This window comes from Pseudomonas sp. Xaverov 83 (assembly GCF_019352905.1).
GTDB classification, from domain to species: domain Bacteria; phylum Pseudomonadota; class Gammaproteobacteria; order Pseudomonadales; family Pseudomonadaceae; genus Aquipseudomonas; species Aquipseudomonas yamanorum.
This window is the reverse complement of sequence record NZ_JAAAFU010000075.1, coordinates 724,969-834,562: the sequence shown is the minus strand read 5'-3', so window position 1 is coordinate 834,562 and position 109,594 is coordinate 724,969. Positions and strand designations below refer to the sequence as shown.

The 109,594-nt window shown below is 60.7% G+C and carries 96 protein-coding genes, 1 tRNA gene and 1 pseudogene; 55 read left to right on the top strand and 43 right to left on the bottom strand.

All coding sequences use genetic code 11. The features are described 5' to 3' along the window. Positions 1–104: 104 nt before the first annotated feature. Positions 105–1,304, bottom strand: a complete 1,200-nt coding sequence (gene tyrS / locus K0H47_RS25125) for a tyrosine--tRNA ligase (RefSeq protein WP_063026809.1) — start codon at positions 1,302–1,304, stop codon at positions 105–107. Positions 1,305–1,515: 211 nt separating this feature from the next. On the opposite strand from tyrS, the gene K0H47_RS25120 reads away from it, so the two are divergent. Together K0H47_RS25120 and K0H47_RS25115 are read left to right on the top strand one after the other, a co-directional pair. Further along, the gene (locus tag K0H47_RS25120; RefSeq protein WP_093204514.1) at positions 1,516–2,928 is read left to right on the top strand and encodes a peptidoglycan DD-metalloendopeptidase family protein; all 1,413 of its coding nucleotides are present in this window, start codon (positions 1,516–1,518) and stop codon (positions 2,926–2,928) included. 3 nt (positions 2,929–2,931) lie between these two features. Beyond that, complete coding sequence (locus K0H47_RS25115) at positions 2,932–4,023, top strand: anhydro-N-acetylmuramic acid kinase (protein WP_177025528.1); 1,092 nt, start codon at positions 2,932–2,934, stop codon at positions 4,021–4,023. 66 nt (positions 4,024–4,089) lie between these two features. Here the strand turns inward: K0H47_RS25115 and erpA are convergent, their stop codons facing one another. Beyond that, entirely contained in the window at positions 4,090–4,440 is a 351-nt protein-coding gene (gene erpA / locus K0H47_RS25110; protein WP_003176443.1) for an iron-sulfur cluster insertion protein ErpA, read from the bottom strand. Positions 4,441–4,602: 162 nt separating this feature from the next. After that, positions 4,603–5,637, bottom strand: a complete 1,035-nt coding sequence (gene argC / locus K0H47_RS25105) for an N-acetyl-gamma-glutamyl-phosphate reductase (RefSeq protein ID WP_219273802.1) — start codon at positions 5,635–5,637, stop codon at positions 4,603–4,605. Positions 5,638–5,773: 136 nt separating this feature from the next. Between argC and hemJ the strand changes: the two genes are divergently transcribed. The 6 genes from hemJ (at position 5,774) to coq7 (ending at position 10,287) form a co-directional block, all read left to right on the top strand. Further along, positions 5,774–6,202 (top strand): protoporphyrinogen oxidase HemJ, encoded by a 429-nt coding sequence (gene hemJ / locus K0H47_RS25100; RefSeq protein WP_017476328.1) that lies wholly within the window; start codon positions 5,774–5,776, stop codon positions 6,200–6,202. Positions 6,203–6,226: 24 nt separating this feature from the next. Continuing rightward, entirely contained in the window at positions 6,227–7,195 is a 969-nt protein-coding gene (locus K0H47_RS25095) for a nitronate monooxygenase family protein (RefSeq protein ID WP_093204504.1), read from the top strand. A gap of 62 nt (positions 7,196–7,257) precedes the next feature. Further along, positions 7,258–8,223 carry a DUF805 domain-containing protein gene (locus K0H47_RS25090; RefSeq protein ID WP_177025529.1) on the top strand — a complete coding sequence of 322 codons (966 nt, stop codon included), beginning with the start codon at positions 7,258–7,260 and terminating at the stop codon, positions 8,221–8,223. Positions 8,224–8,285: 62 nt separating this feature from the next. Then, a complete protein-coding gene (locus tag K0H47_RS25085; RefSeq protein WP_010167219.1) occupies positions 8,286–9,074 on the top strand; it encodes an SDR family oxidoreductase in 789 nt (262 codons plus the stop codon). Positions 9,075–9,120: 46 nt separating this feature from the next. After that, positions 9,121–9,459 carry a histidine triad nucleotide-binding protein gene (locus K0H47_RS25080; RefSeq protein WP_003210943.1) on the top strand — a complete coding sequence of 113 codons (339 nt, stop codon included), beginning with the start codon at positions 9,121–9,123 and terminating at the stop codon, positions 9,457–9,459. A gap of 180 nt (positions 9,460–9,639) precedes the next feature. Beyond that, on the top strand, positions 9,640–10,287 hold the full coding sequence (coq7, locus tag K0H47_RS25075; protein ID WP_017476331.1) for a 2-polyprenyl-3-methyl-6-methoxy-1,4-benzoquinone monooxygenase: 648 nt from the start codon (positions 9,640–9,642) through the stop codon (positions 10,285–10,287). A gap of 65 nt (positions 10,288–10,352) precedes the next feature. Here coq7 and K0H47_RS25070 read toward each other — a convergent pair whose 3' ends face one another. Next, positions 10,353–10,775 (bottom strand): OsmC family protein, encoded by a 423-nt coding sequence (locus tag K0H47_RS25070; protein WP_005792019.1) that lies wholly within the window; start codon positions 10,773–10,775, stop codon positions 10,353–10,355. Positions 10,776–11,025: 250 nt separating this feature from the next. On the opposite strand from K0H47_RS25070, the gene crp reads away from it, so the two are divergent. Beyond that, complete coding sequence (crp, locus tag K0H47_RS25065; RefSeq protein WP_017476332.1) at positions 11,026–11,670, top strand: cAMP-activated global transcriptional regulator CRP; 645 nt, start codon at positions 11,026–11,028, stop codon at positions 11,668–11,670. On the opposite strand, the gene K0H47_RS25060 is transcribed toward crp, so the two are convergent. The 4 genes from K0H47_RS25060 to K0H47_RS25045 are packed head-to-tail and all read right to left on the bottom strand — an operon-like array spanning position 11,667 to position 14,850. Continuing rightward, entirely contained in the window at positions 11,667–12,362 is a 696-nt protein-coding gene (locus K0H47_RS25060) for a lipoate--protein ligase family protein (RefSeq protein ID WP_093204494.1), read from the bottom strand. The genes crp and K0H47_RS25060 overlap by 4 nt on opposite strands. Before the next feature lie 2 nt (positions 12,363–12,364). Next, positions 12,365–13,201 carry an indole-3-glycerol phosphate synthase TrpC gene (trpC, locus tag K0H47_RS25055; protein ID WP_177025531.1) on the bottom strand — a complete coding sequence of 279 codons (837 nt, stop codon included), beginning with the start codon at positions 13,199–13,201 and terminating at the stop codon, positions 12,365–12,367. After that, positions 13,198–14,247, bottom strand: a complete 1,050-nt coding sequence (trpD, locus tag K0H47_RS25050; protein WP_017476335.1) for an anthranilate phosphoribosyltransferase — start codon at positions 14,245–14,247, stop codon at positions 13,198–13,200. The genes trpC and trpD overlap by 4 nt, the downstream gene beginning before the upstream one ends. A 9-nt stretch (positions 14,248–14,256) precedes the next feature. Next, the gene (locus tag K0H47_RS25045) at positions 14,257–14,850 is read right to left on the bottom strand and encodes an aminodeoxychorismate/anthranilate synthase component II (protein ID WP_219273801.1); all 594 of its coding nucleotides are present in this window, start codon (positions 14,848–14,850) and stop codon (positions 14,257–14,259) included. A 412-nt stretch (positions 14,851–15,262) separates the two neighbouring features. Here K0H47_RS25045 and estP point away from each other — a divergent pair, with 412 nt between their 5' ends. Continuing rightward, entirely contained in the window at positions 15,263–17,185 is a 1,923-nt protein-coding gene (estP, locus tag K0H47_RS25040) for an esterase EstP (protein WP_219273800.1), read from the top strand. A gap of 138 nt (positions 17,186–17,323) precedes the next feature. Here estP and trpE read toward each other — a convergent pair whose 3' ends face one another. From trpE to K0H47_RS24990, 10 genes are all read right to left on the bottom strand, one after another. After that, the gene (gene trpE, locus K0H47_RS25035; protein WP_219273799.1) at positions 17,324–18,805 is read right to left on the bottom strand and encodes an anthranilate synthase component I; all 1,482 of its coding nucleotides are present in this window, start codon (positions 18,803–18,805) and stop codon (positions 17,324–17,326) included. Between the two features lie 68 nt (positions 18,806–18,873). Beyond that, positions 18,874–19,692 carry a phosphoglycolate phosphatase gene (locus K0H47_RS25030; RefSeq protein WP_177025534.1) on the bottom strand — a complete coding sequence of 273 codons (819 nt, stop codon included), beginning with the start codon at positions 19,690–19,692 and terminating at the stop codon, positions 18,874–18,876. Continuing rightward, positions 19,689–20,363: a ribulose-phosphate 3-epimerase gene (rpe, locus tag K0H47_RS25025; RefSeq protein ID WP_008434441.1), complete on the bottom strand. Its 675-nt coding sequence runs from the start codon at positions 20,361–20,363 to the stop codon at positions 19,689–19,691. The genes K0H47_RS25030 and rpe overlap by 4 nt, the downstream gene beginning before the upstream one ends. Positions 20,364–20,446: 83 nt before the next feature. After that, positions 20,447–21,595: an iron-containing alcohol dehydrogenase gene (locus K0H47_RS25020; protein WP_201142105.1), complete on the bottom strand. Its 1,149-nt coding sequence runs from the start codon at positions 21,593–21,595 to the stop codon at positions 20,447–20,449. A gap of 196 nt (positions 21,596–21,791) precedes the next feature. Next, on the bottom strand, positions 21,792–22,616 hold the full coding sequence (locus tag K0H47_RS25015; protein WP_219273798.1) for an ABC transporter permease: 825 nt from the start codon (positions 22,614–22,616) through the stop codon (positions 21,792–21,794). 13 nt (positions 22,617–22,629) lie between these two features. Continuing rightward, complete coding sequence (locus tag K0H47_RS25010) at positions 22,630–23,862, bottom strand: ABC transporter permease (protein ID WP_003210972.1); 1,233 nt, start codon at positions 23,860–23,862, stop codon at positions 22,630–22,632. A 111-nt stretch (positions 23,863–23,973) separates the two neighbouring features. Next, on the bottom strand, positions 23,974–25,014 hold the full coding sequence (locus tag K0H47_RS25005) for an ABC transporter substrate-binding protein (protein WP_010167251.1): 1,041 nt from the start codon (positions 25,012–25,014) through the stop codon (positions 23,974–23,976). A 43-nt stretch (positions 25,015–25,057) separates the two neighbouring features. Further along, entirely contained in the window at positions 25,058–26,170 is a 1,113-nt protein-coding gene (locus tag K0H47_RS25000; RefSeq protein WP_219273797.1) for an ABC transporter ATP-binding protein, read from the bottom strand. 214 nt (positions 26,171–26,384) lie between these two features. Then, positions 26,385–27,014: a response regulator transcription factor gene (locus tag K0H47_RS24995; RefSeq protein ID WP_063026779.1), complete on the bottom strand. Its 630-nt coding sequence runs from the start codon at positions 27,012–27,014 to the stop codon at positions 26,385–26,387. Positions 27,015–27,039: 25 nt separating this feature from the next. Beyond that, positions 27,040–29,427 carry a PAS domain S-box protein gene (locus K0H47_RS24990; RefSeq protein ID WP_219273796.1) on the bottom strand — a complete coding sequence of 796 codons (2,388 nt, stop codon included), beginning with the start codon at positions 29,425–29,427 and terminating at the stop codon, positions 27,040–27,042. A 77-nt stretch (positions 29,428–29,504) separates the two neighbouring features. On the opposite strand from K0H47_RS24990, the gene K0H47_RS24985 reads away from it, so the two are divergent. Beyond that, positions 29,505–30,479: an alpha/beta hydrolase family protein gene (locus K0H47_RS24985; protein ID WP_219273795.1), complete on the top strand. Its 975-nt coding sequence runs from the start codon at positions 29,505–29,507 to the stop codon at positions 30,477–30,479. 118 nt (positions 30,480–30,597) lie between these two features. On the opposite strand, the gene K0H47_RS24980 is transcribed toward K0H47_RS24985, so the two are convergent. The 3 genes from K0H47_RS24980 to K0H47_RS24970 are packed head-to-tail and all read right to left on the bottom strand — an operon-like array spanning position 30,598 to position 33,057. Next, positions 30,598–31,365 (bottom strand): TerB family tellurite resistance protein, encoded by a 768-nt coding sequence (locus tag K0H47_RS24980; RefSeq protein ID WP_219273794.1) that lies wholly within the window; start codon positions 31,363–31,365, stop codon positions 30,598–30,600. A 1-nt stretch (position 31,366) separates the two neighbouring features. Next, positions 31,367–32,041: an N-acetylmuramate alpha-1-phosphate uridylyltransferase MurU gene (gene murU, locus K0H47_RS24975; protein ID WP_219273793.1), complete on the bottom strand. Its 675-nt coding sequence runs from the start codon at positions 32,039–32,041 to the stop codon at positions 31,367–31,369. Beyond that, complete coding sequence (locus K0H47_RS24970; protein WP_219273792.1) at positions 32,038–33,057, bottom strand: aminoglycoside phosphotransferase family protein; 1,020 nt, start codon at positions 33,055–33,057, stop codon at positions 32,038–32,040. Before K0H47_RS24970 ends, murU begins: the two co-directional genes overlap by 4 nt. 130 nt (positions 33,058–33,187) lie before the next feature. Between K0H47_RS24970 and K0H47_RS24965 the strand changes: the two genes are divergently transcribed. From K0H47_RS24965 to K0H47_RS24915, 11 genes are all read left to right on the top strand, one after another. After that, entirely contained in the window at positions 33,188–36,001 is a 2,814-nt protein-coding gene (locus tag K0H47_RS24965; RefSeq protein WP_177025540.1) for an LPS-assembly protein LptD, read from the top strand. Beyond that, complete coding sequence (locus K0H47_RS24960) at positions 35,982–37,319, top strand: peptidylprolyl isomerase (RefSeq protein ID WP_374106776.1); 1,338 nt, start codon at positions 35,982–35,984, stop codon at positions 37,317–37,319. The genes K0H47_RS24965 and K0H47_RS24960 overlap by 20 nt, the downstream gene beginning before the upstream one ends. Continuing rightward, positions 37,316–38,305, top strand: a complete 990-nt coding sequence (gene pdxA, locus K0H47_RS24955) for a 4-hydroxythreonine-4-phosphate dehydrogenase PdxA (RefSeq protein ID WP_093204434.1) — start codon at positions 37,316–37,318, stop codon at positions 38,303–38,305. Before K0H47_RS24960 ends, pdxA begins: the two co-directional genes overlap by 4 nt. After that, complete coding sequence (gene rsmA, locus K0H47_RS24950; RefSeq protein WP_076017896.1) at positions 38,302–39,114, top strand: 16S rRNA (adenine(1518)-N(6)/adenine(1519)-N(6))-dimethyltransferase RsmA; 813 nt, start codon at positions 38,302–38,304, stop codon at positions 39,112–39,114. Before pdxA ends, rsmA begins: the two co-directional genes overlap by 4 nt. A 106-nt stretch (positions 39,115–39,220) precedes the next feature. Beyond that, entirely contained in the window at positions 39,221–39,601 is a 381-nt protein-coding gene (apaG, locus tag K0H47_RS24945; protein ID WP_219273790.1) for a Co2+/Mg2+ efflux protein ApaG, read from the top strand. Further along, positions 39,601–40,452, top strand: coding sequence for a symmetrical bis(5'-nucleosyl)-tetraphosphatase (locus K0H47_RS24940; RefSeq protein ID WP_219273789.1), 852 nt, complete (start codon positions 39,601–39,603; stop codon positions 40,450–40,452). The genes apaG and K0H47_RS24940 overlap by 1 nt, the downstream gene beginning before the upstream one ends. 33 nt (positions 40,453–40,485) lie before the next feature. Beyond that, complete coding sequence (gene glpE, locus K0H47_RS24935) at positions 40,486–40,815, top strand: thiosulfate sulfurtransferase GlpE (protein WP_017476356.1); 330 nt, start codon at positions 40,486–40,488, stop codon at positions 40,813–40,815. A 285-nt stretch (positions 40,816–41,100) separates the two neighbouring features. Next, complete coding sequence (locus K0H47_RS24930; RefSeq protein ID WP_003210999.1) at positions 41,101–43,023, top strand: PrkA family serine protein kinase; 1,923 nt, start codon at positions 41,101–41,103, stop codon at positions 43,021–43,023. A gap of 126 nt (positions 43,024–43,149) precedes the next feature. After that, positions 43,150–44,421: a YeaH/YhbH family protein gene (locus tag K0H47_RS24925; protein WP_003211000.1), complete on the top strand. Its 1,272-nt coding sequence runs from the start codon at positions 43,150–43,152 to the stop codon at positions 44,419–44,421. Next, positions 44,418–45,980, top strand: coding sequence for a SpoVR family protein (locus K0H47_RS24920; protein WP_177070825.1), 1,563 nt, complete (start codon positions 44,418–44,420; stop codon positions 45,978–45,980). Before K0H47_RS24925 ends, K0H47_RS24920 begins: the two co-directional genes overlap by 4 nt. Before the next feature lie 63 nt (positions 45,981–46,043). Continuing rightward, positions 46,044–47,279: a multifunctional CCA addition/repair protein gene (locus K0H47_RS24915; protein ID WP_219273788.1), complete on the top strand. Its 1,236-nt coding sequence runs from the start codon at positions 46,044–46,046 to the stop codon at positions 47,277–47,279. On the opposite strand, the gene folK is transcribed toward K0H47_RS24915, so the two are convergent. Beyond that, positions 47,249–47,767 carry a 2-amino-4-hydroxy-6-hydroxymethyldihydropteridine diphosphokinase gene (gene folK, locus K0H47_RS24910; protein WP_063026752.1) on the bottom strand — a complete coding sequence of 173 codons (519 nt, stop codon included), beginning with the start codon at positions 47,765–47,767 and terminating at the stop codon, positions 47,249–47,251. The two genes, K0H47_RS24915 and folK, sit on opposite strands and share 31 nt — an antisense overlap. Further along, positions 47,758–48,111, bottom strand: coding sequence for a dihydroneopterin aldolase (folB, locus tag K0H47_RS24905; RefSeq protein ID WP_003211007.1), 354 nt, complete (start codon positions 48,109–48,111; stop codon positions 47,758–47,760). Before folB ends, folK begins: the two co-directional genes overlap by 10 nt. A gap of 74 nt (positions 48,112–48,185) precedes the next feature. Between folB and plsY the strand changes: the two genes are divergently transcribed. Then, entirely contained in the window at positions 48,186–48,755 is a 570-nt protein-coding gene (plsY, locus tag K0H47_RS24900) for a glycerol-3-phosphate 1-O-acyltransferase PlsY (RefSeq protein ID WP_219273787.1), read from the top strand. Positions 48,756–48,788: 33 nt separating this feature from the next. Here the strand turns inward: plsY and tsaD are convergent, their stop codons facing one another. Continuing rightward, positions 48,789–49,814, bottom strand: coding sequence for a tRNA (adenosine(37)-N6)-threonylcarbamoyltransferase complex transferase subunit TsaD (gene tsaD / locus K0H47_RS24895; RefSeq protein ID WP_219273786.1), 1,026 nt, complete (start codon positions 49,812–49,814; stop codon positions 48,789–48,791). A 203-nt stretch (positions 49,815–50,017) separates the two neighbouring features. On the opposite strand from tsaD, the gene rpsU reads away from it, so the two are divergent. The 6 genes from rpsU (at position 50,018) to K0H47_RS24865 (ending at position 59,163) form a co-directional block, all read left to right on the top strand. Beyond that, positions 50,018–50,233, top strand: a complete 216-nt coding sequence (rpsU, locus tag K0H47_RS24890; RefSeq protein WP_002551877.1) for a 30S ribosomal protein S21 — start codon at positions 50,018–50,020, stop codon at positions 50,231–50,233. Positions 50,234–50,678: 445 nt separating this feature from the next. After that, positions 50,679–52,640, top strand: a complete 1,962-nt coding sequence (gene dnaG / locus K0H47_RS24885) for a DNA primase (protein ID WP_177025544.1) — start codon at positions 50,679–50,681, stop codon at positions 52,638–52,640. Positions 52,641–52,707: 67 nt separating this feature from the next. Next, complete coding sequence (gene rpoD / locus K0H47_RS24880; RefSeq protein ID WP_063026748.1) at positions 52,708–54,558, top strand: RNA polymerase sigma factor RpoD; 1,851 nt, start codon at positions 52,708–52,710, stop codon at positions 54,556–54,558. Positions 54,559–54,678: 120 nt separating this feature from the next. Further along, positions 54,679–58,422, top strand: a complete 3,744-nt coding sequence (locus K0H47_RS24875) for a bifunctional diguanylate cyclase/phosphodiesterase (protein ID WP_219273785.1) — start codon at positions 54,679–54,681, stop codon at positions 58,420–58,422. 15 nt (positions 58,423–58,437) lie between these two features. Then, positions 58,438–58,514, top strand: a tRNA-Ile gene (locus K0H47_RS24870). 136 nt (positions 58,515–58,650) lie between these two features. Continuing rightward, complete coding sequence (locus K0H47_RS24865; protein ID WP_219273784.1) at positions 58,651–59,163, top strand: hypothetical protein; 513 nt, start codon at positions 58,651–58,653, stop codon at positions 59,161–59,163. Between the two features lie 9 nt (positions 59,164–59,172). Here the strand turns inward: K0H47_RS24865 and K0H47_RS24860 are convergent, their stop codons facing one another. Together K0H47_RS24860 and K0H47_RS24855 are read right to left on the bottom strand one after the other, a co-directional pair. Next, positions 59,173–60,417 (bottom strand): amidase, encoded by a 1,245-nt coding sequence (locus K0H47_RS24860; protein WP_219273783.1) that lies wholly within the window; start codon positions 60,415–60,417, stop codon positions 59,173–59,175. 10 nt (positions 60,418–60,427) lie between these two features. Further along, positions 60,428–60,853, bottom strand: a complete 426-nt coding sequence (locus K0H47_RS24855) for a VOC family protein (protein ID WP_003211024.1) — start codon at positions 60,851–60,853, stop codon at positions 60,428–60,430. Between the two features lie 113 nt (positions 60,854–60,966). Between K0H47_RS24855 and K0H47_RS24850 the strand changes: the two genes are divergently transcribed. Further along, positions 60,967–61,833, top strand: coding sequence for a LysR substrate-binding domain-containing protein (locus K0H47_RS24850; RefSeq protein WP_093204406.1), 867 nt, complete (start codon positions 60,967–60,969; stop codon positions 61,831–61,833). A 42-nt stretch (positions 61,834–61,875) separates the two neighbouring features. Here K0H47_RS24850 and K0H47_RS24845 read toward each other — a convergent pair whose 3' ends face one another. Further along, positions 61,876–64,236, bottom strand: coding sequence for a glucose/quinate/shikimate family membrane-bound PQQ-dependent dehydrogenase (locus K0H47_RS24845; RefSeq protein ID WP_093204403.1), 2,361 nt, complete (start codon positions 64,234–64,236; stop codon positions 61,876–61,878). Positions 64,237–64,430: 194 nt separating this feature from the next. Here K0H47_RS24845 and K0H47_RS24840 point away from each other — a divergent pair, with 194 nt between their 5' ends. The 10 genes from K0H47_RS24840 to pqqE all read left to right on the top strand — a co-directional run bounded on the left by K0H47_RS24840 (position 64,431) and on the right by pqqE (position 74,346). After that, positions 64,431–65,342 (top strand): sugar ABC transporter substrate-binding protein, encoded by a 912-nt coding sequence (locus tag K0H47_RS24840; RefSeq protein WP_219273782.1) that lies wholly within the window; start codon positions 64,431–64,433, stop codon positions 65,340–65,342. A 56-nt stretch (positions 65,343–65,398) separates the two neighbouring features. Then, complete coding sequence (locus K0H47_RS24835; RefSeq protein WP_063026735.1) at positions 65,399–65,881, top strand: Lrp/AsnC family transcriptional regulator; 483 nt, start codon at positions 65,399–65,401, stop codon at positions 65,879–65,881. 167 nt (positions 65,882–66,048) lie between these two features. After that, on the top strand, positions 66,049–67,731 hold the full coding sequence (locus K0H47_RS24830; protein WP_219273859.1) for an NAD(P)/FAD-dependent oxidoreductase: 1,683 nt from the start codon (positions 66,049–66,051) through the stop codon (positions 67,729–67,731). Positions 67,732–67,741: 10 nt separating this feature from the next. Continuing rightward, on the top strand, positions 67,742–68,536 hold the full coding sequence (locus tag K0H47_RS24825) for a carbon-nitrogen hydrolase family protein (protein WP_219273781.1): 795 nt from the start codon (positions 67,742–67,744) through the stop codon (positions 68,534–68,536). Between the two features lie 50 nt (positions 68,537–68,586). Beyond that, positions 68,587–70,959, top strand: a complete 2,373-nt coding sequence (gene pqqF / locus K0H47_RS24820; RefSeq protein ID WP_219273780.1) for a pyrroloquinoline quinone biosynthesis protein PqqF — start codon at positions 68,587–68,589, stop codon at positions 70,957–70,959. Positions 70,960–71,114: 155 nt separating this feature from the next. Further along, positions 71,115–71,189, top strand: coding sequence for a pyrroloquinoline quinone precursor peptide PqqA (gene pqqA, locus K0H47_RS24815; protein WP_003194766.1), 75 nt, complete (start codon positions 71,115–71,117; stop codon positions 71,187–71,189). A 77-nt stretch (positions 71,190–71,266) separates the two neighbouring features. Then, positions 71,267–72,178: a pyrroloquinoline quinone biosynthesis protein PqqB gene (gene pqqB / locus K0H47_RS24810; RefSeq protein ID WP_219273779.1), complete on the top strand. Its 912-nt coding sequence runs from the start codon at positions 71,267–71,269 to the stop codon at positions 72,176–72,178. An 11-nt stretch (positions 72,179–72,189) separates the two neighbouring features. Next, complete coding sequence (pqqC, locus tag K0H47_RS24805; RefSeq protein ID WP_219273778.1) at positions 72,190–72,942, top strand: pyrroloquinoline-quinone synthase PqqC; 753 nt, start codon at positions 72,190–72,192, stop codon at positions 72,940–72,942. Further along, positions 72,939–73,214, top strand: coding sequence for a pyrroloquinoline quinone biosynthesis peptide chaperone PqqD (pqqD, locus tag K0H47_RS24800; protein ID WP_003211043.1), 276 nt, complete (start codon positions 72,939–72,941; stop codon positions 73,212–73,214). The genes pqqC and pqqD overlap by 4 nt, the downstream gene beginning before the upstream one ends. Further along, complete coding sequence (pqqE, locus tag K0H47_RS24795) at positions 73,207–74,346, top strand: pyrroloquinoline quinone biosynthesis protein PqqE (RefSeq protein WP_172834599.1); 1,140 nt, start codon at positions 73,207–73,209, stop codon at positions 74,344–74,346. Before pqqD ends, pqqE begins: the two co-directional genes overlap by 8 nt. Before the next feature lie 7 nt (positions 74,347–74,353). Here the strand turns inward: pqqE and K0H47_RS24790 are convergent, their stop codons facing one another. The 4 genes from K0H47_RS24790 to K0H47_RS24775 form a co-directional block, all read right to left on the bottom strand. Further along, positions 74,354–74,512 (bottom strand): YqaE/Pmp3 family membrane protein, encoded by a 159-nt coding sequence (locus K0H47_RS24790; RefSeq protein WP_003211049.1) that lies wholly within the window; start codon positions 74,510–74,512, stop codon positions 74,354–74,356. Positions 74,513–74,608: 96 nt separating this feature from the next. After that, a complete protein-coding gene (locus K0H47_RS24785; protein ID WP_063026725.1) occupies positions 74,609–74,929 on the bottom strand; it encodes a DNA-binding transcriptional regulator in 321 nt (106 codons plus the stop codon). Further along, a complete protein-coding gene (locus K0H47_RS24780; protein WP_093204378.1) occupies positions 74,913–75,278 on the bottom strand; it encodes a type II toxin-antitoxin system RelE/ParE family toxin in 366 nt (121 codons plus the stop codon). The genes K0H47_RS24785 and K0H47_RS24780 overlap by 17 nt, the downstream gene beginning before the upstream one ends. Positions 75,279–75,512: 234 nt before the next feature. Further along, the gene (locus tag K0H47_RS24775) at positions 75,513–76,793 is read right to left on the bottom strand and encodes an aspartate aminotransferase family protein (RefSeq protein WP_219273777.1); all 1,281 of its coding nucleotides are present in this window, start codon (positions 76,791–76,793) and stop codon (positions 75,513–75,515) included. Positions 76,794–77,002: 209 nt separating this feature from the next. Here K0H47_RS24775 and K0H47_RS24770 point away from each other — a divergent pair, with 209 nt between their 5' ends. Further along, positions 77,003–77,893 (top strand): LysR family transcriptional regulator, encoded by an 891-nt coding sequence (locus K0H47_RS24770; RefSeq protein ID WP_063026719.1) that lies wholly within the window; start codon positions 77,003–77,005, stop codon positions 77,891–77,893. 226 nt (positions 77,894–78,119) lie between these two features. Here K0H47_RS24770 and K0H47_RS24765 read toward each other — a convergent pair whose 3' ends face one another. From K0H47_RS24765 to bioB, 10 genes are all read right to left on the bottom strand, one after another. Further along, positions 78,120–79,898 (bottom strand): acyl-CoA dehydrogenase C-terminal domain-containing protein, encoded by a 1,779-nt coding sequence (locus K0H47_RS24765; protein ID WP_219273776.1) that lies wholly within the window; start codon positions 79,896–79,898, stop codon positions 78,120–78,122. A 122-nt stretch (positions 79,899–80,020) separates the two neighbouring features. Then, entirely contained in the window at positions 80,021–81,805 is a 1,785-nt protein-coding gene (locus tag K0H47_RS24760) for an acyl-CoA dehydrogenase C-terminal domain-containing protein (protein WP_063026715.1), read from the bottom strand. Positions 81,806–81,895: 90 nt separating this feature from the next. Continuing rightward, a complete protein-coding gene (locus K0H47_RS24755; protein WP_063026713.1) occupies positions 81,896–83,185 on the bottom strand; it encodes a diguanylate cyclase in 1,290 nt (429 codons plus the stop codon). Between the two features lie 263 nt (positions 83,186–83,448). Next, positions 83,449–85,254: a phenylacyl-CoA dehydrogenase gene (locus K0H47_RS24750; RefSeq protein WP_219273775.1), complete on the bottom strand. Its 1,806-nt coding sequence runs from the start codon at positions 85,252–85,254 to the stop codon at positions 83,449–83,451. A 337-nt stretch (positions 85,255–85,591) separates the two neighbouring features. Next, entirely contained in the window at positions 85,592–85,873 is a 282-nt protein-coding gene (locus tag K0H47_RS24745) for a hypothetical protein (RefSeq protein WP_010167428.1), read from the bottom strand. 107 nt (positions 85,874–85,980) lie between these two features. Beyond that, entirely contained in the window at positions 85,981–86,661 is a 681-nt protein-coding gene (gene bioD, locus K0H47_RS24740) for a dethiobiotin synthase (protein ID WP_177025553.1), read from the bottom strand. Next, complete coding sequence (bioC, locus tag K0H47_RS24735; RefSeq protein ID WP_218264016.1) at positions 86,658–87,467, bottom strand: malonyl-ACP O-methyltransferase BioC; 810 nt, start codon at positions 87,465–87,467, stop codon at positions 86,658–86,660. Before bioC ends, bioD begins: the two co-directional genes overlap by 4 nt. Further along, positions 87,460–88,191: an alpha/beta fold hydrolase gene (locus tag K0H47_RS24730; RefSeq protein ID WP_063026708.1), complete on the bottom strand. Its 732-nt coding sequence runs from the start codon at positions 88,189–88,191 to the stop codon at positions 87,460–87,462. Before K0H47_RS24730 ends, bioC begins: the two co-directional genes overlap by 8 nt. Continuing rightward, a complete protein-coding gene (bioF, locus tag K0H47_RS24725) occupies positions 88,184–89,362 on the bottom strand; it encodes an 8-amino-7-oxononanoate synthase (protein WP_063026706.1) in 1,179 nt (392 codons plus the stop codon). Before bioF ends, K0H47_RS24730 begins: the two co-directional genes overlap by 8 nt. Positions 89,363–89,516: 154 nt before the next feature. Next, positions 89,517–90,572, bottom strand: coding sequence for a biotin synthase BioB (gene bioB / locus K0H47_RS24720; protein WP_063026704.1), 1,056 nt, complete (start codon positions 90,570–90,572; stop codon positions 89,517–89,519). Between the two features lie 90 nt (positions 90,573–90,662). Here bioB and K0H47_RS24715 point away from each other — a divergent pair, with 90 nt between their 5' ends. From K0H47_RS24715 to rarD, 5 genes are all read left to right on the top strand, one after another. Continuing rightward, complete coding sequence (locus K0H47_RS24715) at positions 90,663–91,400, top strand: ComF family protein (RefSeq protein ID WP_219273774.1); 738 nt, start codon at positions 90,663–90,665, stop codon at positions 91,398–91,400. Between the two features lie 57 nt (positions 91,401–91,457). Then, entirely contained in the window at positions 91,458–92,222 is a 765-nt protein-coding gene (locus K0H47_RS24710) for a TOBE domain-containing protein (RefSeq protein ID WP_219273773.1), read from the top strand. A 71-nt stretch (positions 92,223–92,293) separates the two neighbouring features. Then, a complete protein-coding gene (locus K0H47_RS24705) occupies positions 92,294–94,192 on the top strand; it encodes a PhoX family phosphatase (protein WP_219273772.1) in 1,899 nt (632 codons plus the stop codon). Between the two features lie 162 nt (positions 94,193–94,354). Further along, positions 94,355–95,329, top strand: a complete 975-nt coding sequence (locus K0H47_RS24700; RefSeq protein ID WP_003211077.1) for a serine/threonine protein kinase — start codon at positions 94,355–94,357, stop codon at positions 95,327–95,329. Between the two features lie 107 nt (positions 95,330–95,436). Further along, positions 95,437–96,321: an EamA family transporter RarD gene (rarD, locus tag K0H47_RS24695; protein ID WP_063026696.1), complete on the top strand. Its 885-nt coding sequence runs from the start codon at positions 95,437–95,439 to the stop codon at positions 96,319–96,321. A gap of 222 nt (positions 96,322–96,543) precedes the next feature. Here rarD and K0H47_RS24690 read toward each other — a convergent pair whose 3' ends face one another. Beyond that, the gene (locus K0H47_RS24690; protein WP_177025558.1) at positions 96,544–97,062 is read right to left on the bottom strand and encodes a glycine cleavage system protein R; all 519 of its coding nucleotides are present in this window, start codon (positions 97,060–97,062) and stop codon (positions 96,544–96,546) included. A 484-nt stretch (positions 97,063–97,546) separates the two neighbouring features. Between K0H47_RS24690 and K0H47_RS24685 the strand changes: the two genes are divergently transcribed. Beyond that, on the top strand, positions 97,547–99,724 hold the full coding sequence (locus tag K0H47_RS24685) for a malate synthase G (protein ID WP_219273771.1): 2,178 nt from the start codon (positions 97,547–97,549) through the stop codon (positions 99,722–99,724). A gap of 159 nt (positions 99,725–99,883) precedes the next feature. Here K0H47_RS24685 and K0H47_RS24680 read toward each other — a convergent pair. Further along, positions 99,884–100,324: pseudogene (locus tag K0H47_RS24680) on the bottom strand (response regulator); the annotation flags it as partial. Positions 100,325–100,570: 246 nt separating this feature from the next. On the opposite strand from K0H47_RS24680, the gene K0H47_RS24675 reads away from it, so the two are divergent. The 8 genes from K0H47_RS24675 to K0H47_RS24640 all read left to right on the top strand — a co-directional run bounded on the left by K0H47_RS24675 (position 100,571) and on the right by K0H47_RS24640 (position 109,565). Next, positions 100,571–102,493: a putative nucleotidyltransferase substrate binding domain-containing protein gene (locus K0H47_RS24675; RefSeq protein ID WP_172834543.1), complete on the top strand. Its 1,923-nt coding sequence runs from the start codon at positions 100,571–100,573 to the stop codon at positions 102,491–102,493. Beyond that, complete coding sequence (locus K0H47_RS24670) at positions 102,490–103,197, top strand: PolC-type DNA polymerase III (RefSeq protein ID WP_063026690.1); 708 nt, start codon at positions 102,490–102,492, stop codon at positions 103,195–103,197. The genes K0H47_RS24675 and K0H47_RS24670 overlap by 4 nt, the downstream gene beginning before the upstream one ends. 260 nt (positions 103,198–103,457) lie before the next feature. Beyond that, positions 103,458–103,976: an RNA polymerase sigma factor gene (locus K0H47_RS24665; RefSeq protein ID WP_010167452.1), complete on the top strand. Its 519-nt coding sequence runs from the start codon at positions 103,458–103,460 to the stop codon at positions 103,974–103,976. Further along, a complete protein-coding gene (locus tag K0H47_RS24660; protein WP_093204313.1) occupies positions 103,973–104,941 on the top strand; it encodes a FecR domain-containing protein in 969 nt (322 codons plus the stop codon). Before K0H47_RS24665 ends, K0H47_RS24660 begins: the two co-directional genes overlap by 4 nt. A gap of 211 nt (positions 104,942–105,152) precedes the next feature. Further along, on the top strand, positions 105,153–107,561 hold the full coding sequence (locus tag K0H47_RS24655) for a TonB-dependent siderophore receptor (protein WP_177070838.1): 2,409 nt from the start codon (positions 105,153–105,155) through the stop codon (positions 107,559–107,561). A 62-nt stretch (positions 107,562–107,623) separates the two neighbouring features. Continuing rightward, positions 107,624–108,727, top strand: coding sequence for a PepSY domain-containing protein (locus K0H47_RS24650; protein ID WP_093204304.1), 1,104 nt, complete (start codon positions 107,624–107,626; stop codon positions 108,725–108,727). Continuing rightward, a complete protein-coding gene (locus K0H47_RS24645; protein WP_017476405.1) occupies positions 108,724–108,900 on the top strand; it encodes a hypothetical protein in 177 nt (58 codons plus the stop codon). Before K0H47_RS24650 ends, K0H47_RS24645 begins: the two co-directional genes overlap by 4 nt. Before the next feature lie 35 nt (positions 108,901–108,935). After that, positions 108,936–109,565: a glutathione S-transferase gene (locus tag K0H47_RS24640; RefSeq protein WP_219273770.1), complete on the top strand. Its 630-nt coding sequence runs from the start codon at positions 108,936–108,938 to the stop codon at positions 109,563–109,565. Positions 109,566–109,594 lie beyond the last annotated feature (29 nt).

Here is a 109,594-nt window from a genome sequence, read left to right as displayed (position 1 = left end):
CCTACATAACTCTTTGTTTACCAAGGAGTTTTCCGTTTCGACTGCGCCGGAAGTGGGGCGAATTATAGACAGATATAAATCGCCGTCAACAGTTAATTTCAGGTTTATTCGGATTTAAGCGTAATACGCGCAAATGCCTTCTTGCCGGCCTGGCAAACGTGAGTCGCGCCCAGCTCGTATATAAAGGTGCGATCAACAACCTCACCATCTATACGCACACCGCCAGAACCCAGAAGGTCGCGCGCCACTGCCGAGTTCTTCACCAGGCCCGCCTTATTAAGGACAGCAGCAATCGGCATTGCCTCGGCAGCAGTCAATTCAACCTCAGGCAGATCATCCGGCAGCTCGCCATCCTTCATACGGTTACCCGCAGCACGGTGAGCGCTGGCAGCAGCCTCTTCGCCGTGGAAGCGCGCAACGATCTCTTCCGCCAGCTTGATCTTCACATCCCGCGGATTCGCACCAGCTTCCACTTCAGCACGCAATGCATTGATCTCATCCATCGAGCGGAAGCTCAGCAGCTCAAAGTAACGCCACATCAGTGCATCCGGAATCGAAACCAGCTTGCCGTACATCACACCCGGCGCTTCCTGGATACCAACGTAGTTACCCAAGGACTTGGACATCTTCTTGACGCCATCCAACCCCTCCAGCAAAGGCATGGTCAGAATGCACTGCGCCTCTTGCCCATACGCACGCTGCAGCTCACGCCCCATCAGCAGGTTGAACTTCTGATCGGTACCGCCCAACTCGACATCGGCACGCAACGCCACCGAGTCATACCCTTGAACCAGCGGGTACAGGAACTCATGGATCGCGATCGGCTGATTGGTGGAGTAGCGCTTATCGAAGTCATCGCGCTCGAGCATGCGAGCAACGGTGTACTGGGACGTAAGACGAATAAAATCCGCCGGCCCCATTTGATCCATCCAGGTGGAGTTGAATGCCACCTCGGTCTTGGCTGGATCGAGAATCTTGAAGACCTGGGTCTTGTAGGTCTCGGCATTATCGAGGACCTGCTCACGGGTCAGCGGCGGACGCGTAGCGCTCTTGCCGCTCGGATCGCCAATCATCCCGGTGAAGTCACCTATAAGGAAGATCACCTGATGCCCCAACTCCTGGAACTGACGCAGCTTATTAATAAGCACCGTATGTCCAAGGTGCAGATCCGGCGCTGTCGGATCAAAGCCGGCCTTAATACGCAGGGGCTGGCCACGCTTGAGCTTTTCGATCAGCTCAGCTTCGACCAACAGTTCTTCCGCACCACGTTTGATCAGCGCTAGCTGCTCTTCAACCGACTTCATAACAGACCCGCAAGGCTCAGATTCAAAAGGGAACCAACCATACAAGATCAGGGACTAATTACAAGTTTTGCCCTGCGCACGGACACCGTTCAGCAAGCCCAGCGTTCGCAAGCTTGCACCACAGATGATTTGGTTATATTTTATACAGTTATTTCATCTTCATCATGTCATTCATCTTTTCCAATTCATCTTTTCAAAGTCAAAATTACTTATGACCACAGAACCGTCTAAAGCGCCGCCGCTTTACCCGAAGACCCACCTGCTCGCCGCAAGTGGGATCGCCGCCCTTCTGAGCCTGGCACTCCTGGTATTTCCTTCCAGCGATGTAGAAGCCAAACGAACGACACTGAGCCTTGACCTGGAAAGTCCGGTTGAGCAACTGACACAAGATCAAGACGCTTCCGACGCACTGCAAGCCACAAATGGCGCAACAGAGTCGCCGTTTGCCCAGATTGAAAACAGCGCCGAAGACACTAAAGAGACCGCGCAGGCCAAGCCTGCGGTAGAAACACCCAAGAACCCGCTACACCGGGAAGTCATTGTTGCCAAAGGCGACACCCTTTCGACCCTGTTCGAAAAGGTCGGCCTCCCAGCCGCGACGGTCAATGATGTACTGGCAAGCGACAAGCAGGCCAAGCAGTTCACCCAACTCAAGCATGGCCAGAAGCTTGAATTCGAATTGACAGCCGACGGGCAACTGCACAACCTGCACAGCAATATCAGCGACCTGGAAAGCATCACGCTGACCAAAGGCGCCAAGGGCTTTGCGTTCAACCGCATCACCACCAAGCCAGTGATGCGCTCCGCCTATGTACACGGCGTGATCAACAGCTCGTTGTCCCAATCAGCCGCGCGCGCCGGGTTGTCCCACAGCATGACCATGGACATGGCCAGCGTGTTTGGCTACGACATCGACTTTGCCCAGGACATTCGCCAGGGCGACGAATTCGACGTGATCTACGAGCAAAAGGTCGCCAACGGCAAGGTCGTCGGCACCGGCAACATCCTTTCTGCGCGGTTCACCAACCGTGGCAAGACCTACACCGCCGTGCGCTACACCAACAAACAAGGCAACAGCAGCTACTACACCGCCGACGGCAACAGCATGCGCAAGGCGTTCATCCGTACTCCGGTTGACTTCGCCCGTATTAGCTCGCGTTTCTCGATGGGTCGCAAGCATCCAATTCTGAACAAAATTCGCGCCCATAAAGGCGTCGACTACGCAGCTCCGCGCGGCACGCCAATCAAGGCGGCTGGTGACGGTAAGGTTTTGCTGGCCGGTCGCCGTGGCGGCTACGGCAATACTGTGATCATCCAGCACGGCAATACCTACCGTACGCTGTATGGCCACATGCAAGGCTTTGCTAAAGGCATCCAGACTGGCGGCAACGTCAAGCAAGGCCAGGTGATCGGCTATATCGGCACCACTGGCCTGTCCACCGGACCACACCTGCACTACGAGTTCCAGGTCAACGGTGTGCACGTCGACCCACTGGGTCAAAAGCTGCCAATGGCTGATCCAATCGCCAAGGCCGAGCGCGCACGCTTCCTGCAGCAGAGCCAGCCACTCATGGCCCGCATGGACCAGGAGCGCTCCACCCTCCTGGCCTCGGCGAAACGCTAAACCATGTCGCTCTATATAGGTGTGATGTCCGGGACCAGCCTTGATGGCCTGGACATTGCGCTGATCGAGTTTGCACCGGCGATCAAGCTGATTGCCACCCATTACATCCCTATGCCTGACTCCCTGCGTTCCGAGCTGCTTGGCCTGTGCGCCAGTGGCCCGGACGAGATTGCCCGTTCGGCGATTGCCCAGCAGAACTGGGTGACACTCGCCGCCCAAGGCATTCACGCCCTATTGGACCAGCAGAAACTCAAACCCCAGGACATTCGAGCAATTGGCAGCCACGGCCAAACCATTCGCCACGAACCTGCCCGGGGCTTTACCGTGCAGATCGGCAACCCGGCGCTGCTCACCGAATTGACCGGAATCACCGTTGTCAGTGATTTCCGCAGCCGCGATGTCGCCGCAGGTGGCCAAGGCGCCCCGCTGGTTCCTGCATTTCATGAGGCATTGTTTGGCGAGCGTACGGGCAACCGTGCCGTACTGAACATCGGCGGCTTCAGCAACCTCAGCTTGATCGAGACAGACAAGCCAGTCGCCGGCTTTGATTGCGGCCCGGGCAACGTCCTGCTGGATGCCTGGATTCACCAGCAACGCGGCGAGAACTTCGACCGCGATGGCCTGTGGGCTGCCAGCGGGAAAGTTGAACCCCTGCTACTCAAGGCGTTACTCAGCGACCCGTTCTTCGTGACCAAAGGGCCAAAAAGCACCGGACGTGAAGTCTTCAACCTGGGATGGCTTGAGCATCACCTGGGACGGCTACCGCCATTCGCAGCCCAGGACGTGCAAGCCACACTGCTTGAGCTGACCGCCCTGACCATCGTCGAATCCCTGCAAACCGCACAACCGCAGACCGAAACCCTGCTGGTCTGCGGCGGCGGCGCCCATAACGCAACCTTGATGAGCCGCCTCAGCGCACTGCTACCAGCCACCCAAGTCAGCAGCACCGCCACTTACGGCGTGGACCCCGACTGGGTCGAAGCCATGGCCTTCGCCTGGCTGGCCCATTGCTGCCTTGAAGGCATCGCTGCCAACCGCCCCAGCGTCACCGGCGCCCGCGGCCTTCGGGTACTCGGCGCGATCTACCCGGCCTGACCCCCACACAGCAAAACGCCGCTTGAACCTATCAAGGCCAAGCGGCGTTTTTACATCCGCTTTCGATCAGATCGAGAACGAAGACCCGCAACCACAGGTAGTAGTGGCATTCGGGTTCTTGATCACGAAGCGCGAACCTTCCAGACCTTCCTGATAGTCCACCTCGGCTCCTGCCAGGTACTGGAAGCTCATCGGATCGACGACCAGGCTTACGCCCTCGCGCTCAACGATGGTGTCGTCATCGGCCACGTCTTCATCGAAGGTGAAACCGTACTGAAACCCTGAACAACCGCCGCCCGTAACAAATACGCGCAGCTTCAAGCGATCATTACCCTCTTCATCGACCAGGCTCTTCACCTTGTGCGCAGCACCGTGGGTGAATTGCAAAGCCGTGGGGGTGAAGGATTCAACGCTCATGCTGATAATCTCCCGGCGTAGCGCCGCCATATGCGTGATGGCGGGCATTATCCGCTTCTCCTAGAAAAGCGGTCAACTATTGTTACGGTATATCAATCTGCGCAGTGGCCATTAAAAACACGAAAGGCCCGATCAACGGGCCTTTGCGCAATAGCAGAAAAATTACGGCAGCATGCCCGCATGGGACAGGCCCAGCTTCTCATCCAGACCAAACAGGATGTTCATGTTCTGCACGGCCTGGCCCGAGGCGCCCTTGACCAGGTTATCGATCACCGACAGCACCACCACCAGATCACCATCCTGTGGACGGTGCACCGCGATACGGCACACGTTGGCGCCACGCACGCTGCGGGTTTCCGGGTGGCTGCCCGCCGGCATCACATCGACGAACGGCTCATCGGCATAACGCTTTTCGAACAGCGCCTGCAGGTCCACCGAACGATCAACGACTGTCGCATACAGCGTGGAGTGGATCCCGCGGATCATCGGCGTCAGGTGAGGCACAAACGTCAGGCCGACATCTTTATCTGCTGCGCGACGCAGCCCCTGGCGAATTTCCGGCAAGTGACGATGACCTTTCACCGCATAGGCTTTCATGCTTTCCGACGTCTCGGAGTAAAGCGAGCCTACAGCAGCACCACGGCCAGCACCGCTGACACCCGACTTGCAGTCAGCAATCAGCCGCGATGCGTCCGCCAGCCCGGCTTCCAGCAATGGCAGGAAACCCAGCTGTGTAGCGGTTGGATAGCAACCTGGTACGGCGATCAGGCGCGCTTGTTTGATCAGCTCGCGATTGACCTCCGGCAGGCCATACACCGCCTCTTCCAGTAACTCCGGCGCGCCGTGAGGCTGGCCGTACCACTTGGCCCACTCATCGGCGTCCTGCAGGCGGAAGTCCGCCGACAAATCGATCACCTTGGTGCCCGCTGCCAGCAACTCGCCCGCCAGGGCATGGGCAACACCGTGGGGCGTGGCGAAGAACACCACATCACAGGCACCCAGGGTCTTGATGTCCGGCACGCTGAACGCCAGGCCATCGTAGTGGCCTCGCAGGTTCGGATACATGTCCGCCACCGCCAGGCCGGCCTCGGATCGGGAAGTGATCACCACCACCTCAGCTTGCGGATGCTGAGCCAACAGACGCAGCAATTCGACACCGGTGTAACCCGTGCCGCCGACGATACCGACCTTGACCATAAACCTGCCCTCAACGAACCCACTGGAAAGCCGTCGATAATAGGGTCCGTATCGTCCTGCGACAACCGTCAACGTGACGTGTAGACGCTTGAGCCACTACTATCTTCAGCTACCGTGAACCTGGGAATAACTAAAAATGCTTTATCTATGGGTCAAAGCCTTCCATATCGTCAGCATCGTCTGCTGGTTTGCCGCACTGTTCTACCTTCCGCGCCTGTTCGTCTACCACGCGCAAAGCGAGGACACCGTCAGCAAGGAACGCTTCAGCGTAATGGAGCGCAAGCTCTACCGCGGCATCATGGGGCCGGCGATGATTGCCAGCCTGGTGTTCGGCGGCTGGCTGATCTACCTCAACCCGGCCATCTTTCAATCCGGGGCGTGGATTCACGCCAAGTTGACCCTGGTAGTACTGCTGATTGGCTACCACCACATGTGCGGTGCGCAGGTAAAACGTTTTGCCCGTGGCGAAAACACCCGCAGCCATGTCTTTTATCGCTGGTTCAATGAAGTGCCAGTTCTGATATTGCTGGCTATCGTAATTTTGGTCGTGGTCAAACCGTTCTAATCTCTATTACTCGGGGTACTTCCAATGTCGCTGCCCGCTTCGCTCGAACAAAGTCTGCGCCTGCCCGTCGTGGCCGCGCCGATGTTTCTGATTTCCAACCCGCAACTGGTGCTGGCCTGCTGCCGCAACGGAATCGTCGGCAGCTTCCCTGCCCTCAACCAGCGGGAAAGCAGCGGCTTCAAGGCGTGGCTGGAAGAAATCGAAGCGGGCCTGGCGCTGCTGGATAACCCGGCACCCTATGCGGTCAACCTGATCGTGCACAACAGTAACCCGCGGGTGGAAGCTGACCTGGCGATCTGCGTCGAGCACAAGGTGCCGATCGTCATCACCAGCCTGGGCGCGGTGAAAGAATTGGTAGACGCGGTGCATAGCTACGGCGGCCTGGTATTCCACGATGTCACGACCCGGCGCCACGCCGAAAAAGCCGCTGAAGCCGGCGTCGATGGCCTGATCGCCGTTGCGGCGGGCGCCGGTGGTCACGCCGGCACCTGGAGCCCGTTCTCGCTGATTGCAGAAATCCGTCAGTTCTTCGACAAGACACTGCTGCTGGCTGGCTGCCTCAACCACGGCCACGAGATCCTCGCGGCACAGCTGCTCGGCGCCGACCTGGCCTATTTCGGCACGCGTTTTATCGGCACCACCGAAAGCCATGCCCCGGATGCCTATAAAGAGATGCTGCTCACATCGCGCGCCGCCGACATCGTGCACACTCCAGCCGTCTCCGGTGTTCCCGCAAGCTTTATGCGCCAGAGCCTGGAAAACGCCGGTTTCGACCTCGCCGCGCTGCAAGGCAAGGGTGAAGTCAATTTCGGCTCCAAGCTCAAGCCACTCAACGACGAAGCAAAAGCCTGGAAGACCGTGTGGTCCGCCGGCCAGGGCGTCGGTGAGATTGATGATTTGCCCAGCGTCGATGAACTCGTGGCCCGCCTGGATGCCGAATACCGCAAGGCGCTCGAGCATGCGGCACAATTGCCTAAACGCTGGCCACGCTGATCCGTGATGTAACGCCTGCTGACCGAAGCAGCCCCCCTTATTCAAGTGACAAGGATGCCCGCATGAGCGACAACCGTTTCAAGATTGTGTTTGATGGCGCATTGCTCCCGGGTGTCGAGAGCACCACCGCCAAGCTGAATCTCGCCGAACTGTTCAAAAGCGACGTTGAAGCGATCGAAAAACTCTTCACCGGCCGTCCGGTCGCCCTGAAGCGTGACCTTTCCCGCGCCGATGCAGAGACCTATCTGCAAGCGCTGAAAAACGCCGGGGTCGATGCGCGCATAGAAGAAGAGCAGCCCGTCGCCTTCAGCCTTGCCGAAACACACGAAACGGACTCCGGCAGCTCAACTGATTACGCCGGCTCCGCCGCTTCGCCTTACGCCCCGCCCCGGGCAACCGTTGGCGAGAACCTGCCGGAGTTTTCCACCCTCAAGGTATTCACCGTCAACGGGCGTATCGGACGCCTGCGCTTCCTGGCATGGACACTGGTACTGAGCGTGGTGATGCTCCTTATCTCAGGCGTGTTCTTCACTGTCGGGCTGGGCATCGCCGCGGTGTCTCCAACGATTGCCATGGTCATTGGCTTCCTGGTGGGGATTGCCCTGCTCGTAGCCGCTGTATGGGTCAGCGTGCAGATCACCGTGCAACGCCTGCATGACCTGGGTTGGTCCGGGTGGCTGTGGTTCCTTCACCTGGTGCCGTTCGTAGGTAGCATCTTCCCGATCCTGCTGATGGTCCTCCCGGGCAATACCGGCGCCAACCAGTACGGCGCGCCGCCACCGCGCAACTCTACCGCCGTAAAAATCCTGTCCGCTCTGTGGCTCGCATTCATTCCGCTGATGCTTGCCGGCGGTGTGATGCTGGGCATGAGCGGCTACCTGGATCAACTGGAAAGTGACGTAGGCGGCAGCTACGAAAGCAGCTCCATCAACTCCGATGACGACAGCGACCAGGCCACCACCGTCGATGAAGTCGATGTGCAAAGTGCTGACGACGCAGCCGAACCTGTAGACTCTACGCAACAGTGAAAAACGCCCGACGCCTGTGACGCCTCTGTCACAGGCCCGGTAGCGTTGCGATGGAGAAACGCATGACCCGTTACGCTCTGATCACCGGTGCCTCCAGCGGCATCGGCCTGGCCTTGGCCGAAGCACTGGCCCGTCGCGGCCGCAGCTTGATTCTGGTGGCCCGCCAGCGTGATCAGTTGGAAAGCATTGCAATCGAATTGACTCAGCGCTTCGGCGTCGAAGTGCTGTTCCGTGCCTGCGACCTGGGCGAGCCCTTGCGGCTCTCCGGCTTTCTACTGGAGCTTGAGGAAGGCGAGCGGCAGATCGACCTGCTGGTCAACTGCGCCGGTATCGGCACCAGCGGGCCATTCCTGGCACAGGACTGGATGACAGAACAGGACCTGATGGAAGTCAACATCCTGGCCCTGACCCGTATGTGCCACGCCCTCGGCAACGCCATGGCCCTGCACGGCGGCGGGCAGATTCTCAACGTGGCGTCGGTTGCCGCGTTCCAGCCGGGGCCGTGGATGAGCACCTACTACGCCAGCAAGGCCTACGTGCTGCACTTTTCCGAAGGCTTGCGCGAGGAACTGAAGACCTGCGGCATCAAGGTTTCCGTACTCTGCCCGGGCCCGACCCGCACCGCATTCTTCGGCACCGCACAAATGGACACCGCCAAGCTGGACCGCAGCCAACAGCTGATGAGCCCGGAAGAAGTCGCGCTCTACACCGTGCGCGCCCTGGCCAAGAACAAAGCCATCATCATTCCCGGCCGGCGTAATCGCTGGCTGGCGTTCAGCCCACGCCTGAGCCCACGCTGGCTAACCCGCAAAATCGCCGGCGCGATCAACAAGGCCTATTGCCCGCGCTGATCGCGTGAGTACACTCACCCTGCACTTTCACAATGGAGAAACAGCTGTGGATACTCTGTTCACCAAGATCATCAACAGAGAAATACCCGCGAAGATCATCTATGAGGATGACCAGGTCCTGGCCTTCCACGACATCGCGCCAATGGCCCCCGTGCATTTCCTGGTGATCCCGAAAAAGCCGATCCGCACCCTTAACGACCTCACCGAGGAAGACAAGGCACTGGCCGGGCATATCCTGTTCACCGCCCAGCGCCTGGCGGTGGAACAAGGCTGTGAAAAGGGCTTCCGCGTGGTGATGAACTGCAATGAAGATGGCGGGCAGACCGTTTATCACATCCATATGCATGTGCTGGGTCAGCGCCAGATGAACTGGCCGCCGGGCTGAGCACTACCTGTGGCGAGGGAGCTTGCTCCCGCTCGGTCGCGTAGCGGCCGCACAAAACCGGGAGCGCTGCGTGCTCCAGGGGGAGCAAGCTCCCTCGCCACACAAGCAATTTGACCCAGCGCAAACGCTTCCCCCTCTCTTGCGGTAAACTGGCCGCCGAGATTCTTCCCGGAGGTCAGCATGACTACCCAACGTCACTACTCGCCGATTGATCGCCTGTTGCTGCAAGCCGACACGGCCATGCGCACGCTGTTGCCATTCAGTGGCCAACCACAGCGTCCGTCGCCCGCCATCGTGCAGCCCGAAGCGCAGATGAGCGAGACCGACACCCGCCACGTCGCCGGCCTGATGCGCATCAACCATACCGGCGAAGTCTGTGCCCAGGCGCTGTATCAAGGCCAGGCCCTGACCGCCAAGCTGCCGCAAGTGCGCGCCGCCATGGAACACGCCGCCGAAGAAGAAATCGACCACCTGGCCTGGTGTGAGCAACGCATCCGCCAGTTGAACAGCCACCCAAGCGTGCTGAATCCGCTGTTCTACGGCTTATCGTTTGGTATCGGCGCGGTAGCGGGCTTGATCAGCGACAAAGTCAGCCTGGGTTTTGTAGCTGCCACCGAGCATCAGGTGTGCAAGCACCTCAATGAACACCTTGAGCAACTGCCGGCTGAAGACGAAAAGTCCCGGGCGATTCTTGAGCAGATGCGCATTGATGAAGAACATCACGCCGAAAGCGCGCTGGACGCGGGCGGCTTCCGCTTCCCGGCACCGGTGAAATTTGGCATGAGCCTGCTGGCCAAGGTCATGACCAAGAGCACTTACCGCATCTGACAATCCCGCATAACGCAGAAAGGGCGCTTTTTAAGCGCCCTTTCTTTTTGCCTGTCAATAAACGATCAGCCCAGCTCAATGATCTCGTAGTCATGAGTGATGGCAACGCCTGCGGCGCCCAACATGATCGAGGCCGAGCAGTACTTCTCTGCCGACAGCTCGATGGCACGTTTGACCTGAGCTTCTTTCAGCGCCCGGCCCTTGACGACAAAGTGCATGTGGATCTTGGTAAACACCTTCGGGTCTTCGGTCGCACGCTCTGCTTCCAGGAAGGCCTCGCAGCTTTCCACCGCCTGGCGGGACTTCTTCAGGATGCTGACCACGTCGAAATTGCTGCAACCGCCTACACCGAGCAGGAGCATTTCCATCGGGCGTACGCCCAGGTTGCGGCCACCGGCCTCCGGCGGGCCGTCCATGACCACGACATGGCCACTGCCCGACTCACCGAGGAACATGGCTTCGCCCGCCCATTGGATGCGTGCCTTCATCGCCCAGACTCCACTGCTAAAAAAGGGTCGCCAGCTTAGCACAGGGCTTTGGGCCGTCAGCGTTTCCCATCAAAGCGATCAACAGCAGTGATTACGGGGTAAATTCCCTAATGAAGGCGGAATGTGTCTGTTAAGCTGGCGCCAAATCAATGGCGCATTGCCATCCACTGGATGACATGGCTTAACCGTTGATCGCGCTGAACAAAAAAACAAGCTCAACAACACCGTGCAGTCTTTTCGGGATACAACCATGGTTGCGATTACTCCCACACCCAAGATCAAGAACCTCGACAAACTGCTGATGCATTGTCAGCGCCGGCGTCATCCGGCCAAGCACAACATCATCTGCGCGGGCGAGCGTTCGGAAACCCTGTTCTTCATTATCAAAGGCTCAGTCACCATCCTGATCGAGGATGACGATGGTCGCGAAATGATCATCGCCTACCTCAATACCGGTGACTTCTTCGGCGAACTCGGGCTTTTCGAACAAGCCGGCAAGGAACAGGAACGCAGCGCCTGGGTGCGGGCCAAGGTCGAATGCGAAGTCGCCGAGATCAGCTATGCCAAGTTTCGCGAATTGGCCCAGCAGGACCCCGACATTCTGTACGCCTTGAGCGGCCAGATCGCCCAGCGCCTGAGAGACACCACGCGCAAAGTCGGCGACCTGGCATTTTTCGACGTCACCGGCCGGGTTGCCCGCTGCCTGCTGGAACTGTGCAAGCAGCCGGATGCCATGACCCATCCCGACGGGATGCAGATCAAGATCACCCGCCAGGAAATCGGGAGGATCGTCGGTTGCTCAAGGGAAATGGTTGGGCGGGTGCTGAAGGACCTGGAAGAACGCAACCTGGTGCATGTCAAAGGCAAGACCATGGTGGTCTTCGGAACGCGTTAAACCGGCAGAAAGCTCGCAAGCATCTGCCGGTACAACGTGTCGAGCCGGGCAATCGCGTCTGGCGCAGCAAAGGCTTCGTGCAGGGCGATATGGCTTTCAGCGCGCACCCGTTGTTCCAGGCCACACGCTTCATTGAAGCGATTGACCGCGGCGATCAACTCGACGCGATCGTCATCCAGCAACAACGCACCATGCACCAACCCCACCGGGCGTCCGCCACTCTGGCGCCAGCGCTGGGCAGTACCGACCATTTTGCGGCCATCCAGGTTGACGTTGTAGCGACCGTCGCAAAAAGCCCCGTCAATCTCGCCCACCGATGCATTGCCACCCAGCTCGATAAGCAGGTCGCAAATCGGCTGGCACAAACGCTGGTAGCCGGTTTCGATGCGCCCTTGGTCACCTTCACTGCGTGGTGGCGCGTAGACCAGCGCAATATTGACCGTGGCTGCCGATTGCGGAACCGGCTCACCGCCGGTTTCCCGCAGCAGCACCGGCCAACCGGCATCTGCCGATACCTGGCTGGCGGTCTCGAATGCCGGAAGGCGGCTCAAACGACGAGGCATCACCAACGCTTGATCGCTGGGCTGCCAGAACAGCAGGCCGAACGGCTGCTCCCCCGCGCAGACAGCGGCGAGCAAATCCTGCTCGGCCTTAAGGCCTGCCTCGACCGTCATCGCCACCGGCTGGGTCATCATCAATCCAGGGTCGAACCGCTGACAGCAACGCCACGCTCCGGGAAGAACAGGCGCTGCAATTCAGCCCCCGGGTTCTCGGCACGCATGAAGGTTTCGCCGACGAGGAACGAGTACACGCCGCTGATTTCCATCAGTTCGACATCGGCGCGATTGACGATGCCACTTTCGGTAATCACCAACCGGTCACGCGGGATACGCGGCAACAGGTCGAGGGTGTTTTCCAGGCTGACTTCAAACGTGTGCAGGTTGCGGTTGTTGACGCCCACCAACGGTGTGTCGAGGGTTTTCAACGCGCGTTCCAGTTCATCACCGTCGTGCACTTCCACCAGCACGTCGAGGCCGACGCTTTTGGCCACGGCCGCCAGTTCGGCCATCTTCACGTCATCCAGTGCGGAGACGATCAACAGCACGCAATCTGCGCCCAAGGCACGAGCTTCGACGATCTGGTAGGGGTCGACCATGAAGTCCTTGCGGATCACCGGCAGCGAGCACGCCGCACGCGCTTGCTGCAGGTACAGGTCGGAACCCTGGAAGAAGTCGATATCGGTCAACACCGAGAGGCACGTCGCACCGCCCTTCTCGTAGCTCTTGGCAATGTCTTCAGGGATAAAGATCTCGCGAATCACGCCCTTGCTTGGCGAAGCCTTTTTGATTTCAGCGATAACGGCCGGCTGCTTTTCCTTGGCCTGCTTGATCAGCGCATTGGCAAACCCGCGCGGTGCATCGGCGCTTTTCGCCAGGCCTTCCAGCTCAGCCAGGCTGACCCGGGCACGGCGTTCGGCGACTTCTTCTGCCTTGCGGGCCAGGATTTTTTCCAGAACGGTCGGAACACTCATCCTTCATTCTCCACTTTGAACACCGCAGTAAACGCACCCAGTTCTTCGAGCTTTTCGCGCGCCAGCCCGGTATGCAATGCATCATGAGCGAGGGCAACACCCTCTTTAAGACTGTAGGCGTGATCCGCGGCATACAGCGCCGCACCGGCATTGAGCACAATCATTTCTGCGGCTTTCTGGCCGTTTTCGGTCTTGCGACGCCCCAGGGCATCGCGAATCAATTCAAGGGAGGCCGCCGGGCTTTCCACCGCCAGGCCGTGCAGGCTCTGGCTTTTCATGCCGAGGTCTTCAGGTTCGACCCAATATTCGGTGACCTGGTCGTCCTTCAGCTCCGCTACGAAGGTCGGTGCGGCCAGGCTGAACTCGTCCAGGCCGTCCTTGGAGTGCACCACCAGCACATGCTTGCTGCCCAGGCGCTGCAAGACTTCGGCCAATGGCCGGCACAGCGCCTGGCTGAACACGCCCACCACCTGATGCTTCACACCGGCCGGATTCGTAAGCGGGCCGAGCATGTTGAACAGGGTGCGCAGGCCCAAGTCCTTGCGCGGACCGGCGGCGTGCTTCATCGCGCCGTGATGGGACTGAGCAAACATGAAGCCGATGCCGACGTTATCGATGCAGCGCGCCACTTGTACCGGGGTCAGGTTCAGGTAGATGCCTGCTGCCTCCAGCAAATCGGCACTGCCGCTTTTACCCGACACCGCGCGGTTACCGTGTTTGGCCACGGTGCAGCCGGCGGCCGCCACTACAAAGGAAGAAGCCGTCGACACGTTGAAAATGTTCGCACCGTCGCCTCCGGTGCCGACCACGTCGACCACGCCGTCGAGGGTCTTGAGTTCGACCTTGTCCGCCAGCTCACGCATGACCGACACGGCGCCGACGATTTCGTCGATGCTCTCGCTCTTCATGCGCATGGCCATCATGAACGCGCCAATCTGTGCGTCGGTGCATTGACCGGTCATGATCTCGCGCATCACATCGCTCATTTCAGCGGTGCTCAGGTCCAGATGGCCGACGATACGGCTCAGGGCAGTCTTGATATCCATGAAAAGTCCTTAGCGCGTGCCGCCGCTCTGCTTGAGAAAGTTAGCGAACAGCTCGTAGCCCTGCTCGGTCAAAATCGATTCCGGGTGAAATTGCACCCCTTCGACGTTCAGTGTCTTGTGACGCAGGCCCATGATCTCGTCGACGGAGCCGTCTTCCAGTTGGGTCCAGGCCGTCAGCTCAAGGCATTCGGGCAGGGTTTCACGCTTGACCACCAGCGAGTGGTAGCGGGTAACCGTCACCGGCAGGTTCAAACCGTGGAATACGCCCTGGTCCTTGTGGAACACCGGGCTGGTCTTGCCGTGCATCACCTGGCGGGCGCGCACTACGTCGCCGCCGAAGGCCTGGCCGATGGACTGATGGCCCAGGCACACGCCCAGGATCGGTAGCTTGCCGGCGAAATATTTGATGGCTTCGAGGGAGATGCCGGCTTCGGTCGGCGTGCACGGGCCTGGGGAGACGACGATGCGTTCAGGGTTCAACGCGGCGATTTGCGCCACGGTCAATTCGTCGTTGCGCACTACCTTGACCTCGGCGCCGAGCTCGCCCAGGTACTGCACAACGTTGTAGGTAAAGGAGTCGTAGTTATCAATCATCAGCAACATGTGGGTTAAAACCTCTTGAATTCACTGACTTCTAATGACGGCCTTCCAAGGGAGTGACCCGCTGCCAGACGCACTTTCCGGTTGCCGGGGTTGGCCGGCAAGGGGCGTCGAACAAAGGGTGAAGAAGGCAAATCGGTACAGGTCCGGCGGGGCCGGTAGAGAAAAGTTAGGCGCGCCAACGCCAACGGGCGTGTGCCTTGACTACTCGCATCAAGAGTTTGCTGATGATCAACACGGGGAGGGTCTCATTCATACGTTCAGGCACAGTAACGTAGCCTCGCCAGCGGTGCAATATGGCGCCGCAAATACGGGGCGAAGTGCCCGACCGATAATTGGCGTCAATTTTTTCAGAACCCTTGAAAGGTCGCTACAGTCACAGTGCTGATAAAAAAACAAAAGCATGGACGGACTCATGACCAAGACCCCTTATTTCGCTCCACTCGTCGGCTGCCTGCTAAGCCTGGCTTGCTCCCAAGCGTTCGCCGCGCCGTCGCCCTACTCGACCATGATCGTATTCGGCGACAGCCTGGCTGACGCCGGGACATTCGCCGACCCTGGGGCGCCGGGTTCAACCTATCGCTTCACCAACCGTACCGGCCCGCAGTACTTCGACGGCAGCGGCGAAAGCACTTCGCTGATTTCCTCGACATTATTGGGCGGCAAGCTGGGAGTGGCGGCAGGCGACCTGAACGCATCCACCTCGCCGCAGCGCGCCGCGCAAGGCCAGGCAGATGGCAATAACTGGGCCGTCGGCGGCTACACCACCCAGCAGATCTACGATGCCATCACCGGCAACTCCACCGTCACCGATAGCGACACCGGGCAGGTGTTGCGTACACGCCCCGGATACCTGGCATCCACGGGCGGCCGAGCCGACCCCAACGCGTTGTACTTTCTCTCCGGCGGCGGGAATGACTTCCTCGACGGCCTGGTCCTCAGCCCCGGCCAAGCCTCGGCCGCAGCCGGTCGCCTGGCCGACAGCGCCCAGGCTCTGCAACAGGCTGGCGCCCGATATGTCATGGTGTGGATGCTGCCGGACCTGGGCCTGACGCCTGCCGTCAATGGCACGCCGCTCCAAGGGACCGTCAGCGCCCTGGCCGGCGTGTTCAACCAGACCCTGGTGCAGCGCCTGTCGCAAATCGATGCGCAGATCATCCCGCTGAACATTCCGTTGCTGCTCAAGGAAACCTTCGCCGACCCCGGCCGCTTTGGCTTTGCCACCAACCAGAACCTCAACCAGACCTGCTTCAGCGGCACCACCTGCCGGAACCCCGTGTATGGCGTCGGCGGGACCAACCCGGACCCGACCAAGCTGATTTACAACGACACCGTCCACCCGACCGAGGCCGGCCAGGTGTTGATCGCCGACTACGCGTATTCGCTGCTCGCGGCCCCTTGGGAAATCACCCTGCTTCCGGAAATGGCCCAAGGTACCTTGCGCGCCCATCAGGATTCATTGCGCAACCAATGGCAAGCCGACTCGGGTAGCTGGCAGGCCGTAGGCCAGTGGCGGGCGATTGTCGACGCTGGCGGCCAGCACCTGGACTTCGATGATCAAAACAGCTCGGCCAGCGGTGACGGCAGCGGCTACAACCTGAACATCGGTGGCAGCTACAGGCTCAATGACGAATGGCGCGTGGGTGTGGCGGCAGGCTTCTACCGCCAGAGTCTTGAGGCCGGCGCCAGCGATTCGGACTACAAGCTCAACAGTTACCTGGGCACCGTGTTCGCCCAGTATCAGGAAGATCACTGGTGGGCCGACGCCGCATTGACCGGCGGCAAGCTGGACTTCGACAACCTCAAACGCAAGTTCGCCCTGGGCATCAGCGAAGGCACCGAGAAAGGCGACACTGACGGCTGGCTATGGGCCTTGAGCGCACGCGTGGGGTATGACATCGCCGAGCCGAATAGTGAATGGCACTTCTCGCCCTTCATCAGCGCCGATTACTCGCGGGTCGAGGTGAATGGTTATTCGGAGAAAGATGCCCGTTCCACCGCGCTGACCTTTGATGACCAACAGCGCGACTCCAAGCGCCTGGGAATCGGATTACAAGCCAACTACCGCTTCACTCCGCAAACCCTGGTGTTTGGTGAAGTGGCCCACGAACACGAGTTTGAAAACGATACGCAGCGAGTGGGCATGTCCCTCAACAGCGTGCCGGGGATTGATTTCAAACTGGACGGCTACACGCCACGCAGCAATTCGGATCGCTTGAACCTGGGGATTACCCACAAGGTGACCAAGGACCTGGCGTTGAACGCGGCCTATAACGTGAGAAAGGATGACAACTTTACCCAGCAGGGGGTGAGTGTCGGGGTGAGTCTGGATTTCTGAGGCGATCTCAAACCCCTCACAAAACAACTGTGGGAGCTGGCTTGCCTGCGATGCCGGTAAATCAGTCAACTAATCTGTCGACTGACACACCGCCATCGCGGGCAAGCCCGGCTCCCACATTTGGATCTAGATCAGCAGTTAGTCCTGCGGGGTCTGCTCAGCCAACGCCACCGCACGGAACATCGCCCGGCGCTTGTTCAGCGTCTCTTCCCATTCCAGCGCCGGCACCGAGTCGGCCACGATCCCGCCGCCTGCCTGCACGTGCAGTTCGCCGTCCTTGATCACCGCCGTACGGATCGCGATCGCAGTGTCCATATTGCCGTTCCAGGCGAAATACCCCACCGCGCCGCCATACACACCACGCTTGACCGGCTCCAGCTCGTCGATGATTTCCATCGCACGAATCTTCGGCGCACCCGACAAGGTGCCCGCCGGCAGGATCGCCCGCAGTGCATCCATCGCGGTCAATCCGGCCTTCAGCTCGCCGGTGACGTTGGACACGATGTGCATCACGTTGGAATAACGCTCGATCACCATCTTCTCGGTGAGCTTCACCGAACCGATTTCCGAAACACGCCCGGTGTCGTTGCGGCCCAGGTCGATCAGCATCAAGTGCTCGGCGATTTCCTTGTCGTCGCTCAGCAGGTCCTGCTCCAGCGCCAGGTCCGCCTCCTCGGTCGCACCGCGAGGGCGCGTGCCGGCAATCGGACGCACGGTGATCAGGTTGTCTTCCACACGCACCAGCACTTCCGGCGAACTGCCTACCACATGGAAGTCGCCAAAGTTGAAGAAGTACATGTACGGCGTCGGGTTGAAGCAGCGCAGCGCCCGGTACAAATCAATCGGCGCAGCCTTGAAGTCGATGGACATGCGTTGCGACGGCACCACCTGCATGCAGTCACCGGCAAGGATATATTCCTTGATGGTATCGACCGCACGCTCGTAGTCAGCCTGGGTGAAGCTTGAGCGGAACACCGGGTCAGCCGCCGGTGGACGGCTAAGGTCCAGGCCGCGACGCGGGGTGATCGGCTGGCGCAGCTTTTCCAGCAGCGCTTCGAGGCTGGCCTGGCCTTGCTCGAACGCGTCCGCCTGGGAAGGGTCGGCCAACACAATCGCGTGCATCTTGCCCGCGAGGTTATCGAATACCACCACCGCATCGGAGACCATCAGCAGAATGTCCGGCACGCCCAACGGATCGGGGTTCGGGGATTTGCCCAGGCGTTTTTCCACGTAGCGCACGCAGTCGTAGCCGAAGTAACCCACCAGGCCACCGTTGAAGCGCGGCAGGCCGGCGATGGTCGGCACGTTGTAGCGCGCCTTGAACTCCTCGACGAAGGCCAGCGGATCTTCCACGTAGTGGCTTTCAATCTCGACGCCGTCCAGGGTGATGCTCACATGGTGATCATGGACACGCAGCACTGTGCGGCACGGCAGGCCGATGATCGAATAACGGCCCCATTTCTCGCCACCCTGCACCGACTCCAGCAGATAGGAGTTGGGCTCGTCGGCCAGTTTCAGGTAGATCGACAGCGGGCTGTCGAAGTCGGCCAGGGTTTCGCAGGCCATGGGGATACGGTTGTAGCCGGCAGCGGCCAAACGCAGGAATTCTTCGCGGATCATGAGGTGCCTCGTGGCTTGAGGGTCTAACGGTCAGGTGTGCAAACGTGCCGCAGCGCGGCGAGGATCAGTCAGGCGCGCCAACGCCAGCGGGCCAGGGCCTTGATGACTTTCATCCAGAGTTTGCGAGTGACCACCACGATGGGATTTCCAGAAGGGGATGAAACAGCGTCGGGCAACGTTATCTCAGCGCCCGTTCCCAAGCAACCGGGGATTAACAGGCGCAGGTCATCAATCACCAGCGCCGGGGATTCCTCGGCAATCGGCCGGCCATGGTTGTAGCCGTAACTCAAGGCCACACACTTGACCCCCGCCGCTTTCGCCGCCAGCACATCACTGCGCGAATCGCCGACAAACAGCGATTGAGACGCCGGGATATTGGCCATTTTCATCACGAAAAACAGTGCCGCCGGGTCGGGTTTCTTCTGCGGCAAGGTATCGCCACCGATGATCCAGCGGAAATACCGACCGATCTTCATCTGGTCCAACAGCGGCGCGACGAAGCGCTCCGGCTTGTTGGTGATCAGGGCCATTTCCACGCCCTGCTTATGCAGCCATTTCAGGGTGTCGCGCACGCCGGGATAAACCACGGTCAATTCGTGGCCGTTTTCATAGGCCACGTTGAACAACTCAAGCGCATGCTCGGCTTCCACCTCATCGACACCCTCGGCCTCGATGTTGTTGGCCAGGGCCCGGCGCACCAGCATCTGCGCGCCGTTGCCAACCCACTCGCGCACCGACTCGATGCCCGCCGGCTTGCGCCCCAGCTTGAGCAGCATCTGGTCCACCGCCGCCGCCAGGTCCGGCACCGAATCGATCAACGTACCGTCCAGATCGAACATCACCAGCCGTGGCAGTTTGCCGGGGAACAGCTGCTCAAAGCCGCTCATGGACGCGCCAGCGCCAATTCTGCACGCATCTTGGCGATCACTTCCTGATAGTCCGGGGCATTGAAGATCGCCGAGCCGGCCACAAAGGTGTCGGCACCCGCTGCGGCGATTTCGCGGATGTTGTTGACGTTCACGCCACCGTCGATCTCCAGGCGGATATCACGGCCCGAGGCATCAATCAGCGCCCGCGCTTCACGCAGCTTGTTGAGGGTGCCGGGGATGAATTTCTGCCCGCCGAAGCCCGGGTTGACGCTCATCAACAGGACCATGTCGACCTTGTCCATCACGTACTCAAGCACGCTCAACGGGGTGGCCGGGTTGAACACCAGGCCTGCCTTGCAACCGCCCTCGCGGATCAGTTGCAGGGTGCGGTCCACGTGCAGCGTAGCTTCCGGGTGGAAGGTGATGTAGGTCGCACCGGCTTCGATGAAGTCGCCGACGATGCGGTCCACCGGGCTGACCATCAAGTGCGCGTCGATGGGCGCCGTCACACCGTATTTGCGCAGGGCGGCGCAGACCATCGGACCAATGGTCAGGTTAGGCACATAGTGGTTGTCCATGACATCGAAGTGAACGAAGTCGGCACCGGCGGCCAACACGTTGTCCACTTCCTCACCCAGGCGGGCGAAGTCGGCGGAGAGAATCGATGGAGCAATGACGAAGGGCTGCATGACGCACCTTTTTGAGCTAAATCACGATGGCGCGCATTGTATACCTCATGCTTTGCCGCGCGCACCGTGACCTCGCTCAATGGTTAGAACGCAGCCCGGTAGATTTTCTCGATATCAGCGGCGCTGAGCTTGCGCGGATTGTTGCGCATCAGGCGTTCGATCCCCGCGGCCTCTATGGCCATGGCCGGGATCGCGTCTTCGGGCACACCAAAGCTGCGCAGGCCGGACGGGATCTCCACTGCGGCACACAGTCGCGTCATCGCCTCGACGGCCTGATCCGCCGCATCCACGGCGCTCAGCCCCGTGACATTCACACCCATGGCCTCGGCAATCTCCTGCATGCGCTCCACACACGCCAGCTTGTTCCAATGCATCACGTAGGGCAGCAGCAAGGCATTGCTCACGCCGTGGGCGATATTGAAGCGCCCGCCCAGTGGGTAGGCCAACGCATGCACCGCGCCCACGCCGGCATTCCCGAACGCCATCCCGGCCATCAGGCTGGCGGTGGCCATGTCGTCACGGGCTTGCAGGTTGAGCGGATTGGCGTAGGCCTTGGGCAACGCCTTGGCGATCAGTTTGATCGCACCAATGGCCAGCGCATCAGTGATCGGCGAGGCATTCAGCGACAAGTAGGACTCGATGGCATGCACCAGCGCATCCACGCCACTGGCGGCAGTCACGCTGCGGGGGCAGGTCAGGGTCATTTGCGGGCTGATCAGGGCCACGTCCGGCAGCAGGAAATCGCTGACGATGCCTTTTTTCAGTTGCGCGACCTTGTCCGACAGAATCGCCACGTTGGTCACTTCAGAGCCGGTGCCGGCGGTGGTGGGGATCGCGATCAACGGCGGACCTTTGCGCGGCACCTGGTCGACGCCGAACAGGTCGGCCAGGGCGCCGTGATAACCGGCGTAGGCCGCCACGCTCTTGGCAATGTCGATGGCACTGCCACCGCCGACGCCGATCAGGCCGTCATGCCCGCCTTCTCGGTAAACGCGCATGCAGTCCTCGACGATGGCGATTTCCGGGTCGGGCAGCACGCGGTCGAAAATTTCATAGGCCCGCTCACCCAGGTGCTCCAGCGCCAGCGCCACCGTGCCGGACTTGACCAGCGCCGCGTCGGTGACAATCAGCGGGTTGTCGACATCCAGCCGCGTCAGCTCGGCGGCCAGTTGCTCGATGGCGCCTGGGCCGGTGAGCAGTTTATGGGCGATCTTGAATGAGGAATTACTCATGTGCGCGGCCTCTTATCAGTTATGGGCTGGCACAAGGATAGCGTCTGATTACGGGTTGTCTGCCATTCAGCCGCTGAATGGCACGTTCCCTGTGGGAGCTGGCTTGCCTGCGATAGCATCAACTCGGTGCAACTGAAAAACCGAGTCGCCCGCATCGCAGGCAAGCCAGCTCCCACATTTGACCGAGAGCCGGCCTTTAGATCTGCGCAGTACGCAGCTTTTCACTGCGCCCCCGCAGCCATTCCAGGGTCAGCAACAGCACCACCGAGAAGGCGATCAGCAAGGTCGCCGCTGCGGCAATGGTGGGGCTGAGGTTTTCGCGGATGCCGCTGAACATCTGGCGGGGCAAGGTCGCCTGTTCGGGCCCGGCGAGGAACAGCGTCACCACCACTTCATCAAACGAGGTGGCAAACGCAAACAGCGCCCCGGAAATCACCCCCGGCGCAATCAGCGGCAAGGTCACCCGGCGAAACGCCGTCAGCGGTGATGCCCCCAGGCTGGCCGCCGCCCGCACCAGGTTATGGTTGAACCCTTGCAAGGTCGCCGACACCGTGATGATCACGAACGGCACGCCCAGCACCGCGTGCACCACGATCAGCGAAAAGAAGCTGTTGCCCAGGCCCAGCGGTGCGAAGAACAGGTAACTGGCCACGCCGATAATCACCACCGGCACCACCATCGGCGAAATCACCAGGGCCATGACCAGCGCCTTGCCGGGGAAATGCCCACGGGTCAGGCCGATCGCTGCCAAGGTGCCGAACACCATCGCCAGCACCGTGGCCGCTGGGGCGACGATGATGCTGTTCTTCAAGGCCCGCATCCATTCCGCCGAGCCGAAGAAGTCCTGGTACCAGTGCAGCGAGAAGCCTTGCAGCGGGTAAACCAGGAAACTTCCGCTGTTGAACGACAGCGGGATGATCACCAGCACCGGCAAGATCAGGAACAACAGGATCAGGCCGCAGAGAATCCGCAAGCTGTAGAACCAGACCCGTTCCACGGGCGACATATAAGGGCTCAGCATCGCAACGGTCTCCTTAGCTCAGGCGCAGGCGGCTGGCGCCCACCAGCCAGTTGTAGATCAGGTACAGCACCACGGTGGCCAGCAGCAACAAGCCGCCCAAGGCCGTGGCCATGCCCCAGTTGATGCTGGTGTTGGTGTAGAAGGCCACGAAGTAGCTGACCATCTGGTCGTTCGGGCTGCCCAGCAAGGCCGGGGTGATGTAGTAGCCGATCGCCAAAATGAACACCAACAGGCAGCCGGCGCCTACGCCTGCATAGGTCTGCGGGAAGTACACGCGCCAGAAGCTGGCGAATGGGTGGCAACCCAGGGAAATCGCCGCCCGCATGTAAGTCGGCGAGATGCCTTTCATCACGCTGTAGATCGGCAGAATCATGAACGGCAGCAGGATGTGCACCATGGAGATGTAAACGCCGAGCCGGTTGAACACCAGTTCCACCGGTTTATCGATCAGGCCCATGCCCATCAACGCGCTGTTGATCAAGCCGCCGGACTGCAGCAACACGATCCAGGCCGCCACGCGCACCAGCACCGAGGTCCAGAACGGCAGCAGCACCAGGATCATCAGCAGGTTGCTTTGCCGCGCCGGCAGGTTGGCCAGCAGGTAAGCCAGTGGATAGGCCAATAGCAGGCAGCACACGGTGATGACCAGACCCATCCAGAACGTACGGGCGAAGATATCGAGGTAGATCGCCTGGTCTGGAGTGGCCGGGGCGATTTCGCCGAGGTCGTCGATGCGATGATCCACGGCCGCCAGCAGGTAGTACGGCGTCAGGCTGCTGGTGTTACGCCGGATCGCCTGCCAGTACGCCGGGTCACCCCAGCGTTCGTCGAGGTTTTCCAGCGCTTCTTTATAAGAGGCAGGCGCTTCGGTAAACGGCAGCGCCCGCGCGGTTTTCGTCAGCAGGCTGCGATAGCCCGCCAGTTCCATGTTCAAGCGTTTTGAGAGGTCGCCCAGGGTCGAGTTTTTCCGGGCTTCGCCCAAGTCCTCGCTGATGGCCTGATACACCGGCTCGCCGGGCAGGCCACGACCGTCCCAGGCGGTTACCGCTACCACCGTGCGCGGGAGGCCGCCCACCACTTCCGGGTTGCCGACGCTTTTGTACAGCAGCGCCACAATCGGCACCAGGAACACCAGCAGCAAAAACACCACCAGCGGCGCGATCAAGGCCTGGGCCTTCCAGCGGTTGAGCCGTTCGGCACGCGCCAGGCGCTGTTTCAGGGTGGGGCTGGGAATGGCGAGGGCCATGGCGAACTCCGGGTTCTTAAACATGAATGCAAAACGTTGGTGTGGCGCTTGTCCTGTGGCGAGGGAGCTTGCTCCCTCGCCACAAAGGTGGGTGTCACATTGGCGACCGGGTTATTTGGCCGCCCACGCGTTAAAGCGCTGCTCCAGTTGCTCACCGTTATCCGCCCAGAAGCTCACGTCGATCTGCACCTGATTGGCGATGTTTTCCGGGGTAGTCGGCATGTCCTTCAGGATGTCCTTGGCCAGCAACGGTACGGCTTGGGTATTAGCCGGGCCGTAGGCGATGTTTTCCGAATAGGTCTTCTGCTGCTGCGGCTGCACCGAGAAGGCGATGAATTTCTTCGCCGCGTCAGCACGGTCCTTGGCCAGGCCTTTTGGAATGGCCCAGGCGTCGAAATCGTAGATCCCGCCGTTCCACACCACTTTCAGATTGCTTTCTTTCTGCACGGCGGCGATCCGACCGTTGTAGGCAGAACTCATCACGACGTCGCCAGAAGCGAGGTACTGCGGCGGTTGGGCGCCCGCTTCCCACCACTGGATATACGGCTTGAGTTCATCGAGTTTCTTGAACGCGCGGTCCTGGCCATCTTTGCCGGCCAGCACTTTGTACACATCCTTCGGCGCCACACCGTCAGCCATCAAGGCGAATTCCAGGGTGTACTTGGCGCCCTTGCGCAGGCCGCGCTTGCCCGGGAATTTCTTGGTGTCCCAGAAATCTGCCCAGCCGCCTGGTGGAGCTTTGAGTTTGTCGGCGTTGTAGGCCAGCACGGTGGACCATACGAAGAAGCCCACGCCGCACGGCTGGATCGCGCCCTTCACGTAGTCGCCCGGGTTGCCGAACAGTTTCGGGTCCAGGGGTTCGAACATGTCTTCGTCACAACCACGGGACAGTTCCGGCGACTCCACTTCCACAAGGTCCCAGGACACGCTCTTGGTGTCGACCATGGCCTTGACCTTGGCCATTTCACCGTTGTATTCGCCGGCGACGATCTTGCCGTTGCCCGCGCTTTCCCACGGTGCATAGAAGGCCTTGACCTGCGCCGCCTTGTTCGCGCCACCAAAGGACACCACCGTCAAATCAGGGCCTGCCATGGCCTGTGTCGCGCCCATCAAGCTCAGAGCCAGGGCGGAATATTTCAGGGATCTCAACATTGTTGTTCTCTCCACGTGCGAGGTTGGTGAAGCAAGGGGGCGATCAATTCGCCTCTAGAAGTGGGTCGAGTGCGCGAACGTACTCGACTTGCCAGCCAATCGGTACCACGTCGCCGACCGCCAGGGCCGTGTCCAGCTCGGCGATCGGTTGTTTCACAAAAAAATCGGACTTGCCGCAGACTTCCAGGCGCACTCGCACGTGGTCGCCCAGGTAGATGAATTCGGCCACGCGCCCGGAAAAGCGGTTGACGCAGCTCTCGCTGGAACCATTCAGGCTGACGCGCTCCGGGCGTACCGACAGGGTCACCGGACCGCCGACCTGGCCAACGTTCACCGCCAGCGCCTCGACCTTTTCGCCACGCGCCAGCTCGACCACGCAACGGTCGCCGGTGTGGCTGTGGAGACGGCCATTGAGGCGGTTGTTCTCGCCGATGAAGTTGGCGACGAAGGTGTTTTTCGGCTCTTCATACAAGGTGCGGGGAGCGGCGATCTGCTGGATCTCGCCCTGGTGGAATACCGCCACCCGGTCGGACATGGTCAGCGCTTCGCCCTGGTCGTGGGTCACGTACACCACGGTCACGCCGAGGCGCTGGTGCAGGTGCTTGATCTCCATCTGCATGTGCTCGCGCAGCTGCTTGTCGAGGGCGCCGAGGGGTTCGTCCATCAGCACCAGCTGCGGCTCGAACACCAGCGCCCGGGCCAGGGCCACCCGCTGCTGCTGGCCGCCGGAGAGTTGCGCCGGGTAGCGCTGGGCGAAGGCATCGAGCTGGACCATGCTCAGTACACGCTTGACCCGCTCGCTGATGTCGGTCTTGCTCAGGCCGCGTACAGAGAGCGGAAATGCCAGGTTCTCGGAGACGGTCATGTGGGGGAACAGCGCGTAGTTCTGGAACACCATGCCGATGTCACGCTTGTGGGGCGGCACGTTGTTGATGGAACGACCGGCCAGCTGGATCTCGCCTGCAGTGGGGGTCTCAAAGCCGGCGAGCATCATCAGGCTGGTGGTCTTGCCCGACCCGGACGGCCCGAGCAGGGTCAGGAACTCGCCCTTGCGAATCTCCAGGTTGAGGTCTTTGACGATCAGGTTCTCGCCGTCGTAGCTCTTTTGCACGCCACGAAAGCTGACCAGTACATCATTTGAATCCACCTCGCTCATACCCGCACCTTTTTGTTTTGGACTGCCATGGACCCAGCGTAGTCCAGCTGCAAGCCCGCGGAAATCGGGGGCCCGGAGAGATTGGCATCAGCAGGATGGAAGGTTTGGGGTAGGGATCGCCCTACACGGATGGCGGGCACAGAACAGTGCGACAGCTGCAGGTGGCAGGAATGGGTTTTCTAGCGGTACAGGGTGGTCGCAAATAGATAGGCGGCTATAGAAGCTTGTGTTCCATGGCGTACTTCACCAGTTCCGCCAGGGAGGTGATATTGAGCTTTTGCATCAAGCGCGCCTTGTGGGTGCTGATGGTCTTGCTGCTCAAAGCCAACTGCTGGGCGATGTCATTGACGTTGGCGCCTTGGGCCAGGCGCTCGAAGACCGAGAACTCGCGCTCCGACAACAGCGAATGCAGCGGCCGGGAGTCGGTCAGGCCGACTTCGAAGACCATGCGGTCTGCCAGGTCCGGGTCGATATACCGCCCGCCCGCCGCGACCTTGCGGATCGCCGTCAGCAGCAGCGCCGGGTCACTGTCCTTGGTGGCGTAGCCGGCGGCACCGACCTTCAGCGCACGAGCGGCCATTTGCGCTTCGTCGTGCATCGATAGCACCAGGATCGCCGGGGGATTGTTCAGCGCACGAATCCGCGGAATGGCTTCCAGGCCATTGACGCCAGGCATCGAGATGTCCAGCAACACCACCTCGCAGAGCACGTGGCGCAGGGTCTCCAGCAACTGCTCGCCATTGCTCGCCTCGCCCACCACCAGCAGGTCCTTGGCCAGGCCGATCAGTTGCTTGATGCCTTCGCGAACGATGGTGTGGTCTTCAGCTACCAGTACACGGATCACTGTGGATGTCCTCTTCTTTTGGTTATCAATCCAGCGGCACTGTCACGCTCAGGGTGGTGCCTTCGCCCAATTCACTGTCCAGGCTCAGTTGCCCGCCCATGATCAACACCCGTTCGCGCATGCCCACCAGGCCAAACGACACTGGTCGACCGGGGGCCTGGACGAAACCAATGCCATCGTCGCTGATGGTCAGCCGCAAGTTCGCGCCCTCCACCACCAGCGTCAGTTCGACAGTATGCGCCTGGGCATGGCGCATCACATTGGTCAGTGCCTCCTGCAGGATGCGGAACAGGCCGATGGCCTTGGCGTCGCTCAGTAGCGGCAGGTTATCCGGCACCTGCACCAGGCACGGAATCTGCGTACGGGCTTCGAAACGCCGGGCCTGCCATTCGATCGCCGAGGCAATCCCGGCATCGAGAATTGGCGGACGCAAGGCGGTGGCCACATCGCGTACCAGTTGGAACAGTTGGGCGATCAGGCGCTTCATACTGTTCAGCCGCTCGTGCAGGCCGGGATCCAGTTGCGCGTAGGTCAGTTCGCACATCGAGGTTTCCAGCTTGAGCACGGTGAGCATCTGCCCCAGTTCGTCGTGCACTTCCCGGGCGATGCGGGCCTTCTCTTCCTCGCGCACGGTTTCCAGGTGGGCCGACAATTCCCGCAGTTGCGCGCGGGAGGCGTCCAGCTCCAGCTCAATGCGTTTGCTCTCGCTGATGTCCCAGACAATTCCGTCCCAGACCACGGCGCCGTCTTCCAGGCGCCGGGTCACAGCCTTGATATCGGCCCAGCGCTGCTCGCCCAGGCGGGTCAGGATGCGGCCCTGCCAGGCCCAGTTACTCTCGGTCTCGATGGCCTGGTCCTGGGTGCGGTGATAACTGGCGCGGTCGTCGGGATGCACCAGGCTGCGAATGCCCATGGCCGGATGGCTGAGCACTTCCGGCGCGTAACCCACCAGCCCCTCGCTCCCCTGGCTGATGTAGGCGAACTCGATCGCCTCGCTGCGCGGCAAGCGCTCCAGGCGAAACACCAGCCCCGGCACATTGGCGGCGATCCCTTGCAGCCGCGCTTCACTTTCCTGCAAGGCCGCGAGGGCCCGGCGGCGCTCGGTGACGTCGTTGAGGTAGACCACCAGGTATTCGCCGTCGGCAAAGCGCAGGAAACTCAGGGACACGTCGGCCGGTAATACGCTGCCATCGGCGCGCAGGCAATTGGTCGCAAAACTCTGCGGCCCGTCTTCGCTGGCCCGGGCGCGCTTCCACAGGTTGAGCCAGCGGTCCATGGTCAGCGTCGGGTCGAATTCGATCAGCGGGCGTTCGATCAGGGCGCCGGCGGCGTAGCCGAGCATGGTTTCCGCCGCCTGGTTGGCGTAGCGCACATGACTGTCCCAATTGACCCAGAGGATGCCGACGGTGCTTTGGTCGATGGAGAACTGGGTCAGGCGCAAGGCTTCAGCACCGGCGGCGCGGGCGGCACTTTCTTCCCGGGCGGCCAGCAGGTTGTGTTCCAGGCCGCGTTGCTGGCGGCGCTGCCAGAACACCACGGCCAGGCTGGCGAGCAAGAGAAGGCCGAGAAGCAAGGTGAGGTTTTGCCAGAAGCCGGGGGACTCGGTCACACGAGGATATTTGGGCTGCAGCCAGCGTGTGTGCAACTGGTCCAGATCACGGGCGGGAATCGAACGCAAGGCGCTTTGCATGATGTCGGCCAGCTCTGGCCAGTCGCGGCGCGTCGCCACCCGCAACAATTGCGGCAGGCCGATATCGCCCACCACGGCGAGGCCGGCGAACTCGGTTTCCCCAGACAACCGGCTCAATTGCGCCTCATCCACCACCGCATACCGCGCCTGCTGGCTCACCAGTAATTGCAGGGCCTGGCGCTCCATGGGCACGCCTTGCAGGTTGAGACTCGGATAGGTGCTGCGCAGGTAATCCGCCACGGCGCTGGGCATGCGCACGGCGACGCGGGATTGGTCGTCGAGTTTTTCCAGGTCGACAGCGGTGCTGCCATCGCGAACCCCGACGATGTGCTGGGGCACCCGCATATACGGATCGGAGAATAACCACAGGCGCAGGCCGGCCGGGGTTTGCAGCAGACCGGGGGCGAGGTCGACCTCGCCGTCACGCACCGCCGCCTCCAGTTGCTCCTGATTGGGAAAGTTGCGCCAGGTCAGTTCGATATTCAGCGCCTTGGCCAGCCACTGCATCAATTCGACGTTGGCCCCGGACAGCCGCTGCAAGCGCCGATCGTATTGGGCATAAGGCGCCTGCAATACCAGGCCGACCCGCAGGTCCGGATGTTGGTCGAGCCATTCACGTTGGCCGGCATCAAGCTGCGCCTGGTGAGTGGCAAGCGCAGGCACGGCACCCGCGATCAAGGGAAAGCATAAACAGCCGATAACCAGCAGGTAGCGAAAACCCATGATCCACGTCTCATATCACTGACAAATACTGACCAACCCATTAGGCTGCCGGAATCACTTCTGGCCGGAAATCAACGATGCCACTTTCCCACCGCTCGGCACTGCCAGCATTGTGCCTGTCGCTGCTGTTTACCAGCGCCTTTTGTGTCGAGGCTGCCGACACTCCCGCTCCCGCTCCGGAAAAACCGGTGGTACGCCAGCCCTTGCCCGAGCGCAGCCAAGAAGAAGCCAACGCCCTGGAGCGACAAATCCCGCAGCAGGAACAGCAACAGTTGCAGGCAGGAAGCGATTCTTTCCTGGCCCTGTGGAAGCCGGCCAACACCGGCGAGCCTGAAGGCGTGGTGATTATCGTCCCGGGCAATGGCGAAAGTGCTGACTGGCCTCAAGCAATCGGGCCGTTGCGCAAGAAATTGCCGGACGCTGCCTGGGGCACCCTGAGCTTGTCGCTGCCGGACCTGACCCTGGACACGCTGCCACCCCGGGTCATCGAATCGCCCAAGGCGGCCGTGGACACCAGCAGCAAAGACGCGAGCACCGTCGCCAAACCCGTGGAGCAAGCCGCCAGCGCCGAAGCTGAAGGCACCGACCCGGCCGTGGTTCCGGGCAACGATGAACAAGACAAGACCGATGCCACGCGAATCTTCGCGCGCATTGACGCCGCCCTCGCCTTCGCCCAGACCCAGAATGCCCGCAGCATTGTGTTGCTCGGCCACGGCACCGGCGCATGGTGGGCCGCGCGTTACCTGAGTGAAAAACAACCGGCGCAGGTGCAGAAATTTGTCATGGTGGCGGCGCAGACGCCCGCAAGTCGGCAACCCGATCTGCTACAACTGGCTCCGACCTTGAAACTGCCCACGGCAGACTTCTTCTACCAGGACAGCGCCCAGGCAAGCAAAGCCGCCCAGGAGCGCTCCCAGGCCAGCAAGCGCTTGAAGAACGGCAGCTACAAGCAGGTGTCGTTGAAGGCCTTCCCCGATAACAGCCCGGCCGGACAAGAGCAACTGTACCGGAGGATTCGCGGTTGGCTGAGCCCGCAAAAACCGGAGGACTGATCGCCGCTGTTGAAACTGATAAAGATCAACTGTGGGAGCTGGCTTGCCTGCGATACAGGCAACTCGGTTTCACTGATGCGCCGAGGTGACGCCATCGCAGGTAAGCCAGCTCCCACAGTCAGCGAAAGTCTCGTCTTTCGCGAATCAGCGCATAGGCGTTATGCAGCTCGCGGGTACGCTCGGTCGCCTCCCGCACCTGGGCTGGACTGGCACCACTGCCAGCAATTTTGTCCGGGTGGTGCCGGCTGAGCAGGCGCCGGTAGGCGCGTTTGATCACCGAAGGCTCAGTGGTCGAGGTCACCCCCAGAATCCGCAGCGCCTCCTGATAGGCCCCGCCACGATTGGCCAACGGTTTGCGCTCTGGCTCGTAGTCAGCCGCCAGCGCCTGGACCTGCTGTACCGTCCAACCCAGCCATTTGCCCCATTGCTCAATCAACTCGCGCTCGGCAGTACTGGCCTTGCCGTCCGCCCAGGCCATGCGCCAACAGGCACGCAGCACACCCTCCGCCGCATGAGGCTGGGCCTTGAGCACGCCCAAATAACCGCGCACCCGGTCCGAGCCGGATTTGCCGCGATTGAACGCGGCAATCGCACGGCGCTGAGCCGGCTCGGACATGTCCAGCGAGCGCATTTCCTGGCGCGCCTGCTGGATATGCCCGTCCACTACCCGGCCATTACTCTTGGCCAGGCGGCCGAGCAACACGAACAGCAATTCGTCATTACGCAGCGCCGACCGACCGCCGAGGCGCTCACGTAGCTGCGCCCAGCTTTGCAGTTCCAAACGCCGGTCCAACGCCTGGCCCAGCAACGCGCCCAACATAGCCCCCGGAATGCTGGCAATGGCAAAGCCTGCCCCGGCTCCGATCAGAGTCCCTGGCCACAACATCCTAGTTCCCCGCTGTCAGCAGGGTTTCGACTTGCGCCAGGCGCTCCAGTGTCCCGACATCGATCCAGCGTCCGTTCATGTGTTCCCCCGTCACCAACCCTTTCGCCATGGCGTCACGCAACAGCGGCGCCAGTTTGAAAGCACCCGTACTGCAACCCGCGAACAGCTCGGGATGGAGTACGGAAATGCCACTGAAGGTCAGGTTATCGGCACCAGGAGCGGCATCATGAAGTGCGCCGTCCTTTATGTAGAAGTCACCGCCGGACGGGTGATGGGGCGGGTTGTCGACCATTACCAGGTGGGCCAGGCCATTCAACGGCTGTTTCAGGCTGGCAAAGTCGTAATCGGTCCAGATGTCGCCATTGACCACCAGGAACGGTTCGTCCCCCAGCAGCGGCAAGGCCTTGAAAATCCCGCCGCCGGTTTCCAGCGGCTCGCCTTCGGCCGAGTACTGGATACGTACGCCGTACTGCGCGCCGTCTCCCAGGTAGCCTTCGATCTGCTGGCCGAGCCAGGCATGGTTGATGACGATATCGGTGAAGCCGGCTTTCGCCAGCGCCTCGAGGTGATACTCGATCAGGCGCTTGCTGCCGGCCTGGATCAGCGGCTTGGGCGTGTGCAGGGTGAGCGGGCGCATCCGCTCTCCTTTGCCGGCGGCCAGGATCATGGCCTTCATACCGCCGCCTCGACGCGCAGGCTCGCCAGCAACTCACCCAGTTCGCTCAACTCTGGCCGGTCCGCGAGTACCGCCTCTATATAAGCAAAGAAGCGCGGCACGTCCGCCAGGTAGCGTGGTTTGCCATCTCGATGGCAAATGCGCGCGAAGATGCCGATCACCTTCAGGTGACGCTGTACGCCCATCAGGTCGCTGGCCCGCAGGAATTCTTCAAAGTCTGCCTGCACCGGTATGCCCAACTCGCCAGCACGCTGCCAATAACCGCGCTGCCATTCCCGCACACGAGCCTGCGGCCAACTGAGGAACGCATCCTTGAACAGGCACGTGATGTCGTAGGTCACCGGGCCGTAGACCGCGTCCTGGAAATCCAGCACGCCGGGGTTCGGCTCGCTGATCATCAGGTTGCGCGGCATATAGTCGCGATGCACCAGCACCTTGGGCTGGGCCAGCGCGCTGTCGATCAGGTGTTCGCTGACGCGCTGCCACAGGCCAAGTTGCCGGGCGTCGAACTCGATACCCAACTCCCGGCGAACGTACCATTCAGGAAACAATTCCAGCTCACGACGTAACAGCGCGACGTCATAGCTGGGCAATGGCGCCTCCATCGGCAATTGCTGGAAAGCCAGCAACGCGTCGATGGCATCGGCGAACAATTGATCAGCATTTTGCTCGTCAATCACGTCCAGATAGGTTTTTTTCCCCAGGTCGTTAAGCAAAAGAAAGCCGCGAATCAGATCTTGCGCATAAATTTTCGGAACATTTATTCCCGATTGACCGAGCAAATGAGCGATATCGACGAAAGGTTTGCAGTTTTCCTGGGGGGGTGGAGCGTCCATTACGACAAATCTGCGACCTCCTCCGTCCCATCGGAAGTAACGCCTGAAACTCGCGTCACTGCTGGCCGCAGTCAACGTGGCCGGGGGTACGACACCCCAGCCCTGGGCGGTAAAAAGGCTGGGCAATTGCTCATCAAGCCAGACTTTCAGCTGTTGCAAACGTAGATCTTGGTCGGGCATTACAAGGGTCTCCGACGGCGCTAGCCGTCAAGCGGGTCATGCTTTATTATCACGCATCTTTTTCAGACCATCGAGAGGCGTGCGGCCCACACCGCGGGCAGATGGCACGCAGGAAGCCCGGACTAATAAGATGGCATTGAAATCCCCCGCGTTTCGTAGAAAATTTCCGTTGCTGGTAACCGGCAGTCTGCTGGCCATGCAACCTTTCGCCACCTCATTCGTGGTCGCCGCGGAACAGTATGACTGCTCAGTCTCTGCTTCGGGTGCCTGGGATTGCGCGCCGAAGACGGCCGCAGCCCCGCTGCCACCGCGCCCGGTGCATGACGGCAGTGCCGTCAGCTCCGCCAGTGGCACGCCGCAAGGCGAGTCCGGCGGCAGTGCCGAGGCCGTGCCGCAGACCACGCTGGTCACCGAGGCCAAGGGCCGTGGCCTGCGTTCGCGCAGCGCCGACTACAGCCATCTGGACTGGGTCCCTCGCGAGAAGCTCACCGCCGCGCAACTGGCCGAAACCGGCCCGTACTGCTCCGGCGCGTACATCGAGCCGATCCGTCCTGGCATGAACGACAAGACGAACAAGAGCGACGCGCCGACCTTCATCGGCGCCAAGGTCTCTCGTTACGAGCAGGAACAGCAGGTTGCTTCCCTGGCCGGTGACGTCGTCATGCGCCAGGGCAGCATGCAGGTCGAGGCCGACGAGGCCAACCTCTACCAGGCCGAGAACCGTGGCGAGCTGAACGGCAATGTCCGTCTGCGCGACAACGGCGCCCTGCTGGTAGGCGACCACGCTGAAGTCCAACTGGACACCGGTGCCGCCAAGGTCGACAACGCCGAATACGTGATGCACAAATCGCGCATCCGCGGCAACGCGCTGTACGCCAAGCGCGCCGAGAACGCGATCATCCGTCTCAAGGACGGTACGTACACCACCTGTGAGCCGAACAGCAACGCCTGGCAGCTCAAGGGCAACAACATCACGCTCAACCCGGCCACCGGTTTCGGTACGGCGACCAACGTGACGTTGCGAGTGAAGGACATTCCGATCCTTTACACCCCGTACATCTACTTCCCGATCGACAACCGCCGTCAATCCGGCTTCCTGCCGCCGAGCTTCAGCACCGGTGGCGAGACTGGCTTCACGCTGGTTACGCCGTACTACTTCAACCTGGCGCCGAACTACGATGCCACGTTGTACCCGCAATACATGACCAAGCGCGGCATGTTGATGGAAGGCGAATTCCGCTACCTCACCAAGTCCAGCGAAGGCCAGTTTGGCGGCGCGTACCTGAACGACGATAGCGACGAGCGAAGCAAGCAGACCGACTACGAAAAAACCCGCTACATGCTCAACTGGCAGCATAAGGGCGGGTTGGATTCGCGTGTACTGACCCAGGTTGATTACACGAATATCAGCGATCCATATTACTTCCAGGATTTGAAGTCCTATCAGGAAGGGATCAAGAGTTCGGACTACATCAATCAGCAAGGTTCGGTGACCTATCGTGGTGATAGCTACCAGGCGCGGCTGAATCTTCAGGCTTACCAATTGGCGACGATCTCCCAGATCACGCCTTATAACCGCTTGCCGCAGATCACCTTCAATGGTCAGCTGCCGTACCATCCGGGCGGGTTGAACTTCTCTTACGAGACTGAAGCAGTACGCTTTGATCGTGACCTAGAGAACGGCACCTTTACCGATGAAAATGGCCTGGTATCGCCTCGCCTGGATACCTACGTAACAGGTCTGACCCGTGCAAACGGTACTCGTCTGAACGTAGCGCCAGCCGTCGACTACCCGATGAACTGGACTTATGGCTTCGTTACGCCAAAGTTGAAGTATGTCTATACCAAGTACGATCTTGATCTGGACAGCACCGGCAAGAATCAGATTATCGCAGCGCAAGCAGCGTCAACTGCAGCCAACCCTTATGCCGGCGGCAGCTTCAAAAGCTCGCAAGACCGCGCAATTCCGGTTGCCAGCGTAGACAGCGGCCTGTATTTCGACCGCAACACCAACTGGTTTGGCAAAGACTACCGCCAGACGTTGGAACCTCGTGCGTTCTACCTGTACGTACCGAATAAAGATCAGAGCGATATCCCGGTATTCGACACCAGCGAGTACTCGTTCAGCTATGCATCCCTGTTCCGCGACAACCGCTTCAGCGGCTCTGACCGTATCGGCGACGAGAACAAACTGTCTCTGGGCGTGACTAGCCGCTGGATCGAAGAGAACGGTTTCGAACGTCAACGCGTTGCAATCGGCCAAGCCATTTACTTCAAGGATCGTGAAGTACAGTTGCCTGGCATCCTCGCAAGCCAGCGTGATGATGCGCAATCCAACGTTTCACCGGTTGCACTGGACTACGAGTTCCGCTTCAACCGCGACTGGCGTGCCACTGCCGACTACAACTGGGATACCGAAAGCCATAGCCCACGCTCCGGCAGTGCGATGTTCCACTATCAGCCGGAAGATAACCCGAACAAGGTCATCAACGTCGGCTACCGCTACCGTAACGACCAGGTTGTTTACAACCAGCTGACCGGCAAATACCAGTTTGGTGGCGACTACGGCAGTGCTTCGGACCCGTCGACCTTCATCAAGGATTACTACAAAATCCAGCAACACGACTTCTCGATGATGTGGCCGATCGTTCCGCAGTGGAACCTGATCACCCGCTGGCAGTATGACTATGCCCGCAACCGCACCCTGGAAGCTTTCGGTGGTTTCGAGTACGACAACTGCTGCTGGAAACTGCGCGTCATCAACCGTTACTGGGTTTCCAACGACGAATACAGCCAGATCGCCCCGCTGAACGAAAAGGGTGACCACGGGCTCTTCTTCCAGATCGTCCTTAAAGGACTCGGCGGCCTGACCGGCGCCAAGGTAGAGAGCTTCCTCGACAAAGGCATTGAAGGTTATCGTGAACGTGAAGACCAAGCTTTCTGATTGTCTGCGCCCGCTGATGCTGGGCGCGCTGTTCCTGGGTACTGCCGCAGCTCACGCTGCGGTTCAACCGCTGGACAAGGTAGTGGCCATCGTCGATAACGACGTGATCATGCAGAGCCAACTGGACCAGCGGGTCAAGGAAGTTCAGCAAACCATCGCCAAGCGTGGTGGCGGCGTACCGCCGACCAGCGTGCTGGACCAGCAGGTGCTCGAGCGCCTGATCGTTGAAAACCTGCAATTGCAGATCGGCGATCGTTCCGGCATCCGTATCAGCGACGAAGAATTGAACCAGGCTGTCGGCACCATCGCCCAGCGCAACAACATGAGTGTTGATCAGTTCCGCGCCGCCCTGGCTCACGACGGTCTGTCCTATGAGGACGCCCGTGACCAGATTCGCCGTGAAATGATCATCAGCCGTGTGCGTCAGCGCCGTGTGGCCGAGCGGGTTCAGGTGTCCGAGCAGGAAGTGAAGAACTTCCTGGCCTCTGACCTTGGCAAGATGCAGCTTTCCGAAGAACTGCACCTGGCCAACATCCTGGTTCCTACCCCAGACAGTGCCAACGCTGAACAGCTCAACGCTGCCGCGGCGAAAACCCAAGCTATTTATGACCGGCTCAAGCAAGGCGCTGACTTTGCTCAGATGGCCATTGCCCAATCCGGCAGCGACAACGCCCTCGAAGGTGGTGACATGGGCTGGCGTAAAGCCGCTCAACTGCCACCTCCGTTCGACCGCGAGCTGAGCGCCATGGAAGTGGGTGGCATCACCCAGCCTGCGCGCACGCCAGGCGGTTTCATCATCCTCAAGTTGCTCGGCAAGCGCGGTGGCGAAGAAGCCCAGATGAAGGACGAAGTTCACGTTCGTCACATCCTGGTCAAGCCAAGCGAGATCCGTACCGAAGCCCAAACCAAGGAACTGGCCCAGAAGCTCTATGACCGCATCGAAGCGGGCGAAGACTTCGGCGAACTGGCGAAGAGCTATTCCGAAGACCCGGGTTCGGCGCTTAACGGCGGTGATCTGAACTGGATCGACCCGAAAGCACTGGTTCCCGAGTTCCAGGACGTCATGGCCAAGACTCCGCAAGGCGTACTGTCCAAGCCGTTCAAGACCCAATATGGCTGGCATGTGCTGGAAGTCCTTGGCCGTCGCGCCACTGACAACACCGCTCAAGCCCGCGAGCAACAAGCCCTGACCGTGCTGCGTAACCGCAAATACGACGAAGAGCTGCAAACCTGGTTGCGTCAGATCCGTGACGAAGCCTACGTAGAGAACAAGCTTCCTGGCGCCGACCAAACAGGCACCGACCAGGCAGTCCAGTGAAACCCAAGCGTTTCGCATTGACACCCGGCGAGCCGGCCGGCATTGGTCCTGACCTGTGCCTGCTGCTCGCCTCGCACACCCAGCCACACCCCCTGATTGCCATCACCAGCCGCGACTTGCTCCTTGAGCGGGCCGCGCAGCTGGGTGTGGCCGTCGATCTGCTATCGGTGGGCCCAGGCAACTGGCCTGACCTTCCGGCACCGGCAAACAGCCTGTACGTATGGGATACCCCGCTGGCGGCCAAGGTCGTCGCCGGGCAACTGGACAAGGCCAACGCTGCCTTCGTCCTGGAAACCCTGACCCGAGCCGGCCAGGGCTGCATCGACGGGGATTTCGCCGGAATGATCACCGCGCCCGTACACAAGGGCGTGATCAATGAATCGGGGATCGCCTTTTCCGGCCATACCGAATTCCTCGCCGAACTGACCCACACCGAACAAGTGGTGATGATGCTGGCAACGGGCGACCTGCGGGTGGCGCTGGTGACCACTCACCTGCCCCTGCGGGAGATTGCCGACGCCATTACCCCCGAGCGCCTGGAGCGTGTCACACGCATCCTGCACGCCGACCTGCAACAGAAATTCGGCATCGCCCAACCACGCATCCTGGTCTGCGGGCTCAACCCCCACGCCGGTGAAGGTGGCCACCTGGGCCATGAAGAAATCGACATCATCGAACCAACCCTGGAGCGTCTGCGCCTTGAGGGCATGGACCTGCGCGGCCCATTGCCTGCCGACACTCTGTTTACCCCCAAATATCTGGAGCACTGCGACGCAGTGCTGGCGATGTACCATGACCAGGGGCTGCCCGTGCTGAAGTACAAAGGCTTCGGCGCCGCCGTCAACGTGACGCTGGGCCTGCCGATCATCCGCACCTCCGTCGACCATGGCACCGCCCTGGACCTCGCAGGCAGCGGCAAGATCGATACCGGCAGCCTGCACGTGGCCCTGGAAACCGCCTATCAGATGGCCGAGACCCGTATATGACCGAGCATTACCAACACCGGGCGCGCAAGCGTTTCGGGCAAAACTTCCTGCACGACGCTGGCGTGATTGACCGCATCCTGCGCTCCATCCATGCCAAGCCCGAAGACCGCCTGCTGGAAATCGGTCCGGGCCAGGGCGCCCTGACCCAAGGCCTGCTGAAGAGCGGCGGCCAGTTGGACGTGGTTGAGTTGGACAAGGACCTGATCCCGATCCTCAACCAACAGTTCGCCGGCATGCCCAACTTCAACCTGCACCAGGGCGATGCGCTGAAGTTCGACTTCACCAGCCTCAATGCGGCGCCCAACAGCCTGCGGGTGGTCGGCAACCTGCCGTACAACATCTCCACCCCGCTGATTTTTCACCTGCTGAACAACGCTGGCATCATCCGCGACATGCACTTCATGCTGCAAAAGGAAGTGGTTGAGCGTCTGGCCGCAGGCCCTGGCGGCGGTGATTGGGGTCGTCTGTCGATCATGGTTCAGTACCATTGCCGCGTAGAGCATCTGTTCAACGTCGGCCCGGGCGCGTTCAACCCGCCGCCGAAGGTCGACTCCGCCATCGTGCGCCTGGTGCCTCACGCGGTGCTGCCGCACCCGGCCAAAGACCACAAATTGCTGGAACGCGTGGTGCGCGAAGCGTTCAACCAACGCCGCAAGACCTTGCGCAATACGCTCAAGGCTTTGCTCAGCAACGCTGAAATCGAAGCCGCCGGCGTCGACGGCAGCCTGCGCCCCGAGCAGCTGGACCTGGCCGCCTTCGTGCGCCTGGCTGACCAGCTCGCCATTCAGCCTGCACCAGCGGCCGAATAAGTAGAGTCGGGCACGGCCAGACAGCATGTCTGGCCTAGTGCCCACCACTTGGCCTAGACTGATCGGCATCCGCTGTTCCCCCGCTTTTGCTTTTAAGGCCTCTTGCATGTCCGATCCTCGTTATCAGATCGACGTCAGCGTCGTCACCCGCTTCCTGGCGGAACAATCGCAACCCGAGCAGAACCGTTTTGCGTTCGCCTACACCATTACCGTGCAAAACAACGGCGAGCTGCCTGCCAAGCTGCTGTCGCGCTACTGGGTCATCACCGACGGTGACGGCCAGGTCGAGGAAGTCCGCGGCGCCGGCGTGGTCGGCCAACAACCGCTGATCGCCCCCGGCAAGAGCCACACCTACAGCAGCGGCACCGTCATGACCTCCCGCGTCGGCAACATGCAAGGCAGCTACCAGATGCTCGCCGACGACGGTAAACACTTCGACGCCATCATCGCCCCGTTCCGCCTCGCGGTACCTGGAGCCCTGCACTGATGGCGACGTATGCCGTCGGTGACCTGCAAGGCTGCCTGGAACCGCTCAAGTGCCTGCTCGACCGTGTGGCATTCGACCCAGCCAAGGATCGCCTGTGGCTGGTAGGCGACTTGGTCAACCGTGGCCCGCAATCCCTGGAAACCCTGCGCTTCCTTTATGGCATGCGCGATTCCCTGGTGTGTGTGCTGGGTAACCATGACCTGCACCTGCTGGCCGCCGGCAATAACATCGAGCGTCTGAAAAAGGGCGATACCCTGCGGGAAATCCTCGAAGCGCCGGATCGCACCGAACTGCTTGACTGGCTGCGCCGGCAAAAAATCATGCACTACGACGAGAGCCGCGACACCGCGCTGGTGCATGCCGGGATTCCACCGCAGTGGACGCTGAAGAAAGCCCTCAAGTGTGCAGGCGAAGTCGAAGCCGCCCTGGCCGACGACAACCTGTACACGGCTTACCTGGATGGCATGTACGGCAACGATCCCGCGAAGTGGGACAACGATCTGACCGGCGTCGCCCGCCTGCGGGTAATCACCAACTACTTCACCCGCATGCGCTTCTGCACCGCCGAAGGCAAACTGGACCTCAAGAGCAAGGAAGGCGCCGACACCGCGCTGCCCGGCTACAAGCCCTGGTTTGCCCACAAGGAACGCAAGACCCGTGAAACGAAGATCATCTTCGGCCACTGGGCAGCCCTGGAAGGCAAATGCGATGAACCCGGTGTATTCGCCCTCGACACCGGCTGCGTGTGGGGCGGCGCCATGACCCTGATGAACATCGACACCGGCGAGCGCTCGAGCTGCCAGTGCGACTCCCCCGTTCCCGAACAACTGCAGGCCACGGCAAAGCGCTGAGCTGCGCTTTCACACAGGCCAAAGGAGCCCGCCATGACTGAATTCAAACGTATCCCTCCCGAGCAAGCCCAGGCGCTGCGCGAAAAAGGCGCAGTGGTTGTCGACATCCGTGACCAGCCGACCTACATCGCCGGCCACATCAGTGGTGCCCAGCACCTGGACAACCACAACATCGCCGACTTCATCCGCGCCGCCGACCTCGACGCGCCGGTCATCGTGGCGTGCTACCACGGCAACTCCAGCCAAAGCGCCGCCGCCTACCTGGTGAGCCAGGGCTTCTCCGACGTCTATAGCCTCGACGGTGGATTTGAGCTATGGCGTACGACCTATCCTGCAGAAATTGCCGCAGGCGACGCGCAATAATTTTTTTCAAACCCCGCTACCCCGCGTGACGCTTGGCCTCGCGCCGTTTCTGACGAACGGCGCGGCCAAACTAATTTCGTATCGCGCCTTGAACTCCCGGATTCCGAACTATCCTTAAGCGCAGGCCATCCAAAACAGGGGAGAGCCGGTACACCGGCGTGCGGGTCATCGGTAGCGTTTCAGGGTGTTCTGGGGGGAAAACGGCCATTGGTGTCCACCAATGGCTGCCAGCATCGACTGATTGATCCGGCGTCGGCTCCACGTATCGAGCGAGGTGACGACGTCATGAGTATTTTTAGCCACTTCCAACAACGCTTCGAGTCCACCCGCCAGGAAGAGCTCTCGCTTCAGGAGTATCTCGAACTGTGCAAAAAGGACCGCAGCGCCTACGCGTCTGCCGCTGAACGCCTGCTGTTGGCGATCGGCGAGCCGGAGCTGGTGGACACCGCAGCCAATTCGCGCCTGTCGCGAATTTTCTCGAACAAGGTGATCCGTCGCTATCCGGCCTTTGAAGACTTCCACGGCATGGAAGAATGCATTGACCAGATCGTCTCGTATTTCCGCCATGCCGCCCAAGGCCTGGAAGAGAAGAAACAGATCCTCTATCTGCTCGGTCCCGTCGGCGGGGGCAAGTCGTCCCTGGCCGAGAAGCTCAAACAACTGATCGAAAAGGTGCCGTTCTACGCAATCAAGGGCTCGCCTGTGTTCGAGTCGCCCCTGGGGCTGTTCAACGCCACGGAAGATGGCGCGATCCTCGAAGAGGACTTCGGCATTCCACGGCGCTACCTCAACACCATCATGTCGCCCTGGGCGACCAAGCGCCTGGCCGAGTTCGGCGGCGACATCAGCCAGTTCCGGGTGGTGAAACTCTATCCATCGATCCTCAACCAGATCGCCGTGGCCAAGACCGAACCGGGTGACGAGAATAACCAGGACATCTCGGCGCTGGTGGGTAAGGTCGATATCCGCAAACTCGAAGAATTCCCGCAGAACGATGCCGACGCCTACAGCTACTCGGGGGCACTGTGCCGGGCCAACCAGGGCCTGATGGAGTTCGTGGAGATGTTCAAGGCACCGATCAAGGTGCTGCACCCACTGCTCACCGCGACGCAGGAGGGTAACTACAACAGTACCGAAGGCCTGGGGGCGATTCCGTTTACCGGGATCCTGCTGGCCCACTCCAACGAATCGGAGTGGCACACCTTCCGCAACAACAAGAACAACGAAGCCTTCATCGACCGGATCTACATCGTCAAGGTGCCGTACTGCCTGCGGGTCAGCGATGAAATCAAGATTTACGACAAGCTGCTGTTCAACAGCTCCCTGGCCAAGGCCCATTGCGCGCCTGACACCCTGAAGATGCTGGCCCAGTTCACCGTGTTGTCGCGCCTCAAGGAGCCGGAAAACTCCAACATCTACTCGAAGATGCGGGTGTACGACGGCGAAAACCTCAAGGACACCGATCCGAAGGCCAAGTCGATCCAGGAATACCGCGATACCGCGGGCGTTGACGAGGGCATGAACGGCCTGTCGACACGCTTTGCGTTCAAGATCCTTTCCAAGGTCTTCAACTTCGACCCGCACGAAATCGCCGCCAACCCGGTGCACCTGCTCTACGTGCTGGAACAGCAGATCGAACAGGAACAGTTCCAGGCTGAAACCCGCGAGCGCTACCTGCGCTTCCTCAAGGAATACCTGGCACCGCGCTACATCGAGTTCATCGGCAAGGAAATCCAGACCGCGTACCTGGAGTCCTACAGCGAATACGGCCAGAACATCTTCGACCGCTATGTGCTGTATGCAGACTTCTGGATCCAGGACCAGGAATACCGCGACCCGGAAACCGGCGAGATCCTCAACCGCGTGGCCCTCAACGAGGAACTGGAAAAGATCGAAAAACCCGCCGGCATCAGCAATCCGAAGGATTTCCGCAACGAAATCGTCAACTTCGTGCTGCGCGCCCGGGCCAACAACAACGGCAAGAACCCTACCTGGCTCAGCTACGAGAAGCTGCGGGTGGTCATCGAGAAGAAAATGTTCTCCAACACCGAGGATCTGCTGCCGGTCATCAGCTTCAACGCCAAGGCCAGCAAGGAGGACCAGCAAAAACACAACGACTTCGTCACTCGTATGGTCGAGCGTGGCTACACCGACAAACAGGTACGACTGCTCTCCGAGTGGTACTTGCGGGTCCGCAAATCGCAGTAAGGCAGCGACAAGCGTGCAATGCCAGGCTCCCGGTACACCGGACAGCCTGGCAATCGACCGCTTGTCTTTAAGCTTCCAGCTTGCCGCTTGAAGCTTGTAACTTGAAGCTGCCCGGAGGGCTCCTACATGAGCTATGTGATCGACCGACGTCTCAATGGCAAGAACAAGAGCACGGTAAACCGCCAGCGGTTCCTGCGGCGTTACCGTGACCACATCAAAAAGGCCGTCGAAGAGGCCGTCAGCCGCCGCTCCATCACTGACATGGAGCATGGCGAACAGATCAGCATTCCCGGACGGGATATCGATGAACCGGTGCTGCATCACGGCCGGGGCGGCAAACAGACTGTCGTGCATCCCGGCAACAAGGAATTCACCAGCGGCGAACATATCCAGCGCCCCCAAGGCGGCGCGGGCGGCAAAGGCCCGGGCAAGGCTGGTAACTCCGGCGAAGGCATGGACGAGTTCGTGTTCCAGATCACCCAGGAAGAGTTCCTGGAATTCATGTTCGAAGACCTGGAACTGCCCAACCTGGTCAAACGCAACCTGACCGGTACCGACACCTTCAAGACCGTGCGCGCGGGGATCAGCAACGAAGGCAACCCCTCACGGATCAACATCATCCGCACCCTGCGTTCGGCCCATGCGCGGCGTATTGCCCTGTCTGGCAGCAGCCGGGCAAAACTGCGGGATGCCAAGGCAGAACTGGAGCGCCTGAAACGGGAAGAGCCAGACAACTTCGGCGATATTCAGGAAATCGAAGCTGAAATTGCCAAACTCAGCGCGCGAATCCACCGCGTGCCGTTTCTCGACACCTTCGACTTGAAGTACAACCTGCTGGTCAAGCAACCCAATCCCAGCTCCAAGGCAGTGATGTTCTGCCTGATGGACGTGTCCGGCTCCATGACCCAGGCGACCAAGGACATCGCCAAGCGCTTCTTCATCCTGCTGTACCTGTTCCTCAAGCGTAACTACGACAAGATCGATGTGGTGTTCATCCGCCATCACACCAGCGCCCGGGAAGTCGACGAAGAGGAGTTTTTCTACTCGCGGGAAACCGGCGGCACCATCGTTTCCAGCGCCTTGAAGCTGATGCAGGAAATCATGGCTGAACGTTATCCGGCCAACGAGTGGAACATCTACGCCGCCCAGGCCTCCGACGGCGACAACTGGAATGACGACTCACCCATTTGCCGCGACATCCTGATCAACCAGATCATGCCGTTCGTGCAGTACTACACCTACGTCGAAATCACCCCGCGTGAACATCAGGCGCTGTGGTTCGAATACGAGCGCATCAGCGAAGCCTTCGCTGACACCTTCGCCCAGCAACAATTGGTCTCGGCCGGCGATATCTATCCGGTCTTCCGTGAACTCTTCCAGCGCAGGTTAGTGACATGACCGCCAAAGAGCATAAGCGCCAACCCATATCCACGGGGTCCGAATGGACCTTCGAACTGATCCAGGCCTATGACCGGGAAATCAGCCGCATCGCGGCGGGTTATGCCCTGGACACCTACCCCAACCAGATCGAAGTGATCACCGCCGAACAGATGATGGACGCCTACGCGTCCGTGGGCATGCCCCTCGGATATCACCACTGGTCCTACGGCAAACACTTCCTCAGCACCGAAAAGTCCTACACCCGCGGCCAGATGGGCCTGGCCTACGAGATCGTCATCAACTCCGACCCTTGCATTGCCTACCTGATGGAAGAAAACACCATCTGCATGCAGGCACTGGTGGTAGCCCATGCGTGCTACGGACATAACAGCTTTTTCAAGGGTAACTACCTGTTCCGCACCTGGACCGATGCCAGCTCGATCATCGATTACCTGGTGTTCGCCAAGCAGTACATCATGCAGTGCGAGGAGCGCCACGGCATCGACGCGGTGGAAGACCTGTTGGACTCCTGCCATGCCCTGATGAACTACGGCGTAGACCGTTACAAACGCCCGTACCCGATTTCCGCCGAGGAAGAACGGCTACGCCAGAAGGACCGTGAAGAGCATCTGCAAAAGCAGATCAACGACCTGTGGCGCACCATTCCGAAACGCGCCGGCAAAAACAGCGACAAGGACAATGCGCGCTTCCCCGCCGAACCTCAGGAAAACATCCTGTACTTCATCGAAAAGCACGCGCCATTGCTGGAACCCTGGCAGCGGGAAATCGTGCGGATCGTGCGCAAGATTGCCCAGTACTTCTACCCACAACGCCAGACCCAGGTGATGAACGAAGGCTGGGCCACGTTCTGGCACTACACCCTGATGAACGATCTTTACGATGAAGGCCTGGTGACCGACGGCTTCATGATGGAGTTCCTGACGTCTCATACCAGCGTGGTCTATCAACCGGGCTTCGACAGTCCGTACTACAGCGGCATCAACCCGTATGCATTGGGCTTTGCCATGTACCGCGACATCCGGCGCATGTGCGAACACCCCACCGAAGAAGACCGGCGCTGGTTCCCGGAGATTGCCGGCAGCGATTGGTTGTCGACGATCAAGTTCGCCATGAGCAGCTTCAAGGATGAAAGCTTCATCCTGCAGTACCTGTCACCTCAGGTGATTCGTGACCTCAAGCTGTTCAGCATCATGGATGACGACCTCAAGGACGACCTGCTGGTGCCGGCGATCCACGATGAGCCGGGTTACCGCACCATCCGCGAAACCCTGGCAGCGCAGTACAACCTGGGCAACCGTGAACCCAACGTGCAGATCTACAGCATCGACGTACGCGGCGATCGCTCGTTAACCCTGCGCCATCAGCAGCACGATCGTAAACCGCTGGGAGAGTCCACTGAAGAGGTCCTCAAGCACCTGCACCGGCTGTGGGGGTTCGATATCCACCTGGAAACGCTGCAAGGCGACCAGGTGATGAAAACCCACCACGTTCCGCCCCGCAACGAACACGGCGATAACGATTACGGCCGCCTGGACCTGGCCGTCGTGCATCTGTGAAACGGCAAAGCCTCCATTGGCGGGCCGCAGGCGTTATCCTGTGCCGCTAATGGAGGCTTTTTCATGCAAATCTACAAAGTCGGCGGTGCGGTACGTGATCGCCTGCTGGGCATTCCGGTTATCGATGTCGACCGTGTCGTAGTCGGCACTACCACTGAAGAAATGCTCACCCTGGGCTACAAGCCCGTGGGTTCGGACTTCCCCGTCTTTCTTGACCCGAAAAACGGCGACGAGTACGCCCTCGCCCGCACGGAGCGCAAGAGCGGCCGGGGTTATGGCGGGTTTGTGTTTCACGCCAGTCCCGAAGTCACCCTGGAAGAAGACCTGATCCGCCGCGACCTGACCATCAACGCGATGGCCGAGGATGACGAGGGCAACCTGACCGATCCTTATCACGGTCAGCGCGACCTGGAAGCACGCATTCTGCGCCACGTTTCTCCCGCGTTTGCCGAAGATCCGCTCCGAGTCCTGCGCGTTGCTCGCTTTGCCGCGCGATACGCCAGCCTTGATTTTCGCGTTGCGCCAGAAACCCTTGAACTGATGCGCGAACTCAGCAATTCAGGCGAACTGGAAGCCCTGACGCCTGAGCGCAGCTGGAAAGAAATTTCCCGCGCCCTGATGGAAGATCAGCCACAGGTATTTATCCAGGTGCTACGCGATTGCGGCGCGTTGAAAACCCTGATGCCTGAAATCGACGCGCTGTTCGGCGTACCACAACCAGAAGCCCATCACCCCGAGATCGATACCGGCATCCACACGCTGAGCGTGCTGGAGCAGGCGGCCATCCACGCCCAACCACTGACCGTGCGCTGGGCCTGCCTGCTGCATGACCTGGGCAAGGGCCTCACGCCTGTGGATAAGTTGCCGCAGCACATTGCTCATGAGCATCGCGGCCTGGCACTGATCAAGGCGGTGAACGAGCGCTTCAAGGTGCCAAGGGATTGCCAGGAACTGGCGTTACTGGTGGGCGAATATCACACCCACGGCCATCGCGCGCTGGAGCTGAGGCCTTCAACTTTGCTGGAGTTGCTGCAAAGCTTTGACGTTTATCGTCGCCCGCAGCGCTTTGAGGAATTTGTGGTGGCGTGCGAGATGGACGCCCGCGGCCGCAAAGGCCTTGAGCAGAGAAGTTATCCACAAGCGGACTATTTGCGCGGCGCGGCGCTCGCCGCACGGGGTGTCGCGGTCGCACCGCTACTGGAGCAAGGATTCAAGGGCCCCGAGCTGGGTGAAGCGCTGAAACGCGAACGGCTCAAGGCGTTGAAAGCCTACAAGAGCGCATCCGGCGTTAACGGCTGATTCCGCCACTCGAAAGCGACCGGCGCCAGTACCTGATCGATTTGCGCATCCTGCCAAAGCGCGGCAAATGTCTTGCCTGCTTCAGGATGCACACGTCCCGGCGCCATCAACGACAGCGGCCACAGCACAAACGCGTTCTTCAGGATTTCGGCCCGGGGCAGAATCAGGCCATCGAAGTTACCCACCAACTCGCCATACAGCAGCACGTCGATGTCCAGCGGCAAGCCCTTGCGATCCGGGGCGTAGCGGCCATTGTCGGCCTCGATGAATTTCAGTCGGCGGTCCAGCTCCATCAACGGCAGGTCGGTATAGGCCGACACCACCAGATTGAAGAACGGCCCGCTCTTGATGCCCACCGGCTGGCTTTCAAACACCGGCGAACAGCGCAGATCCGTCAGGAAATCCGCCAGCGCATCGAGGCCAGCGCGTAAATGGGCCTCACGCTCGATATTGCTGCCAAGACCAAGGTAAACCTGAGTTAGCGACATCCGCGCTCGATCTCCACGCCCACGCCCTTGGCAGCCGGAACGGCGCCAGGCTTGGTCAGCTTGAGGTGCAGCCAGGGAATCTGGAATTCACTCATCAACACTTCAGCCAGGCGCTCGGCGAAGGTTTCCACCAGCTGGAACTGCGCCTGCTCGGCAAAGGCCTGGATGCGCGCGGACACGCTGGCGTAATCCAGCGCCAGCGTCAGGTCATCACCGGCGGCGGCCGGGCGATTATCCCAGGCGAAGCTCAGGTCCAGACGCAGGCACTGCCGGATACCGCGCTCCCAGTCGTAGGCCCCGATTACGGTGTCGACTTCCAGGCCTTCGATAAACACTCTGTCCAAGCACTCTTCTCCGCTGCACGACAAGGGCGCAATGCCCCGTTAGAATCAGGGCGTCCTCGCCCGGAATAGTTAGCATGTTTTGGTTACTGGCGACTCTCGCCTACCTGCTCGGCTCGCTGTCCTTCGCCATTTTGCTCAGCCGCATGACGGGAAATCCCGACCCGCGAATGAGTGGCTCAGGCAATGCCGGCGCCACCAATATGTTGCGCCTGGCCGGCAAGAAACTCGCCGTACTGACGTTGTTCGGCGACGTCTGCAAGGGCCTGCTGCCGGTGCTGATCGCCGATCTCTCCGGGCTGTCGCTGCAACAGCAAGCCTGGATCGGTGTATGCGCGGTGCTCGGCCACCTGTTCCCGCTGTACTTCCGCTTTCGCGGCGGCAAAGGCGTTGCGACGGCGGCCGGCATGCTGCTGGGGATCTACCCACCGGCGGCGCTGCTGGCCATCCTGGCCTGGCTGCTGACGTTCTACCTGACCCGCACCAGCTCGCTGGCCGCATTGATCGCCACGCCCCTGACCCTGCCGTTGCTGGCCTGGCAGGAGCCGGCGGCGCTGGTGCCGATGAGCATGCTCACGCTGCTGATCGTCTGGCGCCATCGAGGCAATTTACGCGACCTGTTTGCCGGGCGCGAACGGCATTTTTAAATACGCCCGGTGAACCCGGTTCACGTTCGCCCGTTACAGCGGCGGCAACTGCTCCATCGGCCAGCGTGCCTGCACGCTGATTGCCAGGCTTTCATGCTGCCCGGCCTGCAAACGCTGGCAACCGGCATAAGCGATCATCGCGCCGTTATCGGTACAGAATTCGGGGCGGGCGTAAAATACGTCGCCCTTCATGTCGCTGAGCATTTTCTCCAGGGAGCTGCGCAACGCCTTGTTCGCACTGACGCCGCCCGCGATCACCAGGCGCTTCATGCCCGCCTGCTTCAGGGCCCGCTTGCACTTGATGGTCAAAGTCTCCACCACGGCCTGCTGGAACGCCAGCGAGATGTCGCAACGGGCTTGCTCACTGTCGTCTCCGGCGCTGACGCTCTGTTGCCAGGTGTTCAGGGCAGAGGTTTTCAAGCCGCTGAAGCTGAACATCAGGCCGGGGCGATCGCACATCGGACGCGGGAAGGTGTAGCGCCCTGCCACACCTTTTTCCGCCAACCGCGCGATTTCCGGACCGCCTGGATAATTGAGGCCCATCATCTTCGCGGTCTTGTCGAACGCTTCACCGGCCGCGTCGTCCAGGCTTTCGCCCAGCAGCATGTATTGACCGATTCCGTCGACCTGAACCAGCTGCGTATGGCCACCTGAAACCAACAAAGCGACGAACGGGAACTCTGGCGGGTTTTCTTCCAGCATCGGCGCCAGTAAATGGCCTTCCATGTGGTGCACACCGAGGGCCGGAATGCCCCAGGCAAATGCCAGCGCTTGGGCGCAAGAGGCCCCAACCAGCAGGGCTCCGACCAATCCCGGGCCTGCGGTATAGGCAATGGCATCGATCTCGGTCGGCACGCAGCCGGCCTCGTCCAACACCTGGCGAATCAATGGCAGCATGCGTTTCACATGATCACGGCTGGCCAGCTCCGGCACCACGCCACCATAGGCGCGGTGCAGGTCGATCTGACTGAACAGTGCGTCGGCCAAAAGCCCGCGTTCACTGTCGTAAAGTGCGACACCGGTTTCATCGCACGAGGTTTCTAATCCCAGAACTAGCATGGGTTTGCGCCTTGTAGAGGCTGAATTCGAAGGCGCGCATAATAGTCGCCACTCCCCCTCCCGACTAGCGGTTTTCGATCAGAGGCTTTGCATTCCGGGCAATGAGGGGTTAACATCCGCAACCCTTAAAAACCGACGACCTCAGCCGCGAATTTTTTGCGACGAGAACGTTGATTCCCGGTAATGAAAGAAGGTAGCTCTGGATGCCAGCCGTCAAAGTAAAAGAGAACGAACCCTTCGACGTAGCTCTGCGTCGTTTCAAGCGCTCCTGCGAAAAAGCCGGTGTTCTGGCTGAAGTTCGTAGCCGCGAATTTTACGAGAAGCCAACTTCTGAGCGTAAGCGTAAAGCAGCAGCCGCTGTTAAGCGTCACGCCAAGAAAGTTCAGCGCGAGCAGCGCCGCGCCGTTCGTCTGTACTAATACACAGACGTTCGTAGCAAGCTTCTGCCAAGCCCGGCCCTCAGCCGGGCTGTTGGCATTTGCGGATATCGCTTGATGCTTCACCGTTGACGCCGCACATGCGACTGAAACGAACTGCTTCACACGTCAGGACTGGCTCTTTTGCCAGCGGTGCACGTCTCTTCTGACGAGCCTAACAAGGCTACTGACGAGCACACTTATTTTTTAACAGGCGATCAACAGGTCGGCTGCGCCCACCGATGAGCTTCCGAGGCCCCCACATGGCCAAGACCGGACTCCCGGGCAACATTTCTACGCCGGGCACTGATCGGAACTAACGTCAGTGAATGTTCGGCAGATACACTTCCTGACAGACCAAGCAGACGACAGTTGATCGAGCCGCACAATACGCGCGCCTTGAGCACTTTGCGGGCCCTCTTTTACACGCAGTGATGACGAGAACGCCATGGCCGGGCTAATTCCCCAGAGCTTTATTGACGACCTTCTGAACCGCACCGACATCGTCGATGTTGTCAGCTCGCGCCTGCAAATGAAAAAGGCCGGCAAGAACTACACCGCCTGCTGCCCGTTCCACAAGGAAAAGACCCCGTCCTTCAGCGTCAGCCCCGACAAGCAGTTCTACTACTGCTTCGGCTGCGGCGCCGGCGGCAACGCCCTCGGCTTCATCATGGACCACGACAACCTGGACTTCCCCCAGGCCGTCGAGGAACTGGCGAAAGCCGCCGGCATGGAAATCCCCCGCGAAGAAAGTGGCCGCCCGCACAAACCGCGGCAGCCCACCGATTCGCCGCTGTACCCACTGCTCACCGCGGCCGCCGACTTTTACCGCCAGGCGCTGAAAAGCCACCCGCAGCGCAAAGCCGCCGTCGATTACCTCAAGGGCCGCGGCCTGACCGGTGAAATCGCCCGCGACTTCGGCCTCGGCTTCGCCCCGCCCGGCTGGGACAATCTGTACAAGCACCTGAGCAGTGACACCCTGCAGCAAAAAGCCATGATCGACGCCGGCCTGTTGGTGGAGAACGCCGAGACCGGCAAGCGCTATGACCGTTTCCGCGATCGAGTGATGTTCCCGATCCGTGACAGTCGCGGCCGCATCATCGCTTTCGGCGGCCGGGTGCTGGGGGACGACAAGCCCAAATACCTGAACTCACCGGAAACCCCGGTGTTTCACAAAGGGCAGGAGCTGTACGGCCTGTTTGAAGCGCGCAAGAACAATCGCAACCTCGACGAAATCATCGTGGTTGAAGGCTATATGGACGTGATCGCCCTGGCCCAGCAAGGCTTGCGCAATGCCGTGGCCACCCTGGGCACCGCAACCAGTGAAGAGCACTTGAAGCGTCTGTTTCGCGTAGTGCCCAACGTGCTGTTCTGCTTCGACGGCGACCAGGCCGGCCGCAATGCCGCCTGGCGCGCCCTTGAGTCAACCCTGTCGAGCCTGCAGGACGGACGCCGCGCACGCTTCCTGTTCCTCCCCGAAGGCGAAGACCCGGACACCCTGGTCCGCTCCGAAGGTACCGATGCGTTCCGCGCGCGCATCAACCAGCACGCACAACCGCTGGCCGATTATTTTTTCCAGCAACTGACCGAAGAGTCCGACCCGCGCTCCCTCGAAGGCAAGGCCCACATGGTCACCCTCGCGGCACCGCTGATCGACAAGGTTCCGGGCGCCAACCTGCGGACCCTGATGCGCCAGCGACTGCTGGAAATTACCGGATTGAGTGGCGAGGCCGTCAGCCAGCTGGCGCGCAGCGCGCCGCAAGAGGCGCCGCCGGCTTACGACCCGGGCATGGATTACGACGCCATGCCGGACTATTCCGACTTCCACCAACCGCAGGAGGCCTACACGCCCCAGCAGGAGTGGACACCGAAGAAACCCGGCGCCGTTGGCAAGAAATGGGACAAGAAACCTTGGGACAAAAACGGCAAACGTGGCGGTGACCGTGACGAACCGCGCGGCCCGCGCGTCCCAGCAGCAGTAGAGCCACCTACCATGGCGGCCCTGCGTACACTTTTGCACCACCCGCAACTGGCACAAAAAGTCGAAGATGCGGGGCACTTTGCGGCTGAAGACCACACCAATACACAACTGTTGGTGGCTCTGCTCGAAGCCGTACAGAAGAATCCTAAGCTAAACTCATTCCAGCTGATTGCACGCTGGCACGGCACCGAACAGGGCCGCTTGCTAAAGGCGTTGGCAGAAAAGGAATGGCTGATTGATGGCGATAACCTTGAACAACAGTTTTTCGACACCATTACTAGCTTGGTAGCTCGTCAACGCGAGCGAAACCTGGAACAACTTCTTCGAAAAGCGCGTCAGAGTGAATTGACCGCCGAAGAGAAAAATCAACTGCGCGACCTTTTAAGTCGCAATGTTTCCGCATCAAACCCGACCTCAGCTGGCGTGTGAGGTCATAGCTCGGGTATAATCCTCGGCTTGTTTTTTGCCCGCCAAGACCTTCAGTGGATAGGGTGTTATGTCCGGAAAAGCGCAACAGCAGTCTCGTATCAAAGAGTTGATCACCCTTGGTCGTGAGCAGAAGTATCTGACTTACGCAGAGGTCAACGACCACCTGCCTGAGGATATTTCAGATCCAGAGCAGGTGGAAGACATCATCCGCATGATTAATGACATGGGGATCCCCGTACACGAGAGTGCTCCGGATGCGGACGCCCTTATGTTGGCCGACGCCGATACCGACGAGGCAGCCGCTGAAGAAGCAGCCGCCGCGTTGGCAGCGGTCGAGACCGACATCGGTCGCACGACTGACCCAGTGCGCATGTATATGCGCGAAATGGGTACGGTAGAGCTGCTGACACGTGAAGGCGAAATCGAAATCGCCAAGCGTATCGAAGAGGGCATCCGTGAAGTGATGGGCGCAATCGCGCACTTCCCAGGCACGGTTGACCACATTCTCTCCGAGTACACTCGCGTCACCACCGAAGGTGGCCGCCTGTCCGACGTCCTGAGCGGTTATATCGACCCGGACGACGGCATTGCGCCACCTGCGGCTGAAGTTCCTCCACCTATCGATGCCAAGGCTGCCAAAGCAGACGACGACACCGACGATGAAGAAGCTGAAGCCAGCACCGACGACGAAGAAGAAGTCGAAAGCGGTCCGGATCCGATCATCGCAGCCCAGCGCTTTGGCGCGGTCTCCGATCAGATGGAGCTGGCTCGCAAGGCCCTGAAGAAGCACGGTCGCGGCAGCAAGCAGGCAACTGCTGAATTGCTGGCCCTGGCTGAACTCTTCATGCCGATCAAACTGGTACCGAAGCAATTCGAAGGCCTGGTTGAGCGGGTTCGTAGCGCCCTTGAGCGTCTGCGTGCACAAGAGCGTGCGATCATGCAGCTCTGTGTGCGTGATGCGCGCATGCCGCGTGCCGACTTCCTGCGCCAGTTCCCGGGCAATGAAGTCGACGAAAGCTGGACCGACGCACTGGCCAAAGGCAAAAGCAAATACGCTGAAGCCATTGGTCGCTTCCAGGCCGACATCGTTCGTTGCCAGCAGAAGCTGACTGCATTGCAGACCGAAACCGGTCTGACGATTGCCGAGATCAAGGACATCAACCGTCGCATGTCGATCGGTGAGGCCAAGGCCCGCCGCGCGAAGAAAGAGATGGTTGAAGCGAACTTGCGTCTGGTGATCTCCATCGCCAAGAAGTACACCAACCGTGGCCTGCAATTCCTCGATCTGATCCAGGAAGGCAACATCGGCTTGATGAAGGCTGTGGACAAGTTCGAATACCGTCGCGGCTACAAGTTCTCGACTTATGCCACCTGGTGGATCCGTCAGGCGATCACTCGCTCGATCGCCGACCAGGCCCGCACCATCCGTATTCCGGTGCACATGATCGAGACGATCAACAAGCTCAACCGTATTTCCCGGCAGATGTTGCAGGAAATGGGTCGCGAACCGACCCCGGAAGAGCTGGGCGAACGCATGGAAATGCCTGAGGATAAAATCCGCAAGGTATTGAAGATCGCTAAAGAGCCGATCTCCATGGAAACCCCGATCGGTGATGACGAAGACTCCCACCTGGGTGACTTCATCGAAGACTCGACCATGCAGTCGCCAATCGATGTTGCTACCGTTGAGAGCCTGAAAGAAGCGACTCGCGACGTACTGTCCGGCCTCACTGCCCGTGAAGCCAAGGTACTGCGCATGCGCTTCGGCATCGACATGAATACCGACCACACCCTTGAGGAAGTCGGTAAGCAGTTCGACGTTACCCGTGAGCGGATTCGTCAGATCGAAGCCAAGGCGTTGCGCAAGCTGCGCCACCCGACGAGAAGCGAGCATTTGCGCTCCTTCCTCGACGAGTGATCACAAAAACCCCGGCCCAGGCCGGGGTTTTTGCTTCTACAGATTAAATCCTCGCTGCCTCCCCTCCCCCGCAATGCCCGTCTACACTCGAAACATTCCCCGTGCCATAACGAGACCGTTATGCCCAGATTGCCGACCGTGTTACTGCTGTCGCTGCTGACCTGGACCGCAACGGCTGGCGCGTTGACTCTCACCGATGAAGAGCGTGGCTGGCTGGCGGACCACCAAGAGTTGCGCCTGGGCGTCGATGCCTCTTGGCCCCCCTTTGAATACCGCGATGAAGACGGTCGCTACCAGGGCTTGGCCGCCGATTACGTGCGGCTGATGCAGGATCGTCTTGGCATCAGGATCAAATTGATCGAGCCGGTCAACTGGAGCGCCGTGCTGGAACAGGCCCGTAACAACCAGCTCGACCTGTTGCCAGGCATCATGTCCACACCAGAACGCCAGAGTTTCCTGTCGTTTACCCGGCCTTATCTCGACTTCCCCATCGTCATCCTCGCCCATGAAGGGGGTCCGCAACCGCGCAGCCTGAAGGACTTGTATGGGTTGAAAGTCGCCGTGGTGGAAAACTATGCGCCCCACGAACTGCTGCGCACTCACCACCCAGACCTCAATCTGGTGGCCATGCCCAATGTCAGCGCAACGTTGCAAGCCCTGGCCACTGATAAGGTCGACGCCGTAGTCGGCGATCTGGCGTCCAGCGTATGGAGCCTGCGCCAACTCAAGCTGGAAGGCCTGTACATCAGCGGCGAGACACCCTACCGCTATCAGCTGGCTATGGGCGTCCCCAAGGACGACAAGATGCTGGTGGGCATCCTCGACAAGGTCCTGGCCGACATCAGCCCGGCAGAGACCGAAGCCATCCAGCAGCGCTGGGTCGGCAATGTCATCGACCACCGCACCCTTTGGACGGACGTGCTGCTCTACGGGCTGCCAGCCGTACTGCTCCTGAGCATCGTGCTGGCCGTGGTTATCCGGATCAATCGTCGGCTCAGTTCGGAAATTTCCCGCCGGGTCGCCCTCGAACAGGAACTGCGCAGCAGCGAATACCACTATCGCGGCCTGGTCGAGAGCCTTTCCGCGATTGCCTGGGAAGCCAGCATCAGCGATTTCACCTACAGCTACGTGTCGCCCCATGCCGAGGAGCTGCTCGGCTATCCCCGCGCCCATTGGCTGATCCCGGGCTTCTGGCGCAACATCATCCACCCGGCCGACCTGACCCGAACAGAGGCCTATTGCTACGCCGAAACCCGGGCCAACCGCGACCACAGTGTCGACTACCGGGTAATCACCGCCGATGGCCGCTGTCTGTGGGTGCGGGACATCGTCAGCCTGATCGAACACGGCCACGAACCGGTGCTGCGCGGCCTGATGATCGACATCAGCGAAGCCAAGCGCACCGAGGAAGCGCTGCAGCTTTCGGAGCAGAAGTTTGCTTCCGTGTTCCAGCAATGCCCGGACATCCTGGTGATCGCCCGCCTGTCCGACGGCTGTCTGATGGAGGTCAATAAGGCATTCGAAGACCAGATCGGCCTGAGCGCTGAAGAAGTCGTAGGAAAAACCGCCACCGAACTGAATATCTGGGGCATCCAGGGCGTAGGCCCCGGCCTGCTGCAGCGGGTACAAACCACCAGCATCCGCAACCTGGAAATGCCCTTCCTGCGCAGTAACGGCCAGGCCTTCACTGGGCTGATCTCCGCCGAACCCTTTCAACTCGATACCACCGAAGCCCTGGTGGTGGTGGTGCGCGACATCACCCAACTGAAAGAAACCCAGCAACGCCTGCAAACCTCCGAAGAGAAATTCGCCAAGGCCTTCCACGCCTCTCCCGACGGCCTGCTACTGAGCCGTCAGAGCGACGGCTTGCTGATTGAAGTCAACGAGGGATTCAGCCGCATCACCGGCTTCAACAGCGTGATGTCACTGGACCAGTCGACCCTGGATCTTGGCATCTGGGTCGACCTGAACGAACGCAAGCACATGCTGGAGCTACTGCAACGGGACGGATTTGTCCGCGACTTTGTCTGCCACATCCGCCGCAACGACGGCGAGATTCGCCTCTGCGAGGTCTCCAGCCGACCGCTGCCCATCGGCGACGAAGACTGCATGTTGACCATCGCCCGGGACATCACCGAGCGCCAACTGATGCAGGAAAAACTGCAACAGGCGGCCACCGTGTTCGAGAGCACCGCCGAAGGCGTACTGATCACCGACACCCGGCAAAACATCAGTGCCGTGAACCGCGCCTTCAGCGAGATCACCGGCTACAGCGAGGCCGAGGCCCTTGGCCAAACCCCGCGCCTGCTCGCTTCCGGCCTGCACGACAGCGCCTTCTACGCGGCCATGTGGCACCAACTGACGGCCAACGGCCACTGGCAAGGCGAGATCTCCAACCGGCGCAAGAGCGGCGAGCTGTACCCCAGTTGGCTGACCATCAGCGCGGTGCGCAACCGCGAGGAGTCGATCACTCACTTCGTCGCCGTGTTTGCCGACATCTCCAGCCTCAAGCACGCCCAGGCGCGCCTCGATTACCAGGCCCACCACGACCCGCTGACCGGCCTGCCCAACCGCACCCTGTTCGAAAGCCGCCTGCAGGCCGCCCTCAACAATCAACAGGAAAACGGCAGCCAGGGCGCCGTGCTGTTCCTCGACCTCGACCGCTTCAAACACATCAACGACAGCCTCGGCCACCCGATTGGCGACCTGCTGCTTAAAGACATCGCCGTACGCCTCAAGGACCAACTGCGGGACGTCGACACAGTCGCGCGCCTGGGTGGCGACGAATTCATCATCCTGCTGCCCGGCCTGCAACAAGCCAGCGACGCCGAACACTTGGCCAATAAACTGCTGGCCTGCTTCACCCCACCGTTCCAGGCGGGCGAGCATGAGTTCTTTATCAGCGCCAGCATCGGCACCAGCCTGTATCCACGGGACGGCATCGACGTCGCCACCCTGGTGAAAAACGCCGACGCCGCCATGTACCGCTCCAAGGCCAAGGGCCGCAACCGCGTCGAAAGCTACACCCAGGACCTCACCGCCCAGGCCAACGAACGCGTGGCGCTGGAACACGAACTGCGCCGGGCGATCGAACGCGACGAATTTTCTCTCTATTACCAGCCGAAGCTGAGCCTCGACACCCAACAACTGATCGGCGCCGAAGCGCTGATTCGTTGGCGCCACCCCACCTTCGGCGAAGTCCCGCCCGAGCATTTCATTGCCCTGGCCGAAGAGAACGGCATGATCCTGCAGATTGGCGACTGGGTACTGGAACAGGCCTGCCGGCAAATGCACGACTGGAGAGAAGCCTTTGATGACTTTGGCCCGCTGTCCGTCAACCTCGCCGGCGCGCAACTGCGCCACCCCAACCTGCTGGCGCGCATCGAACAATTGCTGCGGGACAACCGCCTGGAGCCTGGCTGCCTGCAACTGGAGATCACCGAAAACTTCATCATGAGCCAGGCCGAAGAAGCGCTGGAGGTGCTGCATCAACTCAAGCGACTGGGCGTGCAACTGGCCATTGATGACTTCGGCACCGGCTACTCGTCCCTCAGCTACCTGAAACGCCTGCCGCTGGACTTCCTGAAGATCGACCAATCCTTCGTGCGCGGCCTGCCCGATGACCCACACGACGCCGCGATTGTGCGCGCCATCATCGCCCTGGGGCACAGCATGCAATTCACCATCATTGCCGAGGGCGTAGAAACACCGGCCCAGCAAGCGTTCCTGGCGGCGGAAGGTTGTGAACAGATGCAGGGCTACATCGTCAGCCTCCCGCTGCCGCCGGACCTTTTCGCCGCGACTTTCCTTCGTATGAGTGTTTCGGACTTTTCGGATGGCACAGCGAAGAAACCATCGCTATAATCCGCGGCCTACTGAGGGCCTATAGCTCAGTTGGTTAGAGCAGAGGACTCATAATCCTTTGGTCGTAGGTTCGAGTCCTACTGGGCCCACCATCTTGAAAGCCGCGCATTGCGCGGCTTTGTCGTTTCTGGCGTGCAGCAATGAAAGATTAGTTAGTTGTCCCGAACGGCGACGGCGAAGACCATGATTCCCAATCAACGCCACTCCAACACGAGGGAAACTTGTTCCATGCATCCGAAGAAACGTTCGCCGCAAAACGCTATCCACCGCCTGGGCATGCGTGCCGCAGCCGCCGTCGCAATCACCCTCGCCACCTTGAGCGGCGCACAAGCCGCCCCCGCAGCCACTGACTCCATCAAGGCATTCAAGCTGTGCACCGGCGCCGACAACAACTCCCACGTACTGGAAGGCACCATCGACCAGAGCATGCGCAATGACGTGACTGCCATCCACTTCAAGCAAACTGCGGCGCACTCCTCGTACGGCTGGCATAACGACCCGGAGCCTCAGTACGTCATGACGCTGTCCGGCACTCTGGCATTCGTGACTCATGGCGGTGAGAAGTTCACGTTGCATCCGGGTGAAGTGCTGATTGCCGAAGACAACACCGGCACAGGCCATCGCTGGAATCTGGTGGACGATCAACCGTGGCGGCGTGGGTATGTGGTGCTGAAGCCGGGCGCGCCGGATTCATTTATCCCGAACGATCCTGCCGCTGCGAAGGTGTGCAAGGGGTCTTAATCTCGTCGATCACGCCAGCGCATCAACAATGACTTGCGCCGTACCTAGCAACGGCGCATCCCCTCTAAACGCCCCAATCACCTGCAACCCCACCGGCAGCTCCCCTTCCCCACGTGGCACCGGCACATTCACCTGCGGCAAACCAAAAGCGCCCCAGAACTTGATGAAGTCCGACGGCCCCGTGGTCTCCAACCCCACTGGCGCCAACATCCCGCAGGAAACACTCAACATCGCATCAAACGGCTGGCAGATTTGCGCCAACTGCGGAGCCATTTGTGCCAGGCGCGCCTTGGCAGCCGACTCCTGTTCCCAGCTGGTAGCCTTGGCACGCTCGATCATGGCCAACATCGAATCACTGAGTAATTCGGGATAAGACTGAAACTCCTTGGCCAATGAGCGGGCACCTTCGCAATCGTTGATCAACTGGTGATCATCGAATACTCCGTCGAACGCCTCGGGCAACACGACTTCACTGACAAGAGGCCCCAACTTGGCTACCGCTTGCTCAATCGCCTGGGCTACTAACGGCTGCACGTCAGACCAGCGAGAGGTACGGCAGAAACCAAGCCGCAAAGGCCGACAACCGACCTCAACAGCCGGAAACCCCGGAATCAACACCTGCGCCACCCGCTCAAGATCACGCACCGAGCGCCCATACCAACCCACCGTATCGAAGCTCGGCGCCAGGGGTTTCACGCCTTCCAGCGAGACCAGTCCAAACGACGGTTTGAAGGCAAACAACCCGCAATAAGCCGCAGGCTTGAGCAACGACCCCGCCGTCTGGGTACCCAACGCCAACGGGAAAAACCCGGCCGCCATCCCCGCCGCAGAACCCGCACTGGAGCTACCCGGCGTGCGAGCCAGATCGAGCGGATTACGCGTCGGCCCCGTGTGCATGTAGGCAAATTCAGTGGTGTGGGTCTTGCCCATGATGATCGCGCCCGCCTGGCGCAATAGCGTTACCACATGGGCATCTCGCGATGGACGATTGCCCTGGTAAATCGGCGAATAGAATTCCGTTGGATGGTCAGCCGTATCAAAGATGTCCTTGACCCCCACGGGCACGCCGGCGAGCAGACCGGCGCAGAGCCCACGGGCTTGATTTCTCACGACCTCAGCATCGAAGGATGCAAACGCCTGGATATCTGGCTCGTCGACACCGATCAGCCCAAGAAAGTGTTCAGCAACCAAAGCAGGCGTAATTGCACCAGAGCCCACCGCCTCGGCGATGCCCGCTGCATCGAGGCCATTCATCAAAGCGCCCTCACTTGGCAAACAACTGCCCAATATCCTTGAACGCCTTGAACTCCAACGCGTTGCCGCAAGGATCAAACAGAAACAACGTCGCCTGCTCACCCACCTGGCCTTTGAAACGAATATGCGGTTCCAACACAAACTGGGTATTCCGCGCCTGCAAACGCTCCGCCAACGCATGCCAATCATCCCAACTCAGCACTACACCAAAATGCGGCACCGGCACGTCGTGACCGTCTACCGCATTGGTATGCGCCGCTTCTTGAGAAGCGGTTTTCGGATGTTCATGGATGACCAGTTGATGGCCGAAGAAGTCAAAATCGACCCAGTGATCACTGGCCCGCCCCTCCTCCAACCCAAACACCTCACCGTAAAACTGCCGCGCAGCCGCCAAGTCAAATACCGGAATCGCCAGGTGAAAAGGAGCCAGTGCCATCAGGTCTAACCTCTATGGGTATTAAGTCCTTCCGAGTCTAGCCTTGCCGTCATCGATGGAAAGACGATAGTTTTCGCATCGAGCTCAAATTATTTCGATCAATCGAGACGCCCATGCTGCGGGAACTGAAAACCTTTATCGCCGTCACCCGCCATGGCACGTTCGCCGCGGCGGGCATGCATATCGGGCTGACGCAGTCGGCGGTCAGCGCGCAGATCCGCCAGTTGGAGCAGGTGCTCGGCGTGCAGCTGTTCGACCGAACCGGGCGCCAGGCCACATTGAATGCGGCGGGCATCCGCGCGCTGCCGCTGGCCAGGGAGATTCTCGAGACGTTCAACCGCATGGCCGTGCCGGTGGATGCCAACGAATACCGTGGCGAGCTGAAAGTCGGCGCCATCACCACCGCCCAGACCGGCCTGCTGCCTCAGGCACTGGTGCGTTTGCGCCAGGCAGCGCCGACGGTGGAGTGCAAGTTGGTACCGGGGGTTTCCCTGGAGTTGCTCAGCCAGGTGGACGCAGGCGAGCTGGACTCGGCGATCATCATTCGCCCGCCCTTTGATTTGCCCAAGGAGTTGCACGTACAGGTACTGCGCAAGGAGCCGTTTGTGTTGATCGTGCCCCAGGCGGTCGGGGGTGATGACCCGTTGCAACTGCTCGAAGCTCATCCCCACGTGCGCTACGACCGCGCTTCGTTTGGCGGGCGGCTGGTCAGCCGTTTTCTGCGGGAGCAGCGGCTGGATGTGCAAGTGGCGCTGGAACTGGACGAGATCGAGGCCCTGGTCAAAATGGTCGAATGCGGCCTGGGGGTGTCACTGGTTCCTCACGCTGGTCTGTGGCTGGACCGATCCCCACAGGTCCGTGTTATCCCGCTGGGCAAGCTGACCTTTCACCGTGAAATCATCCTGCTCAGCCGCTACAGCCAGCGCAACCTTCCCGTGCCGCAACTCTTTGCCCGATGCCTGCTGGCTGACGTGACCTAAGACGCAAAAAAAAGCCGCACATCCGTGCGGCTTTTTCAGGCCCTATTTCTTGGGCAACGCGTAGGCAATCACATAGTCCCCACGGTCCGGCGACTGTCGCGCGCCGCCGGCGGTGAGCACGATGTACTGCGTTCCCGTCTTGGGCGAGACGTAGGTCATCGGCCCAGACTGGCTACCGACGGGCAGCCGGGACTTCCAGATCTCGTTACCGTTGCCGGTATCGAAGGCGCGCAGGTAGAAGTCCTGGGTGCCGGCGAAAAACAGCAAGCCAGACTGCGTGGCCAGAGACGCGCCAAGAGTCGGCATGCCAATCGGAATCGGCATGTGCATGCGGATACCCAGCGGGCCGGTGTCTTCAACCGTGCCCACCGGCACTTGCCACATCAGCTTGTGGGTTTTCAGATCGATGGCCGACATGGTGCCAAACGGCGGTTTCTGACACGGAATGCCCGCCGCCGAGAGGAAGCGCTCGCGCATGGCGCCGAACGGCGTACCGTCTTGCGGCACTACGCCCATTTCGATGCCACTGGCACCGGCGGCGATCTTGTCGCGCGGAATCATGTAGTTGGCCAAACCCAGGCGCATGTCGTTAACGAACATGTAGTGGGTGTTCGGGTCCACCGATACGCTGCCCCAGTTCATACCCCCAAGCGAACCCGGGAATTGCAGCGCGCGGTCGAGGCCTGGCGGCGTATAGACGCCCTGGTGACGCATGCCCTTGAACTGGATGCGGCACATCAGTTGGTCAAACGGCGTGGCGCCCCACATGTCGGATTCGGTCAGCTGCTGATTGCCGATGGAAGGCATGTCCACCGAGAACGGCTGGGTCGGCGAATAACGCTCGCCGGGCACATTGCCCTGGGGCACCGGACGCTCTTCGACCCGGGCGATGGGTACGCCGGTTTCGCGGTTGAGCAGGAAGATTTCACCTTGCTTGGTGACTTGAGCCAGTGCCGGCTGTACGCCGCCGTTGCCGTCCGGGATGTCGTAGAGCAGCGGTTGCGCCGGCAGGTCAAAGTCCCACAGGTCGTGGTGAGTGGTCTGGAAGTGCCAGCGCACCTGACCGGTCTTCACGTCGAGGGCGACGATGGAAGAACTCCACTTGTCGTCATAGGCGGTACGTTCACCGGCGAAGAAATCCGGGGTGGCGTTACCGGTAGGCAGGTAGACCAGGCCGAGCTTGGCGTCGTAGGACATGGCCGACCACACGTTCGGCGTGCCACGGGTGTAGGTCTCGCCCGCAGGCGGGCGTTTGGTGGTGTTCGGGTTACCCGGGTCCCAGGCCCACACCAGTTCGCCGCTGTGCACGTCGAAGGCGCGCACCACGCCTGGCGGTTCGCCGGTGGAGAAGTTATCCGCCACGCGTCCGCCAACGATCACCACATTGCCCGCCACCAGTGGCGTCGAGGTTTGCTGGTAATAACCGGGCTTCACTTCGCCCATGTCGGTCTTCAGGTCGACGGTGCCGTGGTCGCCGAAGTCGTCGCAGGGCGCGCCGGTTTCAGCGTTTAGCGCAATCAACCGGGCATCGCCGGTCGGCAGAAACAGACGTTTCACACAGGCTTTAGCGCTGGCGGGTTGCTCGCTGGCGCTGCTGTCGAAATAACCCAGGCCACGGCAGCGCTGCCAGTTGGGGCCGCTGCCCTGGGGGTCGAATTTCCAGCGTTGGGCGCCGGTGTCGGCGTCCAGGGAGAAGACTTTGCCGTAGGCGGTGCACACGTAAACGCTGTCACCGATCTGCAGCGGGGTGTTCTGGTCTTCGGCGCCGGCGCCATTGCTCTCGGGGATGTCACCGGTGTGGAAGGTCCACGCCACCTGCAACTTGTCGATGTTGCCTTTGTTGATCTGGTCCAGCGCGGCAAAACGATTGCCGGCGGTGGTGTTGCCCCAGTGAGCCCAGTCTTTTTGCTCGGTGCCCGGCGTTACTGGCGTCACCGCAGGCTCGCTGCTGGCCTTGACCACATGGGTCGGTACAAACATGTACGCCAGGGTGGCGACCACGCCAAGGCCCAGCAGCCCGGCGACACCATAGGCGCCGCGCCCGGGTGTCGATCCCGAGGCGCGGGCGAGCTGTGGATAAATCAGCGCGACCACCAGGCCGATGACGGCAAAGGTCAGTACTCGTGAAACAAGCGGCCAGTATTCCAGCCCGGTGTCCCACACCGCCCAGAACGCGGTCAGCACCAACGCCACGGCGTATAGCCAGGCGCCCTGAGGCCTGCGCTTGGCGATCAGTACGCCGGAGACCAGCATCGCCAGGCCCATCAGCAGGAAATACCAACTGCCGCCCAGCGCTACGAGGTAACCGCCACCGCCTGCCAAACCCAGGCCGATCAAGGCGATCAGCAGGCCCAGCCCAACCAGCAACCATCTGCTGCCGGTGGCAGCCCCAAAGTTATTCATCGCGCAAACGTCCTTCCTGTATACCCAACTGGAAATAATGTACCAAACAGTTACTTTTAACAATCCGGCACAAATTAATGTGTTCGATCATCGGCGAAAATAAACTCCGGGGCTCACTTGAAGTGGAATTTTATTTCCAATAGTGTCTACTTCAGAATCTTTTTCGCGCCAAAAACAATAAGAAGGAATCTCCCATGAAGCGCCTGCTTGGCTGTGCCTGTGCCCTGCTGCTGTCCACCGCCGCCCACGCTGAATTGCGCATAGGGGTATCCGTCGGACAATTCGATAACTACGTGTCCTACCTGGTGCAGGCCATGCAGGACCGCGCCAAGGCCTCGCCTGATGGAGTCAAGTTGCAGGTGGAAGATTCCGCCAGTGACGTGGTGCGCCAGTTGAACCAGGTGGAAAGCTTTATCAGCCAGAAAGTCGACGCGATCATCGTCAACCCGGCCGACACCGCCGCCACCCGAAAAATCACCGAAAAAGCCAACGCCGCCGGTATCCCGCTGGTGTACATGAATAGCCGTCCCGAGGTCGAAACCTTCCCACCCGGCGTCGTCTTCGTCGGCACCGACGAGCGCGCCATCGGCCGGATGCAGATGGAGTACCTGGCCGAGAAAATGGGGGGCAAAGGCAACCTGGCGATCATCCTCGGCCGCCTCGCCCACAGTGATACCGGCAAGCGCACGAACGGGGTCAAGGATGTACTGGCCAAATACCCTGGGATCAAAGTCGTCGAAGAACAGTCCGGCGACTGGCAGCGGGAAAAAGGCATGGACCTGATGAATGATTGGCTGACCAAGGGCCAGACCATCAACGCCGTGGCCTCCAACAATGACGAGATGGGCATCGGCGCCGCCATGGCCCTGCGCCAGACCGGGCGCCAGGACATTCTGGTGGGCGGCATCGACGGTACGCCGGATGGTTTGCAGGCGCTGAAAAAGGGCCAACTGGCAGTGACCGTTTTCCGCGACCCGGTGGCCATCGGCGCCGGCTCAGTGGGCGCCGCGCTGATGCTGATCAAGCATGCCGCCCTGCAAGGCGATGTATGGATTCCTACGCAACTGGTCACCCCGGAAAACTACCAGCAGTTCTTGCGCAACTGAGCCAAACGCCGCCGCGAGCATCAAGGGGACCGAGCCTGTAACATGCTCGCCCATTGATGCCCGCGCCGGAGAACACCTTGCCCGCCTCTCACCCTCCCGTCCTCGATGAAATCGATCGCCAGTTGATTGCCGCCTTGCAGATCAACGCCCGCGAAAGTGTGGCCATGCTCGCCCGGCAGTTGGGCATCGCCCGCACCACCGTCACCTCGCGCCTCGCGCGCCTGGAAAAAACCCAAGTGATTACCGGCTACGGCGTGCGACTGAGCCAGCGCGTGGTAAATGGCGGCTTGCAGGCCTACGTGGGGATTACCGTGCAACCGCGCTCCGGCAAGGAAGTGCTGCGCCGGATCAGCGCCATGGCGCAGGTTCAGCAACTGTGTGCAGTCAGTGGCGAGTTCGATTACGTGGCCTGGCTGCGTACCGATTCGCCGGAACAGCTTGATCAACTGCTGGACCAGATCGGCAGCGTCGACGGTGTGGAGAAGACCACCACCTCGATCATCCTCAGTAACAAACTGGATCGTGGCCAACCAATCTGATCAACACCTTCGTCACTCTGACTAAAAACAATTCATTTCGACGACACATTGCGTCTTATTAACGAACGCTACGCTCCCTAGAATGGCTGCCATCTTTTCCTATACTCAGCGGGTCGCGCCCCGCCGAGCCGCCAGCAAGGTCAGCCATGAGCATTCCTTCCAGCACCATCAGCAAGCCCAACCGCCACCCCGCCACCGGTAAAAAGCCGATCACTATCTTTGGCCCGGACTTCCCGTTCGCCTTTGATGACTGGATCGAACACCCGGCGGGCCTGGGCAGTATTCCGGCGGCCAACCAAGGCGTCGAAGTGGCGATCGTCGGCGCGGGGATTGCCGGGCTGGTGGCCGCCTATGAGCTGATGAAGCTCGGCCTGAAACCCGTGGTGTATGAAGCCTCGAAAATGGGTGGCCGCCTGCGCTCCCAGGCGTTTGAAGGCGCCGAAGGCATCATTGCGGAACTGGGTGGCATGCGCTTCCCGGTGTCCTCCACTGCGTTCTACCACTATGTGGATAAGCTCGGGCTGGAGACCAAACCGTTTCCCAACCCGCTGACACCTGCATCGGGCAGCACCGTCATCGACCTCGAAGGCCAGACGCACTACGCACAGAAACTCGCCGACCTTCCTGCACTGTTCCAGGAAGTAGCTGACGCCTGGGCCGACGCCCTGGAAGCCGGCTCGCAGTTCAGCGATATCCAGCAAGCCATCCGCGACCGTGACGTACCGCGTCTGAAAGAGCTGTGGAATACGCTGGTTCCGTTGTGGGACGACCGCACCTTCTACGACTTCGTAGCGACCTCCAAAGCGTTCGCCAAGTTGTCCTTCCATCACCGTGAAGTGTTCGGCCAGGTTGGCTTCGGCACCGGTGGCTGGGACTCGGACTTTCCCAACTCGATGCTGGAAATCTTCCGCGTGGTGATGACCAACTGCGACGATCACCAGCATCTCGTGGTCGGCGGCGTCGCCCAAGTGCCTATGGGTATCTGGCGCCATGTGCCGGAGCGTTGCGCCCACTGGCCGGAAGGCACCAGCCTCAGCTCCCTGCACAACGGCGCGCCGCGGGCCGGCGTCAAGCGCATTGCTCACGCGCCGGACGGCCGTTTCGCGGTCACCGACAACTATGGCGACACCCGTGAATACGCCGCCGTGCTGACCACCTGCCAGAGCTGGCTGCTGACCACCCAGATCGAGTGCGACGAAACCCTGTTCTCGCAAAAGATGTGGATGGCCCTCGACCGCACCCGCTATATGCAGTCGTCGAAAACCTTCGTGATGGTCGACCGACCATTCTGGAAGGACAAGGATCCAGAGACAGGCCGTGACTTGATGAGCATGACGCTGACGGATCGCCTGACCCGTGGGACCTATCTGTTCGACAACGGCGATGACAAGCCTGGGGTGATTTGCCTGTCCTATTCCTGGATGAGCGACGCCCTGAAAATGCTCCCGCAGCCCATCGAGAAGCGGGTGAAACTGGCCCTCGACGCGTTGAAAAAGATCTACCCGAAAGTCGACATCGCCGCGCGGATCATCGGCGATCCGATCACTGTATCGTGGGAAGCCGACCCGCATTTCCTCGGGGCTTTCAAGGGTGCACTGCCGGGCCACTATCGCTACAACCAACGGATGTACGCGCACTTCATGCAGAAAGACATGCCGGCGGAGCAACGCGGTATTTTCATCGCCGGCGACGACGTATCGTGGACACCGGCGTGGGTTGAAGGCGCCGTGCAAACCTCGCTGAATGCGGTGTGGGGCATCATGACTCACTTCGGTGGCAGCACTCACCCGCAGAACCCGGGCCCGGGCGATGTGTTCGACGAGATCGGGCCAATCGCTCTGCCCGAATAAGGAGTTGCCCATGCGTGTCGCCCTGTATCAATGCCCGCCTTTGCCGCTGGACGTGGCCGGCAATCTCAAGCGCCTGCATCAGTTGGCGCAAGAGGCCACCGACGCTGACCTGCTGGTACTGCCGGAGATGTTTCTCACCGGCTATAACATCGGCGTGGAAGCGGTCGGCGCCTTGGCTGAAACCCAGGACGGCCCCGCTGCCCAATCCATCGCCGCACTGGCGAAAAACTCGGACGTGGCGATTCTGTATGGCTATCCGGAGCGCGGTGCAGACGGGCAGATCTACAACGCCGTGCAGTTGATCGACGCCAACGGCCAGCGCCTGTGCAACTACCGCAAGACGCACCTGTTTGGCGATCTCGACAACTCGATGTTCAGCGCCGGCGACGATGATTTCCCGCTGGTGGAATTGAACGGGTGGAAGCTGGGTTTCCTGATTTGCTATGACCTGGAGTTCCCGGAGAACACCCGTCGCCTGGCGCTGGCCGGGGCGGAGTTGATCCTGGTACCGACGGCCAATATGGTGCCCTTCGATTTCGTCGCCGATGTGACGGTGCGGGCGCGGGCGTTTGAAAACCAGTGTTATGTGGCCTACGCCAATTACTGCGGGCAGGAAGGCGAGATCCAGTATTGCGGGCAAAGCAGCATCGCCGCACCGGATGGCCAGCGGATTGCCCAGGCGGGGCTCGATGAGGCGTTGATTGTCGGCACTCTGGATCGGCAGTTGATGGTCGACTCACGTGCGGCCAATCGCTACCTGCTGGACCGGCGTCCCGAGCTTTATGGTGCCTTGCACAAGCACTGATCCGGCAGGTTTGCGCTAGCATAGGCACTTCCTACGTTTCGGAAGTGCTCATGCCTGCGCCGGCCCACCCTCATTACCTTCAACTGACCCTGGCCAACGGCCTGCGGGTTTCCTTGCGTCATGCGCCGCGTTTGAAGCGTTGCGCGGCGGCCTTGCGCGTTGCGGCGGGCAGTCACGATGTGCCCTTGGCGTGGCCGGGACTGGCGCATTTTCTTGAGCATTTGTTGTTCCTGGGCACCGAGCGTTTTCCTGCAAATGAAGGGCTGATGGCCTACGTGCAGCGTCAGGGCGGACAGGTCAATGCCAGCACTCGCGAACGCACTACCGACTTTTTCTTTGAGGTGCCTGTTTCGGCATTTGAAGCAGCGTTGGAGCGCTTGGGGGATATGCTCGGCCGTCCGCGCCTGGCCATCGAAGACCAACTGCGCGAGCGTGAAGTGCTACACGCGGAGTTTATCGCCTGGTCGCAAGATGCTGCGGCGCAACAGCAACAGGCGTTGCTGGAGGGTGTTGCGGCGGATCATCCGTTGCGGGCGTTTCATGCGGGCAATCGGGATAGCTTGCCGGTAGAGCGTGAGGATTTTCAGCAGGCGTTGCGGGATTTTTATGAAGGCTTCTATCAGACCGGGCAGATGACCTTGAGCCTTGCGGGCCCTCAGTCGCTGGCGGAGTTAGAGGCATTGGCGCAACAGTTTGGCGCTGCATTGAAGACTGTACCGCTGCTGCCACAGAAGCCTGCGCCGGCGTTGCTGGCCGGCAGTCAACGTACTTATCGACACACCAATGAGCATCACTGGCATCAGGTCGTGGTGAGCGAGGCATCCCCTGACGCGTTGGACTTCCTCTGTCTGTGGCTGAACGCTTCGGCGCCAGGCGGATTGCTCGCCGAGTTGCAGACGCAACAGCTGGTCAGTGCCATTAACGCAACTGTCCTGTATCAGTTCGCCGGCCAGGCTGTATTGGATATCAAGTTCACTCTGGACACTCATGGTGCCCCGCAGACGACGCTGATCGAAGAACTGCTGCACGACTGGCTAAGCTTTTTCGCACACAGCGACTGGACCCTGCTGCGGGAAGAGTACGCGCTGCTGCTCGCTCGCAAACTACAGGTCAGCGTTGCCTTGGCTTTGGTCCGACAGAATCACGAGCCCGTCCTCTCAGAACATGGCGCCGCGTCCCTTAAAGTCCTGTTGGACTCGCTGCAATTGCCACCGTCCCGGCACGCCTGGCAACTGCCGCCCCCCAACCCGTTCCTGCGCCCGACCGTCAGGGAAGAGCGCCCGGGACTGATTCGCGGCCAGACCAGCGCCCATCGCGGCCTGCGCACGTTCGCCCAGGATCGCTCCCGAGGCCGAAAGGATCTCTCGGCGTTGACCTTCAGCCAGGCGCTGCCAGGCGACACGGATGAAGGCGCCCTCTATCTGCGCTGGCATCTGGATTCGCCGCTGGATGAAGAGCTTTTCCCACAATTGCGTGAGAACGCCAGCCAGGCTGGCGTCCAGCTGTCTTTCGAGACAATTGGCGGTTTCTGGCAGATGAAGATGGTCGGGCTGCACGAACCCATGCCCGCGATATTGGAGGAAGTGGCACGCGGTCTGACCCAGCTGAATGAAACGACCGTGACGCACCCCGTCGCTGCACAGACCATGGCGATTCGGCAGTTGCTCAAGGCATTGCCCGGCTATTGCGCCGGCATCCCATCTGCTAAACAGATGGCCGGCCAAGATCGGTGGTCGACCGCCCGCTGGCAAGGGCTTGCCGTCGGACTGCCCGCCGCCTGCGAGATGGCTATAAAAAGCGCAGCAGGGAAACTGCCGGGGCAACCGGAAGCGGCTATCAGCAAGCTTCCATCAATCAGCGGCCAGCAGGTGTGGCATGAAGTGAGCACCGATTCCAGCGACAGCGCGCTGCTGCTGCTCTGTCCTACACCGACCCAATCCCTGGCCGACGAGGCATGCTGGCGTTTACTCGCGCATCTGGTGCAAGCGCCGTTCTACCAGCAACTGCGTGTTGAGCTTCAATTGGGCTACGCGGTGTTCAGCGGCATCCGACAGTACAACGGGCAAACCGGCCTGCTGTTTGGGGTGCAATCCCCAAGCGCGTCTCTTGCGCAAATACTTGATCACCTGCAGGCGTTCCTGAAGCAACTGCCCGCGCTGATCAACGCCAGCGAACTGCCGGACGATCTGGCCCGGCAATTTTCCCTCGACGCCGTACCCACTTCCCAAGCCGCTGAATTGCTCTGGCACGCGCACTTGGCAGGCCACCCGTCGGATTACATCCAGCAGCTGCAAGATTTCATCCAGACCCGCTCCCGCGAGGATTTAATGAAAGCGGCACAGCAACTCAATGCAGCTGCAGGCGGATGGCGTTGTGTGGCTAATGGCGCTTGTGCCGCCGGCTCCTGGCAACGATCTGGCTGATCATTGCCGCTTCGGTAAAAAGCTTTTTCCCACAGGACAGCGCTATCTTCAAAAGAAGTACGTAACATTCACATGCACACCTCTGAACATCTCCGCTTGGAGGTGGACTATATGTATTGGTAGTAAATGTCCCATCCATCCGTAGGAGTAAGAACATGACCTGGTCCAAACCTGCTTACACTGATCTGCGTATCGGCTTTGAAGTCACCATGTACTTTGCCAGCCGCTGATTGGCTTTGTATCGCAATGCAACGCCTCGGCTCGCCCGGGGCGTTTTTATTTTTGAGTTATGTGTAGTGGAGCGGCCATGTTTGTCCAGATTCTAGGTTCCGCCGCGGGCGGTGGTTTCCCGCAATGGAACTGCAACTGCGTGAACTGCGCAGGTTTTCGCGACGGTAGCTTGCGGGCCGAGGCGCGTACCCAGTCGTCCATCGCGATTTCCGATGACGGCGTGAACTGGGTGCTGTGCAACGCCTCACCCGACATCCGTGCCCAGCTTCAAGGGTTCGCCCCGATGCAACCCGGCCGCGCCCTGCGGGACACCGGCATCAGCGCGATCATCCTGATGGACAGCCAGATCGACCACACCACCGGCCTGCTCAGCCTGCGCGAAGGCTGCCCGCACCAGGTGTGGTGCACCGACATGGTCCATGAGGACCTGAGCACCGGCTTCCCGCTGTTCACCATGCTGACCCACTGGAACGGCGGCCTGGCGTGGAACCGCATCGAGCTGGATGCCAGCTTCACCATTCCCGCCTGCCCCAACCTGCGTTTCACACCGCTGCCCCTGCGCAGCGCGGCGCCGCCCTACTCGCCTCACCGATTCGACCCACACCCGGGCGACAACATCGGCCTGATCGTCGAAGACCTGCGCACCGGCGGCAAACTGTTCTATGCGCCGGGCCTGGGCAAGGTCGACGGACCGTTGCTGGAGATCATGGCCGGCAGCGATTGCCTGCTGGTGGACGGCACGCTGTGGGATGACGACGAAATGCAGCGCCGTGGCGTTGGCACCCGCACCGGTCGCGAGATGGGCCACCTGGCGCAAAACGGCCCCGGCGGCATGCTGGAGGTGCTGGAGCAGTTGCCCAAGCAGCGCAAGGTGCTTATCCACATCAACAACACCAACCCGATCTTGGACGAGGACTCGCCCGAGCGAGCCGAGCTGCTGCGACGCAATGTGGAAGTGGCGTACGACGGCATGAGCATTGAATTGTAGGAGCGAGCCAAATGACTGACACACCGCTGACCACTGCCGAGTTTGAACAGGCCCTGCTGGCCAAGGGCGCCTTCTACCATATCCATCACCCGTATCATGTGGCGATGTATGAAGGCCGCGCCACCCGCGAGCAGATCCAGGGCTGGGTCGCCAACCGCTTTTATTATCAGGTGAACATTCCCCTCAAGGACGCCGCGATCCTGGCCAACTGTCCGGACCGGGAGGTTCGTCGTGAGTGGATTCAGCGCCTGCTGGATCACGACGGCGCCCCCGGCGAAGACGGCGGCATTGAAGCCTGGCTGCGCCTGGGCCAGGCCGTCGGCCTGGACCCGGATCAACTGCGCTCCCAGGAATTGGTACTGCCCGGCGTACGATTTGCGGTAGACGCCTACGTCAACTTCGCCCGTCGCGCCAGCTGGCAGGAAGCTGCCAGCAGTTCCCTGACCGAATTGTTCGCCCCGCAGATCCACCAGTCGCGCCTCGACAGCTGGCCCCAGCATTACCCGTGGATCGACCCGGCCGGCTACGAGTATTTCCGTACCCGCCTGGGCCAGGCTCGCCGGGATGTGGAGCACGGCTTGGCGATTACCTTGCAGCATTACACCACCCGCGAAGGCCAGGAGCGCATGCTGGAAATTCTCCAGTTCAAACTGGACATTCTTTGGAGCATGCTCGATGCCATGAGCATGGCTTACGAACTGAAACGCCCGCCGTATCACAGCGTGACTGATCAGCGTGTGTGGCATAAGGGGATCACCCTATGAGCTTCGATCGCAGCAAAAAACCAACCTGGCGCCAGGGCTATCGCTTCCAGTACGAACCGGCGCAGAAAGGCCACGTGCTGCTGTACCCGGAGGGCATGATCAAGCTCAACGACAGCGCCGCGTTGATCGGTGGTTTGATCGATGGCGAACGCGATGTAAGCGCGATCATTGCCGAGCTGGACAAGCAATTCCCTGGCGTACCCGAGCTCGGTGAAGACATCGAGCAATTCATGGAGGTTGCCCGTGCTCAGCACTGGATCGAACTTGCCTGACCTGCCACCGAAACCGGAGATCGGCCTGCCACTCTGGTTGCTGGCCGAGCTGACCTATCGCTGCCCGCTGCAATGCCCGTACTGCTCCAATCCGCTGGATTTCGCCGAGCAGGGCAAGGAGCTGAGCACCGAACAGTGGATCAAGGTGTTTCGCGAAGCCCGGGAAATGGGCGCTGCGCAACTGGGGTTTTCCGGCGGCGAACCGCTGGTGCGCCAGGACCTCGCCGAACTGATCGCCGAGGCGCGCAAGTTGGGTTTCTACACCAACCTGATCACCTCAGGCATCGGCCTTACCGAGCAGAAAATCAGCGACTTCAAGAAGGCGGGCCTGGACCATATCCAGATCAGCTTCCAGGCCAGCGACGAGCAAGTGAACAACCTGCTGGCCGGCTCGAAAAAAGCCTTCGCGCAAAAACTCGAAATGGCCCGGGCAGTGAAAGCCCACGGCTACCCGATGGTGCTGAACTTCGTCACCCATCGGCACAATATCGACAAGATCGACCGCATCATCGAGCTGTGCATTGCCCTGGAAGCGGACTTTGTCGAGCTTGCCACCTGCCAGTTCTACGGCTGGGCCCAGCTCAATCGGGTCGGCCTGTTGCCGACCCAGGAACAGCTGGTGCGCGCCGAACGCATCACCAACGAATACCGCGCCAAGCTCGAAGCCGAAGGCCACCCGTGCAAGCTGATATTCGTCACGCCGGATTACTACGAGGAACGCCCGAAAGCCTGCATGAATGGCTGGGGCAGCATCTTTCTGACGGTAACGCCGGACGGTACTGCCCTGCCGTGCCACGGAGCCCGACAAATGCCGGTGCAATTTCCCAACGTGCGCGACCACAGCATGCAACACATCTGGTACGACTCGTTCGGCTTCAACCGCTTTCGCGGCTACGACTGGATGCCCGAGCCGTGCCGTTCATGCGACGAGAAGGAAAAGGACTTCGGCGGCTGCCGCTGCCAGGCGTTCATGCTGACCGGGGATGCCAGCAATGCCGACCCGGTGTGCAGCAAATCGGAGCACCACGGGCTGATCCTTCAGGCCCGTGAAGAAGCGGAGCACGCCACCCAGACCATCGAGCAACTGGCCTTTCGCAACGAGCGAAACTCACGGCTTATCGCGAAAGGCTGAGGTCATTTTAGCGTTTGGCGATGATGTACACCGCGTGCACGATACCCGGGATATAACCGCACAAGGTCAGCAGAATATTCAGCCAGAACGCGCCAGCGAAACCCACTTGCAGGAACACACCCAGTGGCGGCAGCAGAATGGCGATGATGATGCGAATGATATCCATGGGTTCAGCTCCAGAAAATCGGCTCGTGTGAGCCGTACAAGCTAATCGACCTTGGCCGTTGGTAAGGGTTCAGTGGGATCTGGCACGGGGCCATCCTCAGGCCAGGATTTCCAAACCATGCTTCTGCACGATGCTCAACAGCTTGAGCGCCATGCCGCTGGGCCGCTTCTCACCAGACTCCCATTGCTTCACCGTGGAGGCGCTGGTGTTCAAGTAACGGGCAAATACAGGTTGGCTGACGTGACTGCGCTCGCGTAGTTGTTTGATTTGCTCGGCCGGGATTTGCGCCGGAATATCCGCAAGGCATGCCTCGTCGAACTCACGAAGGGTGGTTTTGTTAATAGCGCCAATTGCATAAAGCGCTTCGGCGGATTGATGAATGGACTCAAACGCCTCACTTTTATATTTCTTGGTCATGATGTATCTCCACAAACTCCCTGAGATCCAGCATCTGCTGAATCTGTGCTTCGCTGAAACCTTCATAGGTCTTAGCCAGCGACCGAAACCAAACCAGCTCGCTTTGAGTGATATTGCTTTGGTTCTGCTTGGCGTATAGCAATTGATATACCCAGTAATGCCTGCCCTTGGCCAAGACAATTGAACGATGTCGGTTCTGATTCAGACGTTTCTTCCAAACACCACCGCCCAAATTGTCGGCTTGGCCGCCAAGCATCTCGCTGAATGCTTCCCTCAATTCCGAATCACATATCCAAGCCTTGCTGGCTGCGTTGGCAAAATTCCGCGTTTTGAACAGCCTGAGCCTCATAGGCATCCCTTCCCGAAAACATACCACTCAGTGGTATAGATTAGAAATAGGGCATAAAAAACTTCACGCCCTATCGGCAGTCCTTGCCGACGCCCGCTAAAAGGCCATTTTTCCCAATGATGCTCAAGCACCCTTTTCAATCCAAAAATTACGCAGACAAAAAAACGCCCCCAGCCAAAAGAATCAGGCTGGAGGCGCCGCGTATACCGCGAGACGGTTCAGGAAATAAGGGGGTTAAACGGCAATGCCCTTGCGGCATTGCAACTGTGCGGTGCGCACCCGGGAGAACGCTCGCGCCAGGCGCAGGAGCATTTCGTCGACGTTGCTTTTGCTCAATGTGAGCGCCGGAGTGAAGCGCAGACAGTCAGGTTGCGGCGCGCTCAGGATCAGTCCTTCGCTCAGCGCGGCCTTTACCACTGCATCTGCCGAATCTTCCGACAGGGTCAGTCCCCACAGCAGGCCTTGGCCACGCAGTTCGCCCTGGCCATAACGATGAGCCAGGCGGGCAAGCCCTTCGCCCAGATAAGCGCCAACCTCGCAAACGTGCTCCAGAAATCCGTGGCTCAGTACAGTATCGAGCACCGCTATACCAGCGGAAGCCATCAGCGCGTTGCCATGGTGGGTGCCTTCCAGCTCACCGATTTCAAAACAACACGCCTTGCCCCGCGCGAGCAACGCCGCCAGTGGCACACCACCACCCAAGCCCTTGCCCAGGCAGATGATGTCGGCACGTACGCCGTAGTGCTGTTCGGCGAGCAACGTGCCGCAACGGCCAGTGCCGGTTTGCACTTCGTCGAGGATCAACAGGATGCCCAGCTCGCGGCACAGGCGTTCGACACCCTTGAGATAGTGCTCGGTCGCAGGGATGACACCCGCATCGTTCTGGATCGGTTCCAGCATGATTGCCACGGTCTGTGCGTCGACGGCTGCATGTAATGCAGGCAGGTCGTTGAAAGGCACATGACTGAATCCCGGCAATTGCGGCTCAAAACGGTTTTCACTGGCAGCGGCCGATGCCGACATCGCCGCAAAGCTGCGGCCATGGCAACCGTTGCTCGCGGTGATGATGCGATAGGCGCCGCCACGGTGCAGCTGACCCCATTTGCGCGCCAGCTTGATGGCCGCTTCACAGGCTTCGGCGCCGCTGTTGAGCAGGTAGACCTGGTCGCTGCCGGTGCGTTGGCACAGGCGATCGGCGAGGTTCAGTTGAACGCGGTTGTAAAGGCCGTTGCCGGGGTTAATCAGCGATTGGGCCTGATCAGCCAGCGCCTTGGTCACTACCTGTGGGCTGTGACCCAGGCTGTTGGCGCCGCCGCCCTGGCTGAAGTCGAGATAGGTGCGGTCTTCGCTGTCCCATAGCCAGGAACCCTGACCGCGTACAAACACCTGAGGCGGACGCGTCACGCTGGGCATCAGGCAGTCGCTGGAAAGGTCGTCTCGCAGTATCGGAGTTTTCGCATCGAGGATCAGATCATCAAGACTGGGGACCGGGCGTCGCAGGTTAAACAGGTTCATGGATATACCCCGCTGGCAATCGCACCTTGGTCGGTATTACCGATCAGCCCATGGCTGAGGTTTTTTGCCCTGCCTATGCAAACACCGTCAACATAAACACTACTCATCGCACTTTCCGGCCCTGTAAGCCCTGTGAATAGGCGCTAGACTAGGCGCCTCGGGGGCACTCGGCCATTTCGATTTTCCAGCATTTTCGATAAGTGTTACTTATGGATTTCAAGCAACTGCGTTATTTCGTCGCGGTGTATGAAGAAGGCCACGTGGGCCGGGCTGCAGAGCGCCTGTCGATCTCCCAGCCGGCCTTGTCGCAACAGATCCGCCAGCTCGAACAGAACCTCGACGTGAGCCTGTTCGAACGCAGCAGCAAGCGCCTGCTGCCGACCCTCGCCGCCCACACGTTGTACAACCACGCCCTACCCTTGCTCGATGGCATGCAGCAGGCCGTGGAAGCCTTACGTAACTTCAAGGGACAGGCATTGCGCACCTTGGCGATCGGCGTGCTGCAAACCGTGCACACCAGCCTGGTACCACAGATGCTGGAACGGGTGCGCAAGGCCCAGCCGCACCTGGTCGTACAAATCTACGAGTTGACCGGCATGGAGATCGAGCGCCGGCTGCTCAACGGCTCGCTCGACATCGGCATCAGCTACCTGCCGCCGCGCCAGCCGGGCCTGCACGGTGTGCTGCTGTATGAAGATGAACTCAAGGTGGTCATCCCGTCTGACCACCCGCTGCGGGAATTCAAGAAAGTCTCCTTGAAGCAAGCCGCCGAGCTACCGATGTTGCTGCTGGGGGAAGAGTTTCAGGTACGGCAGATCTGGCAGGGTCAACTGGCCAACCTGGGCCGTCGTCCGCAAGTGCAGGCAGAGTTGAATACGATGGTGGGGATTCTCGACAGCCTGCCCTACACCAAGCTGGCGACAGTACTGCCCGGACGCTCCCAGGACGAACACAACAGCAAGGCGTTGCTGTGGAAACCCCTGAGCGAACCACGGGTGCCGCTGAAAGTAGGATTGGTGTGCCGGGATGTGCAGCGTCAGCAAGCAACGTTGGAATTGTTGCGCACGCTGCTGGAAGACGTGATGAACGCGCCTGTCTGACTTTTTCGCAGGCAAAAGAAAACCCCGCCGAAGCGGGGCTTTGCAGACTGTTTCCCTGACATCCATTTCACTCCGCCTTCCTGGCAGAATCCTACGTGTCCGTGTTGTTGCTTTGCGCTTCCTGCGCGACGTCCATGTGAAGTAGATTATCCGTGGATCCAATGTGGCGATAGAGGACGAATAGCAGCACGTCATGTAAGAGAATGCTTACACGCCCTCCAAGCCCTTAGAACAGTGCTTCATCCAGCAAAAACAGCGATTCGCTACCGGCTTTTACCGAGGCGCTGAGGGACGCAATCCTCGGCAGCAAGCGCGCAAAGTAGAAACGCGCAGTCCCCAGTTTGCTGGCGTAGAAATCTTCCTGAGCCTCTTTGCCCAAGGCCGCCTTGGCCATCAGGGCCCACATGTAGGCATAAGCCATGTAGCCGAACGCGTGCAGGTATTCCACCGACGCCGCACCGATTTCATTCGGGTTGGACTTGGCGCGATCCAGCAGCCAGGCGGTCAGCTCATCCAGATCATCCACCGCCGCGTTCAGCGGTTTGGTGAACTCGGCCAGTTCGGCGCCAGCGGTAGCGGTGAAATGGCGGATCTCGTCGGCGAACAGCTTGTAGAACGCCCCGCCACTGCCGACGATCTTGCGTCCCACCAGATCCAGGGCCTGAATGCCGTTGGTGCCTTCGTAGATCTGGGTGATGCGCACATCACGCACCAGTTGCTCCTGGCCCCATTCGCGAATGTAGCCGTGGCCGCCGAAAATCTGCTGGCCGTGCACGGTGGTTTCCAGGCCCAGGTCAGTCAGGAATGCCTTGGCCACCGGGGTCAGCAAGGCAACCAAGTCGTCCGCACGCTTGCGGGTGGTGGCGTCGTCGCTGAACTTCGCGGTGTCGAGTTGCATCGCCACGTAGGTGGAGAATGCGCGGCCACCTTCGTTCGAGGCTTTCATGGTCAGCAGCATGCGCCGCACGTCCGGGTGGACGATGATCGGGTCGGCAACCTTGTCCTTGGCTTTCGGACCGGTTGGCGAACGGCTTTGCAGGCGGTCGCGGGCGTATTCGATAGCGTTCTGATAAGAGCGCTCACCGGAGGCCAGGCCTTGGATGCCGACGCCCAGGCGCTCGTAATTCATCATGGTGAACATCGCCGCCAGGCCACGGTTCGGCTCGCCCACCAGGTAACCCACGGCCTCGTCGAAGTTCATCACGCAGGTCGCGGAAGCCTGGATGCCCATCTTGTGTTCGATGGAGCCACAGGTCACCGGGTTGCGCGCGCCCAGGCTGCCGTCGGCATTGACCATGAACTTGGGCACCAGGAACAGCGAGATGCCCTTGGGACCGGCGGGTGCGTCCGGCAGCTTGGCCAGCACCAAGTGGATGATGTTTTCGGTGAGGTCATGCTCGCCACCGGTGATGAAGATCTTGGTGCCGCTGACCTTGTAGGAACCGTCTGCCTGAGGCTCGGCCTTAGTCCGAATAATCCCCAGGTCGGTGCCCGCATGAGGCTCGGTCAGGCACATGGAACCGGCCCACACGCCCGAGTACATATTCGGCAGGTAGGTGGCTTTGAGTTCTTCACTGGCGTGAGTATTGATCGACACGCAGGCGCCGGACGTCAGCATCGGGTACAGGCCGAAGGCCAGGCCCGAGGAGTTGATCATCTCTTCAACCTGGGCCGATACCGCCTTGGGCATGCCCATGCCGCCGTAGGTCGGATCGCCACCGACGCCTACCCAACCGCCTTCGGCGTATGTCTTGTAGGCGTCTTTGAAGCCGGCCGGGGTGAAGACCGCGCCATTCTCCCAGCGGCAACCTTCTTCGTCGCCGCCACGGCTGAGCGGGGCGACGGTCTTGGAGGTGACTTTGCCGGCTTCTTCGAGGATTGCCTCTACGGTCTCGGCGTCGACGGTCTCCGCCAACGCTGGCAGTTGGGCCCAGAGTTTGGCCACCTCGAAAACTTCGTTGAGGACGAAGCGCATATCGCGCAGCGGCGCTTTGTAGTCAGCCATGGCAAACCTCGTGAGAACTTTAACGTTATTCGGGTGGGATCAGTTTTACAGACCCAGAGTGTAACCGAACAACTTTTGTGACACATAGGGTCTGCTTGTGACCAACAAGTATTTTACGGTCACTAAAGCGCAAACAGCTCCGCCGGCAGACTCATCAGGCACTCACTCCCCGCCTCCACCGCCGCCCGATGCGCACGCGTACGTGGCAGCAGACGCTTGAAGTAGAACTCGCAGGTGGCCAGCTTGCCCCGGGCGTAATCGGCATCACCCTTGCCGCTTTCCAACTGCTCTTGTGCCACCAGCGCCATCCGCAGCCACAGATAGGCGAGGATGATGTAGCCGCTGTACATCAAGTAATCCAGAGCTGCAGCACCCACTTCATCCGGGTTCTTCATGGCGGCCATGCCGACCTTGACGGTCAACTCGCCCCATTGCTGATTCAACTCGTTGAGCTGCCCCACGTGAGCCTTGAATTGCGGATGTTCGGCATTGGCCGCGCAGAACTTGTGGACGATCTTGGTAAAACCACGCAGCAGCTTGCCCTGGCTGCCGAGCACCTTGCGCCCGAGCAAATCCAGCGCCTGGATGCCATTGGTGCCTTCATAGATCGGCGCAATCCGGCAGTCCCGTACCAACTGCTCCATGCCCCACTCACGAATAAAGCCATGGCCACCGAACACTTGCATACCGTGGTTAGTCACCTCCAGCCCGGTTTCGGTCATGAAGGCTTTACAGATCGGCGTAAGGAAGGCCAACAGGTCTTCAGCCTCCTGACGCTGACCTTCGTCGCCACTCAAGTGCGCGGTATCGAGCAACTGCGCGGAGAAGTAGGTCAGCGCCCGGTTGCCTTCGTTGAAGGCTTTCATGGTCAGCAACATGCGCCGCACATCCGGGTGGACGATGATCGGGTCGGCGGCTTTTTCCGGAGCCTTGGCACCGGTCAGCGAGCGCATCTGCAAGCGGTCGTTGGCGTACTTGATCGCACCCTGGAAGCTCGCTTCGCCCAAACAAAGGCCCTGCATGCCGGTGCCCAGGCGCGCATGGTTCATCATGGTGAACATGCAGTTCAGGCCCTTGTTCGCTTCACCGATCAGGAAGCCCCGGGCGCCATCGAAGTTCAGCACACAGGTGGCCGAAGCCTTGATGCCCATCTTGTGTTCGATCGAGCCGCAAGCCATCGCATTGCGCTCACCCGAGTCGGCGTGAAACTTAGGCACGATAAACAGCGAAATGCCCTTGGTCCCGGCCGGCGCGTCCGGCAGCTTGGCCAGCACCAGGTGGATGATGTTTTCACTCATGTCGTGCTCGCCGGCCGAGATGAAAATCTTGCTGCCGGTGATCGCGTAGCTACCATCTGCCTGAGGCACCGCGCGGGTCTTGATCAGCCCCAGGTCGGTGCCGCAATGGGCTTCGGTCAAGCACATGGTGCCGGTCCACTGGCCGGCGGTGAGTTTGCTCAGGTAGGTGTTTTTCTGTTCTTCAGTGCCATGGGCACGGATCGCCGACATCGCACCGTGGGTCAGGCCGGGGTACATGCCCCAGGACGTGTTGCTGGAGGAGATCATCTCCGCGAGCACCAGCCCGAGGGACATTGGCAAGCCCTGCCCGCCGTAGGCCGGGTCTGCCGCCAAACCGTGCCAGCCGCCTTCCACGTACTGCGCGAAGGCTTCCTTGAAGCCCTTCGGCGTGGTCACCACACCGTTGTCGAAATGGCAGCCTTCTTCATCGCCGGAGCGGTTCAACGGCGAGAGGACGTTTTCACAGAACTTGGCGCCTTCTTCGAGGATCGCGCCTACCATGTCCGGGCTGGCATCGGTCGCACCCAACGCCGCGTAGTGGCCGTGGAAATCAAAGACGTGATCGATCAGAAAGCGCATGTCGCGCAGGGGAGCTTTATAGTCAGGCATGGCGATGTCTCCGGCAGCAGATGCCTTCAACCTACTGCCCCACGGCCCACCGGACAATCACTGTAGGGCCGCTGAATACACCGCCATCACTCAACCGGCAGCGCTGTCCATTCGTACCGCGCCCCGGCGGGTCTGCCCCGAAGCAACCACGCAGTTACGCCCCGCGCCCTTGGCGTTGTACAGCGCCTGGTCGGCGGATTTGAGCACTTCTTCAGGGCTGCGCTGCTCGGCCTGGCGCTCGGCGACGCCGATGCTGACGGTCACCGACACGCTGGACGCGCCACTGCCTGCACGACGTTGCCGGCCTTGCTGGTCGTCGTTGGGACGATCGGGGTTACGCAACTTGATGTCGTAGTTGGCGATGATTTCGCGGATCTCTTCCAGGTGCGGCAGGCATTCATCCAGGGTCTTGCCGGCGAACACCACGGCAAACTCTTCGCCGCCGTACCGATAAGCCCGGCCGCCGCCGTTGACCTTGGACAGCTTGCTGGCCACCAGGCGCAGTACCTGGTCACCCACATCGTGCCCATGGGTGTCGTTGAAGCGCTTGAAGTGATCGACGTCGCCCATGGCCAGCACGTAGTTGCGCCCCAGCCGCTGCATGCGTTCGTTCAGTGCGCGGCGGCCCGGCAGCCCGGTCAGCTCGTCACGGAAGGCCATTTGATAAGCCTCGTGGGCCACACCGGCGGCAATCATCAGCATCACCTGGCTGCACATGATGTTCAGGGTGAACGGCAGGATGAAGGTCTGCGGCAACATCCAGAACAACCCCAGCAAGCCCACCAGTTGCGCGGCGTGCAGCGGTCTTGGCTGGTACCAGTACTGCGCGGCCAGAGTAACAAAGCCAATCAGGAACATCGGGTAGGAAAGCTGGATCAGGCTCATCCAGCGGCCATGCAACGCGGGCCAGCGAATCTCGGCCAACCAGCTCAACACGGCCTGAGGGAAACTTTGCTCAAGGGCCAGCGCCACGCTGCCGATCGCCAACAGCACCGCGCACCGTGCGATGAAGTCGCGAAACAGGTGGGTTTTTTCCTGCCAGAGCGCGTAGATGCTGAACAGCAGCGGCAACAACAGGCAGCACAGATGGAAAACCACCGCCGCGTCGTCCCGAACTCGGCCATGGTCGCGGTAATAATCGGTCTGGGTGTCCAGCAGGAAGTAGACCACGTACACCGTGATCATCAGGAACAGCTCGCGCTGGCGGCGGTAGACCGCGCAGTACGAACCGCCCAGCAGCAACACGAGGGTCGGCAGCACATTGAACAGTGAGGTGAAGAACACATTGAGGTCCTTCACATACGCAGCCGAGAGCCCCGCCATCAGCAACAGCAGTGAAGGTAAAAAATGACTGAAACGTAAAGCAGACACGCGCGGCAAGGGTAAAGCTCCGACCCACTAAAAAGATGGCACAGTGCCTTCACTGATCACAGTTAAGCACATTCGATGTGATGCGTATCACATTGCCATCACTTTAACGGCCGAGCGGCGCAATCCCTGAGTGCTGCGCTGTGGTTTTTTATTGACTGGCGTGGAGCGGGACGCAGAGCATCCCAGGCTGCATTCCCACGCGGAGCATGGGAACGAAAAAAAAGCCGCCGCTCCCTAAGGAGCGGCGGCTTTTGAAATGAACCCGCCGAGGCTTAGTAGCCCAGGTCGAAGTTCTCTTCTTTCATGTCCATCAGGTTGTTGGCGCCCGACAGCATGGTTGCAACGTGGGTGCGGGTACGCGGCAGGATGCGCTGGAAGTAGAAGCGCGCAGTCTGCAGCTTGGCGGTGTAGAAACCTTCTTCGGTGGTGCCGGCAGCCAGTTTCTCGGCGGCCAGGCGGGCCATGTCAGCCCAGAAGTAGGCCAGGCAGGCGTAGCCGGAGTACATCAGGTAATCCACCGAGGCGGCACCGACTTCTTCACGGTCTTTCATGGCCGCCATGCCGACCTTCATGGTCAACTCGCCCCACTCTTTGTTCAGTGCCGCCAGCGGTGCAACGAATTCCTCTACCGCTTCGTTGCCTTCGTTGGCCTGGCAGAACTTGTGGACGATCTTGGTGAAGCCCTTCAGCGCTTCGCCTTGGGTCATCAGCACTTTACGGCCCAGCAGGTCGAGGGCCTGGATGCCGGTGGTGCCTTCGTACAGCATCGAAATGCGGCTGTCGCGAACGTTCTGCTCCATGCCCCACTCGGCGATGAAGCCGTGGCCGCCGTAGATTTGCACGCCGTGGTTGGCGGATTCAAAACCGACTTCGGTCATGAACGCCTTGGCAATCGGGGTCATGAACGCCAGCAGTGCGTCAGCCTGTTTCTTGGCTTCGTCGTCGGTGCCGTACTTGACCACGTCAACCTGCTTGGCGGTGAAGTACACCATCGCGCGGTTGCCTTCGGCGAAGGCTTTCATGGTCAACAGCATGCGGCGCACGTCAGGGTGCACGATGATCGGGTCGGCTGCCTTGTCCGGCGCTTTCGGGCCAGTCAGGGAGCGCATTTGCAGGCGGTCACGAGCGTATTTCAGGCCGCCCTGGAAGCCGATTTCAGCGTGGGACAGACCTTGCAGCGCGGTACCCAGGCGAGCGGTGTTCATAAAGGTGAACATGCAGTTCAGGCCTTTGTTCGCCGGGCCGATCAGGAAACCGGTGGCCGCGTCGAAGTTCATCACGCAGGTAGCGTTGCCGTGAATGCCCATCTTGTGTTCCAGGGAACCACAGGACACCGCGTTGCGCTCGCCAATCGAACCGTCGGCGTTCGGTACGAACTTGGGAACGATGAACAGCGAAATGCCTTTGGTGCCAGCCGGTGCGTCCGGCAGGCGGGCCAGAACGATGTGGACGATGTTGTCGGCCATGTCGTGTTCGCCGGCCGAGATGAAGATCTTGGTGCCGGAAACCTTGTAGGAGCCGTCAGCCTGAGGCTCGGCCTTGGTGCGCAGCATGCCCAGGTCGGTGCCGCAGTGCGGTTCGGTCAGGCACATGGTGCCGGTCCACTCGCCCGACACCAGTTTGGTCAGGTAAGCCTCTTGCTGTTCCGGGGTGCCGTGCTCGGAAATGGTGTTCATCGCGCCGTGCGACAAGCCAGGGTACATACCCCACGACCAGTTGGCTTCGCCGACCATTTCGCTGACTGCCAGGCCCAGGGACTCCGGCAGGCCTTGGCCACCGTGCGCCACGTCGTGGGCCAGGCTTGGCCAGCCGCCTTCAACGAATTGTTTGTAGGCTTCTTTGAAGCCGGTAGGGGTCTTAACGCCTGACTCGCTCCAGGTGCAACCTTCGATGTCACCCACGCGGTTCAGCGGTGCCAGTACCTGCTCACAGAACTTGGCGCCTTCTTCGAGAATGGCGTCAACCATGTCCGGGGTAGCGTCCTGGCAAGCCGGCAGACTCTGATAGTGCGCTTCATAGCCGAGCAGTTCGTCACGAACGAAGCGAATATCACGCAAGGGGGCCTTGTAGTCAGGCATAGCGATAAACCTCTGCTGATGTATCTGGGATGAACAACCGCGTGGATTGTTGTAGCGGTCAAACAGTTGTTTGAAACATACGTTTACGACCTATCCTTGTCAAGCGTCGTGCAAATGCCGTTTGTCATGACGCAGGTCAACGTCAGGCACGGCAAGGCCTGCAGCGAAATGCCACATGACGATTCAGGGGGAAAAAGATTATTGAGCGGTGAAGATCAATGTGGGAGCTGGCTTGCCTGCGATGCGGGCGCCGCGGTGTATCAGGAGGATCGAGGTGACGCTATCGCAGACAAGCCAGCTCCCACAGAGAAGCCAGCTCGCACAATAATAGGGGGGGTTATGCGTAAGTATCGATCAACGTACCAAGCATTTCGTCGGAAGCCTTGGCCACTTTGGCGCCCAGCTCGACCTGAAACTTGCCTTGGGCCATCTCGACCATATTGCTCGCCGAGTTGCTGGCCTGATTGGCATCTACCGAACGCAAACGATCATTTTGCGCGTCCGAAGGCTGGGTAGTGGCGGCGCTGGCGATCTTGCCGGCGGCCTGGTCGACACGGTTCTGCCCGGTCTGAATGGCGCTCAGTCCCGAGTAAAACGCACTGCTACCAGAGATTTCCATGGCGTGAACCTGCCTGAAAGAGAATCGTGAAACCTTATTGAAGCAGACATACCGGCAAAAGGCCCGTTAAAAACACTAATGGCATAATGCCTTATTGATAGGTAAAACTAGTCAAGCAGGTCCAGTTGCAAGTACTCGGCGACCGCTTCGGCGCTGGGATGCTTGAGCTTGGGCACCCTTCCCAGGCATGGCGCGGGGAGTCGCTCAGCCAGGGTTGCAAGGTTCTCTTCCAGACGAGAGGTCTTGGGATCGATGATATTGGCTACCCAGCCCGCCAGCGGCAAACCGTCCCTGGCGATGGCTTCGGCGGTCAGCAACGCGTGACTGATACAACCCAGTCGTACCCCCACCACCAGGATCACCGGCAGCTTCAGCGCCTGGGCCAGGTCCGACAGATTGTCCTGATCCGCCAAGGGCACACGCCAACCGCCCGCGCCTTCAATCAAGGTGAAGTCTGCCTGCTTGGCCAGAATATGCTGCATGGGCTTCAACAACGACTGCACCGTCAGTGCCACACCGGCTTCGCGGGCTGCCAGATGCGGCGCGATGGCCGGCTCGAACGCCACCGGATTGACCTCGGCATAGGTCAAGGGCAGTGAACATTCCGCCAACAACGCCAGGGCATCCGAATTGCGCAGACCCTTGGGGGTCAGTTGGCACCCCGAGGCTACCGGTTTGCCCGCCGCCGTGCTTTTGCCCGCTTGCCGCGCGGCATGCAGCAGGCCGGCAGCGATGGTGGTCTTGCCGACGTCGGTGTCGGTCCCCGTGATGAAGTAAGCGGCATTCATAGAGGTTTCTCCAGGACGGCGTACACCACTTGATAAGTCGCCGGCAGGCCTTGGGCCTGGCGGAACTGCTCGTAGGCTTGCACCAGTGCAACAATCCGCGCCCGGCCCGTCAAGCCTCCAGGGCGTCCCGGGTTCAGATTGTGCGCACCCAACGCTTTCAGTTCGTGGGTCAGGCTGCGCACGTCGGGGTAGTGCAACACGTGGGGACGCTGCTCCAGGCTGCGCACCCGCAAGCCACTGGCCGCGCACAGCTGTTGATAAGTACTGAATGGCCGGAAGCGGTTCACATGAACCATCCCATCCGCCGCGCGCCAACTTTCGCGCAACTCATCCAGCGTACCCACGCAGAGACTGGCAAACGCCAGCACGCCACCCGGCTGCAACACTCGCCGCGCCTCACTGAGCACTGCGCTAAAGTCCGAACACCACTGCACCGCCAAACTGGAGTAAATCAGCCCGCAACTGGAGTTCTGCAACGGCAAGCGCTCGGCATCCCCAGCGATAAAATGTTGCGCGCCACCCAAGGGTCGGGCGTGGTTGAGCATGCCCTCGGCGATATCCAGGGCCAGACCCTGGCTATCCGGAAATGACTGGCCCAGCACACGACTGAAATAACCCGTGCCGCAGCCCAGGTCCAACCAGCGTTGTGGAGAAAGACCTTCGGGCAAACGCCGCAACAGCTCGCTGCCCACTGCACGCTGCAACTCGGCAACACTGTCGTAACTGGCGGCTGCGCGGGAAAAGGAGGCCGCTACCTGGCGCTTGTCTGGCAAGCCGCCGGGTAGCACATGGGACAAATCAGTCATCACCGCACTCATGCAAAAAAGCCTGGATGGCCCCCGCCACACCGTGGGGGTCCTCCAGTAGAAAAGCGTGACCGGCCTGTTCAATCAGGCCGATTTCAACATCGGGCAACAAGGTCAGCAGGTCGCTGGCCGCCTCGGCTGGCACCAGGTCGTCCATGCCGGCAAACAGGTGCAACTGTGGGCCACGAAAGGCCAGCAACGCCTCACGGGTATCCAGTTGAGCGAGTAACTCAAGGCCATTCATCAGGACCGGGGACGGCGTATTCGGCGCCCCGCTGACCAACAAGCGCGCCAGCCCGCGAGGGTCTTCCGCGCCCTTGGCGCACAGCAGGCCGAAGCGCTTGAGCGTGACCTGGGAATCGGCATTGCACCCGGCGAGAAACGCATCGAAGGTTTCGCCGGGCATTGCGCTCGGCCAGCCGTCATGGGCGACAAAACAGGGGTTGCTGGCCAAGGTCACCAGGCCACAGCAACGATCGCCCCGGCGCGCTGCAAGCTCTGAAGCCAGCATCCCGCCGAGGGACCAGCCACCCAGCCAGGCGTTGTCCGGCAGGCTGGCGTCCAGCTCGTCCAGCCATTCGTCGAGGTCCGCGCCAGCCAGCGCCGGCAAGGGTTCGATATGCACCCGCAGGTGTTCATCCAGCCCTTGCAGCGCCGCCGCCAGCGGTTCCAGCGGCGAGATGCCGAGGCCCCAGCCAGGCAGCAATATCAGTCGATCACGCATGGTCGGGCTCCTGGCCTAACAAGCGGAAACACTCTTCCAATGCGTTTAACAATAGCTGCACCTGGGCTTCACTGTGGGCCGCCGTCAGGGTTACCCGCAGGCGAGCGCTGCCGGCGGGCACGGTTGGCGGACGGATCGCAGTCACCATCAGCCCACGCTCGCGCAGCATCTGCGACAAACGCACGGCACGGGCACTGTCGCCAATCATGATCGGCTGGATCGGCGTGAAACTGTCCATCAGCTCCAGGCCAATCTGCTCGGCGCCCTGGCGGAACTGGCGGATCAACCCGTTGAGATGCTCACGGCGCCAATGCTCGGTGCGCAGCAATTCCAGGCTTTTCAGCGTGGCGCAGGCCAGCGCCGGCGGTTGGCTGGTGGTGTAGATATACGGGCGGGCGAACTGGATCAGGCTTTCGATCAGCTCTTCGCTGCCCGCGACAAACGCGCCGGCAGTACCGAAGGCTTTGCCCAGAGTGCCCACCAACACCGGCACGTCTTCCTGGCTCAAGCCAAAATGCTCGACGATCCCACCACCGTTGGCGCCCAAAGGCCCGAAGCCATGGGCGTCATCCACCATCAGCCATGCGCCCTTGGCTCGGGCTTCACGGGCCAGTGCCGGCAGGTCAGCCAGGTCGCCGTCCATGCTGAACACGCCATCGGTGACCACCAGCGTATTGCCGGTGGCTTTCTCCAGGCGCTTGGCCAGGCTGGCCGCGTCGTTGTGCAGGTAACGATTGAAGCGCGCCCCGGAGAGCAAACCGGCATCCAGCAATGAGGCATGATTGAGACGGTCTTCCAGCACCGTATCGCCCTGACCCACCAGCGCCGTGACGGCTCCGAGGTTGGCCATGTAACCGGTGGTGAACAGCAGCGCCCGCGGGCGGCCAGTCAGGTCGGCCAAGGCTTCTTCCAGTTCATGGTGCGGCGTGCTGTGGCCAATCACCAGATGCGAAGCACCGCCACCGACACCCCAACGCGCCGCGCCCGCACGCCAGGCTTCAATCACCTGCGGGTGATTGGCCAGGCCCAGGTAATCGTTGTTGCAGAACGCCAGCAACGGCTGGCCATCGACCACCACGTCAGGGCCTTGAGGGCTCTGCAGCAGTGGACGTTGGCGATACAGGTGTTCGGCACGACGAGCCGCAAGACGCGCGGCGAGATCGAAAGACATGAGACCTCGGTTAAGCAGGCTAAACGCGGTCAACCCTGTGGGAGCTGGCTTGCCTGCGATTGCGGCGACACATTCAACATCAATGTGTCTGACAGACCGCTATCGCAGGCAAGCCAGCTCCCACACTGGATCGCACTTCGGCAGGAGAAATGGCTTAAACAGCCGCGTTATAGAACTGCTCGCTGCTCTTCTGCTCCACCAGCGCCTGCTCGATCGCCGCCTGGTGCACTTCGTCGGCGTGCTCTTCGCGAGCCTCCGGCAAGATGCCCAGGCGCGAGAACAGTTGCATGTCCTTGTCCGCCTGCGGGTTGGCGGTGGTCAGCAGTTTGTCGCCGTAGAAAATCGAGTTGGCACCGGCAAAAAACGCCAGGGCCTGCATCTGCTCGTTCATCGCCTCACGCCCGGCCGACAGCCGCACATGGGACTGCGGCATCAGGATGCGCGCCACTGCCAGCATACGGATGAAGTCGAACGGGTCGATGTCGTCGGCGTTTTCCAGCGGCGTACCGGCGACTTTCACCAGCATGTTGATCGGCACCGATTCCGGATGCTCCGGCAGGTTGGCCAGCTGGATCAGCAGGTTGGCGCGGTCGTCCAGGGACTCGCCCATGCCGAGGATGCCGCCGGAGCAGATCTTCATCCCCGAATCACGCACGTACGCCAGGGTTTGCAGGCGCTCAGCGTAGGTACGGGTGGTGATGATCGAACCGTAGAACTCCGGCGACGTGTCGAGGTTGTGGTTGTAGTAATCGAGGCCAGCTTGGGCCAGGGCTTCGGTCTGGTCCTGGTCGAGGCGACCGAGGGTCATGCAGGTTTCCAGGCCCATGGCTTTCACGCCTTTGACCATCTCCAGCACGTAGGGCATGTCTTTGGCCGACGGGTGTTTCCAGGCGGCGCCCATGCAGAAACGGGTCGAGCCGATTGCCTTGGCGCGGGCGGCCTCTTCGAGGACCTTCTGCACTTCCATCAGCTTCTCTTTTTCCAGGCCCGTGTTGTAGTGGCCCGACTGCGGACAATATTTGCAATCTTCCGGGCAGGCGCCGGTCTTGATCGACAGCAGCGTGGAAACCTGAACGCGGTTGGCGTCGAAATGCGCGCGGTGCACGGTCTGCGCCTGGAACAACAGGTCGTTGAAAGGCTGGACAAACAGCGCTTTGACTTCGGCTAAAGACCAATCGTGACGCAGGTTGGCAGTGATGCTGGCGCTCATGGGCGATTCCTTGATTATGCTTTGGCAAGCCCTGCGGACAGTAATACCCACAGGCACGACACGGATGCTCGGCATATTTAAGGAAGATTCATGCACTGTCAACTTGAGAAGAAACACGAGGTTTACATCTGGTTAAAAAGCAACCAAATCTGTTTGATCTGTGATGAAAGCAGCGAAACGGCCCATTCCATCTGCAACACCTGCGAAACCGAACTGCCTTGGTTGATGGATCAATGCGAAGTGTGCGCGCTGCCATTGCCCATGTCAGGCCTGGTGTGTGGCCAATGTCTGAAGCGACCACCGGCGTTTAAACAGGTGGTTGCCCCCTGGATCTACAGCTTTCCCATCGACAGCTTGATCAGCCGCTTCAAGCATCAGGCCCGATGGCCGCTGGGCCATTTGCTCGCGCACCTGCTGGGGCAGTTTCTGCAACACCGTTATGACGATGCGGAGCTGACGCGCCCCGACTGCCTGCTACCCGTGCCCTTGGCTCGCAAACGCCTGCGGGAACGGGGTTACAACCAGTCAGCCATGCTCGCGCGCTGGCTGAGCAAGGACCTGAATATCCCCTACGATGAGCACCTGCTGTTACGGCCTCATGAAACGGTGGCGCAACAGGACCTGGACGCCAGGACCCGCCAGCGCAACCTGCTCCAGGCCTTTGCCTTGGCGGACGGTGCGCAAGTCAACGGCCGGCACCTGGCGCTGATCGATGACGTACTGACTACCGGCGCCACCGCCAACAGCCTGGCCAGCCTATTGACGGACGCCGGCGCCCGACAGGTGGATGTGTATTGCCTGGCCCGCACGCCCAAGCCCGGCACATGACTTGACTCTCAGACGCCCTGCCCGCAACGTCTGCCCATTCCATCGAAGCGTGTCCCCATGTCCCTGCCTACCCTCTTGAGCCAACACATCGTCCGTCGCCCCCAGCGCATTGCGCTGCTGCAACACATTGCCGAGCAGGGCTCCATCACCCGCGCGGCAAAGAGTGCGGGCTTGAGCTACAAGGCAGCGTGGGACGCCATCGACGAGTTGAACAACCTGGCGCAAAAGCCCTTGGTGGAACGCAGTGTCGGCGGCAAAGGCGGTGGCGGCGCCAAGCTGACGGCAGAGGGCGAACGGGTGTTGCGCCTCTACCAGCGTCTGCAAGTGCTGCAAACCCAGGTGCTGGATTCCGCCGAAGACGCCAGCGACTTCAACCTGTTGGGCCGCCTGATGCTGCGCACCAGCGCGCGCAACCAGTTGCACGGCGAGGTCATGGCCATCGACAGCCATGGCCGCAACGACCTGATTCGCCTGGAACTGGCCGGCGGGCTGAGCCTGGATGCACAAATCACCCACGACAGCACCTTGCATCTGGAGCTGGAGACCGGCACCGAAGTGGTGGCCCTGATCAAGGCTGGCTGGCTTGAAGTGCTGGCCGCCTCGCAGTCAGCAACACCAGGACACAATTGCTTGGAAGGAAAAATCGAGGCGATTCTCGACGCCGAAGACGGCCCCAGCGAGGTCCGTATCACTCTGCCCAATGGCCAGGTTTTGTGTGCCCTGGCCCGGCCCGACGCACTTGCGCAGATCAGTGCCGCCGAAGGCGTGCAGGTGAAGGTGCAGTTCTCCCCCAGCAACGTGCTGCTGGGCACCCCGGTGTAACGCTTCAAACTGCAACAATTTCGTCACGACCGCTCCTTAAGGTGTCTGCAAAAACCCGCAGGGAGCCTGAAATGAGCCTATTAGAAGAAAACCAAGCCACCGATCTGGAACAGATGGTCGGCCTCACCCGCCGCCGTTTTATCGGTGCCGGCGCCCTGTGCGGTGCCGCGATGTTCCTCGGCGGCAACCTGCTGACCCGCAGTGCCCTGGCGGTCAACGCCGCGTCGAACAGCCCATTGCTGGGTTTCACCAGCATCGCCGCAGCCACCAGCGACACCATCACCCTGCCGCCCGGCTACAGCGCCTCGGTACTGATCAGCTGGGGCCAGCCACTGCACAAAAACGCGCCGGCCTTCGACCCCAGCGGCAACGGCACCGCCAAGGCCCAGGAACAACAGTTCGGCGACAACAACGACGGCATGAGCCTGTTTGCTTTCCCCGGTGACGACAACCGCGCGCTGATGGCGATCAACAACGAATACACCAACTATCGCTACCTCTACGCCCACGGCGGCGCGCCGCAATCGGCGGAAGACGTGCGCAAGGCGCTGGCCAGCGAAGGGGTGTCGGTGATCGAAGTGCGGCGCAAAGGCGACACCTGGCAGTTCGTCCAGGACTCGCGCTACAACCGGCGCATCCACGGCAACTCGCCGATCCGCTTCGGTGGCCCCGCAGCGGGCCATGCCTGGCTGAAAACCAGCGCCGACAAAACCGGCAAAAAAGTCCTCGGCACCTTCCAGAATTGCGCCAACGGCAAGACCCCGTGGGGCACCTACCTGACCTGCGAAGAGAACTTCACCGATTGCTTCGGCAGCAGCAACCCGCAACAAACCTTCGACGCCGGGCAGAAACGCTACGGCGTGGTGGCCGCCAGCAAAGACATCAACTGGCACCCCCACGACCCGCGCTTCGACATGGCCAAGAACCCCAACGAACTCAACCGCCATGGCTGGGTGGTGGAAATCGACCCGTTCGACCCGCAATCCACACCGGTCAAACGCACCGCCCTGGGTCGCTTCAAGCACGAAAACGCCGCCCTGGCGGAAACCCGCGACGGCCGCGCCGTGGTGTACATGGGCGACGACGAACGCGGCGAGTTCATCTACAAGTTCATCAGCCGCGACAAGATCAATCACAAGAACCCCAAGGCCAACAAAGACCTGCTGGACCACGGCACCTTGTATGTGGCGATTTTCGACGCAGGCGACGGCAATGCCGACCATCCCAAGGGCCAGGGCCAATGGGTCGAGTTGACCTACAGCAAGAACGGCATCGACGCCAACAGCGGTTTTGCCAGCCAGGCCGAAGTGCTGATCCACGCACGCCTGGCCGCCAGCGTGGTGAAAGCCACCCGCATGGACCGCCCGGAATGGATCGTGGTCAGCCCCACCGACGGTCAGGTGTATTGCACCCTGACCAACAACGCCAAGCGCGGCGAAGACGGCCAGCCGGTCGGCGGCCCGAACCCGCGGGAGAAAAACGTCTACGGGCAGATCCTGCGCTGGAAGGCCAACGCCAACGACCATGGCGCGCCGGATTTCAGCTGGGATTTGTTTGTGGTGGCCGGCAACCCGGCGGTGCATGCCGGGACGCCAAAGGGTGGCTCGTCCAACATCAACCCGCAGAACATGTTCAACAGCCCGGATGGGCTGGGTTTCGACAAGGCCGGGCGGTTGTGGATCCTGACCGATGGCGACTACAGCAACGGCGGCGACTTTGCCGGGATGGGTAATAACCAGATGCTGTGTGCCGACCCGTCGACCGGAGAGATTCGGCGGTTCATGGTGGGGCCGGTGGCGTGTGAAGTGACCGGGATCAGCTTCTCGCCGGACCAGAAAACCCTGTTTGTGGGGATTCAGCATCCGGGGGAAACCGGTGGTTCGACCTGGCCGGAGCACCTGCCGAATGGCAAGCCACGGTCCTCGGTGATGGCGATTCGTCGAGACGATGGCGGGATCGTCGGCGCCTGATAAGGCGCCATCGCGGGCAAGCCCGGCTCCCACAGTTGACCGATTACTCCTGTGGGAGCCGGGCTTGCCCGCGATGGCGGACTAACAGTCACCACCTATCTCGACCCCGGTGCGTTACCATACCCGGCCGGACGCGGCGCCCTGCTGCGCGCAGGAGTTCGCATGGCACACCCGTTTGAAACACTGACCCCTGACCTGGTGCTCGACGCTGTCGAAAGCATCGGTTTCCTCAGCGACGCCCGCATCCTCGCGCTCAACAGCTACGAAAACCGTGTCTACCAGGTCGGCATCGAAGACTCCGAGCCCTTGATCGCCAAGTTCTACCGGCCACAGCGCTGGACCAACGAAGCGATCCTCGAAGAACACAGCTTCACCTTCGAACTGGCCGAGTGCGAAGTGCCGGTGGTGGCGCCGATGATTCACAACGGCGAAAGCCTGTTCGAACACGCCGGCTTCCGCTTCACCCTGTTCCCGCGCCGGGGTGGCCGCGCGCCAGAGCCGGGCAACCTCGATCAGTTGTATCGTCTTGGCCAACTGCTCGGCCGCCTGCACGCGGTCGGGTCCACCCGGCCCTTCGAACACCGCGAAGCCCTGGGCGTGAAGAATTTCGGTCACGACTCCCTGAACACCCTGCTGGAAGGCAACTTCATTCCTCGCAGCCTGCTGCCAGCCTACGAGTCCGTGGCCCGCGACCTGCTCAAGCGTGTGGAAGAGGTCTACAAGGCCACGCCCCACAAGAACATCCGCATGCACGGCGATTGCCACCCCGGCAACATGATGTGCCGCGACGAGATGTTCCACATCGTCGACCTCGATGACTGCCGCATGGGCCCTGCCGTTCAGGACCTGTGGATGATGCTCGCCGGTGACCGCCAGGAATGCCTGGGGCAGCTGTCGGAATTGATGGACGGCTACCAGGAATTCCACGACTTCGACCCACGCGAACTGGCCCTGATCGAACCGCTGCGCGCCCTGCGCCTGATGCACTACAGCGCCTGGCTCGCACGGCGCTGGGACGACCCGGCGTTCCCCCACAGCTTCCCGTGGTTTGGCAGCGAACGTTACTGGGGCGACCAGGTGCTGGCGTTGCGCGAGCAGTTGTCGGCGCTCAACGAAGAACCGTTGAAGCTGTTCTGATCACTACCGTCTGGGCCCTGACCTTGGGCCCTACACTTTCAACACACATCCCCTGACAAATATCCTTACAATCGCGGCTTTGTTAGCTGCCTAAGCAAGGATTCTGCATGCAAGCCGCCAACCCCCGTCGCGGATACATATTGGGCCTGAGTGCCTACGTCATCTGGGGCCTGTTCCCGATCTACTTCAAAGCCATCGCCAGCGTTCCCGCCGCAGAAATCATCGTCAACCGTGTGCTGTGGTCGGCACTGTTCGGCAGTTTGCTGCTGATGGTCTGGAAACACCCGGGCTGGCTCCGAGAACTGCGGGACAATCCCAAGCGCCTGGCGATCCTCGCCCTGAGCGGCACCTTGATCGCGGCCAACTGGCTGACCTACGTGTGGTCGGTGAACAGTGGCCGCATGCTCGAGGCCAGTCTCGGTTACTACATCAACCCGCTGGTGAACGTGCTGCTGGGCATGGTGATCCTGGGCGAGCGCCTGCGCCGCCTGCAATGGGTGGCCGTGGGCCTGGCGGCAGTGGGCGTGGCGCAACAGGTGTGGCAGGTCGGCAGCTTGCCCTGGGTGTCCCTGGTACTGGCAGCCACCTTTGGTTTCTACGGTTTGATCCGCAAGCAGGCGCCGGTCAAGGCATTGCCCGGGCTGGTGGTGGAAACCTGGATGCTGGTGCCGATTGCCATTGCATGGCTACTGTTCAACCCGTCTGCCCACAGTGCACAGATGGAATTCTGGGGCACCTCCGAAGCGTGGTGGCTGGTGGCCGCTGGCCCGGTGACACTGATCCCGCTGGTGTGTTTCAACGCCGCCGCGCGGCATTTGCCCTACACCGCCCTGGGCTTCCTGCAATACGTGGCGCCGACACTGGTGCTGCTGGAAGCGGTGCTGCTGTTCAATGAACACCTGGCGCCGGCCACGTTGATCGCTTTCTGCTTTATCTGGGCCGGCCTGGTGGTTTACAGCCTCGACGCCTGGCTGACCGTGCGGAAAAACTGATCAAATAACGTACAGACTCCTGCAAGCTACAGCCGGCGTGGCTTGCAGGCATTCACCCCAAGGTTATCCACAGCCTGATCCCCGGCGTTTGTGCACAAGCCCTTGAAACTGCTCGTTTTTTGCTCAGCCGGCGAAGAGCCGCGGCCCGCCTGGGCTGGACGCGGGTCTCTACAGGTTATCCACAGGCCCATGCAAGATTTCCATGCATAACCTTGTGGGCAACTATTCCTCGCTGCGCAGCTCCAGTTCCACCATCAGGTCGTCTGCCAGGGTTTCCAATGCCGCCTGCAAGGTCTCCAGTGGCAGCGTCAACGGCACCGCCAACAAGGCTTCGGCGTGGAACAGCAGGTCGCTGCTCATCGGTGCCGGTCGCACGTCGGTGATCAAGCGCTCCAGGTTGACGCCCTGCTTGCTGAGCAGCGCGGTGATGTCGCGAACAATCCCCGGCCGGTCATTGCCCACCAACGCCATCGCGATCGGTTGCGACTCACTGGCGGCGACCGAACTGCTTTCGCCCTGCAGCACGCGAATGCCGTGGGTGGACAAGTCTTCCAGCGCCCCAATCAAATCCAGACGATTTTCCGCCGGCACGCTCACCCGCAAGATCCCGGCAAACTGCCCAGCCATGTGCGCCATGCGGCTTTCCAGCCAGTTGCCGCCATGGGCGGCGATGCATTGGGCGATGCGTTCGACCACGCCGGGTTTGTCCGGGGCGATGACAGTCAGTACGAGATGGTCCATGGTGTCGTCCTCTTCTTCTGATTCTGTAGGAGCGAGCTTGCTCGCGAAGAACGTGAGAGCACCGTTGGGTGTCAGGCATCCCGCGTTATCGTTAACGATCCTCGCGAGCAAGCTCGCTCCTACAAGGTGGACGCAGGCGCCCGCGAAAACAAATCGTGTACCATTTTTATATTTATCTGGAACAATCCAATAGTTTTTTGAGAACATCCCGTACCCCACTGTGACCGTACGACCAAAGTGGGTCGCTAAACGACGTATTTAGTCTAATTTTCACAACCGCAACTCATCATGTAGTATGCCCAATCGCGCACTACATAACGTTAGGTCGATGTCTGCCAAGGCAACCACGCACCGCGACGCAGCCCGCCCAGCCGCCTTCAACGGCATGTACTGGTGCGGCATGTTCGCGGTTTACATGGCCAGAGGCTTCATTGGTAAATTGAAAAGCTGAAAAGCGCATAAGCTCCGCAGAGTGAGGCAAGCAATGACTGAACACGTTCAAGTCGGTGGCCTGCAGGTCGCCAAAGTCCTGTTCGACTTCGTGAACAACGAAGCCATTCCTGGTACCGGCATTACCGCCGACCAGTTCTGGGCCGGTGCCGACAAGGTCATCCACGACCTGGCGCCGAAGAACAAAGCCCTACTCGCCAAACGCGACGATTTTCAAGCGCGGATCGACACCTGGCACCAGGCCCACGCCGGCCAGGCACACGACGCTGTGGCCTACAAAGCCTTCCTTCAAGATATCGGATACCTGCTGCCAGAAGCCGCGGATTTCCAGGCCTCGACCCAAAACGTCGACGAAGAAATTGCCCACATGGCCGGCCCGCAGCTGGTAGTGCCGGTGATGAACGCCCGTTTCGCCCTCAACGCTTCGAATGCGCGCTGGGGCTCACTGTATGACGCGCTGTATGGCACCGACGCCATCAGCGAAGCCGACGGCGCCGAAAAGGGCAAAGGCTACAACAAGGTGCGTGGCGACAAGGTCATCGCCTTCGCCCGCGCTTTCCTTGACGAAGCCGCGCCATTGGCTGCCGGCAGCCACGTGGACTCCACTGGCTACAAGATCGTCGACGGCAAGCTGGTGGTCAGCCTCAAGGGCGGCAGCAACAGCGGCCTGCGCAGCGATGCGCAACTGATCGGCTACCAGGGCGACGCTGCCAAGCCGACTGCCGTCCTGCTCAAGCACAATGGCCTGCACTTCGAAATCCAGATCGACGCCAGCACCCCGGTCGGCCAGACCGACGCCGCCGGCGTGAAAGACGTGCTGATGGAAGCCGCCCTGACCACCATCATGGACTGCGAAGACTCCGTAGCTGCCGTCGATGCCGATGACAAGGTGGTGATCTACCGCAACTGGCTCGGCCTGATGAAGGGCGACCTGTCGGAAGAAGTCGCCAAGGGTGGCAAGACTTTCACCCGCACCATGAACGCCGACCGCGTCTACACCGGTGCCGACGGCAAGGAAGTGACCCTGCACGGTCGTTCGCTGCTGTTCGTGCGCAACGTTGGCCACTTGATGACCATCGACGCCATCCTCGACAAAGACGGCAACGAAGTGCCGGAAGGCATTCTCGACGGCCTGCTCACCAGCCTGGCGGCGATCCACAGCCTCAACGGCAACACCAGCCGCAAGAACAGCCGCACCGGTTCGGTGTACATCGTTAAGCCGAAGATGCATGGCCCGGAAGAAGCCGCGTTCACCAACGAGCTGTTCGGCCGCATCGAAGACGTGCTGAACCTGCCACGCAACACCCTCAAAGTCGGGATCATGGACGAGGAGCGCCGCACCACGGTCAACCTCAAGGCCTGCATCAAGGCGGCCAGCGAGCGCGTGGTGTTTATCAACACCGGCTTCCTCGACCGTACCGGCGATGAAATCCACACCTCCATGGAGGCGGGCGCGATGGTGCGCAAGGCCGCCATGAAGGCTGAGAAATGGATCGGCGCCTACGAAAACTGGAACGTCGATATCGGCTTGAGCACCGGCCTGCAAGGCCGCGCACAAATCGGTAAAGGCATGTGGGCCATGCCCGACCTGATGGCCGCCATGCTCGAGCAGAAAATTGCTCACCCGCTGGCCGGCGCCAACACGGCATGGGTTCCTTCGCCGACAGCGGCTGCGCTGCACGCGCTGCATTATCACAAGGTTGACGTATTCGCCCGCCAGGCCGAGTTGGCCAAGCGCGAACGGGCTTCGGTGGACGATATCCTCACCATTCCTCTGGCCCAGAATACCGATTGGTCCGACGAAGAAATCCGCAACGAACTGGACAACAACGCCCAGGGCATCCTCGGTTACGTGGTGCGTTGGATCGACCAGGGCGTAGGTTGCTCGAAAGTGCCGGACATCAACGACGTCGGTCTGATGGAAGACCGCGCCACCCTGCGTATCTCCAGCCAGCATATTGCCAACTGGTTGCGCCATGGCATCGTCAATGAAGCCCAGGTGATGGAAAGCCTCAAGCGCATGGCGCCGGTGGTGGACCGTCAGAACGCCGGGGATGCGCTGTATCGCCCGCTGGCTCCGGATTTCGACAGCAACATCGCGTTCCAGGCGGCGGTGGAGTTGGTGATTGAAGGGACCAAGCAGCCGAACGGTTACACCGAGCCGGTATTGCACCGCCGGCGTCGGGAGTTCAAGGCCAAGAATGATCTGTGAGTAAGTGCTAGAAACGAAAAAGCCCTGATCGAAAGATCAGGGCTTTTTTGTGTGTGCTAAAGGCTATTTTTTCTTACTGATTGAGTGTTTCTGAGGCGTATGGGGGCGATGCGGGGCAGGACGATACACCTTGTGGGGCTCGTCACTGCCTGGCGACGGGGCTATTCCCAATTCCCGCTTCACCATCTTCGCCAGCTTCACGCTATCAATGGGCTTGAGCAAAAAATCCACCACGCTCAAATGCATCGCATCAATAACGTCGGGCGCTTCAGCGTCCCCCGACATGATGATGATCGGCAGCGCCGCCCGGGTGGATTCGCGTACCTGGCGAATCAATTGCAACCCGTTGCTCGGTGCCATGCGCAGGTCAGTGATCAGTAAGCCAATGGAGCTGCTGGAGCTCAACAAGTCCCATGCCGCCTCGCCGCTGTCGGCGGTCATGCAACGAATACCGTCCAAGCCAAGAATTTCTGCCAACAGTTCGCGCGCGTCCTTGTCGTCATCCACGATCAAAACCCGTTGTGGCGGTAAATCAGGCTCCTGCATAACCGCGCTCAGGGCCTCGCGCTCGGCGTCACTCAAAATATCGTGGTCGGACATACGTTTCTCGGCAGTTCTAAACAATCTCCCAGCACAGAAGTCAGACATCGCCGGAAGGGCGAACAATGTGCACTTCGTCGGAAAGTTTGCCTAGTGGGCGTTCTACGGGGTTTGGACGATATTCATGTAAGGTTTTTCCCTAGTCAGTGAGGGCGAATCGCTACCTAGACTTACGTCCAATGGGCACCCGCAGCGCAGGAGTCGACCATGGGGAACGATAACGACAAAAAAACTGCGGTCATAGGTATGAGTAAAGCTGATGCTTTCACACAAGCGGGGAAAACCGCTGTGTTGCAGAACATCCACGGCACCCTGCAATTCCTGCAACGCTTCCCGCCGTTCAACCAGATGGAGAACACCCACCTGGGGTTTCTGGTAGAGCAGTGCCAATTGCGCTTCTACGCCCCCGGCGAGAGCATCCTCAAGCCCTCTGGCGGGCCGGTGGAACACTTCTATATCGTCAAGCAGGGCCGCGTGGTCGGCGAGCGGCCGGATTCAGCCGAAACCACCTTTGAAATCACCACCGGTGAATGTTTCCCACTGGCGGCACTGCTGGGTGAACGGGCGACCCGCACAGAGCATAAAGCCGCCGAAGACACCTTCTGCCTGCAACTGAACAAACCGGCCTTTATCAAGCTATTCGCCCTTTCCAGCGCATTTCGCGATTTCGCCTTGCGCGGGGTGAGCAGCCTGCTGGACCAGGTCAACCAGCAAGTCCAGCAAAAGGCCGTAGAAACCCTCGGCACGCAGTACTCGCTGAACACCCGCCTGGGCGAATTGGCCATGCGTCACCCGGTGACCTGCAGCCCACTGACGCCGCTGCGTGAAGCGGTCACGCAAATGCACGAGCAGCAAGTGGGCAGCATCGTGATCGTCGACGAGCACAAGGCGCCCCTGGGGATTTTCACCCTGCGGGACCTGCGCCAGGTGGTGGCCGACGGCACCAGCGATTTCAGCCAGGGCATCGAGCGCCATATGACCCAGGCGCCGTTCTTTCTCACCCCGGACCACAGCGCCTTCGACGCTGCGATCGCGATGACCGAACGGCATATTGCCCACGTGTGCCTGGTCAAGGATCAGCGCCTGTGTGGCGTGGTGTCCGAGCGCGATCTGTTTTCCCTGCAACGGGTGGACCTGGTGCACTTGGCGCGCACCATTCGCAATGCGCCCAGGGTCGAAAACCTGGTGGCGATCCGTGGCGAAATCGGCCAGTTGGTGGAACGCATGCTGGCCCACGGTGCTTCGTCCACGCAGATCACCCACATCATCACCTTGCTCAATGACCACACGGTGTGCCGCGTCATCGAGTTGACCTTGGCTGACAAGGGCGACCCCGGCGTGCCGTTCAGTTGGTTGTGTTTCGGCAGCGAAGGCCGCCGCGAGCAGACGCTGTATACCGACCAGGACAACGGCATTCTGTTCGAAGCCAGGGACGCCGCCGAGGCCGCCGAGATTCGTGGCCGCTTGCTGCCCCTGGCACAGCAGATCAACCAGAGCCTGGCGCTGTGCGGCTTCACCCTGTGTAAGGGCAATATAATGGCCGGCAACCCTGAGCTGTGCCTGTCCCGGGCCGAATGGGCGCGGCGTTTTGCCGGGTTTATCCGTGAGGCGACGCCGGAGAACCTGCTGGGTTCGAGCATCTATTTTGATCTGCGGGTGGTCTGGGGCGATGAGCAAGGGTGCGAGCAATTGCGTCAGGGCATTCTCGACCAGGTGGCGGACAATCGTTTGTTCCAGCGCATGCTGGCCGAAAACGCGTTGCGCCAGCGCCCGCCGGTGGGGCGTTTCCGGGATTTCGTGCTGACGCGCAAAGGTGCCGACAAGGCGACGCTCGACCTCAAGGTGCAAGGCCTCACGCCCTTTGTCGACGGTGCTCGCCTGCTGGCATTGGCCAACGGGATTAGCGCCATCAACACCCTGGAGCGCTTGCGCCAGCTGGTGGCCAAGGAAGTCATCGAACGTCTCGACGGTGCGGCCTATGAAGAGGCCTACCACTTCATTCAACAAACCCGCATGCAGCAGCACCAACTGCAAACCCGCGAGAACCTGCCCTACTCCAACCGTGTCGACCCCGACAGCCTCAACCACCTGGACCGGCGCATCCTGCGTGAATCCCTGCGCCAGGCCCAACGCCTGCAAAGCAGTCTGACCTTGCGGTATCAGCTGTGAGCTTGTTTGGCTGGCTGCGCAAACCCAAACCTGGCCTGGACGCAGCGCAACAGCGGCGGGTTGAGCAATTGCCCAAGCCACGGGAGCTGGGTGACGGTTCGCTGCGGGACCAGCGCTGGGTGGTGGTGGACCTGGAAACCAGCGGCCTGAACCTCAATCGAGACCAAGTGCTTTCCATTGGCGCGGTGGTGATCGAAGACGGTGCTGTGGACTTCTCCCAGCTGTTCGAACGCACCCTGCAACGGGCCGAGACCAAGCTCAGCCCCAGTGTGCTGATCCACGGCCTGGGGCCCAGTGCCATCGCGGCGGGCAGTGATCCGGCTGAAGCGCTGATGGACTTCATGGAGTTTGTCGGCGACAGTCCGCTGCTGGCGTTTCATGCGCCCTTCGATCAACACATGCTGTGCCGGGCGCTCAAGGACAGCCTGGGCTATCGCTTGAACCACCCGTTCCTGGACGTGGCCGACATCGCCCCGCTGCTGTGCCCTGATGCCAACATCCGCGAAGCGGGGCTGGATGACTGGATCACGCATTTCAAGCTGCAAGTGGGCGAGCGCCATCACGCCAGTGCGGACGCGTTGGCGACGGCGGAGTTGATGTTGATTTTGTTCAGCCGCGCACGGCAGCAACAGATCGACAGCCCGCACGCGTTACAACAGCGCCTGGGCCAATGGAAACGCCGCAAGCAAGCGCCCTCATTCTAAGTGTGGCGAGGGAGCTTGCTCCCGCCGGGGTGCGAAGCGCCCCCAAAATCAGCCAACCCATTTCCAACTGAATAAATGCACTGCCTGGATTACGACTGCTGCGCAGCGAGCGGGAGCAAGCTCCCTCGCCACAGTAAGCGGCATCATCATGATAGATATCATTACGCCGCCGCCCGACCAACGCCAATTGCACCCGCCTTACACCTCTGCCACAATCGCGAATAATTCTCGTTAGTTTAAACTTCCCGATCGGTGTCGCCTTGTCGTCCATCCAAAGTCCCCACAGTGAGCTTGTTGGCGCGTTATACCGCGACCATCGCAGCTGGCTGTTGGCGTGGCTGCGACGCAATGTGGCCTGCCCCAGCCGTGCCGAAGACTTGAGCCAGGACACCTTCATGCGCCTGCTGGGCCGTGAAGAACTGCGTGAGCCCCGCGAGCCGCGGGCATTTCTGGTGGCCATCGCCAAGGGTCTGCTGTTCGACTACTTCCGCCGCGCCGCCCTGGAACAGGCTTATCTCACCGAGCTGATGCTGATCCCGGAAAGCGAGCACCCGTCCCCGGAAGAGCAGCAACTGATCCTCGAAGACCTCAAGGCCATCGACCGCCTGCTGGGCAAACTCTCGAGCAAAGCCCGCGCGGCCTTCCTCTATAACCGCCTCGATGGCATGGGTCACGCCGAAATCGCTCAGCGTCTTGGGGTTTCCGTGCCTCGGGTACGGCAATACCTGGCTCAAGGCATTCGCCAGTGCTACATCGCCCTGTATGGCGAGCCGCTGTGAGCCCGGTCAGTTCCAAGCCGGTCTCGGCACGGGTGCTTGACGCCGCCATTGCCTGGCAACTGTCCCTCGATTCGGGCGACGGCAGCGCCGTGGAACAGGAAGAGTTCGCCAAATGGCTGGCCAGCAACGAAGAACACGCCCGGGCCTGGCGCCAACTGGGCATGCTCGATCAGCGTTTCAGTGTGGCCTCAGGCCCGGCCCGTGCGGCGTTGCTGCAATCGCGCGAAGGCATTCGCAAGCGCGTGCGCAAGCTCGGCAGCGGCCTGGCCAGTGTGGTGCTGGTGTGCGGCCTGGTGCTCTTCGCCGGCCAGCGCTACGTGCCGCTCAACTATTGGCTGGCCGATCAGCGCACCGCCACCGGCGAACAGCGCACCCTGAAGCTGGCGGACGGCACGGTGATCAACCTCAATACCCACAGCGCCATCGACGTGCGCTTCGACGAAAAACGCCGGCTGATCGTGTTGCAGGAGGGCGAAATCCTCATCGAGACCGGCCACAACGACGCCCGCCCGTTTTTTGTCGAAACTCGCGAAGGCAGCCTGCGCGCCTTGGGTACGCGGTTTATCGTCAAGCGCGAAGACGACGGCACGCGCCTCAGCGTGTTGCAGTCTGCCGTCGGCGCGCAGCCTGAAGCGCTGCATCAGGAGCAGATCTTCAAGGAAGGTCAGCAAGTCCTGATGCGCCGCGACGGCCTCGGCCCGATGCTGGCTATCAGCCCCGGCACCGACGCCTGGACACGCGGCATGCTGGTGGTAGACAACGCGCGCCTCGGCGACGTGGTTGAGGAACTGAGCCGCTATCGCACCGGGTACCTGGGTGTGGATAAACACGTGGCCGACCTGCGGATCACCGGCAGCTTCCCGCTGCACGACACCAACCTGGCGCTGAATGCACTGCTGCCGACCTTGCCGGTGCAGATTCAACAACACACGCCGTGGTGGGTGACGGTGGCGCCCAAGCCGTAGGCTCCTGTGGTGCATAGGCCATTGTCATCGCAGGCAAGCCAGCTCCCACAGGTGGAATGCGTTCCCCTGTGGGAGCTGGCTTGCCTGCGATGAGGCCCTCAAAAACAGCACTCACCCACTAATAGAAATTATTTTCATTCGGCCCTATCACTTTTTGCATCTCGCTCGGCACATAGGCAATTGAGAAATATTTCCATTCAGGAGCCGCCGTATGTCCCGCACGCTAGACACCCTATTGCGCCCCAGCCTGTTAGCCGTGGCCATCGCCCTCAGCGCCCCGCTGGCCAGCACCCAGCTGATCGCCGCCGAACAGGCCTCCAGCGTGCGCGCCTACAACCTGCCGGCAGCGCCGCTGGCCACGACCCTGAACCAGATCGCCAGCCAAGCCGGTTTGGCGTTGACGCTGAACCCGGGGTTGGCAGCGGGCAAGACTTCCGCGCCGGTAAAAGGGCAATTCGATGCACAAGGCGCATTGCGTGAAGCGTTGCGCGGGACCGGGCTGCAACTGGAGCAAAGCAGTGCAGGCACGTTCAGCCTGGTAGCGATTCCGGAGGGGGTTGTGGCGTTGCCGGAGACTAGTATTACCGGGCAGGCGGATGCGGAAAGTGCGTGGGGGCCGGTGGATGGCTACGTCGCCACACGCACCGCCGCTGGCACCAAGACTGATACCGCCATTGTCGAAGCCCCGCGCTCGATGTCGGTGATCACCCGCGCCCAGATGGAAGACCGCGGCGTGCAAAACCTTGATGACGCCGTACGCTACATGCCGGGTGTGATCGCCAGCAGCTACGGCAGCGATGCACGGGCTGACTGGCTGCGCGTGCGTGGCTTTGAGCCGACCCAGTTCCTCGACGGCCTGCCGCTGCCCAAGGGCTCCTACGCCAACCCGAAACAGGAGACCTGGAACCTCGACCGCATCACCCTGCTGCGCGGCCCGGCTTCCTCGGTCTATGGCCAAACCCCGCCGGGCGGCATGCTCGACATGGTCAGCCGTCGTCCACAAGCCGAAGATAGCCACGCGGTACGCGCCGAAGTCGGCAGCAACAACCGTAAGCAGATCAGCTTCGACAGCACCGGCAAGATCGATGATGAAGGCCAGTTCCTCTACCGCGTCGACGGCGTAGTACGTGACAGCGGCACGCCCATCGACCACATCGAAGACAAGCGCTACAACATCGCGCCGAGCCTAACCTGGAACATCAACGACGACACCCACCTGACCCTGCTATCGCAGTTCACCCGCGACGATACCGGTATCAGCGGCCAGTTCCTGCCCTTGCAAGGCACAAAGCTGCCTTCGCCAGCCGGCAAGATTTCCCACCACAAAAACCTCGGCGAACCGGATCAGGATTACTACGATCGCACCTACTACGCCCTGGGTTATGCCTTTGACCATCGCTTCAACGACGTCTGGCAGTTTAAGCAAAACATGCGCTACACCAAGAGCGAACTGGCCTTCAACACCACCTATTCCAGCTATGGCGACACCGCTGTAGGCCCGGACGGTATGCTGGCGCGAATCTACGACAAGGTCGATGAAGACATCGCGCAACTGGCCGTGGACAACAACTTCCAGGCTGATTTCCAGACCGGCGCCCTGAGCCACACCCTGTTGCTCGGCCTGGATCACCAACGCAGCAACACCGATTACCACTGGATCGAAGGCAGCGCCGCGAGCATCAACCCGAACCGTCCGATCTATAACCAACCCCGTCCTGCCGGCGCCCCGTTCACCTTCTACGACTACAACCAGAAGACGGTGCAGACCGGCGTGTATGTCCAGGACCAAATTGCCTTGGACAAGTGGCGCCTGACCTTGGGCGGCCGGGAAGACTGGATTCACACCGGCACCACGTTCTTCAACATGAATGACGCCACCAACACCCAGCGCGATAAAGCGTTCAGCGGTAACGCTGGCCTGAGCTACGTGTTTGATTCGGGCATTACCCCGTACATCTCCTACACCGAGTCGTTCCAGCCAACGGCTGGCGCCAGTGCCAGTGCCACCGAGTCGTTCAAACCGACCCAAGGCAAACAAACTGAAGTGGGCGTGAAGTATCAGCCGGTAGGTAGCAAAACCCTGCTGACCGCTGCTGTGTTTGATCTGCGCCAGCAAAACGTTTCTGTCACCCAGAACAACGTCACCAGCCAGATCGGCGAAATCAGCGTGCGTGGCCTGGAGCTGGAAGCGACTTCGGAAGTCACCGACAACCTGAAACTGGTCGGTTCCTATACCTACACCGACACCGAAATTCTCAAAGGTGACGACAAGGGCAACCGCATGAAGTTGGTACCGCGCAACCAGGCTTCGCTGTGGTCTGACTACACGTGGCACTCGGGTGTTCTGGATGGTTTCGGTGTGGGTGCGGGTGTGCGTTACGTGGGTGACACCTACGGCAACACCGCCAATACTGCCAATGGTCACGTCGGTTCATACACCGTGTACGACGCTGCCGTGCATTACGACCTGAGCCGAATCAATCCGGTGCTGGCGGGTGTTTCGGTGGATGTGACCGCCAAGAACATCTTCAACAAGGACTACCTGTCGACGTGCGACGGTGCCTGGTGCTACTACGGTGATGAGCGCAACGTAGTCGCTGCCGTGAACTACAAGTGGTAACCCGCTAAGGTAGTACCCAAGGGTCACGGTCGCACCGTGGCCCTTTTGCATTTGGATGACACATGAAAAGCAAAACCATCCGCCGCTGGTCCTTCATCCACACCTGGACCAGCCTCGTCTGCACCGTGTTCCTGCTGCTGCTCGCCCTCACCGGCCTGCCGTTGATCTTCCACCACGAGATCGATCACCTGCTGGGCAACGAACCCGAACTGGCACACATGCCCGCCGACACCCCACAGCTGAACCTCGAACAGCTTGTTGCCAAAGCCCAGGCCCATCGACCCGGCGAAGCCATGCAATACCTGGCCTGGGACGAAGACGACAAGAATGGCGTGATCGCGATCATGGCCGCCACTGCCGGCACCGAACCCAATTCCTCCCACACCTTCATGCTCGACGCCCGTACCGGCGAAGCCGTGGAAACGCCGTCGGCCAACGGCGGGCTGACGATGTTCCTGCTGCGCCTGCACGTCGATATGTTCGCCGGGCTGCCGGGCAAGTTGCTGCTGGCGTTCATGGGCATTCTGTTCGTGTTGGCGATCATCTCCGGCACGGTGTTGTACCTGCCGTTCATGCGCCGGCTGAAGTTCGCCACGGTGCGCCAGGACAAATCCACCCGCCTGCGTTGGCTCGACCTGCACAACCTGATCGGCGTAGTCACCCTGACCTGGGCGCTGGTGGTGGGCGTGACCGGCGTGATCAGCGCCTGCGCCGATCTGATCATCGCTGCCTGGCGTACCGACAGCCTCAGCGCGATGATCGAACCCTACAAAGACGCCCCCCCGCTGACCTTGCGCGCCCCCGCCACCGACCTGCTGACGATCGCCGCCAAGGCCGCGCCGGGCATGGAGCCGGACTTTATCGCGTTCCCCGGCACGCGCTTTTCCAGCGAGCATCACTACGCGGTGTTCATGAAAGGCAGCACACACCTGACCTCGCACCTGCTGACACCGGTGTTGATCGACGCCAGCAACCTGCAGGTCACCGCCATTGCCGAACGGCCGTGGTACATGGACGCCATGGGCATGTCCCAACCGCTGCACTTCGGTGACTACGGCGGCATGCCGATGAAGATTCTCTGGGCGGTGCTGGATGTGCTGACCATTATCGTTCTGGGCAGTGGCGTGTACTTGTGGCTGGTGCGGCGCAAGGCGGCCAAGTCATGAAGCCACGGCAGTCGAATTTCTGGAAGGTGTTCGGCATCCCGCTGGCCATCGGGCTGCTGAGTGCCGCCGGGTTGTTTGCGGCGTTGCTGGGGGATGGGTTGTGGGACTCGTTGAGCTGGGTGGGACTGGGCATTCCGGCTGTAATTGGTAGCTGGGCGTTGTTCAAGCGTTGAGATAGATTAGCGCTGCCCTTTTCCGAGGAATGCCCATGTCCACCTCCAGCATGACGTTGTTCCACAACCCTGCCTCGCCGTTTGTTCGCAAAGTACGGGTGCTGTTGCACGAGACCGGCCAACTGGATCGCGTGACCTTGCACGCCTGCGTGCCGACACCGGTCAAGCCTGACGCAGAGGTGATCCAGGACAACCCGCTGGGCAAGATCCCCGCCCTGCGCCTGGCCGATGGCAACGTATTGCATGACAGCCGGGTGATCCTCGATTACTTCGACTATCAACATACCGGGACCCCGCTGATCCCCCGGAACGGCCCGGCCCGCTGGCGCCGCCTGACCCTGGCCTCCAGCGCCGACGGCATCATGGATGCCGCCGTGCTGGTGCGCTATGAAACCGCCATGCGCCCCGAGGAGAAACACTGGGACCTGTGGCTGGAAGGCCAACGCGACAAGATCCGTCGCGCCCTCGACATGCTGGAACAGGACGCCATCACGGAACTGGCCGGGCCGTTTGACGTGGCCGCGATCAGCGTGGCGTGTGCGTTGGCTTACCTGGACTTCCGCCACCCGGGCATGCAGTGGCGGTCGAGCCATCCGAAGCTGGCGGCGTGGTATGCCGAAGTGAGTCAGCGGCCGTCGATGCTCCAGACCCTGCCACCGGCTTAACCTGCTGCAAGGGTTCCTCTGTGGCGAGG

Bases quoted from the DNA above. Each gene is read 5' to 3' on its own strand.
- tyrS (WP_063026809.1), bottom strand. From the start codon at position 1,304: ATGAAGTCGGTTGAAGAGCAGCTAGCGCTGATCAAACGTGGTGCGGAA.
- K0H47_RS25120 (WP_093204514.1), top strand. From the start codon at position 1,516: ATGACCACAGAACCGTCTAAAGCGCCGCCGCTTTACCCGAAGACCCAC.
- K0H47_RS25115 (WP_177025528.1), top strand. From the start codon at position 2,932: ATGTCGCTCTATATAGGTGTGATGTCCGGGACCAGCCTTGATGGCCTG.
- erpA (WP_003176443.1), bottom strand. From the start codon at position 4,440: ATGAGCGTTGAATCCTTCACCCCCACGGCTTTGCAATTCACCCACGGT.
- argC (WP_219273802.1), bottom strand. From the start codon at position 5,637: ATGGTCAAGGTCGGTATCGTCGGCGGCACGGGTTACACCGGTGTCGAA.
- hemJ (WP_017476328.1), top strand. From the start codon at position 5,774: ATGCTTTATCTATGGGTCAAAGCCTTCCATATCGTCAGCATCGTCTGC.
- K0H47_RS25095 (WP_093204504.1), top strand. From the start codon at position 6,227: ATGTCGCTGCCCGCTTCGCTCGAACAAAGTCTGCGCCTGCCCGTCGTG.
- K0H47_RS25090 (WP_177025529.1), top strand. From the start codon at position 7,258: ATGAGCGACAACCGTTTCAAGATTGTGTTTGATGGCGCATTGCTCCCG.
- K0H47_RS25085 (WP_010167219.1), top strand. From the start codon at position 8,286: ATGACCCGTTACGCTCTGATCACCGGTGCCTCCAGCGGCATCGGCCTG.
- coq7 (WP_017476331.1), top strand. From the start codon at position 9,640: ATGACTACCCAACGTCACTACTCGCCGATTGATCGCCTGTTGCTGCAA.
- K0H47_RS25070 (WP_005792019.1), bottom strand. From the start codon at position 10,775: ATGAAGGCACGCATCCAATGGGCGGGCGAAGCCATGTTCCTCGGTGAG.
- crp (WP_017476332.1), top strand. From the start codon at position 11,026: ATGGTTGCGATTACTCCCACACCCAAGATCAAGAACCTCGACAAACTG.
- K0H47_RS25060 (WP_093204494.1), bottom strand. From the start codon at position 12,362: ATGACCCAGCCGGTGGCGATGACGGTCGAGGCAGGCCTTAAGGCCGAG.
- trpC (WP_177025531.1), bottom strand. From the start codon at position 13,201: ATGAGTGTTCCGACCGTTCTGGAAAAAATCCTGGCCCGCAAGGCAGAA.
- trpD (WP_017476335.1), bottom strand. From the start codon at position 14,247: ATGGATATCAAGACTGCCCTGAGCCGTATCGTCGGCCATCTGGACCTG.
- K0H47_RS25045 (WP_219273801.1), bottom strand. From the start codon at position 14,850: ATGTTGCTGATGATTGATAACTACGACTCCTTTACCTACAACGTTGTG.
- estP (WP_219273800.1), top strand. From the start codon at position 15,263: ATGACCAAGACCCCTTATTTCGCTCCACTCGTCGGCTGCCTGCTAAGC.
- trpE (WP_219273799.1), bottom strand. From the start codon at position 18,805: ATGATCCGCGAAGAATTCCTGCGTTTGGCCGCTGCCGGCTACAACCGT.
- K0H47_RS25030 (WP_177025534.1), bottom strand. From the start codon at position 19,692: ATGAGCGGCTTTGAGCAGCTGTTCCCCGGCAAACTGCCACGGCTGGTG.
- rpe (WP_008434441.1), bottom strand. From the start codon at position 20,363: ATGCAGCCCTTCGTCATTGCTCCATCGATTCTCTCCGCCGACTTCGCC.
- K0H47_RS25020 (WP_201142105.1), bottom strand. From the start codon at position 21,595: ATGAGTAATTCCTCATTCAAGATCGCCCATAAACTGCTCACCGGCCCA.
- K0H47_RS25015 (WP_219273798.1), bottom strand. From the start codon at position 22,616: ATGCTGAGCCCTTATATGTCGCCCGTGGAACGGGTCTGGTTCTACAGC.
- K0H47_RS25010 (WP_003210972.1), bottom strand. From the start codon at position 23,862: ATGGCCCTCGCCATTCCCAGCCCCACCCTGAAACAGCGCCTGGCGCGT.
- K0H47_RS25005 (WP_010167251.1), bottom strand. From the start codon at position 25,014: ATGTTGAGATCCCTGAAATATTCCGCCCTGGCTCTGAGCTTGATGGGC.
- K0H47_RS25000 (WP_219273797.1), bottom strand. From the start codon at position 26,170: ATGAGCGAGGTGGATTCAAATGATGTACTGGTCAGCTTTCGTGGCGTG.
- K0H47_RS24990 (WP_219273796.1), bottom strand. From the start codon at position 29,427: ATGGGTTTTCGCTACCTGCTGGTTATCGGCTGTTTATGCTTTCCCTTG.
- K0H47_RS24985 (WP_219273795.1), top strand. From the start codon at position 29,505: ATGCCACTTTCCCACCGCTCGGCACTGCCAGCATTGTGCCTGTCGCTG.
- K0H47_RS24980 (WP_219273794.1), bottom strand. From the start codon at position 31,365: ATGTTGTGGCCAGGGACTCTGATCGGAGCCGGGGCAGGCTTTGCCATT.
- murU (WP_219273793.1), bottom strand. From the start codon at position 32,041: ATGAAGGCCATGATCCTGGCCGCCGGCAAAGGAGAGCGGATGCGCCCG.
- K0H47_RS24970 (WP_219273792.1), bottom strand. From the start codon at position 33,057: ATGCCCGACCAAGATCTACGTTTGCAACAGCTGAAAGTCTGGCTTGAT.
- K0H47_RS24965 (WP_177025540.1), top strand. From the start codon at position 33,188: ATGGCATTGAAATCCCCCGCGTTTCGTAGAAAATTTCCGTTGCTGGTA.
- rsmA (WP_076017896.1), top strand. From the start codon at position 38,302: ATGACCGAGCATTACCAACACCGGGCGCGCAAGCGTTTCGGGCAAAAC.
- apaG (WP_219273790.1), top strand. From the start codon at position 39,221: ATGTCCGATCCTCGTTATCAGATCGACGTCAGCGTCGTCACCCGCTTC.
- K0H47_RS24940 (WP_219273789.1), top strand. From the start codon at position 39,601: ATGGCGACGTATGCCGTCGGTGACCTGCAAGGCTGCCTGGAACCGCTC.
- glpE (WP_017476356.1), top strand. From the start codon at position 40,486: ATGACTGAATTCAAACGTATCCCTCCCGAGCAAGCCCAGGCGCTGCGC.
- K0H47_RS24930 (WP_003210999.1), top strand. From the start codon at position 41,101: ATGAGTATTTTTAGCCACTTCCAACAACGCTTCGAGTCCACCCGCCAG.
- K0H47_RS24925 (WP_003211000.1), top strand. From the start codon at position 43,150: ATGAGCTATGTGATCGACCGACGTCTCAATGGCAAGAACAAGAGCACG.
- K0H47_RS24920 (WP_177070825.1), top strand. From the start codon at position 44,418: ATGACCGCCAAAGAGCATAAGCGCCAACCCATATCCACGGGGTCCGAA.
- K0H47_RS24915 (WP_219273788.1), top strand. From the start codon at position 46,044: ATGCAAATCTACAAAGTCGGCGGTGCGGTACGTGATCGCCTGCTGGGC.
- folK (WP_063026752.1), bottom strand. From the start codon at position 47,767: ATGTCGCTAACTCAGGTTTACCTTGGTCTTGGCAGCAATATCGAGCGT.
- plsY (WP_219273787.1), top strand. From the start codon at position 48,186: ATGTTTTGGTTACTGGCGACTCTCGCCTACCTGCTCGGCTCGCTGTCC.
- tsaD (WP_219273786.1), bottom strand. From the start codon at position 49,814: ATGCTAGTTCTGGGATTAGAAACCTCGTGCGATGAAACCGGTGTCGCA.
- rpsU (WP_002551877.1), top strand. From the start codon at position 50,018: ATGCCAGCCGTCAAAGTAAAAGAGAACGAACCCTTCGACGTAGCTCTG.
- dnaG (WP_177025544.1), top strand. From the start codon at position 50,679: ATGGCCGGGCTAATTCCCCAGAGCTTTATTGACGACCTTCTGAACCGC.
- rpoD (WP_063026748.1), top strand. From the start codon at position 52,708: ATGTCCGGAAAAGCGCAACAGCAGTCTCGTATCAAAGAGTTGATCACC.
- K0H47_RS24875 (WP_219273785.1), top strand. From the start codon at position 54,679: ATGCCCAGATTGCCGACCGTGTTACTGCTGTCGCTGCTGACCTGGACC.
- K0H47_RS24865 (WP_219273784.1), top strand. From the start codon at position 58,651: ATGCATCCGAAGAAACGTTCGCCGCAAAACGCTATCCACCGCCTGGGC.
- K0H47_RS24860 (WP_219273783.1), bottom strand. From the start codon at position 60,417: ATGAATGGCCTCGATGCAGCGGGCATCGCCGAGGCGGTGGGCTCTGGT.
- K0H47_RS24855 (WP_003211024.1), bottom strand. From the start codon at position 60,853: ATGGCACTGGCTCCTTTTCACCTGGCGATTCCGGTATTTGACTTGGCG.
- K0H47_RS24850 (WP_093204406.1), top strand. From the start codon at position 60,967: ATGCTGCGGGAACTGAAAACCTTTATCGCCGTCACCCGCCATGGCACG.
- K0H47_RS24845 (WP_093204403.1), bottom strand. From the start codon at position 64,236: ATGAATAACTTTGGGGCTGCCACCGGCAGCAGATGGTTGCTGGTTGGG.
- K0H47_RS24840 (WP_219273782.1), top strand. From the start codon at position 64,431: ATGAAGCGCCTGCTTGGCTGTGCCTGTGCCCTGCTGCTGTCCACCGCC.
- K0H47_RS24835 (WP_063026735.1), top strand. From the start codon at position 65,399: ATGCCCGCGCCGGAGAACACCTTGCCCGCCTCTCACCCTCCCGTCCTC.
- K0H47_RS24825 (WP_219273781.1), top strand. From the start codon at position 67,742: ATGCGTGTCGCCCTGTATCAATGCCCGCCTTTGCCGCTGGACGTGGCC.
- pqqF (WP_219273780.1), top strand. From the start codon at position 68,587: ATGCCTGCGCCGGCCCACCCTCATTACCTTCAACTGACCCTGGCCAAC.
- pqqB (WP_219273779.1), top strand. From the start codon at position 71,267: ATGTTTGTCCAGATTCTAGGTTCCGCCGCGGGCGGTGGTTTCCCGCAA.
- pqqC (WP_219273778.1), top strand. From the start codon at position 72,190: ATGACTGACACACCGCTGACCACTGCCGAGTTTGAACAGGCCCTGCTG.
- pqqD (WP_003211043.1), top strand. From the start codon at position 72,939: ATGAGCTTCGATCGCAGCAAAAAACCAACCTGGCGCCAGGGCTATCGC.
- K0H47_RS24790 (WP_003211049.1), bottom strand. From the start codon at position 74,512: ATGGATATCATTCGCATCATCATCGCCATTCTGCTGCCGCCACTGGGT.
- K0H47_RS24785 (WP_063026725.1), bottom strand. From the start codon at position 74,929: ATGACCAAGAAATATAAAAGTGAGGCGTTTGAGTCCATTCATCAATCC.
- K0H47_RS24780 (WP_093204378.1), bottom strand. From the start codon at position 75,278: ATGAGGCTCAGGCTGTTCAAAACGCGGAATTTTGCCAACGCAGCCAGC.
- K0H47_RS24775 (WP_219273777.1), bottom strand. From the start codon at position 76,793: ATGAACCTGTTTAACCTGCGACGCCCGGTCCCCAGTCTTGATGATCTG.
- K0H47_RS24770 (WP_063026719.1), top strand. From the start codon at position 77,003: ATGGATTTCAAGCAACTGCGTTATTTCGTCGCGGTGTATGAAGAAGGC.
- K0H47_RS24765 (WP_219273776.1), bottom strand. From the start codon at position 79,898: ATGGCTGACTACAAAGCGCCGCTGCGCGATATGCGCTTCGTCCTCAAC.
- K0H47_RS24760 (WP_063026715.1), bottom strand. From the start codon at position 81,805: ATGCCTGACTATAAAGCTCCCCTGCGCGACATGCGCTTTCTGATCGAT.
- K0H47_RS24750 (WP_219273775.1), bottom strand. From the start codon at position 85,254: ATGCCTGACTACAAGGCCCCCTTGCGTGATATTCGCTTCGTTCGTGAC.
- K0H47_RS24745 (WP_010167428.1), bottom strand. From the start codon at position 85,873: ATGGAAATCTCTGGTAGCAGTGCGTTTTACTCGGGACTGAGCGCCATT.
- bioD (WP_177025553.1), bottom strand. From the start codon at position 86,661: ATGAATGCCGCTTACTTCATCACGGGGACCGACACCGACGTCGGCAAG.
- bioC (WP_218264016.1), bottom strand. From the start codon at position 87,467: ATGACTGATTTGTCCCATGTGCTACCCGGCGGCTTGCCAGACAAGCGC.
- K0H47_RS24730 (WP_063026708.1), bottom strand. From the start codon at position 88,191: ATGCGTGATCGACTGATATTGCTGCCTGGCTGGGGCCTCGGCATCTCG.
- bioF (WP_063026706.1), bottom strand. From the start codon at position 89,362: ATGTCTTTCGATCTCGCCGCGCGTCTTGCGGCTCGTCGTGCCGAACAC.
- bioB (WP_063026704.1), bottom strand. From the start codon at position 90,572: ATGAGCGCCAGCATCACTGCCAACCTGCGTCACGATTGGTCTTTAGCC.
- K0H47_RS24715 (WP_219273774.1), top strand. From the start codon at position 90,663: ATGCACTGTCAACTTGAGAAGAAACACGAGGTTTACATCTGGTTAAAA.
- K0H47_RS24710 (WP_219273773.1), top strand. From the start codon at position 91,458: ATGTCCCTGCCTACCCTCTTGAGCCAACACATCGTCCGTCGCCCCCAG.
- K0H47_RS24705 (WP_219273772.1), top strand. From the start codon at position 92,294: ATGAGCCTATTAGAAGAAAACCAAGCCACCGATCTGGAACAGATGGTC.
- K0H47_RS24700 (WP_003211077.1), top strand. From the start codon at position 94,355: ATGGCACACCCGTTTGAAACACTGACCCCTGACCTGGTGCTCGACGCT.
- rarD (WP_063026696.1), top strand. From the start codon at position 95,437: ATGCAAGCCGCCAACCCCCGTCGCGGATACATATTGGGCCTGAGTGCC.
- K0H47_RS24690 (WP_177025558.1), bottom strand. From the start codon at position 97,062: ATGGACCATCTCGTACTGACTGTCATCGCCCCGGACAAACCCGGCGTG.
- K0H47_RS24685 (WP_219273771.1), top strand. From the start codon at position 97,547: ATGACTGAACACGTTCAAGTCGGTGGCCTGCAGGTCGCCAAAGTCCTG.
- K0H47_RS24675 (WP_172834543.1), top strand. From the start codon at position 100,571: ATGAGTAAAGCTGATGCTTTCACACAAGCGGGGAAAACCGCTGTGTTG.
- K0H47_RS24655 (WP_177070838.1), top strand. From the start codon at position 105,153: ATGTCCCGCACGCTAGACACCCTATTGCGCCCCAGCCTGTTAGCCGTG.
- K0H47_RS24650 (WP_093204304.1), top strand. From the start codon at position 107,624: ATGAAAAGCAAAACCATCCGCCGCTGGTCCTTCATCCACACCTGGACC.
- K0H47_RS24645 (WP_017476405.1), top strand. From the start codon at position 108,724: ATGAAGCCACGGCAGTCGAATTTCTGGAAGGTGTTCGGCATCCCGCTG.
- K0H47_RS24640 (WP_219273770.1), top strand. From the start codon at position 108,936: ATGTCCACCTCCAGCATGACGTTGTTCCACAACCCTGCCTCGCCGTTT.